General features: G+C 59.5%; 121 protein-coding genes and 1 pseudogene (1 of these 122 running past the window's edge). 47 read left to right on the forward strand and 75 right to left on the reverse strand.

The annotated features are described in order from the left end of the window. Positions 1-10 precede the first annotated feature (10 nt). Positions 11-1,399, forward strand: a complete 1,389-nt coding sequence (gene lpdA / locus SJY13_RS12400) for a dihydrolipoyl dehydrogenase (RefSeq protein ID WP_377191276.1) — start codon at positions 11-13, stop codon at positions 1,397-1,399. A gap of 50 nt (positions 1,400-1,449) precedes the next feature. Here lpdA and SJY13_RS12405 read toward each other — a convergent pair whose 3' ends face one another. The 3 genes from SJY13_RS12405 to SJY13_RS12415 all read right to left on the reverse strand — a co-directional run bounded on the left by SJY13_RS12405 (position 1,450) and on the right by SJY13_RS12415 (position 3,263). Next, positions 1,450-2,031, reverse strand: coding sequence for a sterol desaturase family protein (locus SJY13_RS12405; RefSeq protein WP_377191277.1), 582 nt, complete (start codon positions 2,029-2,031; stop codon positions 1,450-1,452). Then, positions 1,985-2,476: a hypothetical protein gene (locus SJY13_RS12410; protein ID WP_377191278.1), complete on the reverse strand. Its 492-nt coding sequence runs from the start codon at positions 2,474-2,476 to the stop codon at positions 1,985-1,987. The genes SJY13_RS12405 and SJY13_RS12410 overlap by 47 nt, the downstream gene beginning before the upstream one ends. A gap of 193 nt (positions 2,477-2,669) precedes the next feature. Continuing rightward, on the reverse strand, positions 2,670-3,263 hold the full coding sequence (locus SJY13_RS12415) for a TetR/AcrR family transcriptional regulator (RefSeq protein WP_377191279.1): 594 nt from the start codon (positions 3,261-3,263) through the stop codon (positions 2,670-2,672). Positions 3,264-3,348: 85 nt separating this feature from the next. On the opposite strand from SJY13_RS12415, the gene SJY13_RS12420 reads away from it, so the two are divergent. Next, complete coding sequence (locus SJY13_RS12420) at positions 3,349-3,942, forward strand: NAD(P)H-dependent oxidoreductase (RefSeq protein ID WP_377191280.1); 594 nt, start codon at positions 3,349-3,351, stop codon at positions 3,940-3,942. Between the two features lie 9 nt (positions 3,943-3,951). Here SJY13_RS12420 and SJY13_RS12425 read toward each other — a convergent pair whose 3' ends face one another. From SJY13_RS12425 to SJY13_RS12440, 4 genes are read right to left on the reverse strand one after another with little or no spacing between them, the layout of a single operon-like run. Next, the gene (locus SJY13_RS12425; RefSeq protein WP_377191281.1) at positions 3,952-4,557 is read right to left on the reverse strand and encodes a pyridoxamine 5'-phosphate oxidase family protein; all 606 of its coding nucleotides are present in this window, start codon (positions 4,555-4,557) and stop codon (positions 3,952-3,954) included. Next, positions 4,544-5,284: a lysophospholipid acyltransferase family protein gene (locus SJY13_RS12430; protein ID WP_377191282.1), complete on the reverse strand. Its 741-nt coding sequence runs from the start codon at positions 5,282-5,284 to the stop codon at positions 4,544-4,546. Before SJY13_RS12430 ends, SJY13_RS12425 begins: the two co-directional genes overlap by 14 nt. Beyond that, positions 5,284-6,183 carry a cell division protein FtsX gene (locus SJY13_RS12435; protein WP_085822927.1) on the reverse strand — a complete coding sequence of 300 codons (900 nt, stop codon included), beginning with the start codon at positions 6,181-6,183 and terminating at the stop codon, positions 5,284-5,286. The genes SJY13_RS12430 and SJY13_RS12435 overlap by 1 nt, the downstream gene beginning before the upstream one ends. Further along, positions 6,180-6,857: a cell division ATP-binding protein FtsE gene (locus SJY13_RS12440; RefSeq protein WP_377191283.1), complete on the reverse strand. Its 678-nt coding sequence runs from the start codon at positions 6,855-6,857 to the stop codon at positions 6,180-6,182. The genes SJY13_RS12435 and SJY13_RS12440 overlap by 4 nt, the downstream gene beginning before the upstream one ends. 183 nt (positions 6,858-7,040) lie before the next feature. Here SJY13_RS12440 and SJY13_RS12445 point away from each other — a divergent pair, with 183 nt between their 5' ends. Then, positions 7,041-7,823 carry a zinc-ribbon domain-containing protein gene (locus SJY13_RS12445; protein WP_377191284.1) on the forward strand — a complete coding sequence of 261 codons (783 nt, stop codon included), beginning with the start codon at positions 7,041-7,043 and terminating at the stop codon, positions 7,821-7,823. Between the two features lie 9 nt (positions 7,824-7,832). On the opposite strand, the gene SJY13_RS12450 is transcribed toward SJY13_RS12445, so the two are convergent. The 5 genes from SJY13_RS12450 to argH all read right to left on the reverse strand — a co-directional run bounded on the left by SJY13_RS12450 (position 7,833) and on the right by argH (position 13,554). Next, a complete protein-coding gene (locus SJY13_RS12450) occupies positions 7,833-10,385 on the reverse strand; it encodes a TIGR02302 family protein (RefSeq protein WP_377191285.1) in 2,553 nt (850 codons plus the stop codon). Positions 10,386-10,421: 36 nt separating this feature from the next. Next, complete coding sequence (gene lysA, locus SJY13_RS12455; RefSeq protein WP_377191286.1) at positions 10,422-11,687, reverse strand: diaminopimelate decarboxylase; 1,266 nt, start codon at positions 11,685-11,687, stop codon at positions 10,422-10,424. A 64-nt stretch (positions 11,688-11,751) separates the two neighbouring features. Beyond that, positions 11,752-11,901, reverse strand: coding sequence for a hypothetical protein (locus SJY13_RS12460; RefSeq protein WP_200818570.1), 150 nt, complete (start codon positions 11,899-11,901; stop codon positions 11,752-11,754). 82 nt (positions 11,902-11,983) lie between these two features. After that, a complete protein-coding gene (locus SJY13_RS12465) occupies positions 11,984-12,166 on the reverse strand; it encodes an argininosuccinate lyase (RefSeq protein ID WP_377191287.1) in 183 nt (60 codons plus the stop codon). Continuing rightward, on the reverse strand, positions 12,166-13,554 hold the full coding sequence (gene argH / locus SJY13_RS12470) for an argininosuccinate lyase (protein ID WP_377191288.1): 1,389 nt from the start codon (positions 13,552-13,554) through the stop codon (positions 12,166-12,168). The genes SJY13_RS12465 and argH overlap by 1 nt, the downstream gene beginning before the upstream one ends. A gap of 21 nt (positions 13,555-13,575) precedes the next feature. Between argH and SJY13_RS12475 the strand changes: the two genes are divergently transcribed. From SJY13_RS12475 to yddG, 11 genes are all read left to right on the forward strand, one after another. Beyond that, positions 13,576-14,142, forward strand: a complete 567-nt coding sequence (locus SJY13_RS12475; RefSeq protein ID WP_377191289.1) for a TlpA disulfide reductase family protein — start codon at positions 13,576-13,578, stop codon at positions 14,140-14,142. A 64-nt stretch (positions 14,143-14,206) separates the two neighbouring features. Continuing rightward, positions 14,207-14,569 carry a hypothetical protein gene (locus SJY13_RS12480; protein WP_377191290.1) on the forward strand — a complete coding sequence of 121 codons (363 nt, stop codon included), beginning with the start codon at positions 14,207-14,209 and terminating at the stop codon, positions 14,567-14,569. Positions 14,570-14,655: 86 nt separating this feature from the next. After that, complete coding sequence (locus SJY13_RS12485) at positions 14,656-14,985, forward strand: hypothetical protein (protein ID WP_377191291.1); 330 nt, start codon at positions 14,656-14,658, stop codon at positions 14,983-14,985. Positions 14,986-15,045: 60 nt separating this feature from the next. Next, a complete protein-coding gene (locus SJY13_RS12490) occupies positions 15,046-15,432 on the forward strand; it encodes a hypothetical protein (RefSeq protein WP_085822936.1) in 387 nt (128 codons plus the stop codon). Next, positions 15,429-16,400 (forward strand): sterol desaturase family protein, encoded by a 972-nt coding sequence (locus tag SJY13_RS12495; RefSeq protein WP_377191292.1) that lies wholly within the window; start codon positions 15,429-15,431, stop codon positions 16,398-16,400. Before SJY13_RS12490 ends, SJY13_RS12495 begins: the two co-directional genes overlap by 4 nt. 92 nt (positions 16,401-16,492) lie before the next feature. Next, entirely contained in the window at positions 16,493-16,681 is a 189-nt protein-coding gene (locus SJY13_RS12500; RefSeq protein WP_143534889.1) for a hypothetical protein, read from the forward strand. 92 nt (positions 16,682-16,773) lie between these two features. Further along, the gene (locus SJY13_RS12505) at positions 16,774-17,607 is read left to right on the forward strand and encodes an EAL domain-containing protein (protein WP_377191293.1); all 834 of its coding nucleotides are present in this window, start codon (positions 16,774-16,776) and stop codon (positions 17,605-17,607) included. A gap of 182 nt (positions 17,608-17,789) precedes the next feature. Next, positions 17,790-18,965 (forward strand): acetyl-CoA C-acetyltransferase, encoded by a 1,176-nt coding sequence (locus SJY13_RS12510; RefSeq protein ID WP_377191294.1) that lies wholly within the window; start codon positions 17,790-17,792, stop codon positions 18,963-18,965. A 185-nt stretch (positions 18,966-19,150) separates the two neighbouring features. Then, positions 19,151-19,873, forward strand: coding sequence for an acetoacetyl-CoA reductase (gene phbB / locus SJY13_RS12515; protein ID WP_085822941.1), 723 nt, complete (start codon positions 19,151-19,153; stop codon positions 19,871-19,873). 302 nt (positions 19,874-20,175) lie between these two features. Then, positions 20,176-21,123, forward strand: coding sequence for a transcriptional regulator GcvA (locus SJY13_RS12520; protein WP_085822942.1), 948 nt, complete (start codon positions 20,176-20,178; stop codon positions 21,121-21,123). Further along, entirely contained in the window at positions 21,120-21,986 is an 867-nt protein-coding gene (gene yddG / locus SJY13_RS12525; protein WP_377191295.1) for an aromatic amino acid exporter YddG, read from the forward strand. Before SJY13_RS12520 ends, yddG begins: the two co-directional genes overlap by 4 nt. Here the strand turns inward: yddG and SJY13_RS12530 are convergent. The 3 genes and pseudogenes from SJY13_RS12530 to SJY13_RS12540 form a co-directional block, all read right to left on the reverse strand. After that, a complete protein-coding gene (locus SJY13_RS12530) occupies positions 21,983-22,147 on the reverse strand; it encodes a YdcH family protein (RefSeq protein WP_085823041.1) in 165 nt (54 codons plus the stop codon). The two genes, yddG and SJY13_RS12530, sit on opposite strands and share 4 nt — an antisense overlap. A 121-nt stretch (positions 22,148-22,268) precedes the next feature. Further along, positions 22,269-23,042, reverse strand: coding sequence for a tRNA1(Val) (adenine(37)-N6)-methyltransferase (locus tag SJY13_RS12535; protein ID WP_377191296.1), 774 nt, complete (start codon positions 23,040-23,042; stop codon positions 22,269-22,271). Then, positions 23,039-23,255: pseudogene (locus SJY13_RS12540) on the reverse strand (putative signal transducing protein). The gene SJY13_RS12535 and the pseudogene SJY13_RS12540 overlap by 4 nt, the downstream one beginning before the upstream one ends. 56 nt (positions 23,256-23,311) lie before the next feature. Between SJY13_RS12540 and SJY13_RS12545 the strand changes: the two are divergent. Then, a complete protein-coding gene (locus tag SJY13_RS12545) occupies positions 23,312-24,310 on the forward strand; it encodes a polyprenyl synthetase family protein (RefSeq protein ID WP_377191297.1) in 999 nt (332 codons plus the stop codon). Here the strand turns inward: SJY13_RS12545 and SJY13_RS12550 are convergent. From SJY13_RS12550 to soxR, 4 genes are all read right to left on the reverse strand, one after another. After that, the gene (locus tag SJY13_RS12550; protein WP_377191298.1) at positions 24,303-25,118 is read right to left on the reverse strand and encodes a 4-(cytidine 5'-diphospho)-2-C-methyl-D-erythritol kinase; all 816 of its coding nucleotides are present in this window, start codon (positions 25,116-25,118) and stop codon (positions 24,303-24,305) included. The genes SJY13_RS12545 and SJY13_RS12550 overlap by 8 nt on opposite strands. Next, positions 25,108-26,820, reverse strand: coding sequence for a tetratricopeptide repeat protein (locus SJY13_RS12555; protein WP_377191299.1), 1,713 nt, complete (start codon positions 26,818-26,820; stop codon positions 25,108-25,110). Before SJY13_RS12555 ends, SJY13_RS12550 begins: the two co-directional genes overlap by 11 nt. Before the next feature lie 104 nt (positions 26,821-26,924). Continuing rightward, positions 26,925-28,571: an electron transfer flavoprotein-ubiquinone oxidoreductase gene (locus tag SJY13_RS12560; protein ID WP_377191300.1), complete on the reverse strand. Its 1,647-nt coding sequence runs from the start codon at positions 28,569-28,571 to the stop codon at positions 26,925-26,927. Positions 28,572-28,707: 136 nt separating this feature from the next. Beyond that, entirely contained in the window at positions 28,708-29,163 is a 456-nt protein-coding gene (gene soxR / locus SJY13_RS12565; protein WP_085822950.1) for a redox-sensitive transcriptional activator SoxR, read from the reverse strand. 88 nt (positions 29,164-29,251) lie between these two features. Here soxR and SJY13_RS12570 point away from each other — a divergent pair, with 88 nt between their 5' ends. From SJY13_RS12570 to SJY13_RS12580, 3 genes are all read left to right on the forward strand, one after another. Then, on the forward strand, positions 29,252-29,632 hold the full coding sequence (locus tag SJY13_RS12570) for a VOC family protein (protein ID WP_377191301.1): 381 nt from the start codon (positions 29,252-29,254) through the stop codon (positions 29,630-29,632). A gap of 140 nt (positions 29,633-29,772) precedes the next feature. Further along, positions 29,773-30,243: a transcription elongation factor GreA gene (gene greA, locus SJY13_RS12575; RefSeq protein ID WP_377191302.1), complete on the forward strand. Its 471-nt coding sequence runs from the start codon at positions 29,773-29,775 to the stop codon at positions 30,241-30,243. Between the two features lie 14 nt (positions 30,244-30,257). Further along, positions 30,258-31,250: a hypothetical protein gene (locus SJY13_RS12580; protein ID WP_377191303.1), complete on the forward strand. Its 993-nt coding sequence runs from the start codon at positions 30,258-30,260 to the stop codon at positions 31,248-31,250. Here SJY13_RS12580 and SJY13_RS12585 read toward each other — a convergent pair. The 5 genes from SJY13_RS12585 to SJY13_RS12605 are packed head-to-tail and all read right to left on the reverse strand — an operon-like array spanning position 31,247 to position 35,058. Further along, on the reverse strand, positions 31,247-32,512 hold the full coding sequence (locus tag SJY13_RS12585; RefSeq protein ID WP_377191304.1) for a molybdenum cofactor synthesis domain-containing protein: 1,266 nt from the start codon (positions 32,510-32,512) through the stop codon (positions 31,247-31,249). The genes SJY13_RS12580 and SJY13_RS12585 overlap by 4 nt on opposite strands. After that, positions 32,509-33,000, reverse strand: a complete 492-nt coding sequence (mobB, locus tag SJY13_RS12590) for a molybdopterin-guanine dinucleotide biosynthesis protein B (protein WP_377191305.1) — start codon at positions 32,998-33,000, stop codon at positions 32,509-32,511. Before mobB ends, SJY13_RS12585 begins: the two co-directional genes overlap by 4 nt. Then, entirely contained in the window at positions 32,997-33,641 is a 645-nt protein-coding gene (mobA, locus tag SJY13_RS12595; protein ID WP_377191306.1) for a molybdenum cofactor guanylyltransferase MobA, read from the reverse strand. Before mobA ends, mobB begins: the two co-directional genes overlap by 4 nt. Then, on the reverse strand, positions 33,638-34,174 hold the full coding sequence (locus tag SJY13_RS12600; protein ID WP_377191307.1) for a hypothetical protein: 537 nt from the start codon (positions 34,172-34,174) through the stop codon (positions 33,638-33,640). The genes mobA and SJY13_RS12600 overlap by 4 nt, the downstream gene beginning before the upstream one ends. After that, the gene (locus tag SJY13_RS12605; RefSeq protein ID WP_377193633.1) at positions 34,171-35,058 is read right to left on the reverse strand and encodes a formate dehydrogenase accessory sulfurtransferase FdhD; all 888 of its coding nucleotides are present in this window, start codon (positions 35,056-35,058) and stop codon (positions 34,171-34,173) included. The genes SJY13_RS12600 and SJY13_RS12605 overlap by 4 nt, the downstream gene beginning before the upstream one ends. A 49-nt stretch (positions 35,059-35,107) precedes the next feature. Here SJY13_RS12605 and SJY13_RS12610 point away from each other — a divergent pair, with 49 nt between their 5' ends. Continuing rightward, the gene (locus SJY13_RS12610; protein WP_377191308.1) at positions 35,108-35,818 is read left to right on the forward strand and encodes an AzlC family ABC transporter permease; all 711 of its coding nucleotides are present in this window, start codon (positions 35,108-35,110) and stop codon (positions 35,816-35,818) included. Next, positions 35,815-36,147 (forward strand): AzlD domain-containing protein, encoded by a 333-nt coding sequence (locus SJY13_RS12615; RefSeq protein ID WP_377191309.1) that lies wholly within the window; start codon positions 35,815-35,817, stop codon positions 36,145-36,147. Before SJY13_RS12610 ends, SJY13_RS12615 begins: the two co-directional genes overlap by 4 nt. Here the strand turns inward: SJY13_RS12615 and SJY13_RS12620 are convergent. The 7 genes from SJY13_RS12620 to SJY13_RS12650 form a co-directional block, all read right to left on the reverse strand. Further along, entirely contained in the window at positions 36,136-36,768 is a 633-nt protein-coding gene (locus tag SJY13_RS12620) for a hypothetical protein (RefSeq protein WP_085822959.1), read from the reverse strand. The genes SJY13_RS12615 and SJY13_RS12620 overlap by 12 nt on opposite strands. Positions 36,769-36,786: 18 nt before the next feature. Further along, positions 36,787-36,921 (reverse strand): aa3-type cytochrome c oxidase subunit IV, encoded by a 135-nt coding sequence (locus SJY13_RS12625; protein WP_085822960.1) that lies wholly within the window; start codon positions 36,919-36,921, stop codon positions 36,787-36,789. 68 nt (positions 36,922-36,989) lie between these two features. Further along, the gene (locus tag SJY13_RS12630) at positions 36,990-37,550 is read right to left on the reverse strand and encodes a hypothetical protein (protein ID WP_377191310.1); all 561 of its coding nucleotides are present in this window, start codon (positions 37,548-37,550) and stop codon (positions 36,990-36,992) included. Continuing rightward, positions 37,537-39,375: a glycerophosphodiester phosphodiesterase family protein gene (locus SJY13_RS12635; RefSeq protein WP_377191311.1), complete on the reverse strand. Its 1,839-nt coding sequence runs from the start codon at positions 39,373-39,375 to the stop codon at positions 37,537-37,539. Before SJY13_RS12635 ends, SJY13_RS12630 begins: the two co-directional genes overlap by 14 nt. Before the next feature lie 64 nt (positions 39,376-39,439). Next, positions 39,440-39,892: a DUF6173 family protein gene (locus tag SJY13_RS12640; RefSeq protein WP_377191312.1), complete on the reverse strand. Its 453-nt coding sequence runs from the start codon at positions 39,890-39,892 to the stop codon at positions 39,440-39,442. A gap of 4 nt (positions 39,893-39,896) precedes the next feature. Next, positions 39,897-40,922: an MBL fold metallo-hydrolase gene (locus SJY13_RS12645; RefSeq protein WP_377191313.1), complete on the reverse strand. Its 1,026-nt coding sequence runs from the start codon at positions 40,920-40,922 to the stop codon at positions 39,897-39,899. A gap of 20 nt (positions 40,923-40,942) precedes the next feature. Further along, positions 40,943-42,646, reverse strand: a complete 1,704-nt coding sequence (locus SJY13_RS12650; RefSeq protein ID WP_085822965.1) for an acyl-CoA dehydrogenase — start codon at positions 42,644-42,646, stop codon at positions 40,943-40,945. Between the two features lie 137 nt (positions 42,647-42,783). Here SJY13_RS12650 and SJY13_RS12655 point away from each other — a divergent pair, with 137 nt between their 5' ends. Then, positions 42,784-43,734, forward strand: coding sequence for an L-threonylcarbamoyladenylate synthase (locus SJY13_RS12655; RefSeq protein WP_377191314.1), 951 nt, complete (start codon positions 42,784-42,786; stop codon positions 43,732-43,734). Here the strand turns inward: SJY13_RS12655 and SJY13_RS12660 are convergent, their stop codons facing one another. After that, positions 43,735-44,289: a YqgE/AlgH family protein gene (locus tag SJY13_RS12660; protein WP_377191315.1), complete on the reverse strand. Its 555-nt coding sequence runs from the start codon at positions 44,287-44,289 to the stop codon at positions 43,735-43,737. A gap of 145 nt (positions 44,290-44,434) precedes the next feature. Here SJY13_RS12660 and SJY13_RS12665 point away from each other — a divergent pair, with 145 nt between their 5' ends. Both SJY13_RS12665 and SJY13_RS12670 read left to right on the forward strand, forming a co-directional pair. Beyond that, positions 44,435-45,247, forward strand: coding sequence for a protein-disulfide reductase DsbD domain-containing protein (locus SJY13_RS12665; RefSeq protein WP_377191316.1), 813 nt, complete (start codon positions 44,435-44,437; stop codon positions 45,245-45,247). Positions 45,248-45,251: 4 nt separating this feature from the next. Beyond that, positions 45,252-45,671 (forward strand): NUDIX hydrolase, encoded by a 420-nt coding sequence (locus SJY13_RS12670; protein ID WP_085822969.1) that lies wholly within the window; start codon positions 45,252-45,254, stop codon positions 45,669-45,671. On the opposite strand, the gene SJY13_RS12675 is transcribed toward SJY13_RS12670, so the two are convergent. The 6 genes from SJY13_RS12675 to SJY13_RS12700 form a co-directional block, all read right to left on the reverse strand. Then, complete coding sequence (locus SJY13_RS12675) at positions 45,668-49,066, reverse strand: efflux RND transporter permease subunit (protein ID WP_377191317.1); 3,399 nt, start codon at positions 49,064-49,066, stop codon at positions 45,668-45,670. The genes SJY13_RS12670 and SJY13_RS12675 overlap by 4 nt on opposite strands. Before the next feature lie 5 nt (positions 49,067-49,071). Next, the gene (locus SJY13_RS12680; protein ID WP_377191318.1) at positions 49,072-50,526 is read right to left on the reverse strand and encodes an efflux RND transporter periplasmic adaptor subunit; all 1,455 of its coding nucleotides are present in this window, start codon (positions 50,524-50,526) and stop codon (positions 49,072-49,074) included. Between the two features lie 104 nt (positions 50,527-50,630). Continuing rightward, positions 50,631-51,173 (reverse strand): molybdenum cofactor biosynthesis protein B, encoded by a 543-nt coding sequence (gene moaB, locus SJY13_RS12685; protein ID WP_377191319.1) that lies wholly within the window; start codon positions 51,171-51,173, stop codon positions 50,631-50,633. Positions 51,174-51,179: 6 nt separating this feature from the next. Further along, positions 51,180-51,800, reverse strand: coding sequence for a LysE family translocator (locus tag SJY13_RS12690; protein ID WP_377191320.1), 621 nt, complete (start codon positions 51,798-51,800; stop codon positions 51,180-51,182). Then, positions 51,797-52,396 carry a metallophosphoesterase family protein gene (locus SJY13_RS12695; RefSeq protein ID WP_377191321.1) on the reverse strand — a complete coding sequence of 200 codons (600 nt, stop codon included), beginning with the start codon at positions 52,394-52,396 and terminating at the stop codon, positions 51,797-51,799. Before SJY13_RS12695 ends, SJY13_RS12690 begins: the two co-directional genes overlap by 4 nt. After that, complete coding sequence (locus SJY13_RS12700) at positions 52,396-53,160, reverse strand: uracil-DNA glycosylase (RefSeq protein WP_377193635.1); 765 nt, start codon at positions 53,158-53,160, stop codon at positions 52,396-52,398. Before SJY13_RS12700 ends, SJY13_RS12695 begins: the two co-directional genes overlap by 1 nt. An 85-nt stretch (positions 53,161-53,245) precedes the next feature. Here SJY13_RS12700 and SJY13_RS12705 point away from each other — a divergent pair, with 85 nt between their 5' ends. From SJY13_RS12705 to SJY13_RS12745, 9 genes are all read left to right on the forward strand, one after another. Then, a complete protein-coding gene (locus tag SJY13_RS12705; protein ID WP_377191322.1) occupies positions 53,246-53,875 on the forward strand; it encodes a scavenger receptor class F, member 2 in 630 nt (209 codons plus the stop codon). A 60-nt stretch (positions 53,876-53,935) separates the two neighbouring features. Beyond that, positions 53,936-54,871 (forward strand): aspartate carbamoyltransferase catalytic subunit, encoded by a 936-nt coding sequence (locus tag SJY13_RS12710; RefSeq protein ID WP_377191323.1) that lies wholly within the window; start codon positions 53,936-53,938, stop codon positions 54,869-54,871. Further along, positions 54,868-55,386: a hypothetical protein gene (locus SJY13_RS12715; protein ID WP_377191324.1), complete on the forward strand. Its 519-nt coding sequence runs from the start codon at positions 54,868-54,870 to the stop codon at positions 55,384-55,386. Before SJY13_RS12710 ends, SJY13_RS12715 begins: the two co-directional genes overlap by 4 nt. Continuing rightward, a complete protein-coding gene (locus SJY13_RS12720; protein ID WP_377191325.1) occupies positions 55,371-55,757 on the forward strand; it encodes a hypothetical protein in 387 nt (128 codons plus the stop codon). Before SJY13_RS12715 ends, SJY13_RS12720 begins: the two co-directional genes overlap by 16 nt. Then, entirely contained in the window at positions 55,754-57,034 is a 1,281-nt protein-coding gene (gene pyrC / locus SJY13_RS12725; protein ID WP_377191326.1) for a dihydroorotase, read from the forward strand. Before SJY13_RS12720 ends, pyrC begins: the two co-directional genes overlap by 4 nt. After that, entirely contained in the window at positions 57,034-57,639 is a 606-nt protein-coding gene (gene plsY / locus SJY13_RS12730) for a glycerol-3-phosphate 1-O-acyltransferase PlsY (protein ID WP_377191327.1), read from the forward strand. Before pyrC ends, plsY begins: the two co-directional genes overlap by 1 nt. Next, positions 57,636-57,905: a hypothetical protein gene (locus tag SJY13_RS12735; protein ID WP_377191328.1), complete on the forward strand. Its 270-nt coding sequence runs from the start codon at positions 57,636-57,638 to the stop codon at positions 57,903-57,905. The genes plsY and SJY13_RS12735 overlap by 4 nt, the downstream gene beginning before the upstream one ends. A 194-nt stretch (positions 57,906-58,099) precedes the next feature. Continuing rightward, a complete protein-coding gene (locus tag SJY13_RS12740; RefSeq protein ID WP_085822980.1) occupies positions 58,100-58,576 on the forward strand; it encodes a YHS domain-containing (seleno)protein in 477 nt (158 codons plus the stop codon). Between the two features lie 243 nt (positions 58,577-58,819). After that, positions 58,820-59,353 carry an outer membrane protein gene (locus SJY13_RS12745; RefSeq protein ID WP_377191329.1) on the forward strand — a complete coding sequence of 178 codons (534 nt, stop codon included), beginning with the start codon at positions 58,820-58,822 and terminating at the stop codon, positions 59,351-59,353. Between the two features lie 53 nt (positions 59,354-59,406). On the opposite strand, the gene SJY13_RS12750 is transcribed toward SJY13_RS12745, so the two are convergent. After that, positions 59,407-60,390 (reverse strand): quinone oxidoreductase family protein, encoded by a 984-nt coding sequence (locus tag SJY13_RS12750; protein WP_377191330.1) that lies wholly within the window; start codon positions 60,388-60,390, stop codon positions 59,407-59,409. 192 nt (positions 60,391-60,582) lie between these two features. Here SJY13_RS12750 and SJY13_RS12755 point away from each other — a divergent pair, with 192 nt between their 5' ends. After that, positions 60,583-61,440 (forward strand): DUF2189 domain-containing protein, encoded by an 858-nt coding sequence (locus tag SJY13_RS12755; RefSeq protein ID WP_377191331.1) that lies wholly within the window; start codon positions 60,583-60,585, stop codon positions 61,438-61,440. A 32-nt stretch (positions 61,441-61,472) separates the two neighbouring features. On the opposite strand, the gene SJY13_RS12760 is transcribed toward SJY13_RS12755, so the two are convergent. Together SJY13_RS12760 and SJY13_RS12765 are read right to left on the reverse strand one after the other, a co-directional pair. Next, positions 61,473-62,459, reverse strand: coding sequence for an NAD(P)H-quinone oxidoreductase (locus tag SJY13_RS12760; protein WP_377191332.1), 987 nt, complete (start codon positions 62,457-62,459; stop codon positions 61,473-61,475). A 62-nt stretch (positions 62,460-62,521) separates the two neighbouring features. Beyond that, a complete protein-coding gene (locus SJY13_RS12765; protein WP_377191333.1) occupies positions 62,522-63,214 on the reverse strand; it encodes a COQ9 family protein in 693 nt (230 codons plus the stop codon). A 111-nt stretch (positions 63,215-63,325) separates the two neighbouring features. On the opposite strand from SJY13_RS12765, the gene rpsU reads away from it, so the two are divergent. The 3 genes from rpsU to SJY13_RS12780 all read left to right on the forward strand — a co-directional run bounded on the left by rpsU (position 63,326) and on the right by SJY13_RS12780 (position 66,357). Further along, positions 63,326-63,532, forward strand: coding sequence for a 30S ribosomal protein S21 (gene rpsU, locus SJY13_RS12770; RefSeq protein WP_005614280.1), 207 nt, complete (start codon positions 63,326-63,328; stop codon positions 63,530-63,532). A 299-nt stretch (positions 63,533-63,831) separates the two neighbouring features. Next, entirely contained in the window at positions 63,832-64,959 is a 1,128-nt protein-coding gene (locus SJY13_RS12775; RefSeq protein ID WP_377191334.1) for a CAP domain-containing protein, read from the forward strand. A gap of 204 nt (positions 64,960-65,163) precedes the next feature. Then, complete coding sequence (locus SJY13_RS12780) at positions 65,164-66,357, forward strand: CAP domain-containing protein (RefSeq protein ID WP_377191335.1); 1,194 nt, start codon at positions 65,164-65,166, stop codon at positions 66,355-66,357. A 52-nt stretch (positions 66,358-66,409) separates the two neighbouring features. On the opposite strand, the gene ppk2 is transcribed toward SJY13_RS12780, so the two are convergent. Beyond that, a complete protein-coding gene (gene ppk2, locus SJY13_RS12785) occupies positions 66,410-67,333 on the reverse strand; it encodes a polyphosphate kinase 2 (RefSeq protein WP_085822986.1) in 924 nt (307 codons plus the stop codon). A 288-nt stretch (positions 67,334-67,621) separates the two neighbouring features. Between ppk2 and SJY13_RS12790 the strand changes: the two genes are divergently transcribed. Next, positions 67,622-68,461, forward strand: a complete 840-nt coding sequence (locus tag SJY13_RS12790) for a CPBP family intramembrane glutamic endopeptidase (protein ID WP_377191336.1) — start codon at positions 67,622-67,624, stop codon at positions 68,459-68,461. A gap of 3 nt (positions 68,462-68,464) precedes the next feature. Here SJY13_RS12790 and SJY13_RS12795 read toward each other — a convergent pair whose 3' ends face one another. Beyond that, a complete protein-coding gene (locus SJY13_RS12795; protein WP_085822988.1) occupies positions 68,465-68,923 on the reverse strand; it encodes an Lrp/AsnC family transcriptional regulator in 459 nt (152 codons plus the stop codon). A gap of 136 nt (positions 68,924-69,059) precedes the next feature. On the opposite strand from SJY13_RS12795, the gene ald reads away from it, so the two are divergent. Next, positions 69,060-70,178, forward strand: coding sequence for an alanine dehydrogenase (gene ald, locus SJY13_RS12800; protein ID WP_377191337.1), 1,119 nt, complete (start codon positions 69,060-69,062; stop codon positions 70,176-70,178). A 190-nt stretch (positions 70,179-70,368) separates the two neighbouring features. Here ald and SJY13_RS12805 read toward each other — a convergent pair whose 3' ends face one another. Continuing rightward, entirely contained in the window at positions 70,369-71,175 is an 807-nt protein-coding gene (locus tag SJY13_RS12805; protein WP_377191338.1) for a mechanosensitive ion channel family protein, read from the reverse strand. Positions 71,176-71,391: 216 nt separating this feature from the next. Here SJY13_RS12805 and SJY13_RS12810 point away from each other — a divergent pair, with 216 nt between their 5' ends. Further along, entirely contained in the window at positions 71,392-72,090 is a 699-nt protein-coding gene (locus tag SJY13_RS12810; protein ID WP_377191339.1) for a glutathione S-transferase N-terminal domain-containing protein, read from the forward strand. Positions 72,091-72,136: 46 nt separating this feature from the next. On the opposite strand, the gene SJY13_RS12815 is transcribed toward SJY13_RS12810, so the two are convergent. Both SJY13_RS12815 and SJY13_RS12820 read right to left on the reverse strand, forming a co-directional pair. Continuing rightward, entirely contained in the window at positions 72,137-72,586 is a 450-nt protein-coding gene (locus SJY13_RS12815) for a YtoQ family protein (RefSeq protein WP_085822991.1), read from the reverse strand. An 88-nt stretch (positions 72,587-72,674) separates the two neighbouring features. Next, a complete protein-coding gene (locus SJY13_RS12820) occupies positions 72,675-73,307 on the reverse strand; it encodes a class I SAM-dependent methyltransferase (protein WP_377191340.1) in 633 nt (210 codons plus the stop codon). 83 nt (positions 73,308-73,390) lie between these two features. Between SJY13_RS12820 and SJY13_RS12825 the strand changes: the two genes are divergently transcribed. Then, positions 73,391-74,275, forward strand: coding sequence for a LysR family transcriptional regulator (locus SJY13_RS12825; protein WP_377191341.1), 885 nt, complete (start codon positions 73,391-73,393; stop codon positions 74,273-74,275). 45 nt (positions 74,276-74,320) lie between these two features. Here the strand turns inward: SJY13_RS12825 and pheT are convergent, their stop codons facing one another. From pheT to SJY13_RS12870, 9 genes are all read right to left on the reverse strand, one after another. Then, the gene (gene pheT, locus SJY13_RS12830) at positions 74,321-76,717 is read right to left on the reverse strand and encodes a phenylalanine--tRNA ligase subunit beta (protein WP_377191342.1); all 2,397 of its coding nucleotides are present in this window, start codon (positions 76,715-76,717) and stop codon (positions 74,321-74,323) included. Positions 76,718-76,744: 27 nt separating this feature from the next. Then, positions 76,745-77,203, reverse strand: a complete 459-nt coding sequence (locus SJY13_RS12835; protein WP_377191343.1) for a cupin domain-containing protein — start codon at positions 77,201-77,203, stop codon at positions 76,745-76,747. 72 nt (positions 77,204-77,275) lie between these two features. Further along, the gene (locus SJY13_RS12840; RefSeq protein ID WP_377191344.1) at positions 77,276-78,067 is read right to left on the reverse strand and encodes an alpha/beta hydrolase family esterase; all 792 of its coding nucleotides are present in this window, start codon (positions 78,065-78,067) and stop codon (positions 77,276-77,278) included. A gap of 317 nt (positions 78,068-78,384) precedes the next feature. Continuing rightward, a complete protein-coding gene (locus SJY13_RS12845; protein WP_377191345.1) occupies positions 78,385-78,834 on the reverse strand; it encodes a hypothetical protein in 450 nt (149 codons plus the stop codon). A gap of 20 nt (positions 78,835-78,854) precedes the next feature. Continuing rightward, positions 78,855-79,928: a phenylalanine--tRNA ligase subunit alpha gene (pheS, locus tag SJY13_RS12850; protein WP_377191346.1), complete on the reverse strand. Its 1,074-nt coding sequence runs from the start codon at positions 79,926-79,928 to the stop codon at positions 78,855-78,857. 203 nt (positions 79,929-80,131) lie between these two features. Beyond that, positions 80,132-81,502 carry a glutamate--cysteine ligase gene (locus tag SJY13_RS12855; RefSeq protein ID WP_377191347.1) on the reverse strand — a complete coding sequence of 457 codons (1,371 nt, stop codon included), beginning with the start codon at positions 81,500-81,502 and terminating at the stop codon, positions 80,132-80,134. Between the two features lie 64 nt (positions 81,503-81,566). Further along, positions 81,567-82,094: a hypothetical protein gene (locus SJY13_RS12860; protein WP_377191348.1), complete on the reverse strand. Its 528-nt coding sequence runs from the start codon at positions 82,092-82,094 to the stop codon at positions 81,567-81,569. Next, positions 82,091-82,939, reverse strand: coding sequence for a GNAT family N-acetyltransferase (locus SJY13_RS12865; protein WP_377191349.1), 849 nt, complete (start codon positions 82,937-82,939; stop codon positions 82,091-82,093). The genes SJY13_RS12860 and SJY13_RS12865 overlap by 4 nt, the downstream gene beginning before the upstream one ends. Next, positions 82,936-83,661 (reverse strand): 16S rRNA (uracil(1498)-N(3))-methyltransferase, encoded by a 726-nt coding sequence (locus SJY13_RS12870; RefSeq protein ID WP_377191350.1) that lies wholly within the window; start codon positions 83,659-83,661, stop codon positions 82,936-82,938. The genes SJY13_RS12865 and SJY13_RS12870 overlap by 4 nt, the downstream gene beginning before the upstream one ends. A 12-nt stretch (positions 83,662-83,673) precedes the next feature. On the opposite strand from SJY13_RS12870, the gene ubiA reads away from it, so the two are divergent. From ubiA to SJY13_RS12885, 3 genes are all read left to right on the forward strand, one after another. Beyond that, on the forward strand, positions 83,674-84,636 hold the full coding sequence (gene ubiA, locus SJY13_RS12875) for a 4-hydroxybenzoate octaprenyltransferase (protein WP_377191351.1): 963 nt from the start codon (positions 83,674-83,676) through the stop codon (positions 84,634-84,636). Positions 84,637-84,700: 64 nt separating this feature from the next. After that, positions 84,701-86,620: an OmpA family protein gene (locus SJY13_RS12880; protein ID WP_377191352.1), complete on the forward strand. Its 1,920-nt coding sequence runs from the start codon at positions 84,701-84,703 to the stop codon at positions 86,618-86,620. A gap of 1 nt (position 86,621) precedes the next feature. After that, the gene (locus tag SJY13_RS12885) at positions 86,622-86,942 is read left to right on the forward strand and encodes a hypothetical protein (protein ID WP_085823005.1); all 321 of its coding nucleotides are present in this window, start codon (positions 86,622-86,624) and stop codon (positions 86,940-86,942) included. 5 nt (positions 86,943-86,947) lie between these two features. Here the strand turns inward: SJY13_RS12885 and SJY13_RS12890 are convergent, their stop codons facing one another. Genes SJY13_RS12890 through pgsA form a run of 3 tightly spaced genes read right to left on the reverse strand, consistent with a single transcriptional unit; the run spans position 86,948 to position 88,313 of the window. Beyond that, positions 86,948-87,391, reverse strand: a complete 444-nt coding sequence (locus tag SJY13_RS12890) for a molybdenum cofactor biosynthesis protein MoaE (protein ID WP_085823006.1) — start codon at positions 87,389-87,391, stop codon at positions 86,948-86,950. 4 nt (positions 87,392-87,395) lie between these two features. After that, a complete protein-coding gene (gene moaD, locus SJY13_RS12895) occupies positions 87,396-87,641 on the reverse strand; it encodes a molybdopterin converting factor subunit 1 (protein WP_377191353.1) in 246 nt (81 codons plus the stop codon). Positions 87,642-87,644: 3 nt separating this feature from the next. Next, the gene (gene pgsA, locus SJY13_RS12900) at positions 87,645-88,313 is read right to left on the reverse strand and encodes a CDP-diacylglycerol--glycerol-3-phosphate 3-phosphatidyltransferase (RefSeq protein WP_085823008.1); all 669 of its coding nucleotides are present in this window, start codon (positions 88,311-88,313) and stop codon (positions 87,645-87,647) included. A 189-nt stretch (positions 88,314-88,502) separates the two neighbouring features. Between pgsA and SJY13_RS12905 the strand changes: the two genes are divergently transcribed. Beyond that, on the forward strand, positions 88,503-89,387 hold the full coding sequence (locus SJY13_RS12905; RefSeq protein ID WP_377191354.1) for a DMT family transporter: 885 nt from the start codon (positions 88,503-88,505) through the stop codon (positions 89,385-89,387). Here SJY13_RS12905 and uvrC read toward each other — a convergent pair. The 7 genes from uvrC to SJY13_RS12940 form a co-directional block, all read right to left on the reverse strand. Then, complete coding sequence (uvrC, locus tag SJY13_RS12910; protein ID WP_377191355.1) at positions 89,384-91,258, reverse strand: excinuclease ABC subunit UvrC; 1,875 nt, start codon at positions 91,256-91,258, stop codon at positions 89,384-89,386. The two genes, SJY13_RS12905 and uvrC, sit on opposite strands and share 4 nt — an antisense overlap. 290 nt (positions 91,259-91,548) lie before the next feature. Further along, positions 91,549-92,328, reverse strand: coding sequence for an SDR family oxidoreductase (locus tag SJY13_RS12915; RefSeq protein WP_377191356.1), 780 nt, complete (start codon positions 92,326-92,328; stop codon positions 91,549-91,551). Positions 92,329-92,349: 21 nt separating this feature from the next. Then, the gene (locus SJY13_RS12920) at positions 92,350-93,312 is read right to left on the reverse strand and encodes a calcium/sodium antiporter (protein ID WP_085823012.1); all 963 of its coding nucleotides are present in this window, start codon (positions 93,310-93,312) and stop codon (positions 92,350-92,352) included. A gap of 168 nt (positions 93,313-93,480) precedes the next feature. Continuing rightward, positions 93,481-94,278 (reverse strand): S49 family peptidase, encoded by a 798-nt coding sequence (locus tag SJY13_RS12925; RefSeq protein ID WP_377191357.1) that lies wholly within the window; start codon positions 94,276-94,278, stop codon positions 93,481-93,483. Positions 94,279-94,391: 113 nt separating this feature from the next. After that, complete coding sequence (locus SJY13_RS12930) at positions 94,392-95,153, reverse strand: ABC transporter permease (RefSeq protein WP_377191358.1); 762 nt, start codon at positions 95,151-95,153, stop codon at positions 94,392-94,394. Next, positions 95,150-96,079: an ABC transporter ATP-binding protein gene (locus SJY13_RS12935; protein WP_085823016.1), complete on the reverse strand. Its 930-nt coding sequence runs from the start codon at positions 96,077-96,079 to the stop codon at positions 95,150-95,152. The genes SJY13_RS12930 and SJY13_RS12935 overlap by 4 nt, the downstream gene beginning before the upstream one ends. Before the next feature lie 100 nt (positions 96,080-96,179). Further along, positions 96,180-97,445, reverse strand: coding sequence for a TAXI family TRAP transporter solute-binding subunit (locus SJY13_RS12940; RefSeq protein WP_377191359.1), 1,266 nt, complete (start codon positions 97,443-97,445; stop codon positions 96,180-96,182). A 125-nt stretch (positions 97,446-97,570) separates the two neighbouring features. Between SJY13_RS12940 and SJY13_RS12945 the strand changes: the two genes are divergently transcribed. Further along, complete coding sequence (locus SJY13_RS12945) at positions 97,571-98,680, forward strand: CaiB/BaiF CoA transferase family protein (protein WP_377191360.1); 1,110 nt, start codon at positions 97,571-97,573, stop codon at positions 98,678-98,680. 34 nt (positions 98,681-98,714) lie between these two features. Here the strand turns inward: SJY13_RS12945 and hemE are convergent, their stop codons facing one another. Then, on the reverse strand, positions 98,715-99,749 hold the full coding sequence (hemE, locus tag SJY13_RS12950; protein WP_377191361.1) for a uroporphyrinogen decarboxylase: 1,035 nt from the start codon (positions 99,747-99,749) through the stop codon (positions 98,715-98,717). 107 nt (positions 99,750-99,856) lie between these two features. Here hemE and hemC point away from each other — a divergent pair, with 107 nt between their 5' ends. Next, positions 99,857-100,816: a hydroxymethylbilane synthase gene (hemC, locus tag SJY13_RS12955; RefSeq protein ID WP_377191362.1), complete on the forward strand. Its 960-nt coding sequence runs from the start codon at positions 99,857-99,859 to the stop codon at positions 100,814-100,816. Between the two features lie 224 nt (positions 100,817-101,040). Here hemC and SJY13_RS12960 read toward each other — a convergent pair whose 3' ends face one another. The 9 genes from SJY13_RS12960 to SJY13_RS13000 form a co-directional block, all read right to left on the reverse strand. Then, complete coding sequence (locus SJY13_RS12960) at positions 101,041-102,318, reverse strand: aspartate aminotransferase family protein (protein ID WP_377191363.1); 1,278 nt, start codon at positions 102,316-102,318, stop codon at positions 101,041-101,043. A 1-nt stretch (position 102,319) separates the two neighbouring features. Next, a complete protein-coding gene (locus SJY13_RS12965; protein WP_377191364.1) occupies positions 102,320-103,423 on the reverse strand; it encodes a mandelate racemase/muconate lactonizing enzyme family protein in 1,104 nt (367 codons plus the stop codon). Positions 103,424-103,457: 34 nt separating this feature from the next. Next, positions 103,458-103,841, reverse strand: coding sequence for a hypothetical protein (locus SJY13_RS12970; protein ID WP_377191365.1), 384 nt, complete (start codon positions 103,839-103,841; stop codon positions 103,458-103,460). 96 nt (positions 103,842-103,937) lie between these two features. Then, entirely contained in the window at positions 103,938-105,047 is a 1,110-nt protein-coding gene (locus SJY13_RS12975; protein ID WP_377191366.1) for a mandelate racemase/muconate lactonizing enzyme family protein, read from the reverse strand. Beyond that, positions 105,044-105,328 carry a cupin domain-containing protein gene (locus tag SJY13_RS12980; protein WP_377191367.1) on the reverse strand — a complete coding sequence of 95 codons (285 nt, stop codon included), beginning with the start codon at positions 105,326-105,328 and terminating at the stop codon, positions 105,044-105,046. Before SJY13_RS12980 ends, SJY13_RS12975 begins: the two co-directional genes overlap by 4 nt. Continuing rightward, positions 105,325-105,477: a hypothetical protein gene (locus SJY13_RS12985; RefSeq protein ID WP_377191368.1), complete on the reverse strand. Its 153-nt coding sequence runs from the start codon at positions 105,475-105,477 to the stop codon at positions 105,325-105,327. Before SJY13_RS12985 ends, SJY13_RS12980 begins: the two co-directional genes overlap by 4 nt. Next, positions 105,474-106,052, reverse strand: a complete 579-nt coding sequence (locus SJY13_RS12990) for a dimethylsulfonioproprionate lyase family protein (RefSeq protein WP_377191369.1) — start codon at positions 106,050-106,052, stop codon at positions 105,474-105,476. The genes SJY13_RS12985 and SJY13_RS12990 overlap by 4 nt, the downstream gene beginning before the upstream one ends. Further along, entirely contained in the window at positions 106,049-107,131 is a 1,083-nt protein-coding gene (locus SJY13_RS12995) for an alcohol dehydrogenase family protein (RefSeq protein WP_377191370.1), read from the reverse strand. Before SJY13_RS12995 ends, SJY13_RS12990 begins: the two co-directional genes overlap by 4 nt. Next, on the reverse strand, positions 107,131-109,584 hold the full coding sequence (locus SJY13_RS13000; RefSeq protein WP_377191371.1) for an FAD-dependent oxidoreductase: 2,454 nt from the start codon (positions 109,582-109,584) through the stop codon (positions 107,131-107,133). Before SJY13_RS13000 ends, SJY13_RS12995 begins: the two co-directional genes overlap by 1 nt. 68 nt (positions 109,585-109,652) lie before the next feature. On the opposite strand from SJY13_RS13000, the gene SJY13_RS13005 reads away from it, so the two are divergent. Continuing rightward, positions 109,653-109,942, forward strand: the beginning of a protein-coding gene (locus tag SJY13_RS13005; RefSeq protein WP_085823027.1) for a MurR/RpiR family transcriptional regulator. The gene runs 598 nt beyond the window's last position; 290 of the gene's 888 nt are visible here — the first part of the coding sequence; it begins with the start codon at positions 109,653-109,655; its stop codon lies beyond the right edge, outside the window.

The raw sequence follows: 109,942 nt of genomic DNA on the forward strand, positions 1-109,942 counted from the left end.
GGAGACTGAAATGGCAAATTATGACGTCATCGTAATCGGAGCAGGCCCGGGCGGCTATGTCTGCGCCATCCGTTGTGCCCAGCTGGGACTGAAAACTGCCGTTGTCGAAGGGCGCGAGACGTTGGGCGGAACCTGCCTGAACGTGGGCTGCATCCCCTCCAAGGCGCTTTTGCATGCCAGCCATCAACTGCACGAGGCCGAGCACAACTTTGCCAAGATGGGCCTTAAGGGCAAAAGTCCCTCGGTCGATTGGAAGCAGATGCAGGCCTACAAAGAAGAAACAATCGAAGGCAACACCAAGGGCATCGAGTTTCTGTTCAAGAAAAACAAGATCGACTGGCTGAAAGGTTGGGGATCAATCCCGGCTGCCGGTCAGGTCAAGGTCGGCGACGACGTGCACGAAGCCAAGAACATCATCATCGCCTCCGGATCTGAACCTGCTGCGTTGCCCGGTGTTGAAGTGGATGAAAAGGTTGTTGTCACCTCGACCGGCGCGTTGTCTCTGGGCAAAATCCCCAAAAAGATGGTCGTCATCGGCGCGGGTGTGATCGGACTGGAACTGGGCTCGGTCTATCAGCGTCTGGGGACAGAGGTCACTGTGATCGAATTCCTCAAGGAAATCACGCCAGGCATGGACCCCGAGGTGCAAAAGACGTTCCAACGCATCCTCAAGAAACAGGGTTTGAAATTCGTCATGGGCGCTGCGGTGCAAAAGACCGAGGCAACCAAAACCAAAGCCAAGGTCACCTACAAGCTGCTCAAGGATGACAGTGAACACGTGATCGACGCCGATACGGTGCTGGTTGCGACCGGGCGCAAGCCTTTCTCAGACGGTTTGGGTCTGGACGCTCTGGGTGTCGAAATGACACCGCGCGGTCAGATCAAGGTGGGTGCCGACTGGCAGACCAACGTGCCGGGCATCTACGCCATCGGTGATGTCACGGAAGGCCCGATGCTGGCCCACAAAGCCGAGGATGAGGGCATGGCCGCGGCCGAACAGGTCGCCGGGAAACATGGTCACGTGAACTATGGGGTCATTCCGGGTGTGATCTACACATGGCCCGAGGTTGCCAATGTGGGTGAAACCGAGACGACGCTCAAGGAACAGGGTCGAGCCTATAAGGTCGGCAAGTTCATGTTCATGGGCAATGGTCGGGCCAAGGCAAATTTTGCAGCTGACGGGTTCGTCAAAATCCTCGCCGACAAAGAGACTGACCGTATTCTGGGCGCGCATATCATCGGCCCAGCAGCGGGTGATCTGATCCACGAAGTCTGCGTGGCGATGGAATTTGGTGCCTCGGCCGAGGATTTGGCCCTGACCTGTCACGCCCACCCGACCTATTCCGAGGCCGTGCGCGAGGCCGCGCTGGCCTGCGGCGACGGTCCGATCCACAGCTGAGTAACACCGGGCGGCCAGGTTTTCACCTGTGTCGCCCGTGAATCCTCTGATTATTCCGCAGGATGGTGGTTGATTTCTTCTTCTGCGTGCGTTTCTACAGTCGATTGTCTTTTAGGCCGATACAAGCGCCAAGCAGCCTTGAACGGATTAACATACAGCTTTGCGCAGGTGTCCAATTCATTGCCGCGATCTTTCTCGGTCACGCCAAATTTCACGTCTTTATTGTCCTCAGGCATGATGTAAGTGCCAAACAGCACGTCCCAAAGCGGAAACATGAAGGCAAAATTCTTATCAAGATGATCGGGATGGAAACTGTGATGAACGTGGTGGTGCGCGGGTGACGGGAACACCTTGGACCAAACACCGGGCCATCGCAGCCAAACATGGGAATGACGCAAGTTGTATCCAACGACGTTGAACAGGAGCATCAAGATCGGAACCCCTAACAGGGACGGCAAGCTGGGCGCGTAGCCCATCATATTGAAGAAGAGGCCAGCGACCGCACCGGATCCCATTCCGATGCCAACATTGTAGACAAAGTTATCTACCGGATGCTCACGGAAATTCGACAACGGGTGCATCACCTCAGCGCTGTTGTGAACTTTGTGGAACTGCCACAAAACAGGAATCATGTGCTGCAGATAATGGATGTTGAACCCAATAAAATCCAAAATCAAGAAACACACTGTCATATAGGCGAAGGCAACGACGGTACCTTTCCACCCGACCCGTGGCTGCGCTGCAGACGGGTCGTGGGCACTGACATCCCCAATTGTCCAGCTGTAGGCGAGCTGCTGACCCGGCGAACAGACCAAGCTTCAGGAAATGCCCAATAAACTGGTGAAAAAAGAAATAACGAACATCCAGCCAGGCTGATGGGTGGCTCCAAACTTTTTTTGGGAACAGAAAGCCGACAAAACTGCTTTCGCCGTCTGCCTCATCGGACTTGCGACGCTTGACCAAATAGATCGCAAACACAATCACCAGCGAGCTCAGAAAATAGAGGGCAAAAATCCGGTTGTTGGGGTCCACCGGGTATGCGATCACCCGCATCACATGGTCGAGAAATGAGTCCACAAAGGACTTCAACTTTTGCGTCAATATCTCCGTTTTTTTTCGTCTATCCTAACCACCGCGCGACATTTGTCCTACGAGATGGTTTCCAGATAGTTAAAATGTGGCATCACCGTTGCCTAGCCCATCCTATAGTTGTCTTTTTCACGTCAGGTAGGGTGCTGTCGGATCCACAACCAAGTTGTTGCCCTGGGGATTAAGCCGTCGGGGTCAACCAGGCTTGCAGGTAAACCTCCAACCGGCCCTGAAAGCTCTGCGAGCTGTGCAATGCACAGAATTTCAGCGACATAGCCTGTATAGCAAAGGCCTGCACCCCTTCGGCAAGCAGCTCGGGTGCCACGTCCTGACGGACATCGGCCGTCTCAAGCCATTTCATCAAGACGCGAAAGTACCTTTCGAAACAATAGGCAATCGGACCGATTTCTGCGACGGCAGCTGCACCTGAATATCGAATTAGAAGATCAAAAACATAGCGCTCGGAGGTCATGAAGCTGTGGACAGGTTCCATCGCCGCGATGATCTGCGCCACGGTTTTTGGTGCGTCCCCCGCCTGTGCCTGATCAAAGCAGGCATTCAGTTTCTCGGCCATCAGAATTTCCATCAGCGCATCTTTGTCGTGGAAATGCGCAAAGAATGTCCCTTTGGCAACGCCCGCGACCTGTACGACATCTTCGACCCGCAGGGCGCTGTATCCGCCCCTTTGGATGACCTCCTCGGACGCTGCAATCAGTCGAGCCCGGGTTTTTAGTGTGCGCTTTTGAACCGTCTTTTCCATAAGGCTAATTCGCATGCTTTTTGACCGTGGTCAAATTTTTATTGACCGTGGTCATTTATTTATTCTATAAACTGACCACGGTCATTTTTGGAGAATCCCGATGCAACCCAAGAAAATCCTCATCCTCGACGGCCACCCGGCCGAAAGCAGCCTGTCCCGGGTGTTTGCCCAGACCTATGGCGATGCAGCCCGCGCAAACGGACACGACGTCCGGCTGGTTCACCTCAGTGATTTGCAGTTCGATCATGATTTTGGTCAAGGCAACTATCACGACTTCAAACCGCTTGAACCGGCTCTGGAAACCGTGCTGCAGGACATCGAATGGAGCGACCATCTGGTCTTGACAACGCCGATGTGGTGGGGCGGCCTTCCGGCCAAGTTGAAAGGCCTGATCGATCGGATGTTCATCCCCGGACGCACTTTCGACACGAGAAACACAACAAAGATCGGCCTGCCAGCCCCAATGCTGACCGGACGTACGGCGCGCGTCATTCTGACTTCCGACACGCCGGGGTGGTTCATGCGACTGATTTATCGGCAGGCCCTAATCCGCCAGGTACGGGATCAGATTTTGGGGTTTGTCGGCTTCAAGCCAACGCGGTTCACCTATTTTGCAGGTGCCAGCTATCCAAAACCCGGCAGTGTCGAGCGCTGGATATCCCGGGTGGCCAAGATCGGTGCTGCAGCGGTTTAATCGCCTGACCTACCACATCGTCTTTTCGGCGCGCGGGCCCCAATCCCGGTCATAGCGCGCGCCGCCTTCTTCCCCATCCGACGCTTCGGCCAGTATCTCGCCGACGGTCGGAAGCAGCGCGGATTCATCTCCGCTGGTCCATGTCCGGGCGCGCATCAGGGCGCGGGCGCATTGGCTATAGACCTCGGCAATGTCGATCAAAATCACGGTCGCAGGCTGCTTGCCCTGTTTTACGAACCGGGCACGCAAGTCTTCATCTGCAGTCAGCCGGGCGGTTCCGTTCACCCGCACCACCGTGTTTGATCCCGACACCATGAACATCAAGGACACGCGCGGGTCGCGAACGATATTACGCAGAGAATCCAACCGGTTATTACCGCGCCAATCGGGCAATGCCAGCGTCTTGGCGTCAAGCTCCAGCACCACCGGGCCATCATCGCCGCGCGGGCTGCCATCGACGCCTTCAGGCCCCACGGTGCTGAGGATACACAGCCGCGAGGCCATGATCCACTTGCGATAAAGCGGGGTCAGCCCATGCGCCACCTTGCGCAAAGAGGGTGCGCCGGGTGTGCCGTACAAGGCCTCGAGCGTATCGATGTCTTCAATGAACTCCATCCGGATCAAACCCCACTTCTTTCATCAAGGCATCAGACCGGGTTTCGATCGCATTCTCCAGCCGTGCCAGAAACGCATCACGCCCGACACCCGATTCAATCGGGCCCAGAAAATCGACAATCGCCAGACCGGGTTTGCGCAAGACACCTGTGCGCGGCCAGAACACCCCGGCATTTGTGGCCACCGGCACACAGGGAAACCCTAGCCCTTCATACAAAACGGCGGTGCCGATCTTGTAGGGTTTGCGCACACCCGGTGCGACGCGGGTGCCCTGCGGATAGATAACCAGCTGGCCGGGTTCCGTGAACTCTTTGGCCACGTCCTTGACCATCTTGGCAACCGCAGCGCCTCGCTTGCCGCGATCAACCGGGATACATCCCAGACGACGGGCATACATTCCGATGACCGGGGTCCACAGAAGCTCTCGCTTCATGATGAACTTGCCGTGGGGGATGGCGTCAAAGATCATGATGATGTCCAGAAAGGACTGGTGCTTGGCGCCGATCACAACCTCATCAACCGGAACCGCGCCGCGCACCTCACAGCGGATACCGACCATCCAGCTGGCCAGCCACATCGTGGTCCGCGCATAGGTCTTGCACGCGTGCAGGGCCCCTCGTTTCGTGAGCAGAGCGTATGGAGCAAATAGAACACCAAGGATCAGCATCCACGCATAGATCACAATCATGAAGATCAGTGAGCGAACCCATTGAATCGCTGTGGCCATCAGGACAGCTCCTTTAACTTACGGCTTGCGGCAGTCCATGTGGCCAGAAAGGCCACCGCCGCGCCCAGAAATGGAATCAGCACAGGTAATAGCCAGCCAATCCCCTGAAAGCCCAATCCGGTCAGGAAGCCGCCCTCGTCCGAGGCTTCGGGCAATAGCAGAACGCTGGTCATGCCCAACAGAACTCCAACAACCGCGCCAAAAAAGGCACGGTAGGTAAAGCGACGCACAAAGGCGCGGGCAATAAAACGGTCACGGGCGCCGACCAGACGCAGGACTTCGATGATCTGCGCGTTGGCCGCCAGCGAAGCATTGGCGGCCAGAGTAATCATTGCCGCCGTCGCCCCACCGATCAGCAGGATCGAGATCCACCCCAGCCGTCGCAAGGACATTGCGGCCTCGACCAAGGGCTCGCGCCACCGGGTGTGGTCGTCCAGCACCGCGCCGGGCACCTCGGCCCCGAGCCGCAGGCGTAGCCCGGCAGCGTCAAGACCGGGGTCGCCTTCGATGATTTCAATCAGTTGCGGGATGGGCAACGTGTCCAGCGGCAGATCCGAACCGAACCAGGGGGACAGCAGGGCAGCTTGTTCTTCACGCGTCAACGCTCGGGCCGACGCGACACCAGGGGTTTGCCCCAGCACCGTCAGGGCCGCCTCGGTCTGCGCAGCAAGCTGTTCCGCAGGAGCGTTGATGCGCAGGGTGGCAGCCCCGGCCAATTCGGTGCCCCAGCGATCCGCCAACCGCCCCGAGGCCAGCGACAGCGCCAACGCAAACACGGCCAGAAATGCCATTGCACCGGACACGAACAGGGTCAGATGCGCGGTATAGCCGGTGGGCGGCACAACCCGGTCGGCGCGCGCGTCACGTTTCAGAAGGCCTCGGATTGTGCCCTGGCTCATAAATCCGCCCCCGCCAATTGTATCTGACGCTGCGAGATGCGTAGGACCCGGGCCTGCACCTGGCTTTTGGCCGCGCGGATCAGGCTGAGGTCATGGGTGGCGATCAACACGGTCTTGCCCATGCGGTTCAGCTCGACCAACAGGCGCAACAGACGTTGGGACATTTCCCAATCCACATTGCCAGTGGGTTCATCCGCCAGCACCACATCGGGCGACAGGATCACCGCACGGGCCAAAGCGGCACGCTGACGCTCGCCCCCCGACAATTCCGGCGGGAGTGCATCCAGCCGCGTCCCCAGCCCGACCCAACCAAGCAATTCAGTCAAATCGTCTTTCTGGGCTGTTTCCCCGCGCCCGGACACCATCATCGGCAAGGATACGTTTTCTGCCAGCGTCATGTGGTCCAGAAACTGACAATCCTGATGCACCACACCGATCCGACGGCGCAGCAAGGCCATTTGATCGCGGTCCAGACGGGCGATATCTTCCTCAAACGCGCTGATCCGTCCTGAGGTCGGCAAAAGTGCGCCGTAGCACAGTTTGAGCAATGTCGTCTTTCCCGCCCCCGACGGGCCGGTCAGAAAGTGGAACGACCCCGGTTGCAGTTGCAGCGACACATTGCTCAGCAACTCTCCACCGCCATAGGTGTAGCTGACGTTTTCCAGCTCGATCACAGGGGCCCCCGTTCTTGTTGCCGCCCTTCTTGCCCGAGCGCGGTTGTGGTTTCAATGCCTGCACCGGGTCGAATTGGCGACACTTGGACCGTGAAACCGAAAACACCCTTTGCTGTCGGGTCTTAACCGAATATCATCCCTGAAAAAACAATTATCAGGTCGGCTTCCCGACCGGGAGGCAGCATGCGTCTTACTTGTCCGAATTGCAGCGCTCAGTATGAGGTTCCAGACGAGGTCATCCCAGAGGAAGGCCGCGACGTCCAGTGTTCGAACTGCGAGAAAACCTGGTTCCAGGCCAAATACCCGGATGCAGCGGAAGCCCAACCCGCAGCGCCGGTCGCCGAAGAAACCCCGGCAGAGCCTGATCCAATACCAGAGACCCCACCCGAGCCGACACCAGAGGTCAGCGCCGAGCCCGAGCCGACCCCAGAGGCTGCGCCTGAGCCGGAATCCGAGCCGGAGGCCCCCGCGCATCAACCTGCCGCGACTGGAAGTGTTGATCCGGCAGTGGCCGGCATCCTGCGCGAAGAAGCCGCCAGAGAATCCGAGCTGCGCGCGCAGGAAGGTGGCAGTCTGGAAAGCCAGCCCGATCTGGCGTTGGATACACCACCCGAACCCGACCCAAAACCCCCGGTCGAGGATCTGAGGGCCTCCGAAACCTCGGCCGATGCCGGTCAGGGCGACGCGCTGCCGGATGTCGAGGCGATCAATTCCAGTCTACGTGGTGACGATGCCCCGGTGCAGTCTGACGCGTCTCAGCCCGCGCCACGCAAATCAGGCGGCTTTTTGCGCGGTTTAGCGCTGATCGTGATCATCGGCATCGTCTTGCTGCTGGTTTACAGCAACGCACGTCAGATCAGTGAGGCCGTGCCTCAGGCCGACCCGATCCTGCAGTCTTATGTGTCGTTCGTGGATCAGGCGCGCGTGTGGCTCGAGGCGCAAACCTCGGGCACATCGCAGAACTGACCGGTTTGATCAGAACCGCTCTAACAGCCGTTTAAGGTATTCCAGTTCGATTTGTGGTCGGTCCGTGTCGCCGGTGCGTCGGCGGATTTCGTCCAGCAACTCGCGCGCCCGGCGATAGACGTCTTCGCCCTGCAACAGGTTGTCATCGGTCGAAATAGACCCGTTCGCGCCCGGTGTGCGCCCCAACGGATCGCGGTTATTGGCTTGCATATCGCCTTCCTGCGCGCCCTGACCAGGCTGGTTTTGCTGGTTCTCGGCCAGCGCCTCGCCCAGTGACCGCATGCCTTCACGAAGGGCTTCCATCGCCTCGGACTGGCGGTCAATCGCTTCGGCCAAATCGTCGCTACGCAGGGCCTGTTCGGCATCATCCATGGCGCGACCCGCGCGATCCAGCGCATCGCGCGCAGCCTCGCCCTCGGGTGTTCCGCCACCAGGCAGGTTTTGCTGCTGGCGGCCCAGTTCATCCCGCAGGGCCTGCTGACGGTCTGCCAGAGACCCTTCCTGCCCCTGCTGACCACCGCCATCAGCCTGATCCGAGCCTTCCTGACCGCGACCGCCTTGTCCTTCGTGGCTTTCACCCCGACCCTGACCGCCATTGCGGCCCTCGTTGTTCTGGCTTTGGCCGGATTGCGTACCCGGGTTGAATTGTTCCTGAAGATCGCGGAAGGCCCGGTCGCTCAGGCCCTGTTGGTCGCGCAAAGTTTCTGCCAACCCTTCCATAGCCTGCTGGCCTTCGGATTGCTGGCCCTGACCTTGCCCTTGGGTGACGCGCATGTTCTCCATCATCTGCTGGAACTCTTCCAGCGCCTGCTGCGCCTCGGCCATGCGGCCCTGTTCCATCAACTCCTGAATGCGATCCATCATCCGTTGTAGATCGTCCTGAGTCATCTGCAGGGTTTCACCGTTCTGACCCTGTGGGTTTTCGCCGTCCTCGCCGTTTTCTTGCGCCAGACGCTGAAGCTGGCGCATATAATCCTGCGTGGCGTCGCGTAGTTCCTGCATCAGCTCAGCGATTTCCTCGTCGCTGGCGCCGTTCTGCATCGCCTCGGTCAGGCGTTCCTGCGCGCGGCGCATTCGTTCCAGCGCATCAGCCAGCGTGCCCTCTTCGATCAGAACAGCCAGATCCCACAGGGCCTGCGCAATCTCTTCCTGTTGTTCCGGCTTTAGGTCGTATCGGGTAAATGTTTCCAATCGGCGCAGGGTAACACGCAGGCGCAGATATGCGGTATCCGACCGGAAGAAGTCTTCGGGCAGGTGCGACACCGCCCGCAACAGCTGTGCAACACGGGGTGCGTTGTCCCGCGACCACAGCAGATCCCGACGCTGTTCCATCACCGCTGCCGCCAGCGGATCAAAGAAGCGCCGCGCCGGTAGCGCCGTCACATAAGGTTCCGAGCTGGTTTCCTGATCTGCCGCGTCCCGTGCGGTTAACGTGATCCTGACCGGCAAATGCGCCCAGGGGTGCTGCGAGAAATCCTCAATCAAATCTTCGGTGAAATCGGCGCGGTCCCCGGTGATCGGCATCGGCAGTTCGACCTCGATCACCTCGCGCTCTTCCGGGGCTACGGTCAGGCCATAGCGACGGTCAAGCGCAGCCAGGTCAAGCTCGATCGTGGCGGTTCCGGACACAACGCCGTAGTCATCACCAGCGGCAAAGGGCAATCTCATCTGCCCGCCCGCCTCGGCCTCGGCTGCGTCTGCCACACCAATCCGGGGGGCGATGTCCTGAAGGACGTCCAGCGACCAATCACGCCCGGCCGGTCCCACGATCCTAAGCTGGCCCGAACGGTTTACAACGATATCCTGTTCGGAGTCCGTTGCCTCGACTGTGCCCAACGGCGTGGTGGTTTCGGTCAGCGTATGCGCGCCAACCTCGCCGTAAAAGCGCAGCGTTATGCGGCTGCCTTGCGGGACAGACAGTTTCGGGCCGGATTGATCCGCCAGATACAATGTCGGAAGCCCGGTATAGCGGGGCGGTTCGACCCAGCCTTCCCAGCTGGGTCCTTGCCCGGCCACCGCCGCGCCGGGGGCCATATCGGCCACAGACCCGATGCGCCAGAACGAGCCGAACAGGCCCGCAATCACCAGCGCCAGCAAGGCGGAATAACGCAGCGCATAAGGGTCCCTGTCAGCCAGGCGCAGATCGGGTTTGACCGGCTCTGCCTGTGCCGCTTGTTGCGCCATGCGGGTCTGGTGTGCGTGCCACAGGGCAACCGAATCCGTATCCATCGAACCGATGGCCTGATCATCCATCAACGCCTGAATCGGTCGCCCAGGCAGAGATTCGTCCAGCCGCATCAGTGCTTCGGCCCGCGATGGCGCATGGAATCGCCTTGCGCCCAGTATCAAGGTCACCAGCAAACCCACAAGCGCCACACCGCCCACAGTCCAGACGGTTTCAACCCCGACATGATCCTGCAACCCCAGCATCAAAGCGGCCAGAATCGCCATGAAAACCGAGAAAAACGGCCAAAATGCACGCAAAACCTGCTCGGCAAGCATTCCTGCATGCGTCAGCAGCAGGGACAGTCTTGGGATCGGCAGGGTCTGTCTTGCGGTCAAGGCGGGCCTCCGTGGCGGATCCGCGCGCCTATCGCGTCAGAGCCACTCGGGTATGGTATCGCGGTTTATCATTTCGTCAAAGGTAGGCCGTTCACGAATAACTGCAAATTGATCCCCATGCACCAGAACTTCGGGAATCAGAGGTCGGGTATTGTATTCGCTGGACATCACTGCGCCATAGGCTCCGGCGCTGCGGAAGGCGACCAGATCTCCCGGCACCAGCGGCGGCATGTTGCGTTGCTTGGCGAAGGTGTCACCGGATTCGCAAACCGGACCAACAATGTCATAGGGCTGCTGTTCCACGCCCGGCGCAGGTTCCTGCACGGCGATGATATCGTGATATGCCTCATACATCGCAGGACGGATCAGATCGTTCATCGCTCCGTCAAGGATCAGGAAATCGCGGTCTTCACCGGATTTTACATAGATGACCTTGCTGACCATCAAGCCCGCATTACCCGCGATCAGGCGGCCCGGCTCAATTTCGATCTCGCAGCCCAGATGGCCCAGCGTTTTCTTGATCATGGCGCCGTATTCCACCGGCAGCGGCGGTGCGTCATTCGAGCGGGCATAAGGAATGCCCAGACCACCGCCCAAATCGAGGCGTCGGATATTGTGACCCTCTGCCCGCAGACGCTCGGTCAGTTCAGCAACCTTGTTATAGGCCAGCTCAAACGGCTCCAGCTCGGTCAGTTGCGAGCCAATGTGGACGTCGATCCCGATCACCTCCAGCCCCGGCAGGCTGGCCGCATGGGCATAAACCTCAGATGCGCGGGCGATGGGGATGCCGAACTTGTTCTCGGACTTGCCGGTCGCGATCTTTGCGTGCGTCTTGGCGTCAACGTCCGGGTTCACCCGCACAGTGATTGGGGCCACCACGCCAAGTTCCAACGCGACGGCGTTGATCACTTCCATCTCGGGTTCCGATTCCACGTTGAACTGGCGGATGCCACCGGTCAGCGCGGTACGGATTTCATCCGCTGTTTTTCCAACACCTGAAAAGACGATTTTGTCGCCAGACACACCGGCTGCTTTGGCGCGCATGTATTCACCACCCGAGACGACATCCATCCCGGCACCTGCCTGCGCCAATGTTTTCAGAATCGCCTGATTGCTGGCGGCCTTCATCGCGTAACAAACAAGGTGGTCCGTGCCCTCCAAGGCGTCATCAAACAGCTGAAAATGCCGCAGCAACGTGGCGGTGGAATACACATAGAACGGCGTTCCGACCGCAGCAGCGATTTCGGAGATTGGTACATCCTCGGCGTAAAGCGCGCCGTCGCGGTAAAGAAAGTGATCCATACAGCGCGCTTAGACCAAAACCGCGGCGCGGATCAATGGATTCTGTACCGTCTTCTTCGTTCCTTCACTTTCGTGTTGAAACGCCAACCCGGCCATAGCCCGAAATTGAGATACCACTGCCGCCGCTTTCGGCAGCCGGTTCAGGGCGCGGTTTGTAAGAAGGATCGCAAGCCGCGAGAAGGGCAAAGGACAGGATCAGGCCGATGAATTTCATTTTGTCGTCTTATGTTCAGAGTGTCGGCACAGGGCCAGTCATACAGTGCAAATGGGACCGCGGCAGGTGAATTACAAATGCGTCACAGACCCAGATAAACACCGAAACCGCCGCTGCGCAGCCCAACGCCGCCACCGACATGGGTGCCGCTGCTGCCGACGCCGATATTGGCGCTCATCGTCGGTTGGATTGGTTCACCGTCCGCGCCACAAGCGGCCAAAACAAATCCCACTGTAACCAGAAGGACCATACGTAGTATCTGCATCACACCAGCGCCTTCCATCGTTTGATCTGGGCACGGACCTGATCCGGTGCCGTGCCGCCGTAGGACTGGCGCGAGTTTACCGAATTTTCGACCGTAAGGACAGAAAAGACATCATCGGTGATATCCGCGTGCACCGATTGCATATCGTCCAGTGACAGATCGGGCAGGTCACAGCCTTTGCTCTCGGCCATGGCCACCAGCGATCCGGTAACATGATGGGCATCGCGGAACGGCAGGCCCAGCACCCGCACCAGCCAGTCGGCCAGATCGGTCGCGGTCGAGAAACCAGACCCCGCCGCAGCGGCCAGGCTGTCGCGGTTGGCGGTCATGTCCTTGACCATACCTTCCATCGCCGCCAGCGCCAGCATCAGGCTGTCAGCGGCGTCAAACACCTGCTCCTTGTCTTCCTGCATATCCTTGGAATAGGTCAGCGGCAGCCCCTTCATCACCATCATCAGACCGGTATTGGCACCATAGATGCGCCCGACCTTGGCGCGGATCAGCTCAGCCGCATCGGGGTTTTTCTTTTGCGGCATGATGGACGACCCGGTCGAGAACCGATCCGACAGCGTTACAAACCGGAACTGGGCCGAAGACCAGATCACCAGCTCCTCGGCAAAACGCGACAGGTGCATGGCGCAGATCGAGGCAGTCGACAGGAACTCCAGCGCAAAATCGCGGTCGCTGACGGCGTCCAGCGAATTGGCAGCGGGACGGTCAAAGCCCAGCGCCTCGGCGGTCATAACCCGATCAATTGGAAATGAGGTTCCAGCCAGCGCCGCCGCCCCCAGCGGCGATTCATTCATCCGGGCGCGTGCATCGCGAACACGGGACAGATCGCGGCCAAACATCTCGACATAGGCCATCATGTGATGGCCCCATGTGACGGGCTGCGCCACCTGCAGATGGGTAAAGCCGGGCATGACCCAATCAGCGCCAGCCTCAGCCTGCGCCAAAAGCGCGCGGATCAGGGCCAGCAGGCCGGATTCAGCCGCATCAAACTGATCTCGGACCCAAAGTTTGAAATCGGTCGCCACCTGATCATTGCGCGACCGGCCTGTGTGCAAACGGCCTGCGGGTTCGCCAATCACCTCTTTCAGGCGCGCCTCGACATTCATGTGGATGTCTTCCAGCGCGGTCGAGAACTGAAATTCTCCGTTCTGGATTTCTGACAAAACGGTGAGCAGCCCTTCCCGAATAGCCTGCGCATCACTATCAGTTATAACACCTGTGGCAGCCAGCATGGCGGCATGGGCACGCGAGCCTGCAATGTCTTGGGCTGCCATCCGCTGATCGAACCCGATCGAGGCGTTGATCGCCTCCATGATCGCGTCTGGACCGGCGGCAAAGCGGCCGCCCCACATCTGGTTCGAAGATTGATCGGTCATGTAAGAAAACCCGGAGTTGATATGCGCCTATTTCGTCTGATCCCCCTTTATATGGCCCTTGCGTTGGGTGCAAACGCGGCTTTGGCCACGGATGCCGAAACTCTGGCACCGCTCCGGGAGGACTCCCTGAAACGGCTGATCCTGCACAAAGAGCCAAAACCAGTCGAAGCAGTTGAATTTCAGCTTGAGGATGACGGCGGCACCGCGACGCTTGCGGATTACAAGGGCAAGTATGTTCTGCTCAACTTCTGGGCCACCTGGTGTGCGCCGTGCCGCAAGGAAATGCCCCAGATCGCAGAGCTGCAAGAAGAATTCGGCGGCGACAAGTTCGAGGTCGTGACGCTAGCCACCGGGCGCAATTCGCCAGCTGGGATCAAAAAGTTCTTCGAGGAAAACGACATCGACAACCTGCCACGTCATCAGGATCCCCAATCGGCAGTTGCACGCAAAATGGGCGTGATCGCCCTGCCAATCACTGTCATTCTGGACCCCGACGGCAACGAGATTGCCCGCCTGATCGGGGATGCCGAATGGAATTCGGACAGCGCCAAAGCGATTGTATCAGCGCTGGTTGGTGGCGAAAGCTAAGTAAGACACTTAAAAAACAACGAATCGTGCTATTCTCTCAGCTTTAATTGGTGAGGGATTAGCTATGAAATCAATGACCATCCAGGCAGTGGCGGCCATTGTTCTGTGTATTGCGGCGACTACGGCAAACGCCAAAGACATCCGTAAAGAGAGCCAGTTTCTAGAGTCTGTTGCTGGAAAGAAGCTCGAGAGCGGTGGTACTTGGCTTGTTATTACACCAGACGGAAAAATAGAAGGCGTAGGCCGAAACGACGTCAAAATCAAAGGGGCTTGGGTTTGGAACAAGAAATTCTGGTGCCGGAATGTTGTTGCAGGCCAAAAGAAGTTCCCTGAAGACTGCTTGGAAGTGTCGATTGACGGCAATCAAGTGAAATTTGTGAGAAAAAAGGGCAAAGGCGATGCCATAGTATACACTATCGCCAACTAGACGGCAGCACTGCGTACATTGTGTTAACGTGAAGCCGGTTCTTTGGGACCGGTTTTTCTGTTGGTTACCAGCAAAAGGAGGCCACGATGAAACCAGTAGTACTGCTGATTGGTAAATTGCCCAACGTAATTGGCGACGTGGCGCGGCAGCTTGATCATCTACCGATCCAGTGGCTGGGTGCGCATGATCAGGATGAACTCCGTCGGCAGCTGGACGCCGAACCCAGGATTGCCTGTGCGATCATGGGTGCAGGTCTGGACGACAAGGTACGTGGAGAAATGGTGGCAATCATCGCCGCACGCAGGCCCGACATCTGCATCCACCTCAAGGACAGGACCTCTGGTCCCGATGGCCTTGTGCCGTTTGTCCAACGGGTCGTGCAGCACGAGATTCTGGAAGCTTTGGAAAGAGGCTGACGCGACGCCACCTTTGACAGATTGATTGCCGCTTTGCACCCTGCCAAGCGGGAGGACGGAATGCCGCTGGAAATACTGCTGATACTTGTGGCCGGTGGCATCGTCGGGGTGACGGTGTTGCTGCACCTAAGCGGGAAATCAGAGCTTCGCGCGCTGACACCCGAGCTTGCGCAGTCGGAATGGCTGCGCCATGCACCGGACGATACGATCATCGATGTCACCGTCGCCCATGACGGGCATTCGGCCCTGATCCGGACGCAGACCGGCAATGGCCTGCTGTGGTCTTTCGGCGCCGACACTGTGGCCCGGCATCTGTTGGATTTCGACTGGCTGGAACACCCGGACGGGTTCGAGATTCAGTTCCACGACTTCGGCACTCCCAAAGTAATTGTCCACCTCGACGACTTTGAACGCCGTCACTGGCGGCACCTGTTGGAGCCCGTATGACCGACCAGATTACCTTTCCCGATGCCGTACAATGGGCGGTTCCGTTCTTCATTGCCGCCATCCTGGCCGAGTTCCTGTGGATCGCCGTCAAAGACAAAGGCGGGCGGTATGAGACGCGCGATGCCGTGACCTCGTTGATCATGGGGGCCGGGAACATTGCATCCGGCTTTGCGCTTGGGTTCATCGCTTATGCGTTTTTCATGTGGCTATGGCAGATCACGCCGCTGAATCTGGGCACGTCGATTCCGGTGATCCTGCTGTGTTTTGTGCTGGATGACCTACGATACTATTGGGTGCACCGGTTCGGCCACCGCGTCCGCTGGGTCTGGGCCAGCCACGTCAACCACCACAGTTCGCAGCACTATAACCTGACCACCGCATTGCGGCAGACCTGGACCTATACTTTCACCTTCATGATGGTTGTACGAGCACCCCTGATCCTGTTGGGGTTCCACCCGGCCATGGTTCTGTTCGTCGGCGGTCTGAACCTGATCTACCAGTTCTGGATTCACACCGAGGCTATCGGAAAAATGCCCCGCTGGTTCGAGGCGGTGATGAACACGCCCAGCCACCACCGCGCACACCACGGCCGAAACGCGCGATATCTGGATTGCAATTACGCCGGTGTTTTCATCATCTGGGACAAGATGTTCGGCACGTTCGTGCCCGAGCAGGAAAGCGACCGGGTCGATTACGGGCTGGTCCACAATATCGGCACGTTCAACCCGCTGCGCGTGGCCTTTCACGAATGGGTCGGCATCTGGCAGGATGCCACCCAACCGGGGCTGACCTTGCGCCAACGGCTGGCTTATTGCTTTGCCCCACCGGGATACAGCCATGACGGCAGCCGGGACAGCTCGGATCAGATCAAAGCCAAGCACCTCGCACGCCACCCCGAAGATCGCGGAACGCCCGGATTCGAACAATCCGAGGCTGAAACGCCGAATACTGAGGCAAAACAAGCTTAAACCTGCCGAACCACACCCGCGGCTCCTTGAATGCGCGCCCGCACGTTCCATATTGAAGCGATGTGTAGCGTATGAGTGACCCGGAGGCCGACATGACCAGACTGACAACCCTATCTACCGCTTTGGGATTGACGGGTCTGATGCTTGCGATGCTGACGGCACTGGCCGGAGGTGCCGCAACCATCGTGGTACTGGGGTTCGCCCTGATGGCGCTTGGCTTCATGGGGGCTGTGTTTGGCGCAGCGGCAGCGTTGGGCCGTGTTTTGGAAACCATACGCTAAACGCGATCAATCTTACTTTTCTTAACCGCAGATTCATAAGTTTGCTCTGAAATCAGACCCGGACCGGCGACGTGAAGGGAAGTGGCACAACTATGCGGGACAGGAACCTGGCAGACTTGCCCGAAGGTGCGGAAAGCCCGCTGAACGCGGCTGTCACCTCTCGCGATACTTCGACTGTCCAAATGGCGACCGAGGCGGTTAAGCACAAGCAATGCAAGCTGGCCTTTCAACCGGTGATGCAAGCGCATCCCCCACTCGGCGTGGCCTTTTACGAAGGCTTTATCAGGGTGCTGGACGAAACCGGCCGGGTCATTCCCGCGCGCGAGTTCATGCCGCAACTTGAAAACACCCCAATAGGCCGAGAATTGGATTGCGTTGCCCTGGAAATGGGGCTGCGCACACTGTCCAGAAACCCGGAAATCCGCCTGTCTATCAATATGTCCGCACGGTCGATCGGTTATGCACGCTGGTCGCGCGTTCTGGATCGATTTCTGATAAAAGACGCCAGCGTGGGCGAAAGGTTGATACTGGAAATCTCGGAAAGCTCTGCCATGACTGTGCCCGAGTTGGTGGTGGATTTCATGGACCGGCTGCAACCACGTGGCATCGCGTTTGCACTGGATGATTTTGGTGCCAGCAATTTCAGTTTCCGCCATTTTCGGGAGTTCCTCTTTGACGCCGCCAAGATCGACGGGCAGTTCGTCCGCGGCGTTGCTGAAAACCCCGACAATCAGGCGCTGGTCCGCGCTTTGGTCGCCGTTGCCCGCGAATTCGAGATTCTGGTGACCGCCGAATTGGTGGAAACCAAGGCGGATGCCGAATTTCTTGTGGCCAACGGCGTCGACTGCCTGCAGGGCTATTTGTTCGGGGCACCCACAGTCTCGGCCCCGTGGAGGGACGAAAAACTCAGAAAAACAGCAGGCTAGCTGGAATAACTCCGCATGCCCCACACCTGAGACAAGCTGACCGTTGCTGCAACTGCAGCGTTACGCTATGCCATGAACAGCTGGAGCGGGGATCACGGGGCGCTCTTGTTCACAGGAGCATTGCTTCTGCGATCTGCGCCGTTACGGTTCCCACAGGACCTTGACGGTAGAGGATTGTCTAAATGACCAATGTAGTAATCGCATCCGCAGCACGAACCGGTGTCGGCAGTTTTGGCGGCTCGTTCGCGAACACACCGGCGCATGACCTGGGTGCCGCCGTTCTTGAGGCCGTCGTCGAGCGCGCCGGAGTGGAAAAAGGCGAGGTAAGCGAAACCATCCTGGGTCAGGTTCTGACGGCCGCTCAGGGTCAGAACCCCGCGCGCCAGGCGCATATCAATGCTGGTCTGCCGCAGGAAAGCGCGGCCTGGAGTATAAACCAGGTTTGTGGCTCGGGCCTGCGCGCCGTGGCCTTGGGTGCGCAACACATCCAACTGGGCGATGCTGAAATCGTCGCCGCAGGCGGTCAGGAAAACATGACCCTGTCCCCCCATGCCGCCGCCCTACGCGCCGGTCAAAAAATGGGCGACATGAAATACATCGACACGATGATCCGCGACGGCCTGTGGGATGCGTTCAACGGCTATCACATGGGCCAGACGGCCGAAAACGTCGCCGAGAAGTGGCAGATCAGCCGCGACATGCAGGACGAATTCGCTGTGGCCTCGCAGAACAAGGCCGAAGCCGCCCAAAAGGCCGGAAAGTTCGCCGACGAGATTGCAGCCTTCACCATTAAGACCCGCAAGGGCGACATCGTGATGGACAAGGATGAATACGTCCGTCACGGCGCGACCATGGAAGCGATGGCCAAATTGCGCCCGGCTTTTGCCAAGGACGGCTCGGTCACAGCCGCCAATGCATCGGGCCTGAACGACGGCGCGGCCGCCACTCTGCTGATGTCAGCCGAGAATGCCGAAAAACGCGGAATCGAGCCTTTGGCCCGCATCGCATCTTATGCCACCGCCGGTCTGGACCCGTCGATCATGGGCGTTGGCCCGATCTACGCTTCGCGCAAGGCGCTGGAAAAGGCTGGCTGGTCGGTTGATGACCTGGATCTGGTCGAAGCCAACGAAGCCTTTGCCGCGCAGGCCTGTGCAGTGAACAAGGACATGGGTTGGGACCCGTCAATCGTGAACGTTAACGGCGGAGCGATCGCAATCGGTCATCCGATCGGCGCATCCGGCTGCCGCGTTCTGAACACGCTGCTGTTCGAAATGAAACGGCGTGACGCGAAAAAGGGTCTGGCGACTCTTTGCATTGGCGGCGGCATGGGCGTCGCCCTATGCGTGGAGCGCGACTAAGCGGTTAGACACGGCAATAAAAAGGGCGCCCCCGAGGCGCCCTTTTTTGTTACATAGGGGGTCCACCCCTTGGATGCGACGATATTGCCTTTCAAAAATCAAAATTCCTAGCGAAACAATATTGCGCTAGATTGCCTCACAAAGTAACAGCATTACCAAGACGACTAAAATTGAAGGAGTCATAAATGGCACGTACAGCACTCGTCACCGGCGGATCCCGCGGCATCGGCGCAGCAATTTCCAAGGCGCTTAAGGCCGAAGGATACAATGTTGCGGCCACCTATGCCGGTAACGACGAAGCCGCCGCAAATTTCACCGCAGAAACCGGCATCGCCACCTATAAGTGGAACGTGGCCGATTACGACGAATCCAAAGCGGGCATTGAAAAGGTTGAGGCCGAGGTTGGCCCAATCGACATCGTGGTCGCCAATGCAGGCATCACCAAGGACGCGCCGTTCCACAAGATGACGCCCGAGCAGTGGCATCAGGTGATCGACACCAACCTGACCGGCGTGTTCAACACAGTGCACCCCGTTTGGCCCGGCATGCGCGAGCGTAAGTTCGGCCGCGTGATCGTCATCAGCTCGATCAACGGTCAGAAAGGTCAATTCGCGCAGGTCAACTATGCCGCAACCAAGGCGGGCGACCTGGGTATCGTGAAGTCGCTGGCGCAAGAGGGCGCACGCGCGGGCATCACCGCCAACGCGATCTGCCCCGGCTATATCGCCACAGAAATGGTCATGGCGGTTCCGGAAAAAGTGCGCGATTCCATCGTCGCGCAGATCCCCGCCGGCCGACTGGGCGAGCCCGAGGAAATCGCGCGCTGCGTGGCGTTCTTGGCCTCGGACGATTCCCAGTTCATCAACGGCTCGACCATCTCGGCAAACGGGGCGCAGTTCTTTAGCTGATCCCGGCACAAGAGACGCAATCGGGCCGGTCTTTTCAGACCGGCCCTTTTTTATCCCGTAAGAACACGCGCGCTGCGTTCAGCGGGAACCGAAAAGCCAGCTAAAGGCCAGCGCTATTGCTTTGCTGCGTTCGGCATGAGCCCGACGAAAGGCGCGGGCCGCTGCTGGATTTGTCGTCATCTCGATCATGGCAATCATCCTTTCAGTTCAGCTTTGTTTGACTTGAACCCAATATGCGCCCTATCACTGAGGCTATCAAACGAGCTTTTTGGAACAATCAGTTAAGAAATTCTTGAGTATAGATGAGCGATTACCTTCCCCCTCTGACCGCGCTCCGGGCGTTTGATGCTGCCGCGCGGCACATGTCCTTCGCCAAGGCGGCGGATGAGTTGCATGTCACGCCGGCCGCCCTGTCCTTTCAGATCAAGTCGCTTGAGCAACATCTGGGCCGCCCCCTGTTTCACCGCCTGAACCGTGCAGTGGATCTGACAGAAGCCGGGCGCATATTGGCCCCCGGCGCGGCCGAGGGGTTTGCCGCTTTGCAAGCCGCATGGCAGGCGGCGCGACGGCAAGGCAATGATACCAGCCTGACTGTAACCGCAGGCCCGGCACTGACGGCCAAATGGCTGGCCCCACGCCTGTACGACTTCGCGCGGGCGCATCCTGAGATTGACCTCAAATTCTCGGCTACATTGCGCAACATGGATCTGGAGCGTGATGACGTCGATGTTGCGATCCGGTTCGGCTATGGCGGGGATGAGGGGCTGTATTCCCTGCCTGTACGCAAGGAATGGCTGACCCCGGTCATGACGCCAGAGTTGGCGGAGCAATTTCCGACCCCTGACAGCCTAAGGGAAGCCCCCCTGATCTTTGACGATTCGATTGCGTTCCTGCAGCCGCCCAGCGACTGGCCCGCATGGTTCCGGGCCGTAGGTATGGATTTCACTCCGTCCCACGGCGCGCATTTTTCAAACGCGGATCACGCCATTGACGCGGCTGTGGCAGGTGTTGGCGCAGTTTTGGGTCGGCGGGCGATGATCATCAAAGATTTGGCTGAAGGTCGCCTGGTCGCGCCTTTCAAAGTTGCTATCGAGACCCGTGGGCGGTTTCGGTTCCTCTGCCTGCCCGGTGCCGAGAAAAGACCTCAGATTGCGGCGTTCCGCGACTGGTTCATGGCCGAGATCGAAAAGACTGCACATCTGTCGGACGAGTTCGAGATCATCCCTGTAGAAGACCTTTCCGCCCCATGACCCGCCCACGCGCGACAGCTGTTGGGTTTGTGGCCATCCTGTTGTGGGCTTTGCTGGCCCTGTTCACCGTAGGATCGACGCCAACACCGCCCTTGTTGCTGAACGCATTGTGTTTCTCGATCGGGGGCGTATTGGGGCTGATCTGGACATGGGCCAGCGGTGGGTTGGGGCAGCTGCGGTCCGTGCCCTGGACGACCTACGTGTTTGGCACCGTAGGCCTGTTCGGCTATCACGCGCTGTATTTCTCGGCTCTGAGGATGGCGCCCGCGGCCGAGGCCGGGTTGATCGCATATCTCTGGCCGTTGCTGATTGTGCTGTTTTCTGGCCTGCTGCCGGGTGAACATTTGCGGCTTGGGCATCTGCTTGGCGCAAGCCTTGGCTTTGCCGGGGCTGCTGTGATTATTGCAGGGGGTGGCAGCACAGGGTTTCAGGCCTATCACTTGCCAGGATACGGGTTGGCATTGCTCTGCGCGCTGACATGGTCGGGATATTCGGTTTTGTCCCGCCGTCTGACGGATACGCCAACCAGCTCGGTCGCCGTGTTCTGCATTGCCACGGCCATCGCGTCAGCCGCCCTGCATCTGGTGATCGAAGACACCGTTTGGCCGGACAGTGCATTTGGCTGGGCGTCGATCCTGGCGCTGGGGCTGGGGCCGGTTGGATTGGCGTTTTATGTTTGGGATATCGGGGTCAAGCAGGGCGACATACAGGTGCTTGGCACGGCGTCTTATGCAGCACCTCTGTTGTCGACTTTTGCTTTGGTGTTGGCCGGGATCGCCGCCCCGTCCTGGGGTCTGGCGATCGCGGCCTTGTTGATCACAGGCGGCGCAGCCCTTGCCGCGCGGGCCAGTTTGCGTCGCTAGGCTGACAGGCGCTCAATCTCTTCCTTTAGCCTGAGTTTCTGTTTTTTGAGCTGAGCAATATGGAGATCATCGATACCTGGCGAGCGTTGGGCTTGTTCTACTTCGTGACCGAGAGTTTCGTGCTTTTTCCTAAGTTCGGTCAGATGTGCGCTTACGCTCATGGCGATACTCCTTTGTTGGTGTCTGAGTTTCACGTAAGAAGTTGACCACATCGTTTCCAGCCTGTCACGCTGCAGACGCACAGAATCTGTAATAAATCCGACAAATTCGGCTGGTTAATGCTTATTGGTTGAAGAACCCGGTCAGCGCAGCCCCGTCGCGCAATACCGCAGAGACCTGATTCGTATAGCTTTCGCCGTCATTTTCATGACGGTCTCCGGCGTGCAATATCAGTGGTGCATGCAGCCGAAATGCAGCCCTGCCGCCCTTTCTGGCGCGTAAGATCACCAGTTCCGCCGGACGCCCTATACGGGCGGCCAGTGGCAACACCTCGGCTGAGCCCAAACGCCCGGCACAGGCCGCCAGCATATCGGGCAGACGATCGGCCTTCTGGATCATGTGCAAGTATCCCCGCGGCGCAAGGCGTTTGGCTGCGACATCAATCCAGGCCTCCAGCGGCGTGTCCTCACCCAACGCAACACTGCGTCCTGTGTCCGACGCCGGACTGTGGGCCCCGGTCAGGTAATAGGGCGGGTTGGCGATCACATGGTCGAATTGCTGCTGTTTCAACTCGGATGGCAGAGCGCACAAGTCTGCTTCAACCACCTGCAACTGCGCATCATTTGCCGCAGCGTTCCGGCGTGCCAGATCGGCATAGGCAGGCTGTAACTCAACACCGACGCCCCGCAGGTCTGGCACCCGGGCCATCAGGCACAGGATGGCAGCACCTGCACCACAGCCCAGTTCCAGCACGGTGTGACCACATGTCGCCGGGATGCTGGCCGCCAGCAATACCGGATCCACCCCGGCGCGGTAGCCCGCCCGGGGTTGCAACAGGCGCCGGCGGCCCCCAAGGAAGTCGTTGCAGGTCAAATCGCTATCCACAAACAGGTTCATCGGCCCAACGGGATTTCATTGTCACGCATCACCCGCTCTGCGCAGAGTCAGGTCGGTGGTTCGCACCATCAGGCGACGAGGAAAGATTCCGATGCCCCCTTCGAGGATGCTCATATTTACGTCCATCTGAAAGCAGTCTATATCCTCGCCCTCAAGAAGGGCGGATGCAAAGGCTAGGATCGTCGGATCGGTGCTGCGCAAAAGTTCTTTCATGGGGATGGATGTAAGGGCAAGGTGCGCCGGAAGTCGAGCCTTGTATCAGGAGTATGATGGATACCGACACGATCTCAAAACCGCATGAGCGGCTGGCGGACCTTTTGGCTGGCGAAATGGGTGCGGTCAATGAGTTGATCCGCACCCGCATGGCGTCGGAACACGCGCCCCGCATCCCCGAGGTGACCGCGCATCTGGTTGAGGCTGGCGGCAAGCGCCTGCGCCCGATGCTAACGCTGGCAGCCGCACGGATGTTTGACTATCCGGGCGACCACCATCTGCGTCTGGCCGCCACGGTAGAGTTCATCCACACCGCAACCTTGCTGCATGACGATGTGGTAGACGAGAGCGACAAGCGGCGCGGGCGACCCACCGCAAACCTGCTGTGGGACAACAAATCCAGCGTATTGGTCGGCGATTACCTGTTTTCCCGCAGCTTCCAACTGATGGTTGAAACCGGGTCTTTGCGGGTTCTGGACATTCTGGCCAATGCCTCGGCCACGATAGCCGAAGGTGAGGTGCTGCAAATGACCGCAGCCACCGATCTGAGCACCAATGAGGCGATTTACCTGCAGGTGGTGCGCGGAAAAACCGCTGCACTGTTCTCGGCCGCGACCGAAGTGGGTGGCGTGATCGCCGGTGCGTCAGAGGATCAGGTTAAGGCGCTGTTTGACTATGGCGATGCGCTGGGCATTGCGTTCCAGATTGCCGACGACTTGCTGGATTATCAGGGAGACAGCGCGGCAACTGGTAAGAATGTCGGTGACGACTTCCGCGAGCGCAAGCTGACCCTGCCGGTGATCAAGGCGGTGGCGCAGGCCACCCCCGAGGAACACGCCTTCTGGGAGCGCACGATTGGTCGGGGACGTCAAGAAGACGGCGATCTGGACCACGCGCTGAACCTGATGGCCAAATACGGCACGCTGGCTGCCACCCGGTCGGATGCGTTGGGCTGGGCAGTCAGAGCCAAAGCTTCGCTGGACGTCCTGCCCGATCATGAAATTCGCACCCTGCTGCGCGATCTGGCCGACTACGTGGTCTCGCGCCTCAATTAAGCTGCGTTGCGCGGCACCACCAATCGGGATGAGCCGCGCCGATTTCATACGCCGCGAAATGGGCGTCTTTCATCGTTGGATACAGCGCAAAACAAGTCGAGCCTGAGCCTGACATGCGCGCCATCAGGGCGCGAGTGGTCAACTTGAGTGCATCCAGAACAACCCCAATCTCACCGGCGGTGCTGGTTGCCGGGATCTCAAGATCATTGCGCTGATCGCGCAGCCAATCGGCGCAGCCCTGCGGTGCTTCGAATTTGGGGATTTCCGCTGGCATGGGCGGATTGTCTCCCAGGGTCAACGCCTTAAAGACCGCGCCTGTCGGAACCGGAATGCCCGGATTGATCAGCACAGCAGGCAGGTGCGGCAGAGATACCTGGGTTAACCTGTCCCCGATGCCTTGCATGCGTGTCGCTTGGGCCGCCGTACAAACTGGCACATCCGCGCCCAGCAACAGCGCGTCCGGGATGGTTATGCCCTGACCTGACAATACCCGCAAAGTTGCCGCCGCGTCGGACGAGCCCCCGCCTATTCCGCCGCCATGTGGCAGCACTTTGGTCAGGTCGATTTGCCCGGTCCACCCGGCAGCCTCGGCTGCTTTCCAAACCAAATTTCGATTGTCCGTGGGTACGCCCGTCGCATGTTCGCCGGTCACTGACAACGTCAGATTCGGACCCGGCGTGAATTCCAACCGGTCGCCGACATCAGCAAAGACCACCAACGAATCCAGCAGGTGATAGCCATCGTTGCGCTGGCCGGTGACGTGCAAGGTCAGGTTGATTTTGGCAGGCGCGAAGGCCTCAACCTTCATTGGCGACCTTCAGGGGATCGGCGCCTTCTTCGACCAGAACCGCATCCAGTCCGACCTCGATCTTGCGGCGAATGCGCTCGGGGTCAGCCTCGCCATCAGTGTCGTCGGGATCGATAAAAGACAGGGCACGTTTCCACTGGAACTCGGCCTCGCGCGCGCGACCCACGGCCCAGTAGACATCGCCCAGATGATCATTCACCACAGGGTCGACTGGCATCAGTTCAACCGCGCGCTCCATATGGGCGACGGCCTCATCGTAGCGACCCAGACGGAACAGAACCCAGCCCAGACTGTCGACGATGTAACCACTGTCCGGGCGTGCGGCGACCGCACGTTCGATCATGTCCAGCGCCTCGTCCAGCTTTTCCTGCCGCTCGACCAGCGAATACCCCAGATAGTTCAGCACTTGCGGTTGATCCGGGTTTAGTTCCAGCGCCCGGCGGAAGTCGGTTTCGGCCAGATCCCAGTTTTTAAGCCGCTCATGCGAAATGCCGCGCGCATAGTGCAAAAACCAGTTCGCACCCGCGCTGCGTTCGTTCAATTCGATGGCAATGTCATATGACAGGACGGCAGCCGCGTAATCCTCTTGCTGGCGCTCCAGATCGGCCAGCGCAACATGGACGCTGGGCAGATCGGGATTTTGTGCGGCCAGCGTTTGCAACACTTCGGCGGCGGCGTCCTTTTTGCCCGACCGGCTGAGAACATCAGCCCGGCCCAGCTCGGCCGCGTGGTAATCGCTGCTGTTTGCCGGAACCTGACGATAGGCCTCAACCGCCAGATCATACTGCTCCAGCGCCTCCAGAAGCTCGGCGCTGAGCAGAATGGCGTCCACATGATCAGGGCGCAGAAACGCCGCGAGGCGGGTGTACAGCAGCACATAGTTCTGAGCAGCCTCGCTGCTGAGCGCCGCCCCTACGGAAAAGAACACCTCGGCCATGCCGTCCTGCGCCGAGGTAACATGGGTAAAGGGCAATGTTTCACCAGCGGCCAGCCGGGCCTCATAGCCTTCGATCGAAGGGTCGCTGCCGGCGGTAAATACATCATTCAGGAATTGCAGCGCGTCGTCGTTGCGATCCAGTTGAGACAGGACCTCGGCGCGGGCCAGTGCGGCGCGGCGCAGGAATCGTCCAACGGCACCATTATCGGCGGCAAAGATCGCCTCGGCCCCTTCAAAATCACCAACCGACGCCAGGGCCAACGCCTTGTGATACAGCGCAAACTCTCGCAGGCCTTCCTGCGTGGATACCTGATCGAACTGCTCCATCGCGTTGGTCATGGCGCCCTGACCGACATGAGCCCAGCCCAGCATCAGACCATCGACCAGTGGCCCCACACCTTGCGTTTCAGGGTCACGGGCCAGCAGTTCGTCCAATTTGTCTTCTGCAACCAGATTGGCAACGATGACCATTTTCGCAGCCTGTAGCGGCAGCCCAAGGTCTTCGATCACCTGGGCAACCGGATAAGCGCGCGGCACCTCGCCCAATGACAGGCGGGCCACAACAACACTTTCCAGCAGCGCTGCATTTTCGGGATCAGAACGCAGGGCCTGTGCATAGTATCTTTCGGCGGCTTCATAGTCGCTTTGATAGATCGCCTGACGTCCGGCCAGATAGGCGCCTGCGCCTGTGTCCGCATAAACCGGAAGCGAGAATGACGAAGTGAAAAGCACAGCCAACGCTGCGCGACGAACCAGAGAAGCCACTAAAATCCTGCCCTGCCATTGTTGACTGCGCAACAAGCTAGGGCTTTGGGCAGGAAGAGGCAATGGCAGAGCCTTCACGACCCCGCCAGTACCCATGTTTTCGCCTACATATTGGGATAGTTCGGACCATCGCCGCCCTGCGGCGTTGTCCAGGTGATATTCTGGCTTGGATCCTTGATGTCGCAGGTCTTGCAGTGGACGCAATTCTGGAAATTGATCACGAATCGCGGGCCATCTTCGTCCTCGACCATCTCATAGACACCGGCAGGGCAATAACGCTGCGCCGGCTCGTCGAACTTGGGCATGTTGACCTTGACGGGTATCTCTGGATCGGCCAGATGCAGATGGCACGGCTGGCTTTCCTCGTGATTGGTCATCGCAAAGGACACGTTGGTCAGCCGGTCAAAAGACAGCGTTCCATCAGGCTTGGGATAGTCAATTGGCTTGTGCTTGCTGGCTTCTTCGGTGGAGTCCGCATCGTTCTTGCCATGGCCCAGCGTGCCGAACAGTGAAAAACCCAGCGTGTTGGTCCACATGTCCAGACCGCCCAGCGCCAGAGAAGGCATCAGGCCCCATTTTGACCACATCGGCTTGACGTTTCGCACCTTTTTCAGGTCTTTGCCGATAGCACCGTCGCGGACATCGGTTTCGTATGCGGTCAGCTCATCGCCCGAACGCTCGGCCTTGATAGCGTCAAAGGCGGCTTCGGCCGCGGCTTTGCCCGACAGCATCGCGTTGTGGTTGCCCTTGATGCGCGGCACGTTGACCATGCCCGCCGAACAGCCCAGCAGCGCCACGCCGGGGGCCACCAGTTTTGGCATCGACTGATAGCCGCCTTCAGTGATCGCCCGAGCACCATAAGCCACGCGCTTGCCGCCTTTCAGCAGCTCGGCCACCATCGGGTGGTGCTTGAAGCGCTGGAATTCCATGTACGGGTACAGGTGCGGGTTCTTGTAGTTAAGGTGAACCACAAAGCCGACATAGACCTGATTGTTTTCAAGGTGATAGATGAACGATCCGCCGCCCGCGTTGCTGCCCAGAGGCCAACCCATCGTGTGGGTGACAGTGCCTTCCTTGTGCTTGGCCGGGTCGATCTCCCAGATCTCTTTCATGCCAACGCCGTATTTCTGCACTTCTTTCCCGGCAGACAGGTCGTATTTGGCGATAACCTCTTTGGACAGCGACCCGCGGACGCCTTCAGACAGGAAGACGTATTTGCCGTGCAGCTCCATGCCCGGCTCGGTGTTTGGACCATAGGACCCGTCCGCCTCCAGACCAAAGACACCAGCGACCACGCCTTTGACCTCGCCATTGTCGCCGTAAACCAGCTCGGAACAGGCCATGCCAGGGAAGATTTCGACGCCCAGTTCCTCAGCCTGCTCGGCCATCCAGCGGCAGACATTGCCCATCGAGACGATGTAGTTGCCGTGGTTGTTCATCAGCGGCGGCATCGGGAAGTTGGGAACGCGGATTTTACCCGCCTCGCCCAGCATATAGAAATTGTCTTCGTTAACCGGTGTGTTCAGCGGCGCGCCTTTTTCCTTCCAGTCGGGGATCAATGCATCCAGGCCGCAGGGGTCCAATACCGCACCCGACAGGATGTGTGCGCCAACTTCGGACCCTTTTTCCAGAACAACGACATTCAGGTCGGCATCCAGCTGTTTCAGACGGATGGCCGCTGACAGGCCCGCGGGGCCTGCACCCACGATCACCACGTCATATTCCATCGCTTCGCGTTCAATCTCGGCCATCGCGGGCTCCTTAGCTAACTTTCCGAATTGGCGCTTTCGACGTACGGTCGGCGCAATATTGTTTCACGGGTGATTACATGGTCCGAAAGACATTGGTCAATCGAAACACGGCGTAACTATGCCGCTATGCGGCAATTCACGCCTCTGGAGTGTCCCCCATCAGGTATCTGGGGCCGCTTCCCTTGGACTTTGCCCGGTCATCCGGGTTGTAGAGGGCGCATTTGGGCAAACTGAGGCACCCACACCCGATGCAGCCGTCGAGATTGTCGCGCAACCGCGTCAACGTGTCGATTCGCTGATCCAGATGGTCGCGCAGTCCAACGCTGATCTTTTGCCAATCCTGCGGTGTGGGCGTGCGGTTGCCGGGCAGGCCGGACAGCACCTTCCCGATCTCGGGCAGGGTCAGACCAAATTGCTGGGCGATCATGACAAAACTCAACCGCCGGATATCAGCCCGCTGATACCGCCGTTGCCCGCCCGCATTACGCCAGGGCGCAATCAATCCCTGCGCCTCGTAATACCGGATGGCCGAAACCGCCAACCCGGTTCGCTGCGCCAAAGCACCAATTGCCAGCCCCTCGGATACCGCCATCTTTTCCTCGCAAGTTTTTTCTTGACCTAAAGTTAGGTTTAGAAATTACGGTGAGTCGAAACAAGCCTCAAATTGGAAAGGAAATACTATGATGGCAACGTTGGAACACGCCAACTTCACTGTAAGCGATCCCAAGGTCTCGGCAGCGTGGATGCAACGGGTGTTCGGTTGGAAAACCCGCTGGGAAGGCCCGTCGATTGCGGGCGGGTACACGGTGCATGTGGGCAGCGCGCATACCTATCTGGCGCTTTACGCCCCTGGTAATCCGCAACCGTCCGGCGAAAGCAGCTATGACATCGTTGGCGGGTTGAACCATGTGGGTGTTCTGGTCGACGATATTGATGAGACCGAGAAGAAAGTAGTCAAAGCCGGGTTTACGCCCAAGTCCCACGCGGATTACGAACCGGGTAAACGGTTCTACTTTGACGATGACAATGGCATCGAGTTTGAAGTGATTAGTTACGACTAGGCCGTAATCCGCGCGTTGTACGGCTGAGACCTCTTGCAATTCACGCCTCATTTGGGTCAGGTATTTGCCAACCCATCAAATCGCCCCGACGCTTGTTCCATGCGGCGGGGCGCATCAATTTATGCGTGGACGACAAGACTATGGAAAAGATCCCCATGACGCCTTCGGGCAATGCCGCGCTGGCGGCAGAGCTGAAAAACCTGAAATCCGTCGAGCGGCCTGCGATCATCGAGGCCATCGCCTCGGCGCGGGAACTGGGCGACCTGAAGGAAAACGCCGAGTATCATTCGGCCCGTGAAAAGCAGGGCTTTATCGAAGGTCGCATCAAGGAACTGGAAGGTATCCTGTCGCTGGCCGATGTGATCGATCCCGCCAAACTGTCCGGTGCGATCAAGTTTGGTGCCAAGGTCACGCTGGTCGACGAAGACACCGACGAGGAGAAGACCTGGCAGATCGTGGGTGAATATGAGGCCAATATCGAAAACGGCCTGCTGAACATCAAATCCCCCATCGCCCGCGCCCTGATCGGCAAGGAAGAAGGGGACAGTGTCGAAGTGCGCACCCCCGGTGGCGTGCGCTCTTACGAAGTCCTGAGTATTGAGTACGCCTGACTGGAGCGTTTGTAATGTCCGAGCCTACGCCTGAGCAGGAGACCGAGCGTCCAACCTCGCTGGGGATATACGACAAGCCTGTGCGGTCTTCGGTGACCGAGATCGAGATCGTCGCGATTGCGCTCAGCCTGATCTGGCTGGTTGTGTCGGTGGTGTTTCTTGTCCTGCCCGACAACGCGCAGGGCGGTGGGTTTGTGGTGACCATGCTGGCGGTGTTCATGCCGGTGGCGATGATCTGGGTTGCCGCCACAGCCATGCGTGCCAGCCGTATCATGCGCGAGGAAAGCACTCGTCTGCAGACCGCGATTGACGCGATCCGTCAGGCCTATGTCCTTCAACAGCAGCACGCGGCCATTTCCAATGAACCGGGGGTCAGCAAAAAGCTGGATGAAATTGCGCAAGCCGCAAAGAAAACCGAAAGCGCGCTGGCCACGTTTTCGACCAAACGCACCGAACCTGCACGGAACGCCGCTCCAAGTGCCACCGGCGACCAGACAACGCTGGCGCTGGGTACCCAGGCCGGCGATATTGCGCCGCCCCTTGGCACCGATATCTTCATACGCGCGCTGAACTTTCCCGAAACGCAGGACGATACCGAAGGGTTCGACGCCTTGCGACTGGCGCTGAAGGACCGCAAGACCGCGCAGCTGGTGCAGGCGTCGCAGGATGTTCTGACCCTGCTAAGCCAGGAAGGAATCTATATGGATGACCTGCGCCCCGACATGGCCCGGCCAGAGATTTGGCGCCAATTTGCACAAGGCGCGCGCGGGCGGTCCGTTGCGGCACTGGGCGGGATCCGCGACAGGTCTTCGCTGGCGCTGACAGCGGGACGGATGAAGCAAGACCCGATTTTTCGCGACGCCGCACATCATTTCCTGCGCCGCTTCGATCACATGATTGTCACGTTCGAGCCCGAGGCCAGCGATGCCGATCTGACAGCCCTGGGCGACACCCGTACCGCGCGGGCCTTCATGCTGCTGGGTCGAGTGGCCGGGACGTTCGACTAAAGTCCGAAACTGCCATAAGGAATGAACCGGACCCTGTCGCCCGGTTTGATATGGCGCGCGCCGTCTTCGATCTCGACCAGGCCTTCGGCCCAGCTGAGACCGCTGATCCGGCCCGACCCTTCCGAGGCGAACACCTCGGCCTGGCCATCGCGGATGCGGGCGCGCAGGTATTCGCGACGCCCCGGTTTCTTACGTTTCTCAAAAGCGGCTGGCAGGTCGAAGCCCTGCGGGTTCCGCCAACCTTCACCAGCCATCAGGCCCAATGCAGGGCGGGCGAATATCAGGGTACAGACCAGCGCCGCCACAGGGTTGCCGGGCAGCCCAAAAACAGGCGTGCCATTCCACATGCCCAGCGCCAGGGGGCGTCCGGGTTTCAGCGCAATCCGCCATTCCTGCATCGCGCCCGCCTGCCTGAGTAACGCCGAGACATGATCTTCATCGCCGGCCGAAGCCCCGCCACTCGTCAGGATCACATCCGCCTGTCCGGCAGCGGCATTCAGACAGTCGCGCAGGACGTCCCGGTCATCGGCGACACGCCCCATATCCAACGGGCAAAACCCCATTCTTTCGATCAGCGACAGCAACATGGGCCGGTTGGCATCAAAGATCTGCCCCGGGCCAGCGGGCGCGCCGGGTTCGACCAATTCATCCCCGGTGGACAGGACCGCCACCCGCAGGGCCTGACGCACGGCAACCTCGGCAATCCCGGTGGCCGATAGCAGAGCCAGATCAGCGGGCGTCAGTTTGCGCCCGGCAGGCAACACCAGTTGTCCTGCCAATACATCCTCGCCTGCGTTGCGCGTGTTGGCACCCTGCTTCAGGGGTCCGTGAAAGGCGATATGGCCGTCCTGCACAGTCACGTCCTCTTCCAGAATGACCGTGTCGACGCCATCGGGCAGCGTAGCTCCGGTCAAAACCCGCAGGGCATGGCCCGGCGGCACCGCCCCGTCAAACGGAATGCCTGCCGCTGCGCGCCCCGCGTGCAGAGGTAGGACCTGCGCACCATCCAGCGCGGCTCCGGCAAAACCATACCCATCCACCGCCGTGTTGGGCTGTGGCGGGTTGGACCGGTTCGCGTAAATGTCCGCAGCCAGAATCCGGCCTGTAGCCTGGGTCAGAGGCGTGATTTCACTGGCCGCTACCACCGTTAGCCGCTGTTGCAGCAGGTCCAGCGCCTCATCCACCGGCGTCCAGTTCACCCCGGCCGGGAGGGCGAAACAATCGTTGCGCAGTGGCGGCGGTTTGATGTCCGGTTTGCTCATAATCCCACCTCACTCAGGATGAAATCCGCGATTGCGCCTGTGTCGTTCAGATCAAAGACCGGGTGGTCTATCTGCAGCAGGGTATCGCTGGCCACGGCGCGGATTGTGTCATTGTCCGGGGCGATCAGAGCGTTCCCGGCCTCGGCGCGATACGCCTCGATCTTGGGGTGGGATTCGCGTTTGAACCCTTCGATCAGCACCAGATCAACAGAAGACAATCGCGCCAATAGATCAGCCAAGGATGGCTCAGGCGCGCCACGCAGCTCTTGCATAATTGCAATGCGTTGAGCCGAGGCCAACAGCACCTCGGAGGCGCCTGCCGCGCGGTGGCGGAAACTGTCGGTTCCGGGCTGGTCGACGTCCACGCTGTGATGGGCGTGTTTCACGGTCGAAACCGTAAAGCCGCGCCCGGTAATCTCGGTCACCAACCGCTCCATCAGCCCGGTCTTGCCTGCGTTTTTCCACCCGGTGACGCCGTAGACCCTCATGCCTGCTCCAACAGCTTTTGCGCCCGCGCCAGGTCGTCGGGTGTATTGACGTTGAAGAACGGATCGAAGGGATCGGCCGGGAACAGCGCCTCGCGCCCGTCATGTCTGTCGGTCCACAGCACAACCTTGCGCAGCCCGTCATTCAATGCCGCCCGCAAATCATCGCGCAGCGCCACCGGCCAGAGGCCAAAGGTCGGGTGCCGGTTGACCCGCTTACCGCCGCCGGATTTCAGCGCCTCTTCCCCGGTGCGCGGCGTGGTGGCCAGAACCAGCGGATGAGTCTGCCCCCTTGCAGTATCGACCAGTCGCGCCACCAAATCGCGGGGGAAAAACGGCGTGTCCGCAGCGGCGGTGACGATGCTATCGGCCCCCTGCTTGGCCGCCCAATCGAGCCCGGCCAGCACACCCGCCAAAGGACCGGCAAAGCCTTCGATCGTGTCGGGTAAGATAGGCAGGTCCAGATCGGCGAACCGTTCCGGGGCACCATTGGCGTTCAACGCAAGCCCGCTCACCTGAGGCGACAGCCGGTCGATCACATGGGTCAACAAGCTTTGCCCGCCAAGCTGCAACAGCCCTTTGTCGCCTCCACCCATCCGAGTGGCCAGACCGCCCGCGAGGATAACACCGAGAGGGCGGGTCATTGAACCGCCTCCAGCTCAGGCCATTTCCTGAATTTCTCTGTGGGTAGGAAAACCAATATACCAACGGCCAGCCCGAAAACTGCAAACCAAAAACTCTCGGGCCATCCGGTATATTCGGCCACGTCGAGACTCAGCCGGTGGTAAGCTGGCAAAAACACAACGACGGCCCCAACAATTAATACAAGACCAAAACAACGACGATAGGTTCGCGCCGCTTTTCTAACCTCGTCGGGTATCCCTGGAAACTCTGGCAGGCCGCGCACCAAAACCCGCTGAAGTGCAAGCGCTTGTTGTTGAAACAACGCCCCCCATGCCTGCCAACCCAGGCGAAATGGTGCGCCGATGTTCCATCTGCTGAAGTACTCCTCTGGCTGCCACCCCAGACGGTCGCGCAAAATGACGTCCAGTTGTGCCATCCCCTCAATAACTGCGCGCTTGGACCGCTCGTGGACCCAGAGAACAAAGATCATCAGAGGCAGCAAGCTGCAGGCTGCGACGAATAAAACCAAGGCTCCGAAGATTTCAAAAATCATCCCGCGCTCTTTCGTCGGTGTTTCTCATCCTCAACCGCCACACTCGCCGGGTCCACGTCGCGCAGCAGGCGGTCCTCTCCCGCAAGGCACACAAACCGCTGGCCACGCATGCGGCCGATCAGGGTCAGGCCAACCTCGCGCGCGATCTCGACGCCCCAGGCAGTGAAGCCGGATCGGGATGCCAACACCGGGATGCCCATCATCGCGGTCTTGATCACCATCTCGGATGTCAGACGGCCGGTGGTATATAGGATTTTGTCCTCCGCTCCCGCGCGTTCGGACAGCATCCAACCGGCGATCTTGTCGACGGCGTTGTGGCGGCCCACGTCCTCCATATAGACCAGAGGGCGGTTTTCGCGGCACAGCACCGTGCCGTGGATCGCACCAGCCTCAAGGTACAACGACGGGGTGCGGTTGATTTTGGCAGCCAGCTCATAGAGCCATGAGGTTCGGACCTGCACCTGCGGCAGGCGCACGTCCTCAAGCCCCTCCATCATGTCTCCGAACACGGTACCCACGGCGCAGCCGCTGGTGCGGGTCTTTTTCTTGAGCTTGTCCTCATAGGATGTCTCGCGATCGGTACGGACCACAACACTTTCCAGATCATCGTCGTAATCGACGCGGGTGATCTGGTCGTCGTCCAACAGCATGCCCTGATTGCGCAGAAAGCCCAACGCCAGATATTCCGGGTAATCACCGATGGTCATCGCAGTTACGATTTCCTGCGAGTTGAGGAAAATCGTCAGCGGTCGTTCTTCGACCACCGAGATATGGCTGACCGCACCGTTCTGGTCCACGCCATCGACCCCTCGGGTCAGCCGTGCCGCACCGGGGTCGGGGGCGATGAGGTAGTCCGTGACATCCAGTTCCGTGGCCAATTGCAACCCTTTCCCAAGATCGCTACTGCTGCTGGCAACACCATAGGAATTTGCCATGGCAGACACCACATCCAAGTCATACTTCTGGAAGGGTTTTCGCGACGGGTCCCCTTTCATCTTTGTGGCGATCCCTTTTGGCACCTTGTTCGGCGTTTTCGCGACCGAGGCCGGACTGGACATCGTCCAGACCATCGCCTTTTCCGCAACTGTCTTTGCGGGGGCCGCACAATTCACCGCGCTACAGCTGCTGCAGGACAATACGCCCACTGCGATTGTGCTGGCTTCGGCACTGGCGGTGAACCTGCGGGTGGCGATGTATTCTGCCTCACTGACACCGTTTCTGGGCGCCGCGCCGATGTGGCAAAGAGCCTTTGCCGCCTATCTGACTGTGGATCAGTCTTATGCCTGCTCGATCATGCAATTCGAAAAAGAACCGAAGATGACCGTGCCACAGCGCATGGCCTATTTCTTTGGTTCAGTCACACCGATCACGCCCTTGTGGATATTGGCGACCTACCTGGGGGCGGTGCTGGGTGCGCAAATTCCTGAAAGCTGGGCACTGGATTTTGCCCTGCCGATTACATTCCTGGCGATGATCGGCCCGATGATGCGCACGATGGCGCATGTGGTTGCGGCATTTGTCGCCATCATCGTTGCCCTTCTGACCGTTGCTGTGCCGTTTAATCTGGGCCTGCTGATCGCCGGTGCCGCCGGCATGATCGCCGGCGCTCAGGCCGAGCTGATGCTGGAGCGGAGAAAGACATGAGCCAGATCGACCCGACCACCATGTGGATCGTTATTATCGGGCTGGCCATCGGCAGCTTTGCCCTGCGCTTTGTCTTTATCGGCTTTGTCGGGGATCGTCCGATGCCGCCCTGGCTGCTGCGGCATCTGCGTTATACGGCTGTGGCGATCGTCCCGGCCCTGATTGCGCCGCTGGTGGTCTGGCCAACTGCAACTGACGGTCAGCCGGACCTGCCACGCATGGCCGCGGCCGCTGTTGCCCTGGCAGTCGGGGTCATCACCAAGAACGTGATTGCGGCCATTTTCACGGGCGCTGCAACACTGTACGGGCTGCTATACCTATTGGGATAAGGTCGCGTCCTGCTGATTCAGGCGGGCGTTGCTGGCGGCCAGGCCTTTTTGCAGGTCGGCATCATCGTTTTCGCGGTACTCAGTGGTGACAACGCCTGGTAGCTGGCCGAACTGCTCGGACAGTTTAACCGGGTAGAAGGTCACATCAATTTGCTCGAACCCCGGCACCTGTTGCAACAGCTTGGCTGTCGAGTTGGCACAATACGCCCCCGGAACCGGCCCCATCTGCTTGGCCAGCTGCAGGGCGATTTCGGCCTGTTGCGGGCTGACTTCGATTGTCTGGATACGCGCATAATGTGTCTCGCGCGCATGGCTGCTGCGATAGGCGCGCTCGACATTGGGGGTGATGCCATACAGCACATCATCCTTGATCGGCACCACATCTGCCCGGAACGACCCAGCAGGGTCAAAGATCACTCTTTCACTGCCGCCAATCATCAGCGAGGTATGCGCCCCCGAGCCGGTCCGGGTGCTGATCATGGTATACAGCGTCAGCGTAGATGGTCCCGGATCGCGATAGGACCGGGTCACGATTTCAGACTGATCCGCCTGTGGTCGCTGCGAACCTGTGCAGCCTGCGACAGTTGCTGCCAGCAGGCAGGCAATCAAAATCCTGATCACGGCAGACCCCGTTCTGGATTAAGCGGCGAAAACCGCCAGGAACAGGCAAAAAAAGGCGATTGCAACCACACACCAGGTGGTGGCCTTTACGAAACCGTTGAAGGTTTTTGTTTGGACGTCAATGTCCATGTCGCCGTGCTTATGTTCAGCCATGACTGTCAGAATCCTAATTCGCGTGTTTGAGATGTTGGATAATCGAAAACAAACGGCCTGTCACCACGTCATTCGCGCGCAGGGGCCAGCGGCTGCAACATCGAGCAGTTCGGATAGCCAAACCCCCAGCGCCAGGGCAGACCGGAACAGGGGGCACCTCCAAGACGCACCGCCGCAAACATAGCCTCAGCCGTGATGGAATGCGCCGAACGGATCTGATCGGGCGTCATGTCATACCGGTCGGCGTATTCTTCGGCATGCGTTTCGCCGTGCTGCATGACACAAGCGCGCAAGGTATCATCCGCAGACAGGCGCGCGTCATAGCTGGCCTCGGCCTGCGCTGCACCGCCGGCGTTGTGATAGGCGCGGTCATGGATAACGCAGCAGCCCTCCCACGGGGGATGGGCATCATAGAGCGCTCGGAATTTTGGGAAGGTCCTGGCTACAAAACGCCAGCTGGAAGACAGACCACCCGAACACCCGTCTGTTTCAAAAGAGATCAACCCGGCATCCCCCCGCTGTGCGAACAGGGCGCGATGGGCGGGCAACTCGATCCCGCGCAGAAAGTCCTGCGCGGTGGCCGGGGTGGCCAGCAGTGCCAGAGCGAGGATCAGCTCAGGGGCTTTCATCGCGCATCGCCTGTGTGTCGATCGACATGCCAAAGGTGGTCGCCAGCCACAGCAACAATCGTTCCGCCGGGCCCATTTCGGCGCGCACCCGCAGCACTTCGTTGGCCATTGCCGGGCGGTCGGTGATCAACCCGTCCACCCCCATCGACGCCATCGCCGACATTTGCAGCGGATCATTCACCGTCCAGACATAGATATCCTTGCCTGCTGCCTGAACCGAACGCACCAGCCCCGGCGTCACCATTGCCGCGTTGACGGCGACAAAGTCGCCCTCCAGCCCGGACAGATCACCCACCGCCGTTGCGGCTAGAACCCCGGCGCGCCAATCGGGACGCAGCGTTTTCATCTTTTGCACCGCCGGGTATTTCAGCGACATGGTGGCGATGTCGTCCTGCATGCCGAACTCTTCGACCAGCGCGATTACGCGGTTCTCCAGATCTACGTCATGGCCATAGTATTTCAGCTCGATGATGACCTTGGCCTTGCCCTTGGCCGCCGCCAACACGTCGCGCAGTGTCGGGGTGCGTTCGTCACCATATTCAGGACCGTACCAGCTGCCGATATCAATCCCGGCTACGTCTTCCATGGTGGCGTCCCAGACCTTGAGGTTCACACCCGCCAATTTCATGAAGTCGCTGTCATGGGCGACAATCACCACGTCATCAGCCGTTTCCTGTACGTCGATTTCGACCCAATCGGCTCCGTCTTCGATGGCCTTAAGCACTGACGCCATGGTGTTTTCCGGACGCAGCGCAGCGGCCCCCCGGTGACCTATGACCTCGGCCCGGTCCGGCGCCTGTACCCGCTCCAGCAAGGTTTGCCCGAACCACAAACCAACCAGCACAGCCACGGCTGCAGCGCTTACGACGGCGAAAACCGGTATGCGAAGACTGCGCGGTTCGGGATGCGGTGGCTCTTCGGTCCTGATCTCAAAGAAACCGTCCAGCACCACCGCTAGCGCGCCCAGCGCCGTGGCGGCCAGTACCAACCCGGCCAGAGACCACACTGCCGCAACCAACAGGCTGTAGGTCAATGCCAGACGCAAGTGACTGGCACCCTGAAGCGGCACCATCGCAAACAATAGCCCCGCGACCCACGCGATCAGGGCGGCGATGACAAAACGCACCCCCAGCCAGAGCGCCAGTTCAATCTTGAGGCGTCCGCGTTTGCCCTCCATCCGGCTGGTGCTGATACCAAACGCATGCGCCGGGTGAACCGTTTCGAACAACACCAGATGCAGAGACAGCGCCCAGGCTGACAACCGTCGGATCAGCACCCAGGCCATGGCTAGGCCTATCGCTCCGATCAGCACAACGGCGATCCAGAAAGATGGCGGATGGAAGGTCAGGTAATAGTTGATGTCATATTCGGTCAGGCACCACCACGCGATCAGCGCCGCGACCGCCGCAAACGGCAGGATCAGCAGCAGAACCCGCAACACAAAGCGCACCGCAAAGCCAAACAGCGCAGGCAAGCGCGACAGGATCAGGCCAATCGCCGAACTGCCCGCGCGCCACGGATCGGGTTCCCCCATCCGCAATGATCCGGCCATGACCGAAAAGACAAACACCTCGGCCAGCAGAAACAAGCTGAGCACGGCAATGGCTGCGACAAAACCTGCGGGCGACAGAATAAAGGCTGCGATGGCCTGATCCGTCAGTGCGGTCTGATCCGACAGCCTGACCGCCAGATTGACTGTGACAGCAACGCCTGGAGCAATCAGGGCCACCAGCAGCAGACGTACTGCGATGTAGATCGGCACAAAGACACGACGGCGCGCCCATGCGCGCCTGTAGGCTGTTGTAACGGCTGAAAAACTGCTCACACGGCATCCCCTTGAATGATCCAATCATTCAAGGCTGCGCAGACGTGAATTGCAAGTCAGGCGATCAGCTTTCTTCCAGATCTGCCGCCAACCGGAATCCGATACGGTTGGCGGGTTTATCCTCGACCGTTTTTGGCAGCGCGCGCAACATTACGTTCAACTGGCTGACATGCTGCACCAGCTGCGTCCGCGCACCGGTCGCGTCCGAGCCGTAAAAAGTGATGATATCTGGGTCGAAGTACCCCATCCCCTCGATCCGCATTACACCAGCATCGCCTCCGGTGAACCCCATGGCAACTTCCTGATCGCCATCCAGCGTCTTTTCGAAGTTCTGGATGTAAAGGATCAACCGCTCATACGCCCATTGTGCCGGGCTTTTTGTTGCAACGGGCTTTTGCAAAGGTTCGGGCAATTCTTTGGCGCCAGATTTCGCATCCGGGTTGGAATGCACTTCATAGCACCGGGGTAGTGCTGCAGATTCTGCAGCCTCGGCCGATGTTTCGATCTGATCCTGCATGGCTTTACCCTTTGCGCTGAAACTCCCAAGCCCCGTCCGCGCGGCGCGTTCGGGTCACAGTTCCAATGTGGTAAAGATGGTTCAGATGTGCAACCGCCTCGACCAAAGCCAGCCCGTATTCACCGTCGCCGATCTGACGTTTGAACAGCGGCACAAAGCATTCGGCCGCAGTTTTGGGTTGCTCCAGATAGTCCTGCAGACGCGCCAGCGCGCCGTGGTGATTGTCGATCAGTTGCTTCATCCGCAGTGGCAGGCCAGTGAAGGGCAGCTTATGCCCGCCCAGCGCCAGTTGATCGGGTCGGGCCAGGGTTTGCAGCCGCTCACAGGCCTCAAGCCATTCAGCGACCGGATCGGCCAGCGGTTCGGTGACATAAACACCCAGGTTGGGACTGATCGAACCGAGGATCTGGTCCCCTGTGATCACGAGATTGTCGTCGCGACTCCAGAAAGTTGCATGCTCAGGGGCGTGGCCGTTGCCCATATGAACGTCCCAATCGCGCCCGCCCATGCGGATAACACTGCCCTGCTTAATCCGGGTAAAGCCCAGCGGCATTGGATAGACCGTGTCGCAGAAATTGAAGGGCCGCTCGGTCATGCGCTTGGCCAGAAACGCCGCGTCCATCCCGGCGCTGCGGTAATAGTCCAACGTTTCCTGCGGCCAGGTTTCCTGCACGTCCAGTTGCAGCATCCGCGAAAACAACCAGGCGGTGCGCGATGTCACCAGCTCGGCCCCATGTTCAGACTGAAACCAACCCGCGTTGCCGACGTGGTCGGGGTGGTGATGGGTCACCACCACCCGGTTGACCGGTTTCCCAGCCAGAGGACCCGCCAACAACGTGTCCCAAATGCGCCGGGTTTTGTTCGAAGACAGCCCCGTATCGATCAGCGTCCACCCATCGCCGTCGTCCAGCGCATAGATATTGACGTGATCCAGCGCCATGGGCAACGGCAAGCGCATCCACAGAACCCCTTCGGCGATCTCGACCGCTTCACCCGATGCCGGAGGCTCGGGCCAAGGGTAGCGGATCATCAAAGGGGTGTCTCCGTCCATTACGCCGCCAGTTCCTCGGCGCTGAGGGCATAGACATCGTCCGCCCCGTTCTGTGCCTGCACCAAGAGACCAGCATATTCCGGCAGCAGCGCGTTGATGTAAAACCGCGCCAGTTTGAACCGGGGGCCGTCGGTTTCCGCCAACGCCGCCTTCAGGTGGAAATGCGCGCCCAGAACGCGGGCAAAGGCATTCAGGTAAGGTACAGCGCCTGCGAAACGGACATTCATGTCGCCCTGCGCTACAATCCACTCGGTGGTTTCGCGCAGGCTTTCGGTGGCTTCCCAGACTGGTCCGGCCAGATCCGGCAGGGTTGCACGAGCCTTTTCAGCGTGATCCTCGATCTCGTCCAGCAGACGCGCGGCGGCTTCGCCACCATCCATCATCTTGCGCGCCACCAGATCCATGGCCTGAATGCCGTTGGTGCCTTCGTAGATCGCGGTCACGCGGACATCGCGGTAATACTGGGCCGCGCCGGTTTCTTCGATAAAGCCCATGCCGCCGTGGACCTGAACACCGGTCTCGGACACGCGCATGCCGGTCTCGGTGCCGAACGCCTTGCCAATCGGGGTCAGCAGCGCGGCACGTGCCACCCATTCAGGGTCACCCGTGGCGGTCGCCATGTCGATGGCCGCAGCATTTGCCAGCATGATCGCGCGGGCCGCGAAGGTGTCGGCGCGCATGCTCATCAGCATCCGGCGCACATCCGCATGGTCGATGATCGTGCCAGAAGGCGTCTTGCCCTGTTTCCGCTCAAGCGCATAAGCCAAAGCGTGCTGATAGGCGCCTTCGGCCGCGCCGACGCCCTGACCGCCCACACCCAGACGGGCGTTGTTCATCATGGTGAACATCGCAGCCATGCCGCCATGTTCCTTGCCCACAAGCCAACCCTTGGCCCCGTCATACTGCATCACACAGGTCGGAGAACCATGCAGACCCATCTTATGTTCCAGCGAGACGACCTTGAGATCGTTGGCCACGCCGGGATTTCCATTTTCATCCGGCAGGTACTTGGGCACCAGAAACAGCGAAATCCCTTTGGTTCCCGGCACCGCACCGGGCAGGCGCGCCAGTACCAGATGGCAGATGTTTTCAGCGAAATCGTTGTCGCCCCACGAGATATAGATCTTTTGGCCTGACACCGCATAGGTGCCGTCGCCATTGGGTTCCGCCTTTGAGGTCAGCGCGCCCACATCCGATCCGGCCTGCGGTTCGGTCAGGTTCATGGTGCCCGACCACTCACCCGCCATCATCTTAGGCAGGTACAGGGCCTTCAGCTCATCGCTGGCGTGATGTTCCAATGCCTCGATCTGGCCTTGTGTCATCAGCGGTGCCAATTGCAGCGACAGACAAGCAGCCGACATCATCTCGTTCACGGCGGTGGTCAGGGTCATCGGCAGACCCATGCCGCCATATTCCGGATTGCCGCTCATCCCGATCCAGCCCCCTTCGGCAATCGCTTTCCAGCCGTCGCCATACCCGGGTGAGGTGCGCAGTACGCCGTTTTCCAGACGTGCAGGCTCCAGATCACCGGGGCGCTGCAAAGGGGCCATCACCTCTTCGCACATTTTGCCGGCCTCATTCAGGATCGCGCTGACGACGTCTTCGCTGGCGTCTGCGAATTTCTCGGTCGCCGCGATCTGATCAAAGCCGACCACGTGACGGAACAAAAGTTCATAGTCGGAAATTGGCGCACGGTAAGGCATGGGTTCCCCTAGGGTTGTCTGTTCGGTTTTTCGCTGGTGGGGTTGGAAAATACAATACCCACCTCTATGCATGCTTGATTACTCAATTAACTAGTCAGCCCAATGGTACAAGCAATCAAAACGCGGCGTCACCTCAGATGATCTTAAATGGCACCTTGGATTTGGCCGCTGATCTGGGCGGAGTCGCGAAGGCCGCGGATTTCCTGCGGCAGGGCCTGCTGGTCGCCTTCGCCACCGAAACCGTCTATGGCCTGGGCGGCGATGCCCGCAACAGCGATGCGGTAGCCGGGATTTACCACGCCAAGGGTCGGCCCAGCTTTAACCCGCTGATCGCTCATGTCGCCTCGGTCGAAGCAGCACAACGGTTCGTCGAATGGTCCGACCGGGCCGAGGCGCTGGCCGCAGCCTTTTGGCCCGGACCTTTGACCCTGGTGCTGCCATTGCGGGCCAATCATGGCATCTCACCACTTGTTACGGCAGGGCTGGATACGCTGGCCGTTCGGGTGCCCGCCCATGGGACGGCGCGTGCCCTGCTGACGGCGTTTGACGGGCCGGTGGCGGCCCCCTCGGCCAATCCATCAGGCCAGATCAGCCCGACAACCGCTGCGCACGTTCGTGCCGGTCTGGACGGGCGTATAGCCGCCATCCTGGATGACGGTCCCTGCGGTGTGGGGTTGGAATCCACCATCGTCGGACTGGCGGGCGAGCCCGCGCTGCTGCGCCCCGGTGGTGTGGCGCTGGAACAGATCGAAACGGTTCTGGACGCACAGCTGCACCTCCACCAGGCCAGCGACATGCTGACCGCGCCGGGGCAGCTGCAATCCCACTATGCCCCGGACGCACCAGTGCGATTGAACGCGGGAACCCCGCAGGGCGATGAGGTTTTGTTGGGCTTCGGCCAAGTCAGCTGCGACCTGAACCTTTCAGAGGACGGAAACCTGACCGAGGCTGCGGCCAACCTGTTTTCCGCTTTGCACAGGCTCAACAGCATGGGCCGTCCAATTGCCGTGTCACCGATTCCGGATCATGGGTTGGGCGCTGCGATAAATGACCGCCTGCGCCGTGCAGCCGCGCCGCGTGACAGCTGATCAGGCGCGCCCGGCACTGGCCGACAGGGTCAGCGGATCGACACCCAGCGTTGCCAGCGCAGCCGCCCACTTTTCGTCATCAGGCACGTCATACACCAGTTTCTGAGTGGCCTCGGTCGTCAACCAACCGTTCATGGCGATCTCGTCCTCAAGCTGACCGGGACCCCAGCCGGAATAACCCAGCGCCAGCGTCGAATTCAATGGCCCCCGCCCCGAGGCCAAATCCTCGAGCACGTCCAGCGTTGCGGTCATGCTGAAATCGTCTGAGATTTGCATCGAATGCAGGTTGGCCTCGTAATCGGCGCTGTGCAGAACAAAGCCGCGCGACATCTCGACCGGGCCACCAAAATGGACCAGACGTTCGCCGACAACAGGAATGCGGCAAGCAATGTTCAACTGACCCAGCAGGGTTTTGATCCGCAAATCAGACGGTTTGTTGATGATGAGACCCATCGCCCCGTCATCCCCGTGGCTGCACATGAAAACCACCGAATGATCAAAGCGCGGATCCCCCATACCGGGCATCGCAATCAACAGTTTTCCGGTAAGGTCCATGAGCCGTCATCTCTTGCAAAGCACAGTGCAACAATGACCCTTGGGTACAGCAATTGGCAAGGGATCAGCGCATATTTCCGCAGATTTCATTCGGGTGACCGGAACGTGACTTGGAATCGCGGGCCAGACCGCGCATTTATAGGGGATGAAGCATTATGTCTCCTCTGTCTTAGTCGCCCTGACCGCCAGCCTGCCGCTGGCCGCCCCTGCCTCTGCGCAAGGCGTGGACGGGGTGGTTCAGTTGGATATCCTTGACGGCGGCCGGACGGCCAATGGCACGTATTTGGGCGCACTACGCCTGACCCTGAAAGACGGCTGGAAGACCTATTGGCGCGCACCCGGCGATGCGGGTATACCGCCGCAGTTCGACTGGAAGGGCTCGGACAATGTGGGTGACGTCGCGATCACTTGGCCTGCGCCGAGTGTTTTTGTACAAGACGGCCTGCAATCCATCGGCTACACGGATCAACTGGTTCTGCCGGTGGAAATCACGCCCCGCAACCCGGCCAAGCCGGTGCGGTTACGCGGCGATATGGATCTGGGGGTCTGCAAGGATGTCTGCATTCCGGAACGGTTGAAATTTGACCACACGCTGGACGCCGAGGCCGGACGCAACCCGGCCATTGCTGCCGCCCTGGCGCAGCGGCCTTTTTCTGCGAAAGAGGCCCGCGTCAGTGCTGCCAGTTGCCATCTGACCCCGACCTCGGACGGAATGCAGATCGAAGCCCGCGTGACCATGCCCTCGGCCGGAGGGAATGAAATTGCGATCATCGAACCGGGCAATCCGGCGCTGTGGGCCTCGCAGCCCGAAACCCGGCGACAGGGCGGCGCTCTGGTGGCCACTGCCGAGGTGATCAATGCCACAGGCGGCCCCTTTGCGCTGGATCGGTCCGAGATTCGGATCACGGTGTTGGGTGCCAATCACGCAGTGGATATCCGAGGGTGCAGCGCTGGCTGACCCGATGGCACAAACCCCGAAAATCGGCGCTTTGGCCGTTGTCCTCCATGAGGATCGTGTGCTGCTGGTTCAGCGCAGCAAGCAACCCGATGCCGGGCTGTGGGGGTTTCCCGGCGGGCATTTGGAATGGGGCGAAACCGTTCTGCAGGCCGCCCAGAGAGAGCTGTGGGAAGAAACCTCGATCCTGGCCGAGCCACAGGTTTATCTGGACAATCTCGACCTGCTGCGGCGTGACGATCAGGGCATTGTGCTGTCGCATTACCTGTTAGTGGGCGTTGCGTGTCAGTACCGATCAGGTGAGCCGCTAGCCGGGGACGATGCGCTGGATGCCCGCTGGTTTCCGATCAAGCAGATACGCCAGGGTGAGTTGGACATGAGCGACCGGGTTGTCGATCTTTTGGAAACAGCCTTGCGCCGCGGTTAAGCCGCGCGACCCCTGAGGCGCGCGTACAGCAGGCTGGACACCGTGATGCTAAGCACAAGGATCAGCGCAGCGCCTGCAATGAATGCCCCAAGGCCCATTTGCAGCGCCGACAAGCCTTCTTCGCCGGCGTACAGACCCGACAGCAAACCCAGCGGCGCGCCCGATATCACCGGCCACACCATTGTCAGGCCGAACCAGAGTGCCATCGCCAGAACGGTTGCCATCAACGCACCTTGCACCACCCGATCCGGGGCACGCAGCGCCCGGCGCATCGCGGTCATGGGGCGGGCCAGATCGTTCAGTATCGCCAGTAGCGCAGGCACCAGCAACAACACCAGCAGCATCCCGAACCCAAGCCCATAAACCAGTGTGATCACTGTGGGTTTCAGAAACTGTGCCTGTTGCGAGCCCTCATACAGCAGCGGGGTCAGCCCCAGAACCGTTGTCAGAGTTGTCAGCATCACAGGGCGCAACCGGTCTGCGGTGCCCTCGACAATTGACGGGACCAGACCGCGCTCTTGTTGGTAAGCATCAATCGTGGTCACCAGCACAATCGAATCGTTGATGATGATCCCTGTCATCCCCAGCAGACCCACCACGGTAAACATGCTGAGCGGCACGCCCCAGATATAGTGACCCCAGATCGCGCCGACCAACCCAAACGGAATGATCGCCATCACCACCAGAGGTCGCGACCAGCTGGCGAAGACCCAGGCCAGAACCAGATAGATTCCGGTCAGACAGAGGATCAGACCAGTTCGGGCCTCGTGCAGAAACTCGTTCTCCTGCTCGCTCAGGCCGGACATCCGCCATTCAACCTGTCGCTCGGCGGCTATGTTGGGCAGGATCTCTTCGCTCAGTGCACGATCGATTTCCGTGGCACGGACAGGGTCATCCTCAGAGATGTCACCATTTACCGATATCACCCGCAATCCGTTTTCGCGCTGGACGGTCGAAAAACCGGACTTACGTTCGACCGAGACGATATCGGCCAGCGGCACGTAAACGCCATCAGGGGAGCGCATCAGGGTGCGCTCCAGGAAATCAGCCGTCAACTCACCCTCGGGCAGTTCTACACGTATTTCGGCGCTACGGGGGCCATCAGGGAAAGTCGCAGCCTCGATCCCGTTCAATCTGTCGCGCAACACGCGGCCCAGTGTTTCGATTCGGAACCCCAGCGCCTGACCTCGAGCCGTCAGATCCAGTATGTATTCTTCCTTGTCATAGGCCAGACTGTCCTCCATCGCCGAGACTTCAGGGTACTTCGAAAGTTCGGCCTGCAAATCCTCGGACGCAGATTTGAGCGTGTTCACATCCGCGCCATAGAACTCCACATCAATCGCATCACCGCCGGGGCCTGACCGCCAGCCCCTAAAGCTGACCAGCTCGACCTTGGGAAGGCGCGGGACAAATTCCTGCAACTCACCAACAAATTCAAAGCTGGAATAGGGGCGCAGATCGGCGTCGATCAACTCGATCGAGATTCCACCAAGCAGGTCCGCATCCTTGCCGTCCGCCGCAGCCAGACCAAAGCCTGCACTGCCACCAATTTCAGCCACCACGTATTCAATGGGATTGCGACCGTGGCGCTCTTCGTAGATTTGGCCCAGTTCCTCTGTCGCGCGCTGTAACTCGTGCATCATGGCAAGTGTTTCGGTGCGTGTGGCACCTTCGACCATGATAAAATTACCCGTGACCGATCCGCGTTCAGGCGCGTTGAAGAACCGCCAGTTCACATCGCCTTTGATGAAAAGCGCGATCTGGCTGGCGAGGATCACAACCATTGCGGCCACAACCACATATCGGGCCCAGATTACCCAGGAGATTAGCGGCCGGAACAGGTGGTCCCGCACCCTACGAAAACCGCGATTCACCACGCGGTTGGGCATGTCGTACCAATGCTCTTTGGCTGAATGCGCGATGGCATGGCCCATGTGATTGGGCAGAATCAGAAAACATTCGATCAATGAGGCGATCAACACTGCAATCACTGTAAAGGGGATATCGCGGATCAATTCCCCGAACCGGCCACCAATGGCGGTCAGGCCGAAAAATGCGATCACGGTGGTCAGGGTGGCGGCAAAAACCGGCATCGCCATGCGGCGCGCGGCGCGCTCGGCAGCCACCACCGGGGCCTCACCCAGTCGCCTTGCGCGGAAATCGGCATGCTCACCCACCACGATGGCATCGTCCACGACGATGCCCAGAGTGATGATCAGCCCGAACAGCGACACCATATTGATCGACAGCCCGCCGATGTACATGAAGGCAATCGCCGCCGACATCGCCACCGGGATACCGGCGGCGACCCAAAAAGCGATGCGAGCATTTAAGAACAGAAAGAGCAGGCAAACCACAAGGCCCAGCCCCACAAGCCCATTGTCCACCAGAATGTCCAATCGGTCAGTAATTGCTTGCGCACGGGTGCGGATCAGTTCAACCGTCACGCCTTCGGGCAGGCTGGCCTGCATCTCAGTGACAACATCCTCAACAGTGCGCTGAATTTCGATTGCGTCGCCAAGGTTCGAGCGGTCAACTCGGATCGACATGGCCGGGTTTTCACCAACGAAATAGCTGCGGTTGCGGTCCGCTCCTTCAACCCGGATCCGTGCCACATCGCCAACTAAAAGCTTGGAACCATCGGCAAAGTTGCGTAGCGCGATGCCTTCAATCTGTTCCGGAGAGCGCTTTTCCGTACCGGTGCGAATTCGCGCATTGGCCCCGGTCACGTCACCCGCCGGGTTCGCGGTCACCTCGGCGGCGACGGCCTGGGCAATCTCGGACAAGGTGATATCATTGGCGATCAGCTGCGCGGTGGGCACCTCGACTACTACGCGCGGTGCAGCGAGACCCCGGATGGTCGTGCGGGTCACGCCAGCCGCAAACAGACGGTTGATTAGCTCATCAGTGAATTTGGCCAACTGGTCAGGCGCTACTGGGCCGGTGACCACTACATCCGTGACTCGATCCCTCCAAGCTCTGCGTTGGATCGTCGGCGTCTCTGAATCGTCAGGCAAACTGTCCACACCATCAATCGCTGTCCTGACTTCTTCAACTGCTCGGGACATGTCCCAGTTCGGCTCAAATTCCAGACTTATCCGCGCCGAGCCCTCTCTCGATGTTGTATAAGTGTATGCAACACCCTCGACCGCCAACAAAGACGGCTCAAGCAACTGAACGATACCTTTGTCAACATCCTCAGGACCAGCGCTGTCCCACTCGACGTTAACAGTAACCTCTTCAAGGATCACGTCCGGGAAAAATTGGGCCCGCATGTTCGGAATGGCCGCAGCACCCAGAACCAGCATCACCAACAACAACAGATTGGCGACCGTCCGGTGCCGGGTGAAATAACTGAGAATCCCACCCGCCGCGCCGGGGATATCGCGCATCATGGCGCCTAACCCCCTGCCCGGTTTTCAATACTGCGGACCAGCGATGCAGGCACCTTGGCTTCGCTCAATTGACCCAGAGCCCGGGCTTTGGCGTCTTCGGTCATCCGCGCACTGGCCTCAACTTGGGCGACCAGTTGGGCGCGCTGCTCATCCGACAGCTCGACCATGTTCGCCTCGGCCCCGGCGTTGGCCTCGGTACGGATGGGGCGCACACGGACGCCAGCCCCCAGCAGCGGCGTGCGGCCGATCACAACCTCACGCCCGGCCAATCCCGCACCGCGCAACAGAACCTCGTCATCCTGACGGCGGATCAGTTGCACAGGCAGCGCCTCAAGCCGGTCGTCCATGCCCAGAACCAGCACATTGCCAACGGCATCCAGAGCGGATGACGGCAGTCGCACCACATTGTCCAGCGCCTGTTCCTGCACCGACACAGTGACAAAATCGCCGGGTTTGAACCCGGGCGCGTCGTTAAGCCGGGCATAGATCAGGCGCCCCGTCTGTCCCTCACCCGCCGAGCCACTGTCGCGGCTAATACGGCCAGACGCCGACAGGTCAGTGCCCGTCACCTCAAGAGAGACCGTCACCGATGCGTTGATCAGATCGCCTTCGTCATCCAACAGGCGCACGTATTGCGCCGTGGATACACGAAACGCCACCTCCAGCGCGTTGGGGTCGACAAGTTCAGCCAGTTTTTCATTGGCCGAAACCAAACGCCCTTCGACCAGCGTTACATCCGTCAAAGTTCCATCAAAACGGGCGCGAACCGTCATATCATCCAAATCACGCTCGGCGGCCTCAAGAGCGATACGGGTGCGGGCCAATAAAGTCGTCGCCTGATCAACCCGCGACTCGGCCTGTGCCAGTGCAATGCGGCGGGCCAGAACCGATTGCTGTGCCGCGGCTTCAGCCAGCTCGGCCTCTTCTACCGAGGCTGCGGCCCCGACCCCGCGTGTTTGCAAATCTTTCTGACGTTGCAACGCCCGACCCCGCAATTCCGCTTGCGCCTCGGCCGAGTTCAGCTCGTCTTGCGCCAACAACAAAGACCGCTCGGCGTCGCGTTCCTCGAACTGTGCGTCCAGCAAGTCGGATTTGGCGCGATCCAGCGCGGATTGCGCATCTGCCGGATCAAGCTCGACCAGAATTTCGTCTGCGGTGACCGAGCCGCCATCCTCGAAATCTTCCGCCAGCGCCACCACACGGCCGCCCAGCGCGGCGCGCAGTTCCAGCCTACGGCGACTTTGAACCTCGCCAAACGCTTCCAGATAGGGCGTGATTGATTCCAGCTCTGCGGTCCGAACGCTGACGGCGAATACTCGTTCGCGCGCCTCTGGCTGGGCTTTATCACGGGTCAGCACATCCTGAACCGCGCTGGCAATCATCTGAAAGGCAACAAACAGCAAAGCCAGCGTCAGGGACGCCAGAAAAACACCGACAAGGCTTTGCCGTAAAAATCGCATTATCACTCACCCGGGTTGCGTCAGGCTGCCAAGTTGAAATGTAGCCGCGCGGAAAAATATGCCAAGCCACAAAGCGGTTATGACCTGTTGAACGTATGAACAGTCTACTTCCGTCGCAGATGTTCGTCCAATCTGGGCATTATTTCCACGAAATTGCAGGGACGGTGTCGGTAATCGAACTGTTTTTCCAAAATCCCGTCCCAGGCGTCTTTGCAGGCACCCGGGCTGCCGGGCAGTGCAAACAGATACGTTCCCCCAGCCACACCACCTGTTGCGCGGGACTGCACAGCCGAGGTGCCGATCTTTTCCATCGACAGGAAGGTGAAAACGGTGCCGAACGCCTCAATCTCTTTTTCATAGACGTCCCGATGCGCCTCGACGGTCACATCGCGGCCGGTCAGGCCGGTGCCACCGGTTGAGATCACGACATCAATTGCCGGGTCCGCAATCCATAGGCGCAATTGGGCTGCGATATCCGTCCGCTCATCCGGGATAATCTGGCGATCTGACACCAAATGGCCCGCGCGTTCGATCCGATCGACCAATGTCTGCCCCGAGCGGTCATCGTCCAGCGAACGCGTGTCCGAGACGGTCAGAACGGCGATCCGGACGGGAATGAACTCTTTGTTTTCGTCAATGCGCGACATGTGGCCTCAGGCCCTTTCCATGATGGCAAGCCGGATGGCAAGGGCAGCAAATATCCCCCCGGTCACCCAACCCATAATATGTGAGGCACGCGGGTTCTGGATCAGAGCCCGGCCTGCGCCACCAGCAAACACCCCAACCAGCCCGTTCACCACAAACCCGCCCAGCGCGATGATTATGCCGAAGGTCAGGAATTGCAGCAGAATCGATCCGGTATCCGGGTTCACAAACTGCGGAATGAAGGCCAGCACAAACAGAATGACCTTGGGATTGGTCAGGTTCACCACCAGCCCGTCACGAAAAGCAAATCGCGTGGGTTTGACTGGTGCTTCGTCGGACATCGCGCCATTCCGGATTGCGCCCCATGCGAGATACAGCAGATAGGCCACTCCCATCCAGCGGATGACGTCAAACAGCCACGGCAGGCTGGACACAGCCGCACCAAGGCCCAGACCGGCTACTGAGACATGTATCAGCGATCCTGTGGACACACCGGCGCTGGCGGCCAGCGCAGGTTGCGCTCCGGACCGCAGGCCCTGACCGAAACAGAACAACATATCCGCACCGGGTGTAAAAATCAGGGCAAGAGCCGCTGGAATGAAGGCCAGCAGCGTGACCGTTTCGATCATACACTCACCTCGAACCAGTTTACCTTGGGCCCCAGATTGGCGACTTGTGCGCGTCCGATGGTGCCTCGATAGCCCCAGCTATCATGGATATGGCCGCAAAAGACGTGTTGTGGCTGCAACCTTTCAACCGCGTCGCGCACCGCGACGGACCCGACCGCATCGCCCAGTGAGGTGACATCGCCATGCCCTTTGGGCGGAGAATGCGTGATCAGGATATCAACCGCATCACAACGCTCCAGCAATTCGGCGGCCTCGGCCTCGGACAGGTCGCAAGACCAGTCACCGAACGGCGTATTGGGCACGCCATAGCCCAGCCCGAACAGGCGCAGCCCGTCCAGGGTCATGCCCGCACCGTGCAGAACATGGACCCCTTCGGGCGCGGCGTCGGTCAGTTCCCCGGCACTTTCGGCGTTTCCGGGTACCAACACCAAAGGCGCGGTGACGCTTGACAGCATCTCCATCGCGTCATCCAGCCCTTGCCGCATGTTGCAGTAATCGCCAGCCCCGATGACCAGATCTGCCTCGGCACTGGCGGCAACTATTTCGGCCGCGCGGTTGCGCGCCATATGCAAGTCCGAGAAGGCCAGAATGCGCATCATTGCCCCCCCAGCCGGGCCTTGAGGTCCAGCAAATCCGCCCAGGCCTGCCGCTTCATCTGCGGTTGGCGCAGCAGGTAGGCGGGGTGGAACATCGGGATCACCGGCAGTTCCAGTGCCTGATCCCACTGCCCGCGCAGCCGGGTAATGCCGCGTTTGCCCAGCACTGCCTGACAGCTGATATTGCCCATGACGACCAGTACCTCGGGCTTGGCCAGCGCCACATGCCGTTCTAGAAACGGTTTCATCATCCCGATCTCTTCAGGTTTGGGGTCACGGTTCTGCGGTGGCCGCCAGGGCAGAACATTAGTGATATAAACGGAATCAGAGCGGCTGAGGTCAATCGCGGCCAGCATCCTATCCAGCAATTGCCCGGCGCGCCCGACAAAGGGCTTGCCTTCGCGGTCTTCCTCGCGGCCCGGAGCCTCGCCGATGATCATCACCCGCGCACCTGGGGTGCCGTCGGAAAAGACCAGTTGCCGCGCGCCGCGCTTCAGTTCGCAATGGTTGAACCCGTCCATCGCCGCGCGCAGCTGATCCAGCGACCCGGCAGCCAGAGCCGCCGATTTCGCCACCGTAACCGGGTCGACTTTTGCGGGCTTAGCAGGGGCCACCTGCGCAGCAGAGGGTTTTTTGGCCTTGGGCGTGGTATCCGGTAGCGCATAGCGATCCACCGGCACATCACCGATCGCTTCTGTTGCGCCAAGTTCAATCTGCCAGTCCAGCAGGGCCCGCGCGGTATGATAGTCCAAAGCCGATTCCATAACCCACAATCTAACCAGCTTTTGATCGAGGGAAAGCGAATAGGCCTTGATCGGGCGGTCCGCCGCACCGACCATGGGTCCGTTCATGATGATGTTATTGCGATTCCTTTTGATTGGCGTGTTGTTGACTACGGTCGGCAGCCCTGCATTTGCACAGCTTTTCGACCGCAACAGCCAGTGCCGCGGCGGGCAGTTTCAATGTGGCAGCCGCTGCTGTTCGGCCGGTCAGAGATGCAGCTTTGACGGCTATTGCATCCTCGCGGGCGGCACCTATTGCGGCGGTGGCCGGTCCTGTGGTGCGTTTGAGCGCTGCGTGGCAGGCGGTACGCGCTGCGCGCCTGCGGGGGCCAACAAATGCAATTCGCGCCTCGATTGTTCTGGCAACACGTTCTGCAATGCGCGCGGTGAATGCGAGAGGATCAGGCCTGAATTTGACCCAAACACCGCCATCCAGGGCCTGCCCACCTTATGCGACGACGGCCAGTCCTGCGCATCCGGATCGTCCTGTTTGCCGGGCGGCGGATGCTCGCGCCCCGGCTGGTTCATGTGCGAGGAAACCGACTCGCAATGCCGTCCCGGGTTCAAGTGTTCCGAACATCAGGGCTGTGTTCCGATCAAGGCCATCGATTGCGGCTATGGCAAATGGTGCAAACCCGGTGAACAATGCCTGCCCGACGGTGGATGCGAGAAACTGTCCGAAGGCTCTGATCCTTAGGTTGCCTTGGCGCACCGGGCTTCTTATAAGCAGGCCGATTGTCAGACAGGAGCCCGCCCCATGCGTTTCGCCCATCGTCACCTTCTTGGCATTGAGCATCTGTCGCAATCCGATATCACCGGCATCCTTGATCTGGCTGAGAAATATGTCGACCTGAACCGGCAGTCCGCCAAACATTCGGACGTGCTGTCGGGGCTGACCCAGATCAACATGTTCTTTGAAAACTCGACCCGCACGCAGGCCAGCTTTGAGATCGCTGGCAAGCGTCTGGGCGCGGATGTGATGAATATGGCGATGCAGGCGAGCTCGATCAAAAAAGGCGAGACGCTGATCGACACAGCGATGACCCTTAACGCGATGCACCCCGATCTGCTGGTGGTGCGGCACCCGCATTCCGGCGCTGTGGATCTGCTGGCGCAAAAGGTCAATTGTGCGGTTTTGAACGCCGGCGACGGGCGACATGAACACCCGACACAGGCCCTGCTGGACGCGCTGACAATTCGCCGCGCCAAGGGACGTCTGCACCGGCTCAACATCGCCATTTGCGGCGATGTCGCCCATTCCCGCGTAGCGCGGTCGAACCTGATCCTGTTGGGCAAAATGGAAAACCGCATCCGCCTGATCGGTCCACCAACACTAGTCCCCAGCCAGTTTGCCGATTTTGGTGTCGAGATTTATGACGATATAAACGAAGGCCTGAAGGACGTCGATGTCGTGATGATGCTGCGTCTTCAGAAAGAGCGGATGGATGGAGGTTTTATCCCTTCGGAACGCGAGTATTACCACCGCTACGGACTGGACGCCGCCAAGCTGGCGCTGGCCAAGCCCGATGCCATCGTGATGCATCCCGGCCCGATGAACCGCGGGGTCGAGATTGACGGCACCCTGGCCGATGACATCAACCGCTCTGTCATCCAGGAGCAGGTTGAGATGGGCGTCGCCGTCCGCATGGCCGCGATGGAGCTGCTGGCCCGCAATCAGCGAGACGCCGCATGAGCAACCTGACAGTCGCCCCTCATGAACGCGGCGTGCTGCGCCTGTTTTCGCTGGACATGCGCACCGAAGAAGCGAAGTTCCTGCGCGAACCCGGTGCTGCGGATCAGATTTTGGGCGTCAGCGGGCTGGACCCGGCGCAGATCGACGTTTTCCCGGTGTCGGACCTCGAAGATCTGGGGCTTTTTGGCTATCTGAACGATGGGTGCGGCGTCTCTGCGGATCAGCTGAACCGCACTATGCTTGAGGCCATCGAAGGCTGGGTCATGGTCCTGCGCAGCGCCGCCTTTGACGGGCAGGGCGCGGATCTGAAGCCGGACCCCCGCGTGCACCTGGTCGGTCTTTACACCGAAGAGACCACCAACTGGACCGGCGGCAAGATCGAAACCGAAAGCGCCAAGCCGTTTTCTGCCCCGCAGACCCTGCTCGAAGATCCCAAACCGCGCCGCATCGGCTCGGCCGTTCTGGCGCTTGTGATCCTGCTTGTTGTCGGAGGGGTCCTATGGCTGATCCTGTGACCTTCACCCCCGACAGGGGCGCCTATCTGCGCACCAATGCGTGGCTGGCCGCTGTGGCCATGGCCGGTGCGATGGTTGTGCTGTGGCTGGTCGGCAACCCTTATGTCTGGACCGGCGCCCCAGCAGGTCTGGCAGCTGTCGGGCTACGCGCCTGGTATCTGGCCTCGGAAGATCTGGCCGCCACATGGGAATTGTCCGATCAGGCCCTGATCGGCCCTGGCCCGCGCAACGTGGCGCTGGCCCAGATCGCGACGGTCAATATCATGGGCAGCTTTGTCCAGATCGTCACCAAGGGCGGCGACAAGCATCTGATCAAATACCAGGCGGATCCGGCCGCCACCAAAGCCGCGATTGAAAGGGCCATGGCATGAGCAACCTGATCTTCACCAACGCCCACCTGATTGACCCTGAGACCGGCACCGACAGCATTGGCTGGCTGCAAGTATCCAATGGCCGGATCGCGGCGCGCGGTGACGGCGACGCTCGGGCACAGGGTGCAACGATCATCGACTGCGGCGGAAAATACCTGGCCCCCGGGATCGTCGATATCGGCGTCAAAGTGTGCGAGCCGGGCGAGCGACATAAGGAAAGCTACAAGTCCGCAGGTCTTGCAGCCGCTGCGGGTGGAGTCACCACCATCGTCACACGACCCGATACCAGCCCGGCCACAGACACGCCCGAAAGCCTGGAATTTGTCACCCGCCGCGCGCAGGCAGATGCGCCGGTGAATGTGGTGCCGATGGCCGCCCTGACCAAGGGCCGCGAGGGTCGTGAGATGACGGAAATCGGCTTTCTGCAAGACGCCGGAGCGGTCGCGTTTACAGATTGCGACCACGTCATTGACAACACCAAGGTGTTTTCCCGCGCGCTGACCTATGCGCGCTCTTGTGGTGCTCTGGTGATCGCGCACCCGCAGGACCCCGGCCTTAGCGGCGGTGCGGCAGCGACCAGCGGCAAGTTCGCCGCGCTGCGCGGGTTGCCCGCCGTCTCACCCATGGCGGAACGGATGGGGCTGGACCGCGACATCGCCCTGCTGGAGATGACCGGTGCTGCCTATCACGCCGATCAGGTCACCACCGCCCGCGCCTTGCCCGCGCTGGAACGAGCAAAGGCCAATGGCCTGGACATCACCGCCGGGACCTCGATCCACCATCTGACGCTGAACGAGCTGGACGTGGCCGACTATCGCACCTTCTTCAAGGTCAAGCCGCCGCTGCGGTCCGAGGATGACCGTCAGGCCGTGATCGAGGCGGTACGGACCGGCCTGATCGACACGATCAGCTCGATGCACACGCCGCAGGATGAAGAAAGCAAACGTCTGCCGTTCGAAGAGGCGGCCTCGGGCGCTGTCGCGCTTGAGACGTTGCTGCCAGCAGCGCTGCGCCTGTATCACGCCGGCCAGTTGGACCTGCCCACCCTGTTCCGCGCCATGGCGTTGAATCCGGCAAAACGGCTGGGTCTGGACAGTGGTCGTCTGTCTGTTGGCGCACCGGCTGATCTGGTATTGTTCGACCCGAATGTGCCCTTTGTGCTTGACCGGTTTTCACTAAAATCGAAATCGCAGAACACACCGTTTGACGGGCAGCGGATGCAAGGTAAGGTCACCGCAACCTACGTGGCTGGACAAGAAGTATACCGGAGACCCTGATGCCGCCCTTTGACAGTTCCATGACCCAGCTGATCCTCTGGGCCGCGATTGGGTATCTGATGGGGTCCATCCCCTTTGGCATGATCATTGCCAAGGTGATGGGGCTGGGCAATCTGCGCCAGATCGGGTCCGGAAACATCGGCGCAACCAACGTTCTGCGCACTGGCAACAAGGCCGCGGCTGCGCTGACCCTTCTGTTCGATGCGGCCAAAGGTGCGGCCGCAGTGCTGCTGGCCCGCGCTATCGCGGGCGAGGATGCCGCTCAGATCGCTGCGCTGGCGGCTTTTCTGGGCCATTGCTTTCCGGTCTGGCTGCGGTTCAAAGGCGGCAAAGGCGTCGCCACCTTTCTGGGCCTGTGGCTGGCGCTGGACTGGCGCGTCGGTGTCGCCTGTTGCCTGACATGGCTGGTTGCAGCGCTGATCTGGCGCATCTCATCGCTGGGCGCGCTGGTTGCCGCCGCGATGTCGACCATCTGGGTAATGGTTTTGACCGACGCGAGAGCCTTTATTCTAGGCGTGGTCCTGACCTTGCTGGTCTATTGGCGTCACCGCGAGAACGTCGCCCGTATTCGCACAGGCACTGAACCCAAAATCGGCAAGTCTTGACCGCATCCGACGCCTTTCTAACCGCCTTCTTCGCGATACCTGCGGGCACGTCAACCGGGCAGAGCAATGGCAAACGATATACGGTCAGTCGCACAGAGCTGGCCGGGGGGAAATCCCTCAAACTGGTCGCCGATGAACTAGGCGGTGGCGATTACATCAGCCTGAACCTTTACCTGACCCGCAACAATGGCGCCCTCCTGCGCCCCTGCGAGATGTCGGTGCAAAAGGTCACCGATTTCGTAGTCGGGTGGCGCAGTGATCCGTGAAGGCTGCTCTGCATTTTTGAACATCAACCCTTTATCTGCGCACACTCACAATTGATTGTTTTGAACGTGAAGACGCCACTGCCCACCTCGGTTGCGTGGCGGCCAATTGACGGTCGCTCAACTCAAAATCCCCGGGGTTGCCTTGGTGCAATTATAGCATCGCTCGGCCGCCCGTTTCACAAAAGGTGAACAACATGAACAAGTTCAAATCTCTCATTGGCGGCGTCGCGCTGTCCGTTGCAATCGCAAGCTCGGCCCTGGCTGCAGGCGTTGAACTGAACGCAAGCTCGACCGGTTTGGCCATGCAGGGTTACGACCCGGTTGCCTACTTTACCGAAGGTGAACCGACCAAAGGTGATTACCGCATCACCACATTGCACGACGATGCAATGTACCGTTTTTCCAATGAAGAAAACAAAGCCGCGTTTGAAGCCAACCCCGAAGCATACCTGCCTGCATATGGCGGCTACTGCGCATTCGGCGCCGCGATGGGCTTCAAATTTGACGGTGACCCGACATATTGGAAGATCGTTGACAACAAGCTGTACCTGAACCTGTCGCAGGACATCCAGGAACGCTGGGAAGGCGATATCCCAGGCTTTATCGAACAGGCCAGCACCAACTGGGAAACCATTGCTGAAAAGACCCCGGCAGAGCTGCAAGCGCAATAAATCGCCTACAGAAATTCTTGGATCGGCGGCAGAGGACTCTGCCGCCGATTGTCGTTTGAAACGACCCATTTGCAAACCTACATCTTTAGCAAGACACGTGTCCGCAGATAAGCGGAGCGTTTTTCCGGGTCGGAATGTGCCGTTGCGCTGTGATCCGGTCATCCGACCGGGCCGTAGTAATCAGTACAGATGAACGGGCAGCGGGTGTTTGCCGCGCCCAATTTCAGACGAAAGGATAATATTATGACAGGTAAAATTGTTCTCGCCTCTGTTATCGCGACCTTTGCTGCGGGTTCGGCAATGGCGCAATCATCCGGCAACTGGACCGGGTTTTACGGCGGCCTGCAATTTGGCTACGCCAATATCGACACCAATATCTCAGGTGTAAATGGTGATGGCGCAATCGGAGGTATCATTCTGGGGTACGACTATGACCTTGGTGACTGGGTCGTGGGGGCCGGTTTTGACTATGACTGGACCGGAATTGAGCTGACCCCCGGCGTCGAAGTTGAGGACGTTTGGCGCATCAAGGCGCGCGCCGGATACAAGGTGACATCCCAAGGGCTGCTCTATGGTATCGGCGGGTTTGCTGAGGCCGGAACCGACAATCTGGGCAGCGACGATGGCTGGTTCATCGGGGCGGGCTATGAACAGATCGTGGCCCCGAATATTAGCGTCGGTGGTGAAATTCTGTACCACGAGTTCAACGATTTCGACTCTACCGGGATCGACGTGGATGCAACAACTGTTCAGCTGCGGGCGGCTTACCGTTTCTGAGGCTAGAATCCACGCAAAACGGGCCCGGCGCGCAAGCACCGGGTTTACCTGTTTTACAGCTCCAGAATTGTGCTGCCCGTGGTCTTCCGCGCCTCAAGCGCGCGATGGGCGTCCGCCACCTGATCCAACGGAAAACGCTGATCAATGTGAATCTTGACCTCGCCGCCTTCGACCTTGCCAAACAGACGCCGCGCCATGGCCTGACACACTGTGTGATCGGCAATATGCGTGAACAGGGTCGGACGGGTGATCTTGAGCGACCCTTTCTTGGCCAGAATACCAATATCAATCAGTGGCACCGATCCCGACGCATTGCCAAACGAGATCATCATCCCCAAGGGCTTCAGGCTATCCAGCGACCCTTCGAACGTATCCGCCCCGATCGAGTCCATCACCACGTCCACGCCCTCGCCCTTGGTGATCTCGGCCACGCGTTGGGCAAAGTTCTCGGTCTGGTAATTGATACAATGGGCGGCTCCGTTGAACTGGGCCAGGCTGCATTTTTCATCCGTCCCCGCAGTGCCGATCAGTTTGATCCCTTCGGATTTGGCCCACTGACAGGCGATCAGCCCGACACCCCCGGCAGCAGCATGAAACAGCACAGTGTCTCCTCGTTTCAATGGCGTCGTGCGATTGAACAGGTATTCAACCGTCAGCCCCTTGAGCATCATCGCTGCCGCCGCGTCAAAGGATATGCTGTCGGGCAGCGGGCAGACCTGTGCCGCAGGCATCAAACGAGCTTCGCAATACGCTCCGGCGGGCGCTGCGGCATATGCCGCGCGCTGGCCTGGTTCCAGATGGGTCACACCCTCGCCAACGGCCTCAATCACGCCAGCAGCTTCCATCCCCAGCGCGTGCGGCATCTCCATCGGGTACAGGCCTGCGCGCTGATAAACATCAATGAAATTCAGCCCACAGGCCTGATGGCGAATGCGAACCTGTCCGGGGCCCGGATCGCCAATGGCGCGGTCTTCAATCCTCAGAACTTCGGGGCCGCCGTGTTCGTGAATAACGACGGTACGTGCCGTTTGCTGCATGCTCACCTCCTGTAACCTTCCGCCAAGCTATCACGCCTGAGATTCAGGGCAATCGACACGATTTCGAGTGGTGCAACCAAAACACGAAAAATGTGGTATACTAAGGGTTCAGACGTTGCCGGCTGGTCCGGCCAAGGGCAACCGATGCCGGATTTACCCCGCTGCGCTGATACGCAAAGGGAGGGGATGAAGATGGCCAAGACAATTGGAAATCCGATCAGTTGGGCCGCCCAGAATATCGGCGCGACCAGTGATCATATTGCAGAAAGCGTCACCCGTATCGGTAGCGCAGATACCCGGCACTTGCCGGTGGTACAGACTTTAACCCTGAGTGATCTGCGGTTCTGTTTGCGAGCAGGATATCAGGATTTTCTGGAAACGCGGGCGGATGCGATCTTTGTGGTGCTGATTTACCCCATCGCCGGGCTGCTGATGTTCGGGTTCGGGCTGAACCGCAATTTGGTGCCGCTGTTGGCACCATTGATTGCCGGGTTCGCCCTGATCGGGCCGGTTGCCGCGGTGGGCTTGTATGAAATCAGCCGCAAGCGCGAACAGGGGGGCGAAGTTCACTGGTTGGATGCATTGGGTGTGTTCCGATCACCTTCTTTTGGAGCCATCCTTGCGCTGGGGTTTTATCTGGTGATGCTGCTGCTGATCTGGCTGATGATCGCGCAGAGCATTTATGTCCACACACTGGGACCTGATCTACCGGCCTCTTTGGGTGCTTTTGTGACGCAGGTGTTTACCACGAGCGCTGGCTGGACGATGATCGTGGCCGGTAACGCGGTGGGCTTCCTGTTTGCACTTGTCGCTTTGGCAATCAGCGTCGTCAGCTTTCCTCTGCTGCTGGATCGCAAGGTCGGGCTGCCTGTGGCGGTTGTCACCTCGGTTCGGGTGTTGCGACACAATCCGGGTGTCATCCTGGCATGGGGCTTTATCGTGGCAGCGCTGCTGGTAGTCGGAGCGATTCCGATGTTGCTGGGTCTGATCGTTGTGATGCCGGTCTTGGGCCACGCGACCTGGCATCTGTATCGCCGCGCCGTGGTCTGACGGGCCTGCGCGGGGCGGACCCCGCGCCGCCGTTACTCCGCTACTTTCAGGACGATCTTGCCAATATGGCCAGAGCTTTCCATGCGCGCATGGGCCGCTGCGGCGTCACCCAGATCAAACTCGCTGTCCATGACCGGGGCAATCTTGCCAGCGGCCAGCAGCGGCCAGACCGCCTCGCGCAGGTCTTGCGCTATGTTTGCCTTGGCCAGATCGCTTTGCGGGCGCAGGGTACTGCCGGTCAGGGTCAGGCGCTTGACCATCATCAGGGCAAAGTTCAGCTCGACCACCGGCCCTTGCAGGAATGCGATCTGCACCAGCCGCCCGTCTTCGGCCAGAGCCTTGATGTTGCGCGGGATGTAATCGCCGCCCACCATGTCGAGGATCAGGTTTGCGCCGCCCTCGGCCCGCATGGCCGCCACGAAATCCTCATCGCGATAGTTGATCGCCTTCTCTGCCCCCAATTTCAAACAGGCCTCGCACTTTTCGGCCGACCCGGCGGTGGCAAACACCCGCGCGCCAAAGGCGTTGGCTAATTGAATCGCTGTGGTGCCAATACCGCTGGAGCCGCCATGCACCAGAAACCGCTCTCCGGCTTTCAGGTCACCGCGGGTGAAGACGTTGGACCAGACGGTAAAGAAGGTCTCGGGCAGGCACGCGGCCCCTTTCAGACCCATCCCTTCTGGCGCTGGCAGACAATGCGCGGCGGGCGTGGCTACGTATTCCGCGTATCCGCCGCCCGGCAACAACGCGCAAACCTGATCGCCAACAGCTAACCCTTCGACACCGTCGCCCAGGGCCACAACCTCGCCCGAAGCCTCCAGCCCCGGCAGGTCGCTGGCACCCGGAGGTGGATCATAGGCCCCGGCCCGCTGCAACGCGTCAGGGCGGTTCACCCCCGCATACGCCACTTTGAGAATCACCTGCCCTGTCACGGGCTCCGGCACGGGCCGTTCGGTCAACTGCAGAACATCCGGGCCGCCGGGTGTGGTGATTTCAACAGCGCGCATCATCTGGGTCATGGGCAAATCTCCTTTGCCCAATGCCTAGCAGGCAAAATCCCAAAGGCCCAGCCGCAACGGGGCTACTTGCGCGGGTTCAGTACTCCGGGCAGGTCTGCCCGCATTTTCATCGGCGCCTTTACCTGACCGGCCAGCCAATTGGGAACCGCCAGAAACGGTTTGAACAGCGGGTTGTCGTTGACCTGCGCCTTGATTTTTTCGAACTGCATGACGTTGTCGATGCGACGGTCGAGAAACTCCCACGTCTTCTGATGGTCTGGCGAATCGTCTCCCAGCCAGAACAACAGGGTGGAGGAATAGACCCCCGACAAAGTCGCCCGTTTGGTGTACCAGTTCACATCTCCCGAAGTATCCCCCAGCGTGTCCCAGATCAGCCCACAGGTCTGCCACAATGCCTTGGCCCCGTCGGCTGCATGGGTGGGCAGGGAAAACAGGGTCATTCCGCGGCGCACCAGTTCCTTGTCCGGTACGGCCTCAAGCCGGAACCGGACCGCTGCAGCAATGCGTTCACGGAATTTCAGATCGCTCAGGTCCGTTGAATTCAGGCGTTCGACCATGGCCGTGTCGCCATGTGCATGAAACGCCAGCGCCAGATCAACCGCACCACGCGGGCAGATCGCGCGCGCCAGAGCGTCATCAATTCCGCAATCCGTGACAGCGGCGCGAAAGCTGGTTTCCGACCAGCCGTCAAACGGCACATGGGTCAACATCGCGTCCAAAAGCTGTTGTTTTGCATCTTCATACGTGGTGGTCATGGCGGCTCTCCGGTTCCTGGACCCAGTACTAGACAAGATAGACCGGCTTTGCTATACGGCCAATTCCTGCAATTTCCTTGCAACTCTATCTAGAAAGGTGGTGACAACCACATGCAGGTTAGTGTTCGCGACAATAACGTCGATCAGGCGCTTCGTGCCCTGAAGAAAAAGCTACAGCGCGAAGGCGTGTTCCGCGAAATGAAGCTTAAGCAACATTTCGAGAAACCGTCCGAGAAAAAAGCGCGCGAGAAAGCTGAAGCGATCCGCCGTGCCCGTAAACTGGCACGTAAGAAAGCACAGCGCGAAGGTTTGCTCTAAGAGCGGCCCGCGACTCGTCCGGCTTTGGATGACACTATTTGACGACCCCCGCGGCATTGCCCGGGGGTTTGTCGTTTCAAGGCCAGGTTGCAATCCGCCGAAGTAGCTCTCTTGCTGGGCGGCAAGCTGCCAAATCGGGCTCAGCGGTGTTTTGCCCGGCATTTTGCAGCGCAGCGAATCCCGCATTCGCAGCACAGCCCTGCCGGAATGCGCTGAATTCCCCGGCCCCCCTGTTCGCCCATTCGATGCCCCCTGTAACTGGCCCGGTCTAATCAGACGACCAACCAAATGGAGGCATCATGTCTACTGCAAACACCGTCGAGCAAGAAATGCTGGCGCTCATCAACAATGAGCGCACATCCAGGGGGCTGACCCCGCTGCAACTTGAAACCCGCCTGAACGACTCGTCCGAGGATCACAGCACCTGGATGCTGGACCGGGACACGTTCAGTCACACCGGATCAGGTGGATCCAGCGCAACCCAACGGATGGAAGATGCCGGGTTCGACTTTGACGGCAGCTGGCGCTCGGGCGAAAACATTGCCTGGCAATCAGAGCGCGGCGCCGAAGGCATCAGCGACGACGTGGACCAACTGCATCAAAGCCTGATGAACAGCCCGGGCCACCGCGCCAATATCCTGAACCCCGACTATGAATACATCGGGATCGGCATCGAAGAAGGCGATTTCAACGGCTGGGACGCAGTCATGGTGACACAGAACTTTGCCACAACCGATGGCCAGGTCGTTCTGGACTCCGGCGATGCCCCAGTGCCACCGGTCGATATGGTGGAGGACCCTGAAACCGACGTCACCGAGACCCCCGTGACCGAGTCAGACGAGAACACCGAGGAGCCGGGAACCGAGGTCACAGACAACGATACGCCAGCGGAAGAGACGCCTGAGGTCGACCTTCCCGACACGGATGTCACGGACGACCCCGAAGTGACCGAAACCGAAGACCCCGCCGCAGAAACCCCTGACGCCGAGGTCACGGACGCTGACGCGCCGGAAGAAGAAACGCCTGAGGTCGACGAGCCCGCCACCGGTGATCCCGAGGTGACAGATGTCGAAGACACCGATCCCCCTGAAACCGGCATCACCGATCCCGAAGGCCCGGATACTGAGACGCCGGGGACAGATGTCACTGACGCCACCACTGGTGATTGTTTCGACGTCGAAGCGTTTCTGGCGGCAATCGAGGGGTTCGTGAACGACTTGCTGGTTCTGGTCGATGATTTCAGGCTGACCGACACCGAGATGGCCACAACAGACCCTATGGAAAGCGACGATTTCATGCTGGCCGGGGACTTCTGCGATGACACCAAAACCATCGAGGAAATCACGCCGGATGGCGGAGCGGCCCAGCTTGAGACTTCGTTCATGCCGATCTTGGTGGAAGATGGGTGCATGATGGACTTTGTCTAAAGTCTCAGCCAGATACGCGACGCATCAGAACGGTGCGTCGCGACACCGGAAAAGGGCGGTTTGCGCAGTTTTCTGCACAAATAGGGCGAACCCGACGGTGGCAATTCGCCTAAAAGGCGGGGCGGTCCAGTTTGCGACTATATCCCGCCAAATTCTCGCCATTAATGTCCCGCCAAAATAACTCATTCTATTGGAGGCAGAATCATGTCAACGGCCAGCACCCTGGAAAGGCAGATGCTTGCATTGGTCAATGCAGAGCGCGCGCAAGCAGGGCTTGCTCCTGTCCGGCTTGAACTTCGGCTGAACGACGCGGCAGAAGACCACAGCAAATGGATGCTGAACGTGGATCAGTTCAGCCATACTGGTGCCGGGGGTTCCCAACCCTGGGACCGCATGGGCAGTGCCGGTTTCAACTTTTCAGGCAGCTGGCGCGCGACCGAGAATATTGCATGGCAAAGCGTGCGCGGTGCTCCGGGTCTGTCTGACGATGTACAGGATCTGCACAACGGTCTGATGAACAGCTCCGGCCACCGGGCCAACATCCTTGATCCGAACGTGACTGTCGTTGGCATCGGTATCGAGGTTGGGAACTACAACGGCGTAAATGCCATCATGGTGACACAGAACTTTGCCCGGACGTCCGCGCCGGTGCAATTGGACAATGGCGGAACAGGCCAGGGTGGCACACCCGTACCTGATCCGGTGGACCCCGCACCAACAGGTCCTTTGTTTGTCGCGGCCGGAACCAACGGATCCGGGGCGAATGACTGGTTTGCCTTGAAAGCGGGACAATCCGGAAGACTGGATGGCTTTGACGGGGACGATACGCTGTTCGGGCAAAGCGGTCACGATGTTCTGGTTGGTCGCCAGGGGAAAGACACTCTACGAGGGCTCGATGGAAACGACGTCCTGAATGGCGGCCGCGATGATGACGATCTGAACGGCGGCAATGGCAATGATGTGCTCCGCGGTGGAGGTCAAAACGACAAGCTCGTCGGAGCTACAGGACATGATCAGCTCTTTGGTGGCGCTGGAAACGACTTTTTGCATGGAGGATCTGGCAACGACCTGCTGATAGGCCATGGCGGCAATGATCGTCTGGTCGGAGGCGGCGGAAATGACCAATTGCTCGGCGGCGCAGGAGACGACGTGATGATCGGTGGAAGCGGCGCCGACAACTTTGTGTTCATGACGGGCAAGGACCGGGTAAAGGACTTTTCAGACGGAGATCGGGTTATTCTGACACCATCGCAGACCATCAACAGCTACGCTGACCTGATGAACAACCACATCCGGCAATCCGGCAGTGACGTCATCATCAATGACGGACAAGGAAACGAAATGATCCTGGAGAATACTTTGCTCTCCAGCCTCGATAACAACGACTTTGTTTTCTAAGCCACACTCTTGCTCGCGAACCCCAAAGCCCCCGATTCGGGGGCTTTTTTAGTTAATAGATCTTGGGCACGTGCAATTCGTCCGGCAGGATACGGCGTTCGTATTCCGGATTGTATTTGCGATCTGGCAGATCGACCTTTTCCTGCGGAACGTCTGCATAGGGAACTTTGGTTAAAAGATGCTCGATACAATTGAGACGCTCGCGCTTCTTGTCATTGCCTTCAACAATATACCACGGCGCTTCGGGGATGTTGGTGCGGAACAGCATGTCTTCCTTGGCCTTGGTATAGGCTTCCCAGCGGATTCGGGATTCCAAATCCATCGGGGACAATTTCCACTGTTTCATCGGATCGTGGATGCGCATCAGGAACCGCAGCTGCTGTTCTTCATCGGTGATCGAGAACCAGTACTTCAGTAGGATGATCCCCGACCGAACCAACATCCGTTCGAATTCGGGAACGTCCTGAAAGAACTGTCCCACCTGATCATCGCTGGCAAAGCCCATTACCCGTTCGACCCCGGCGCGGTTGTACCAGGACCGGTCGAACAGCACGATTTCACCGGCGGCGGGCAGGTGCGGCACATAGCGTTGGAAATACCACTGGCTCTGTTCGCGACGGCTGGGAGCTGGAAGGGCAACCACGCGCGCCACCCTCGGGTTCAGACGCTGTGTGATGCGTTTGATCACGCCGCCCTTGCCGGCGCTATCGCGGCCTTCGAACAGAATGCAGACCTTGGCCCCGGTATGCTGCACCCAATCCTGCACTTTGATCAATTCGGCCTGTAGGCGCAGCAGATTGCGGAAATAGACCTTGCGGTCCAGCATATCGGGATGCTGATCCTTATAGATCTTGCGAATTTCCATCGAGAGCATGGGTTCGCTGAATTCGATCTCAAAATCTTCGTCCAGCGTGTCTTCCAACTCGGCTTCCAACCAGTCTTTCGGGGCGTATTCGTTTTCGTAAGCCAAGGTCATTTCCTTATCGTCTGTCGGGTTCGGACCGTACAAGGCGCATGTAAACACCTGATGTCATCAGAGCAATTGATGAATAACCCTATTCAAGCCGGCGTTGCGCGCAACAGCTGGATCAAGGTAATGCATAAGGGTGTCCGGCCTTTCTCCTTATTTGGACCCGCTTAACGCTAGATACAACCGTCAGAGTTGACGCATTGCCAACAACTTGGTGTAATCTGACCTCTTGCAGCCTTGCCTTGGGCCACGGTGTGACGGCATCAAGGGCTTCGAAACAACCTTGAGATTTTCGTGGCCCATTTCCTTTCCCTTCTACCGATGGTCTGGCCTTGGCTTATCCTGATGGCCGCGCAGATCAGTGGGGTGTCCGGCAGGCAGGCTCTGGGCCTGACCTTGCTGACGGTCTTTGGCAGCGTGGCACTGGCGCTTGGCCTTGTCACACCGCTCGCCGCTGTAATCGCCGCGATTGGCCCGCTGGGCGCTGGCATGCTACATCGTCTCTCCGGGAGAGTTGCACTGCTGGGGCATCTGGCGCTGGTCCTGTGGAGCCTTGCGCTGGGGGCGCATCTGGTGCCCGGCTTTCACAACTTGTTGGTTCTGGATCAGGTCCAAGCCGGGCTCGATAGCACCACATTCACGCTGCACCTGAACCTCGACAAGCCGCTGGTTCTGTTCGCCGTTCTGATGGTATGGCCCGGAATGACACGCAATGCGCTACCAACCCGGGTGATGCCACTGGTCGCGGGCCTCACGATCCTGCCGGTTCTGTTTCTTCTTGGGCTCGCAACGGGTGCTGTCCGGCCCGAATTTGGCTTGCCGCATTGGTGGCTGATATTCGCTTTGGCCAACCTGTTTCTGACATGCTTAACCGAAGAGGCGTTTTTTCGCGGCTACCTGCAATCGGCCATTGCCTCCAAACTCGGGGCGCCGATTGCCATTGCCGCTGCCAGCCTGCTGTTCGGTCTGGCCCATTTCGGCGGTGGCCCCGCGCTGGTTGTCTTTGCTGCAATCCTCGGGGGCGCGTGTGGTTTGGGGTATTACGCGACCGGACGGCTATGGGTGCCGGTTCTGATGCATTTCGGATTTAACGTCCTGCATCTGGTCCTGTTTACCTACCCTGCCCCGGCCTGAGCATCACACCGGCAAGGCTGTGGTCTTGAACACCGTGCGCAATGCAAATGAACTTTGCATCTGTGCCACCCTCGGCAATCGCGACAGGTATTGGCGGTGGATGCGGGCAAAATCTTCGGTATTTTCGGCGACGACTTTCAGAATATAATCGGCCGTTCCCGCCATCAGATGGCATTCCAACACGTCGGGGATGCGGGCCACGGCCTTTTCGAACGCATCCAGAACCTCTTCGGCCTGGCCCTGCAACGTGATCTCGACAAACACCGTCGTCGGTACGTTCATTTTCCGCGCGTCCAGCAGTGCCACATAGTTCTTGATATAACCATCCGCCTCAAGCCGCTGCACCCGCCGGTGACAGGCGGAAGGGGACAGGTTTACCTGCTCGGACAGCTCCGCATTCGACATGCGGCCGTTTCGCTGAAGCGCGGCTAGAATCTTTTTATCGGTCGTATCTAGGCTCATTCACGCAAGACCTTTGCAGAGTATTCGAAGTTTACCGGAAAATATCCCGATTAAAAGCGTGAATGCGGGCAGAGTTTCACAGAAATTGCGTCTCAAATTGCACATAATTTAGGCAGTTTATGAATGGAGACCTAAAATGAAAATCGGTTGCCCCAAGGAAATCAAACCCCAGGAGTTCCGCGTTGGCATGACCCCCAACGCCGCGCAAGAGGCCGTTGCGCGAGGTCATGAGGTCCTCATCGAAACCGATGCCGGTATGGGATCGGGTTTTGACAACGATGCATACATGGCCGCCGGCGCCCGGATCGTCGACACCGCAGCAGAAGTCTTTGCCACCGCCGACATGATCGTGAAGGTCAAAGAACCCCAGGCGGTCGAGCGTAAGATGCTGCGCGAAGGCCAGCTGCTGTTTACCTATCTGCACTTGGCACCGGATCCGGATCAAACCCATGACCTGCTGGCCTCGGGCTGCACGGCCATCGCTTATGAAACCGTCACCGATGCGGCCGGAGGCCTGCCCCTGCTGGCACCGATGTCCGAGGTTGCAGGCCGTCTGGCACCGCAGGTCGGCTCGTGGACATTGCAAAAGGCCAATGGCGGCCGTGGTGTTCTGATGGGTGGCGTACCAGGCGTTGGCCCGGCGAAAGTTGTTGTGATCGGCGGCGGTGTCGTGGGCACGCATGCGGCCAAGATCGCCGCTGGTATGGGTGCTGATGTCACCGTGCTGGACCGTTCGCTGCCGCGCCTGCGGTACCTGGACGATGTCTTTGGCAACACGTTCAACAACCAGTACTCGACGGCAGGTGCAACGGCTGAACTGATCCAGACGGCCGACATGGTGATCGGCGCGGTGCTAATCCCAGGCGCTGCGGCCCCCAAACTGGTGACCCGCGCGCAATTGTCGACCATGAAACCGGGCGCGGTTCTGGTGGATGTGGCCATCGACCAAGGCGGCTGCTTTGAAACCTCAAAGGCCACCACCCATGCCGATCCGATCTATGAGGTGGACGGCATCATGCATTACTGTGTGGCCAACATGCCCGGCGCGGTTGCGCGCACTTCGACCATTGCGCTGGGGAATGCGACGATGCCGTTCCTGCTGTCACTGGCCGACAAAGGCTGGAAACAAGCCTGCCAGGACGACCCACATCTGCTGGCGGGTTTGAACGTTCATGCCGGTCAGCTGACCTATTACGCGGTTGGCAAAGCACTGGGGATCGACGTGGTATCCCCCAATGTGGTGATCAAGTCCTAAGCGCTCCCGCCCCTGAAAACGCCCTCTGACGAGGGCGTATTATAGTGTTGGGCCCAGCGCCGCACCTGCGGTGCGGCGTTGTTGGTTCTTGTTCCGACGTTACCGCAAATACAACGGCGCCGCGCGTCAGCGCGGCGCTGGCCCCAACCGGAGGAGGGCATTTTAATGCCTGATCGACGGGCGGGAGCCCTCACGCCTCTTTGTGGATTTCCACAGAATGCGGATAGGGGATCGAAACACCATTGGCGTCAAAGGCCTCTTTCACCGCTTTGGTGGTCTCAAACTTCACATCCCAGTAATCCGCCGCTGCGCACCACAGGCGGGCCGTCAGATCGACCGAACTGTCACCCAGATTGGTCACCCGCACCCAAGGCTCAGGGTCTCCCAGTATGCGCGTATCGGCTTTGGCAACATCCAGAATGATCTTCATCGCCTCATCGGCGTTGTCACCGTAATCAATGCCAAAGACCAGATCGACACGTCGCGTGTCATGAGCCGAGTAGTTGGTGATGATCGACCCCCAGGACTGTCCGTTCGGCACAATAATCTGCACATTGTCCGGCGTTACCAGTTCTGTGGTGAACAGGTTCAGATCCTTCACAGTGCCCGACGTCCCGCCTATATCGACGAATTGACCCAGCTTATACGGGCGGAAGACCACCAGCATGACACCAGCGGCAAGATCGCTGAGCGTGCCCTGCAGCGCCAGACCGATGGCCAGCGACGCGGCACCCAGAATGGCGACGATACTTGTGGCCTCGATCCCGAAAATACCCAGCACGGCAACCAGCACCATTGCCAGGATCACCCATTTCACCAGGCTGGCGACAAAACTGCCCAGCGTCTGGTCAATATTCGGCGTTGCATTGATCCGGCGCCGGACTACACCGGCGATCGCTCCGGCAACAATCCAGCCAAGGATCAGTACGACCAACGCCTTGACCGCGTTCATAATCAGGGGGGCATAGGCACCCACCTGTGTTACGACCTCATCCACACGCATCTCCTTTTCGATTCATGACAATCCCGCGTCATCAACGCGGGATGCGCGAGAGTGTGAGCGATAACCGGCTTTTGGTCTAGGTGTGAGATGCACGGGTTTTCCCCGTTGTTCCCAAATACACAGCGCCTGACCGAGAATGCACATCTATTGGGGTGGTGGGATCGCCGTGCCGCGCCTACCTTTCAGACGTAGCCTTCAAAGGAGCCTCTTATGCTGGATACCGCCACCCATCCCATCACCGCCCGCTGGCCCGCCACCCACCCGGACAGGATCCAGCTCTATTCCTTTCCGACCCCGAACGGTGTCAAAGCCTCGATCATGCTGGAAGAGACCGGCCTGCCCTATGAGGCGCACAAAATCACGCTGGCCGATGCGGATGTCAAAAGCCCTGCCTTCTTGTCGCTGAACCCCAACAACAAGATCCCCGCCATTATCGATCCAAACGGCCCTGACGGAGAGCCCCTGGCCCTGTTCGAAAGCGGCGCGATCCTGTTGTATCTAGCCGAGAAGACCGGTCAGTTTCTGGGCAAGACCAAGGCCGACAAGTATCGCGCCACCCAATGGCTGATGTTCCAGATGGGTGGTGTTGGGCCGATGTTCGGGCAGTTGGGCTATTTCTTCAAATTCGCAGGCAGCGAGATCGAAGACCCCCGCCCACGTGACCGATACATCGCCGAGGCTAAACGCCTGCTGAACGTCCTGAACCAGCAACTGGGCGGTCAGGACTGGATTGCCGGGGAGTATTCAATCGCGGATATGGCAATCGCACCCTGGCTGCGCGGGCTGGACTATTACGGCGTGAAAGAAACTGTTGGCTGGGAAGACCACACCAACGTGATGGCCTATCTGGATCGCTTTCTGGACCGACCCGCCGTTCAAAAAGGCCTTGTGACCCCCGCACGAGACTGAGCCCTGTCAGGTGGATGCCCAACCCGGCATCCACCAATTCCTTGGCCTAGTCCGGCAGTTTACCGGTCAGCACATAGCGCAGCACGTCCACAACCTGCGCAGGCTGCTCGGCCACGGCCAGCGCGGCGGCGTCGACCTCTTTCAGCGCATGTTGATGATCGGGGCCGTGCAAAACGATCAGGGATTTGCCCAGCGCCGCCGCATAGCCTGCGTCAAAGGCTGCGTTCCACTGTTTGTATTTCTCACCAAACCGCACGACGACCACATCCGCATCCGCGATGCCCTTGCGGGTGCGGATGGCATTGACCATCGCACCCTTGTGGTCGTGCCAGTATTTGTTCGGCTCCGCGCCCAGTACGGCCACGCCGCAATCGTCGCTGGCCTCGTGGTTGGTGACAGGGCTGTTGAACGTGATGTCCAACCCCTGCGCACCGTCGATAATCTGTTCGCGCCAATCGGTGTGGATTTCTCCGGACAGATAGACATTCAGGCCCATGGTAAACTCCGCTGCTGTGTTACGACCTATTTAGGGCGCAATTGGCCACAGCCCAATGCGGAATGTGCAGAAAACACCGCCGTGCCTGTCAAATCTTTCGGGCAACCAGAAACCGCCGCCCGTTGCGGGCCGGAAAACTGTCGCGTTCGACGATCTCAAAACCGGCCTGTTCGATGGTGGCATCCAAGTCCGCTTCGGACAGAAAGCGCACAAATGGCGCTTTGCCGAAAAATTGCATGACCGGCAGCGCCAGCCGGATAGCCAGATACTGCATGCCTCCACCGCGCTGAGGCGGGCAGAATGTCTTTGAGATGAACAATCCGCGCGGTTTGAGAACCGAATGGACCTGGGACAACGCGCTGTCGAGGTCCTCAACCAGGTGCAGCAGATTGAACGCCAGCGCCACATCATAGGACCATGCAGGAGGGCGGGTCGCGTCAGCTTCGACAAAGGCGATGTTTTCGACGTTCTGCTCGGCCGCGTTTTTGCGACCCACCGCCAACATGCCAGGGGACAGATCGCTTGCGGTGATCGTATCGACGTAACCAGACAGGCGCAGAGCGGTCATACCGGTGCCGCAGCCCAGTTCCAGCACATCGTCGGTTTTCTTCAGATAGGTGGCCGTCCGCGCAAGCGTATGTTCATACGCGGCCATATCCTTGATAGGCGAACGCGCGTATTTCGCGGCCACGCCGTCCCAGAATTTCACAGCGGTGGTCATTGGGGTCTCCTTTCGGCGCAAGTTACTCATGCGCAGATCGAATATAAATTGCCGAAATTCGTAGATGCCTTATACGTATTTGCATGACTGATTTGGGCGATTTCGACTGGAACCATATCCGTTCTTTCCTGGCGACAGCGGAAACCGGGTCGCTGTCAGCAGCTGCCCGCCAGCTGGGGCAAACGCAACCAACGCTCAGCCGTCAGATCGCAGCACTTGAGGCTGATCTGGGCGTGATGCTGTTCGAACGCGTTGGTCGCGCGCTCGAGATCACGCAGGCGGGGATGGAACTGCTGGATCACACCCGCACGATGGGAGACGCCGCAAACCGCATCGCGCTGGCCGCCTCGGGGCAGGCAACGTCGGTCGAAGGGCGGGTCCGCATCACTGCCAGCGATGTGATGTCCGCATATATCCTGCCAGATGTGTTGCATATGGTGCGTGCTCAGGCACCCCGACTGCAGATTGATGTGATCGCCTCGAACGACATCCGTGATCTGATGCGACGCGAGGCGGATATCGCGATCCGCCATGTGCGCCCCGATCAACCCGACCTGATTGCCAAACTGGTCCAGGAGGCGTCGGGGCATTTCTATGCCACCACCGACTATCTGAACCGCGCGGGTCGCCCTAAGTCCAAGCGGGCCCTGTCGCAGCATGAATTTATCAGCTTTGGCGACACAGATCAGATGATCGCCTATCTGAAGCCGTTGGGCATTCATCTGAGCGACGAGAATTTTCGTCTGGGCTCGCAAAATGGCATCGTGGCGTGGGAATATGCCAAACAGGGGTTCGGAATCGCGCCTATGTCTCAGGTGGTAGGTGATGCAACGCCGGGTGTAGAACGTGCCCTGCCAGGCATGGAACCGATCATGTTTCCGATCTGGCTGACCACCCATCGCGAGCTGCACACAAGCCGTCGCATCCGTCTGGTGTTCGATCTGCTGGCCGAGTTCCTGTCGAAATGAAAAACGCGCCCGAAGGCGCGTCGTTCCGGTCTTGTTGCAGCGGTGTTACCCGCGCAAAATTCCACCCGTAGCTTTGCTGACCTTGGCGATGATCTTCTCGGCCACGGCCTCGATGTCCTTCTCCTTCAGCGTCGCATCTGTGGGCTGCAGGCGCACTGTGATGGCCAGAGATTTCTTGCCCTCACCCACGCTGCCCCCGATGAATTCGTCAAAGACGCGCACATCTTCAATCAGCACTTTGTCAGCCCCAGCAGCGGCGTTCACCAGCGTCAGCGCTTCGATACCTTCGTCGACAACAAAGGCAAAGTCCCTCTCGACCGCTTGCAGATCGCGCAGTTCCAGCGCCGCGCGGGTCGCTCCGGATTTTCGCGGCATCGGCACCTGATCCGGCCAGATCGTAAAGGCCATTGCCGGGCCTTTGATGTCCATCGCCTGCAACACACGGGGGTGCAGCTCACCAAAGACGCCCAGCACCTTTTTCGGACCCAGACAGATTTTGCCGTGACGCCCCGGATGCCACCAGGCGTCGCCGTCGCGCAGGATCTGAACCTTGGCGGGGGCACCTATGGCTGCCAGCACGGCCTCGGCGTCCGCCTTGGCGTCGTACAGATCGACGGGGCGCGAGGCACCGTGCACATCCTTGGGACCATTGCGTCCAACCAGCAAGCCGCTGATCTGGATTTCCTGATCTCCGGGCTCTCCGTCATGAAAGACCGGGCCGACCTCAAACAAGGCCACATCCGCATACCCGCGCGCCTGATTGCGCGCCGCGGCCTGTAGCAGACCAGGCAGCAGATCGGGGCGCATGTGGCTCATCTCGGAAGAGATCGGGTTTTCCAGCTGCGTCGCCTCATCGCCACCATCAAACAGCGCGGCCGAGGCCTGATCAATGAAGGTATAACTGACGCATTCGTTGTAACCCAAAGCGGCACAGGTGCGGCGCGCCATCGACTGGCGGCGCTGCGCTGATGTCATCACCGGTTTCGGGATGCCATCGGTCACGCGCGGCAGCGGCTTGCCCTGCAGCTTGGTCAGGGATGCAATCCGCGCGACCTCTTCCACCAGATCGGCCTCGCCCATGACGTCCGGGCGCCAGCTGGGGACGTGAGCCATCTCGCCTTCAAGACGGAATCCTAGACGGGTCAAAGTCTGGCGCTGCTCGCTTTCGGGGATATCCATCCCGACCAGAGACTGCACCCGTGCCGAATCCAGCTTGTAGGCCCGCGCGTGGTTCGGGGCTTTGCCCGCCTCAACCACTTTGGAGACTTCGCCACCACAGATATCAAGGATCATCTGTGTGGCCTGCTCCAGCCCTTCCAGCGTGTAGTCCGGGTCAACACCGCGTTCGAACCGATAGCGCGCGTCCGAGTTGATTTTCAGCGCCCGGCCTGTCAGGGCGATTTGCACATGGTCCCAGAACGCGCTTTCAAGAAAGACGTTCACGGTCTCTTCTGTACAGCCGGTTTCCGCACCACCCATAATGCCCGCAATCGATTCCGCACCCTTATCGTCGGAGATCACCATCATGTTGGGCTGCAGCGTGTATTCTTTCTCATCCAGCGCCACCAGCGTCTCACCGCCCTTGGCGCGATGGACGCGCAGGTTTCCCTGCACCTTGTCTGCATCAAACACGTGCAGCGGGCGGTTCTGATCGAAGGTCATGAAATTGGTGATGTCCACCAATGCCGAGATCGGGCGTAACCCGATGGATTTCAACTGATCCTGCAGCCATTGCGGGCTGGGGCCGTTCTTGACGCCCCTGATCAGACGCCCGGTGAAATGCGGGCAACCATCCAGGGTGTCGTCATCAATAGTCACTTTGAGCGGGCTGTCGAAATCGCCCGGCACAGGCACGTAATCACGCTCTTTCAGCGTCCCGACGCCACGCGCCGCCAGATCACGCGCAATCCCTGCCACGCCCAGCGCATCGGGGCGGTTTGGGGTGATTGCGATTTCGATCATCGGGTCGACCTTCGAAGGCTCGTTTTCAGCCAGCCAGTCCACGAACCGGTCACCCACTGCGCCCGAGGGAAGCTCAATGATACCGTCATGCTCGTCTGACAGCTCAAGTTCGCGCTCGGAGGCCATCATGCCAAAGCTCTCGACACCGCGGATTTTGCCGACGCTGATGGTCAGGTCCAGACCAGGGATATACATGCCAGGCTTGCAGACCACGACGGTGATGCCTTCGCGCGCATTGGGGGCGCCGCAGATGATCTGCAGATCGCCCTCGTCGGTTTCCACCGTGCACACGCGCAGCTTGTCGGCGTCGGGGTGTTTCTCGGCATGTTTCACATGTCCCAGCGTAAAGCCACTCAGGCGGTCCGCCGGGTTGACGATCTCCTCGACCTCAAGCCCGAGGTCTGTCAAGGCCTCGGCGATCTCATCAACCGAAGCATCGGTGTCCAGGTGGTCTTTGAGCCAGGAGAGGGTGAATTTCATCGATCGTATTCCGCGCGTAATCTTGGGTCAGACCGCGTGTAGCGGATATTCACAAAAGGTGGAAGAGGCCCCATGCGCCTGGTCCCCGGCCACTGTGTTCGAGACACTGTCCGAACCCGCAAACACCGCCAGAATTTGGGCAATACCTGCCCCTGTGTTGATCCCGGTATGAGGCGAGCGGTATGCCTCAACAAACGCATCGCCTGACTTATAGGTTTTGCGCCCGGCCTCGCCGTAGTCGACCGTGATCTCACCCTCTAGAACATAGGCGGCCAAAGGCGCGTCATGGCGGTGTTCCCCGGTTTCCTGACCCGGCTGCATGGTGACGATCGCCATGCTGATCTGGGGCGTGCCTTGCGGATACTCCAGCGGTTCACCAATGAAAGATGTCTCTGTCTGCAACAGAACGTCCACGGGCGGGTACGTGTCCCGGGCCAGGGCTGGTGCGGCCGCAATGATCAGCGCAGATAGCAAAAGGGATTTCATGACTTCAATCTCCGGCAGATGCGATTTCGGCGATCTGACCTTGATGCCCAAAGTTTGTCAAACCGCAGATCGTCAGGGGTAAACCGGTGTACGCCCCGCCAGTTCATCCAACTGCCAGCCGATCCAGCCATGCGGGATGAAATGCCCGCCGGGATGGATGTCCAGCGTGACCTGCCCCTGCGCACAATCGGTCCATTCCACCCGGCTGAGCGTCAGGAACGGCTTCACGCTCCAATCGCCGCGCGGGATCGCAGTATCGCAGTGGAATTTCTGCCGCCACAGAGCCACTGGAAAGGTCGTGTCCCCGCCGGGACCAAAAGGGAAATCCATCACCGTATCATCGGTCCCATGCACATGGCGCACTTGTGCCGGGGCCTGCTGGCAATCCTCGGTCTGGCGGATTGATCCTGCGACGGCCAACAGGGCGGTGACATCATCGCCCGACTGGCAGACAAAGCGCCACGCCATCGCGCCGCCATAGGAATAGCCCGAGACATAGATCTGGTCCGGATCAATCGGATAGCGTTTGGCAACGTCTTCGAGCACGCGGTCGGCAAAGCCTACGTCCCGCGTGTCCGCAGACCAGAAATTCCAGCTTTTGCCCAAACCGTTGGGGGCTACCAGCAGCACACCGCGCAGTTTCGTGGCCCCGGCGATGCGTTCATGGTTCACCACCACATCCCCTTGTCGCGCCCAACCGTGGAAATGCAGCAACACCGGCAGAGGCGTTTCGCCATCCCACCCGTCCGGCTCCAGCACATGATACGAGCGGTCGCCCAGCGGGCAGGCCACATCACCATGGCAGCCATTTGCAGCGGCTGTGAGCGGGAGGAGAAACAACAGGCAGGTCAAAATCCGGATCATAGGTCGGAGCCTATCCATGCTGAGCGCTGTGTCACCTAACATATTGGTGTAGCCAGATTTCAACCCGCCGAAGGGTGTGGTTGACTGACGCCCACCCTATTTCCGATCAAAGCGGATAGCAGCGCCATCGCCAGACCGTGGGATGGCGATCCAAGGGCTGTGATGGGCAGTTTATGCTGGCCAAATTCTTGTGACGTTCAAACAGGGCGCCGGTGGCAGCCAAATCGCCAGCCCGTGCGGGCGGTCTGGCGATGGCGCGGCGGCCTATCGGCCTTTGCTCCGCGCCTCAACAGCTTCAACTAGCTTTGCACTCTTTCTCATTCAGGCTCAAAGTGACCCTCAGGCCTCGGGTGAAGCGGCGTTGGCTTTCCAATCGGTGTTAGGTAACTGAGTTTGCTCTCAGAAATGCCCGTAATTTCGAAGCAGTCTGCGCGCATGGACGCGATGACAGGAAGAATACGCTCATGGACATCCCATTCTCCAAGGGCGACGTCGTCCATAACGCTGGCTTCTTGGAGCATCACCAGTTCCTCTAGGACCTCGTCCGAAGCTACCAGAATTAACTCTGTTTTCGACTTATCATACTCGTAGCGGCTTACTTCAGAGCGCTTTTCAGCGTGCTCAAACACTGCATCAAGGAAGTGCTTGTAGACACGGCGTCGCGCTTCGATAAGAGCCTCTTTTCGGTCAATTCTCTTTTGCCTGCCGTAAAGCAGCAAACCGAATGCCGCCGCAACAAATGGGGCGGCTAACTGCAGCCAATCCATAGTCGTGGGAGCGGAGGATATCACCGCGACAAACCACCATGCAGGTTCGGCATATCCAGCGCGGCAAACCCGTAGTGGCGCAACCAGCGCAGGTCGCTATCAAAGAACGCCCGCAGATCCGGAATGCCATATTTCAGCATCGCCAGACGGTCGATACCGATGCCAAAGGCAAAGCCCTGATAAACCTCAGGATCAATCCCACCGGCGGCAATCACCTTGGGGTGGACCATGCCCGAGCCCAGAATCTCCATCCAATCGTCGCCCTCGCCGATCTTCAGCTGACCGTTGTCCCAGGAACAGCGGATATCAACCTCGGCCGACGGTTCGGTGAAAGGGAAGTGCGAGGCGCGGAAGCGCAGTTCGACATCGTCGACCTCAAAGAACGCCTTCACGAACTCTTCCAGAACCCATTTCAGGTTCGCCATCGAGATGTCCTTGTCCAGCGCCAGCCCCTCGACCTGATGGAACATAGGCGTATGGGTCTGGTCATAATCGGCCCGGTAAACACCGCCCGGACAGATGATGCGGATCGGCGCGCCCTGTTTTTCCATCGAGCGTATCTGGACGGGTGACGTATGGGTGCGCAGCACATGCGGTGGGCGGTCGTCACCCTCGGCGCGGTGCATATAGAACGTATCCATCTCGGCCCGCGCAGGGTGGTGTCCCGGGATGTTCAGCGCATCGAAATTGTGCCAGTCGTTTTCGATCCGCGGCCCTTCGGCAACGGAAAAGCCCAGCTCGGCAAAGATGGCAGTCAGTTCTTCGGTCGCCTGGCTGACCGGATGGATCGACCCCTGCCCCCGCGCGCGGTTCGGCAAGGTGACGTCCAGCCATTCGGTGCGCAGACGTTCGTCCAGCGCGGCATCGGCAAGGCCTGCTTTCTTTGCGACCAGGGCCGAGTTGATTTCGTCCTTCAGCGCGTTCAGCGCGGGGCCTGCGACCTGGCGTTCCTCGGGCGTCATCTTGCCCAGCTCGCGCATCTTCAGCGCGACCTCGCCCTTTTTGCCAACGGCGGCGACGCGGATCGCCTCAAGCGCGTTTTCGTCGCCTGCTTCGGCGATCTGACCCAGATATTTTGCCTTAAGATCGTCCATAACGCTTCCTGAACTTGGCCCCTGACTGCTGTTGAAGTCCTGCTACCACAGCAGTCCGCGAAAGCAAGAGGGGCGCTGCGGCGCAATCAGGCAGAACGCAACATTGCCACGGTTTTGCTCTGACGAACCGGCCGCGCTGCGGCGCCATATCCTTCGGGGCAGCGGTGCTGGTCCGGGAACCGGGCAAACAGGAAGTAAACCGTTCAGTAACTGTATTCGGGGTAAATCCGGGTCAGATCGCCATTCCAGTCGCCATTGTAGTGATCCAACAGCTCATCTGCCGGAACTTTGCCGGTTTCGATACTGTCCTTCAGCGCGTTCAGGAAATGCGTCTCATCCGGAACCAGACCGCCTGCGCCCGGATAGGCGCGGGATTTCAGGCCAGCCTCGGCGATGGACACCACTTCGCGCGCCAGATCGTGCATGTTGATGTTGCCGACCTGCGCCTGCAATCCGTCCTTGGCCGCATCAACGCGCAGGGCCTCGCGGGTTTCTGCATCCCAGCCCTTGACCAGATCCCAGGCCGCGTCGAGCGCCCCCTGATCATATGTCAGGCCGACCCAGAACGCGGGCAGCGCGCACAGACGCCGCCAGGGGCCACCATCGGCACCGCGCATCTCCATGTATTTTTTGATCCGCGCCTCGGGGAAGGCTGTGGTAAGGTGATCGGCCCAGTCGGACAGCGTCGGCGTTTCGCCCGGCAGCGCGGGCAGTTTGCCTTGCAGGAAATCGCGGAAGGACATGCCCAGCGCGTTGATATACTGGCCGTCGCGATAGACAAAATACATCGGCACATCCAGCGCGTATTGCACGTAGCGTTCAAAGCCAAAGCCCTCTTCGAACACAAACGGCAACATGCCTGTGCGCGCGTTATCCAGATGCCGCCAGATATGGCTGCGCCAGCTTTTTTGGCCGTTGGGCTTGCCTTCAAAGAACGGCGAATTGGCAAACAGCGCCGTCGCCACCGGCTGCAAGGCCAGCGCCACGCGCAGTTTCTGCACCATGTCGGCCTCGGACCCAAAGTCGATATTGACCTGAACGGTGCAAGTGCGCCGCATCATGGCGCGGCCCATGGTTCCGACTTTTTCCATATAGTCGTTCATCAGCCGATAGCGCCCCTTGGGCATCAGCGGCATCTGGTCATGGGACCAGATCGGGGCGGCACCCAGACCGATGAAGCCCACGCCGATCTCATCGGCGATATCCTTCACTTCGCGCAGATGGGTGTTCACCTCGTCACAGGTCTCGTGGATGGTTTCCAGCGGAGCACCGGACAGCTCCAACGCGCCGCCTGGCTCCAGACTGACATTGGCGCCGTCTTTTTCCAGACCGATCAGCTTGCCGGCCTCACGGACTTCGCCCCAGTCATGGCGGTCACGCAGCCCTTCCAACACGGCCACGATCGAGCGGGTGCCCTCAAACGGCAGCGGTTTCAGGGTGTCTTTGCAGTAGCCGAACTTTTCATGCTCGGTCCCGATGCGCCAATCCTGTTTGGGCTTGCAACCCGATTCAAGATATTCGGCCAGTTGCGCGTGGCGTTCGATCGGCCCGCCGCCGGATTGGGGGATGGACATGAACCGTACTCCGATCCTGGTGTGTCTGTCTTTTCGTCAGTCGTGGGCGCAAATGCGGCCAGTGTCAATGCAGGCGCAAATGGGCTGGGCGCATTGAAGTGCGCTCCCAGATCACTACCGGATGGACCCCGCGACCGTTCAATTCCGCCAGCATTTGTTCGGTTTTCAGCCCCGGCAAGGCCGCGAATACGTCGAACAAGGCCTCGGCCCCTTCGGCATTCACAGGAATGTGAAGCGTGGGCTGCCCCGGCTGATCCAGCACCCAATGCGCCGGATTCGAGGTTGGATCCAGTGCCAGCCGTTCGATTTCGCGGCTGGCGATCATACCACCGTCCAGCGGTCCCAGATAGGTGATCTGACCTTCGTCGATCGTCACAACGCCGGGACCACCCGCCCCTGTGCGGAACCGGGCGCGTTGGATGCCAATCACGGCCAGCGCAACAGACATGACCACCAACACCCAGCCCAGCCATCCCAGCAACCCGCCCGGACCGCCGATCCAACTGAGGCCAAGGATCAGAACAAACCCCGCCACCAATACTTCGCGCCAGCGCCATAGGGCTAGTTTGGCTTCGGGTCGAATGAAACTCATGCCGGGTCCTTTGGGTTTTTGAACAGGATCAGCGAGAACTGCCCCGCCGGTTTGAATCCAATTGCAATATAGGCACGCGCAGCCGCATCGGAAGCCGCAAACAGAACCGCGCGGGATACTCCGGCTTTTTGCGCCTCCAACAAGTGCAATGCCACGGCCAGACGGGCGTAGCCCCGGCCTCGAAATTCGGGCGGGGTATAAACGCCACCAATTTGCACGACGTCCGGCAGGCGGGCGTTGAACCCGGTCATACCTACAGGCTGACCGCCGATAAGCATGGCTTGGTGAGAGCCGCGCTGCACGTAAGTTGTGATGTCTTGCATCGCCTGATTTTGCGCACGGGCGGGATCGAAATCCATTGCCTCGATCAGATACTTTCGCCGCCATTCTTCGGTGATCTTTGGATCGAGATCTCCCAAAGGCACAAGCTCCGCTCCGGCGACTTCTGGCACCACAATTTGGTTCAAATCCAACGTAAATCCAGGCTCGTCGCTGTTTAACGTGGCCGGGCGGTTCTCCCACCCCGCAAGCTGCATGATCCGGCGGGCTTGCGAGGCCTCGGCGGCCAATCCAAACAGCTTGTGGCCACGGATCAGGGCAATCGCATCGCGCAGCTCTTGATCGGTGCAATCCGGGCATTGCGACAGGACCATGCCCTCGTTGGTGATGGCAAAGACGGCGCTAGGTCCTTCGCCCAACATCCAGATATCCAGCGCCCGCAGGTCAGAGCCGCGCAGGCCAAAGTCCCGCAGGTTGGCCAGTGGAAACATCGAGGTTTGCACATGGCGATACAAAAACCGTTCGATCGCCTTGATGTCTTCCTGCCGGGCCGGCCGCCAGCTCAAGACCAATCCCCCAGTGCCTGTTGCCACATCGTCAGCGCCGCCACCGCAGCCGTATCCGCCCTCAGGATACGCGGGCCGAGGCTGACCACATGCGCATAGGGCAGTCCGGACAATCGGGCGCGTTCACGGTCAGAGAATCCACCCTCAGGGCCAATCAGGATGGCCCATGGCTGACCCTTTTCCTGCGCCGCCAAACGCAGGGCCGAGCCGACTTCGGCCTCATCGCAGAACATCATCTGACGGGTTTCCGGCCAGTCGTCCAGCACACGATCAAGGCGCTGCAGATCTGCAACCTCAGGCACAAAAGTGCCGCCACATTGCTCAGCGGCTTCGACCGCGTGAGCCTGCAGGCGGTCCTGACGGATGCGTTCGGAATTGGTGAACTGGGTCTGCACCGGCATGATCCGTGCCGCGCCCATTTCCGCCGCCTTTTCGACAATGAAATCGGTGCGGGCCTTTTTGATCGGCGCAAACAGGAACCACAGATCGGGCGGCATGTGCAGCGGTTTGCTCTGCGTCTGACAGGTCAGTTTACCGCCTTTTTTCCCGGCCTCTGCAACCTTGGCCAGCCACTCTCCGTCCTTGCCATTAAACAGAGCCACATGGCCGCCCACGGCCAGCCGCATGACGCCGAACAGGTAGTGGGCCTGCTCGCGCGTCAATTCAACCGATTGCCCCGGACCCAAAAGGTGATCTACATACAGTCTGATCTTTGCACTCATGAGACCCTACATATGCAAGGCAATGCCCCAACACCAGACGGTCAAGTTGCCGATGCCGTCAGCGGCAACTGGGTCGATACCCACGCGCCTGCCTTTAGCCGCCCCTACCTGCGCCTGAGCCGCGCAGACCGGCCCATCGGGACGTGGCTGTTGCTGATTCCCTGCTGGTGGGGTCTGACGCTGGCGATCCTCAGTGATGGCACCCCGCGGTGGGAAGACCTGTGGATCGCCATAGGCTGTGCCATCGGGGCTTTTTTGATGCGCGGCGCGGGTTGCACCTGGAACGATATCACCGATCGCAAGTTTGACGGGCAGGTCGAACGCACCCGGTCGCGCCCAATTCCGTCGGGTCAGGTCAGCGTGCGGCAGGCGGTGATCTGGATGGGGCTGCAATGCCTGTTGGCGCTGGTGATTCTGCTGACCTTCAACAGGGCCGCCATTGCAATGGGTGTATTGTCGTTGCTGCCCGTGGTCGTCTACCCATATGCCAAACGATTTACCTGGTGGCCGCAGGTTTTTCTGGGGTTGGCCTTCAACTGGGGCATCCTGCTGACCTGGGCGGCCCATACCGGAACCGTGGGCCTTCCGGCAATCATTTTGTACCTCGCCGGTATCAGTTGGACGCTGTTTTACGATACCATCTATGCCCATCAGGACGCCGAGGATGATGAGCTGATCGGGATCAAATCCACCGCCCGTCTGTTCGGCACCGATACCGCGCGATGGCTGAAATACTTCCTTGTGGCCACGGTCGCCCTGATGGGGATGGCCATTATCGACGCCACAACGGCCCAGGCGTCGATCATGGCGCTGGTTGTGGCCCTTGCGGGGCCCTGGGCCATGGGCTGGCATATGGCTTGGCAGCTTCGTGGACTGGATCTTGAAGACAACGCCAAACTGCTGCAACTGTTCCGCGTCAACCGGGACACTGGCCTTATTCCGCTGATCTTCCTGTGCGCTGCGCTGTGGCTCTGATTGCACCTCGGCGCAGGCCTCTGTAAGAGTTTTGCCAACCGTCTGAGGAGTTGATTGCCCGCACATGCGCTTGCCCTATTTCCTTGCTGTTTCCCTCATATTCCTTGTATCGGCCGGAGTTTGTCTTGTGGCCGCCAGCTTTGCGGTAACAAAGGTCGAAGAGACCTCTGAATTTACGGTCCGGCGCGCGCTAGACCTGAAAGGCCATGACTGGGCTGAGGTCCATTCGGACGGGTTGCGCGTTGTTTTGACCGGAACCGCCACAGACGAGGCCACACGGTTCAACGCCTTGACGGCTGCGGGCACCGAGGTCGACACCTCGCGCGTGATCGATGAAATGCAGGTCGCTCCCACGACACAACTGGCAGCGCCCCGGTTTTCAGCCGAAATCCTGCGCAATGACAGCGGGATTTCCGTCATCGGCCTGATCCCGGCCAGCGAGAATCGTGCGGCGCTGATGGATCGATTGAACAGGCTGGACGGCAGCGTGCCTGTGTCCGACCTGATGGAAACCGCCGACTACCCCAAACCTAAAGGTTGGGACGATGCCGTCACCTATGCAGTCGAGGCCCTGACCCGCCTGCCGCGCGCCAAAATCTCGGCCAGCCCCGGGCTGGTCAAGATCACTGCCATTGCCGACAGTCAGCAAGAGAAAGAGCAGCTGGAACAAGAGCTGACGCGCGCCGCGCCGCCCAGCCTGCGGATCGGCCTGTCGATCTCGGCCCCGCGCCCGGTGATTACGCCCTTTACCCTGCGCTATCTTATTGACGAAGAGGGCGGGCAGTTTGACGCCTGTTCCGCGCAGGACGAACAGGCCCGCGAGACAATTATTGCCGCAGCGCAGGATGCCGGCCTGGCGGCCTCGTACACGTGCACTATCGGGTTGGGGGTGCCTTCGCCGCGTTGGCCCGAAGCGGCCGCGCTCAGCATTCGTGCCCTAGCCGAAATCGGCGGCGGATCCGTGACCCTTTCGGATGCGGACATCACGCTGGTCGCAGCCGAAGGCACAAACGCCGGGACCTTTGACCGCGTGGTCGGTGAGCTTGAGGCTGCCCTGCCCGACGTCTTTGCCCTGCACGCCATCCTGCCCCCGCCCGAAACGGAAGACCAGGCCGGTCCGCCCGAGTTTTCCGCCACACGCAGCCCCGAAGGGCTGGTGCAAATGCGCGGCCGTGTGGGTGACGAAACCCTGCGGGACATGGTCGACAGCTACGCCCGTGCAGCCTTTGGGTCCGAACAGGTTCACACCGCAACCCGCATCGCCCCCGAACTGCCTGGTGATTGGCCTGTGCGAATCCTGGCGGGGCTTGAGGCGTTGTCACAGCTGCATAACGGTGCCCTGATCGTCACACCGGACAACGTCACGCTGAGCGGCATCACCCATGACCCCAAGACCCGAGCTTACGTTGCGGGTCTATTATCCGATAAACTGGGTGATGCGCAGGAATTCAGCCTGTCGATCACCCATCAGGAACCACCGGAACCCGCCGACAAACTGCCTGATCCCGAAGTTTGCGAAGAACGCATCGCCGAGGTCCAAGCCGGCACCAAGATTGCGTTCGAACCGGGCTCGGCCACGATCGCCTCAAACTCACGGGACACGGTCAACCAGATCGCCGACATCCTGCGGGAATGCGGCCCGATCCGGCTGGAAATTCAGGGTCACACCGATAGCCAGGGTCGCGAAGAAATGAATCAGCAGCTCAGCCAAGCGCGAGCACAGTCCATTCTGAACGAACTGCGTGGGCGGCGAATCCCGACCGCCAGCTATACTGCGGTCGGATATGGCGAAACGCAGCCCATCGCCGACAATGACAGCGAGACAGGCCGCGAGGAAAACCGTCGCATCGAATTCCGTCTGATCCGGCCTGAATCGGTGACCAACACAGAAACCGGGCTGGAGGCTTTGGAAGCGCCGTCAGACCCAACAGAGGTTGAAGAAACGGACACGACCGCAACGGATGCGGAAGCAGGGGACCAGTAAGTTGAACAGAATCGAGTTTATCATCGCCACCGCCGTCATCCTGTTCGCGGCCTTTTGCATGGGCTGGTTCGCCAATTGGCTGGCCCACCGTCTGTCGCGTGTGCGTCAAAGCGACGTGGCCGATCTGGACCGAATGAGCCAGGAGTTGCACGAAGCGGAAGAAACCCGCGATCAGGCCATCACCTACCTGCAGCAACGCGAGGCGGAACTGACCAATCAACTGACCCAGACCGAGGCAGAACTGGCCGCGGCGATGGACGGTCTGCGCGCCGCACGGCAAGACGCCGAAGAAATGCGCGGGCGTATCAATAACGCGGACTAAGGGGCCTACCAGCGGGTCAGCGCGTCTTCGTCCTCGTCCTTGGCAGCAACCCAGTCAGCGCCGGATGTCGTGATCTCTTTTTTCCAGAACGGCGCGCGGGATTTCAAGTAATCCATCAGGTATTCCGCCGCCTCAAACGCGTCTTTGCGATGGGGCGAGGCCGTGGCCACCATCATGATCCGATCCCCCGGCGCCAGACGGCCATGGCGGTGAATCACAAGCACATCCCCAAGCGACCAACGCATCTGCGCCTCTTGCGCGATCTTGGTCAGCGCCCGTTCGGTCATGCCCGGATAATGCTCAATCTCCATCACATCCAGATCACCCGAGGCCAGATCGCGCACAACGCCGGTAAAGGTCACAATGGCCCCGTTGGCATTGTCTCCGGCGGCAAACGCGTTGGCCTCGGCGCCCAGATCGAACTCTTGTTCCTGAACCGCGATCCGCATCGGCTCAGCCGCCGGTCATGGGCGGGAAAAAGGCCACTTCACGCACACCGGACAGCGGCGCGTCGAAATCCGACAGCTCTTGATCCAGGGCTACGCGCAGCGCTGACAGGTCAGCAAAGGCTGCGGCGTAACGCTCTTCGCGGGCGCTAAGCTCGGCGACCAGATCGGATACTGTGGCAGCATTGGTTTCGATCCGCTCTTTCGGCAGGCCGATGCGTTCGCGAACCCAGGCAAAATACAGCACGTCCATCCCTTAGCTCTCCTTCAGGTGGGGCATGGCTTTACGTAGGTAGTCATAGCCAGTGATCAATGTCAGCGCTGCGGCAATCCACAACAGCCACAGGCCGATCCGGCCGGACCAGAACATGCCCTCAAGGCTGCCGCGCAACCCGTTCAGGTCCTCGATCTGGCCGGTCAGGACCTGGTCCAGTGTTTCCGCATCCATCCCGAAAGACCCCATTACAAAGTGATGCTCGAATATCCCTTGCGAAAACAGGATGGCAATTGCCACCATCTGCGCGGTTGTCTTCCATTTGGCCAGCTTGGTCACTTTCAGCGTGCCGGCCACATCCCCCAGATACTCCCGCAGGCCTGAGACAAAAACCTCGCGGAACAGGATCACGGTCGCGGGCAGCACCAGCCAGGGTGTCCAGTGTTCGGTGGAATAGCCCACAAGGATCATCAACGCGACCACCACCATCGCCTTGTCAGCAATGGGGTCCAACATTGCGCCGATCTTGGTCTCTTGCCCCCAGGCACGCGCCAGATATCCGTCAAACCAATCGGTAATGGCGGCCGACAGAAATAGGATCAGGGCGAACCAATCGGCATAGGGGCGGGTGAAGTACAGAAACATCACGGCCAGACCTGGGGCTGCCACCAGGCGCAGAACGGTCAGGATATTGGGCAGGTTCCATTTCATATCCCAACCCTACATCGCCGGTCCGGGACAGAAAAGGCGGCCTTGCAAAAAACTGACCCGTTCACAGGAGGTTGAGGACCGAGCGGTCAAAGGGTCGCAACCGGGAACTCTCAGACAGATACATCTTGGCGCGGGAACGCTTTGCGGTCAGATTGGCGGACGGCCCGGCCCGAAAGGCGACTGCACCCAATGACAGCACATATACAGACCGACCCGCGATCCAACCTGATCGGCAGCGCGTGGATGATCGCCGCAATGGCGCTGTTCGCGCTGGAGGATGCGTTGCTGAAGGGCGCTTCGGCCGTGTTGCCAATCTGGCAAATTCTGGTGCTGTTCGGCGCGGGTGGAACGGTGATCTTTGCCGCTGTTGCCCTGCTGCGCGGGGGAAACCTGTTTCACCCGGACGTGCTATCACGCCCGATGAAAATTCGGGTTCTGTTCGAGATTTTCGGGCGGCTGTTCTATGTGCTGGCAATCACTCTGACGCCGTTGTCCTCGGCTACGGTAATTCTGCAGGCCACACCCTTGGTCGTTGTTGCAGGGGCCGCTCTGTTTTTCGGCGAAACCGTAGGCTGGCGACGGTGGAGCGCTATTCTGATCGGCCTGATCGGCGTGGTGGTGATCATCCAACCGACCGGTGACAGTTTCGCGGCCCTGTCCATATTGGCGGTTTTGGGAATGCTGGGGTTTGCCGGGCGTGATCTGGCCAGCCGCGCGGCACCCGCGACCCTCAGTACCGAAGTTCTGGGGTTCTACGGATTTCTGTGCATCATCATCGCCGGGCTGGCCTATCGGTATTGGGAAGGCGTGCCCCTGCAACCGTTGACTCTGCATGCCGGGCTGCACGTCACCGGGGCCATTGTGATGGGAACCCTGGCCTATGCGTCACTGATGAAAGCGATGCGGACCGGTGAAGTTTCGGCTGTAACCCCGTTCCGCTACTCGCGGCTGTTGTTTGGCGTGGGGCTGGGCGTGGTGATATTTGGCGAGCGACTGGACCAGACCATGTGGATCGGAAGTGCGCTGATCGTGGTCTCGGGCCTCTATATCCTGTGGCGCGGGCGGCGGGATTAACCCTTGTCATGAAAAAAGTCATAGACCTTTTGCGCCAGCCCGGCTGAGATCCCCTCGACCGCTTTGAGATCCGCCAGATTGGCGCGGCTGACGGCCTTGGCGCTGCCGAAATGAGCCAACAGGGCGCGTTTGCGGGCCGCTCCCACTCCTGCGATTTCATCCAGCGGCGTGGCCCCGATGGCCTTAGCGCGTTTGGCGCGGTGGGTGCCGATGGCAAACCGATGTGCCTCGTCCCTCAGGCGCTGAATGAAATACAACACGGGGTCATTGCGTTTCAGTGCAAAAGGCCGCTGGCCTGTTCGGTGGAATTCTTCCTTTCCGTGATCTCGGTCAACGCCCTTGGCAACGCCGATCATCGGGATATCTTCAACGCCGTGTTGGGCCATGATCTCATGCACCGCACTTACCTGTCCCGCACCGCCATCGATCAACAGCAGATCGGGCCACAGCCCCTTGTCGCGATCCGGGTCTTCTTTCTGCAACCGGGTGAAGCGACGGGTCAGAACCTCTTTCATCATGCCAAAGTCATCGCCGGGGGTCAGATCATCCCCACGGATGTTGAACTTGCGATAGGCGTTTTTCATGTACCCTTCAGGGCCAGCCACGATCATACCACCCACCGCATTGGTGCCTTGAATATGCGAGTTGTCGTAAACCTCGATCCGTGCCGGAGGCGCATCCAGATCAAACGCCTCGGCCACGCCGCGCAGCAGCTTGGCCTGCGTGGCACTTTCCGACATGCGCCGGGCCAGGGATTCGCGAGCGTTACGTAGGGCACCGGCGACCAGCTCCTGTTTTTCACCCCGTTGCGGCACCAGGATTTCAACCTTGCGACCGGCCTTTTCGCTCAGGGCTTCCTGCATCAGATCGGCGTTTTCTATAGCGTCTGACAGGATCAACTGCCGAGGCGGTTCCTTGTTGTCGTAGAACTGACCCAGAAACGCCTCCATCACCTCGGCGGCAGAGACATCCGGCCCGACGCGCGGAAAGAAGTCCTTGTTGCCCCAGTTCTGATTGGCGCGGATGAAAAACACCTGAACACAGGCCTGACCACTGTCCATATACAGACCGATCACATCCGCCTCGGCCACGCCGCGCGGGTTGATGCCCTGGGAGGACTGCACCTGCGTCAGCGCCCGGATGCGGTCGCGCAGACCAGCGGCGCGTTCGAACTCCATCGCCTCGGACGCGGTCATCATCTGTTCGGCCAGCTCTTCCTGCACTTTGGTCGACCGACCTGACAGAAACCGTTCGGCGTCCATCACGCTTTCTCGGTACTCCTCCTGAGAGATCAGGCCGACGCACGGCCCTGAACACCGTTTGATCTGATACAGCAGGCAAGGCCGTGTGCGGCTGTCGAACATCGAATCCGAGCAGTTGCGCAGCAGAAACGCTTTTTGCAGCTGGTTCAGAGTCCGGTTCACTGCGCCTGCACTAGCAAAGGGTCCAAAATAGGCGCCCTTTTCCTTCTTCGCGCCACGGTGCTTTTTGATCTGCGGAAAGTCGCGGTCTTTGGCGACCAAAATATTGGGGAAACTTTTGTCGTCGCGCAGCAGCACGTTGTACTTCGGCTTCAGCTGCTTGATCAGGTTTTGCTCCAGCAGCAGCGCCTCGGTTTCGGTCCGTGTGGTCAGGAACATCATCGAGGCCGTCGCGGCAATCATCCGCTCAATCCGTCCAGAATGCCCGGGGCGGGTGTAATTCGACACCCGTGCCTTCAGATTGCGCGCCTTGCCCACGTATAGAACCCGGCTATCGCTATCCAGCATCCGGTAAACACCCGGAGAGCTGTCCAGCGTTTTCACATAACGCTGGATACAGGCAAATCCGGTGGGTTGCGCGTCCGCTTCGGTATCGTTCTGAGAGCTCATCGGTCCGAAATATGATTCTCTGTCAATCGCTGCAATCTTGAAGCTCCCAAATCAAGAGAAAACAAATCCACTGTTTCTGTGGATAACTGTGAAGATAAGTTTTGTAGCATCGCGAATTTCCCTTGTTTCTTTACCCATTCCCCGGTTTGCACAAAAAATAGGCACAATATTAAGGTGCTGATTTTATTATATATTATTTCGTACACAGGACAAGTATATGAAAAAAAAGACAATTTTGTAACGCGCATGTAACGGATCTGAGAGCGGTGCAAAACTTGCACCGGTTTTATTTATTCTACGCCCAGAACGTCCGGTGTCTGCCACCCCAGATGCTGTCCGCCATCCACGCATAACAGCTGTCCGGTCACCGCATGGGCGTCCAGAAAATATCCCAGCGCGGCGGTGATATCCGACGGGTTTGCGCCCCGCTCCAATACGGTGCTGGCACGCTGCGCTTTGAAGTGATCTTCGCTCTGGCGGTGGCCCTGCATTGTCGGCCCCGGACCGATGGCATTGACGCGGATCGCAGGGGTCAGTGCCTGTGCTGCGGTGCGGGTCAGTGCCCACAGGCCCATTTTGGCAATGGTGTAAGACATAAACTCGGGCGTCAGCTTGCGCACCCGCATGTCGACCATGTTGACAATCAGCCCGGTAGCCACCGGTTCACCCGCGTCATCGGTGTCGGGCTCAAGCCCTTGCGTGGCCATGGCCTGCGTCAGAACGAAAGGCGCACGCAGATTGCTGTCCAGGTGACGGTCCCAGCTTTGGCGCGTGGCGGTATGAATGTTGTCATATTCAAAGATTGAGGCGTTGTTGACCAGGCAGGTGATCGGCCCGCCCAGCGCCTTAGCTGCGCGGGGCAGCAGGATTTCGACCTGTGCCTCATCCAGAAGATCGGCTTGCAGTGCCACCGAAGTGCAGCCCAGAGCCTGAACCTCGGCCACGGTGTCCTGCGCTGGCTCCTCAGAGGTGGCGTAGTGCACCGCCACATCATATCCACGGCGCGCCAGATACAGTGCCATGGCCTGGCCAAGGCGAATTCCGGCTCCGGTCACTAGGGCTCGGGTCATGGCAATCCTCTCTCCGTCACATTACGCCAACAGAGAGATGACGTAGACCGCATACAGAAGTGTCAACAGCAGGCCCCAGCCGCGCGTGATATCCTTTTTGAGAAACACAAACGGAATCAGCAACAGCGACGCGACCAGCATGACCCAAAGGTCAAACCGCAAGAATTCCGGGTCAACAGGAATGCGTCCAAACAGGGTGGCGATACCAACGACAGCCAGCAGGTTGAACATGTTCGACCCGATCACGTTGCCCAGCGCAACATCGGCCTGACGACGCAATGCTGCCATCACGGTAGTTGCCAGCTCCGGCAGGGACGTTCCGACTGCAACAAGGGTCAAGCCAATCACCGTCTCAGTCACCCCATAGGTGCGAGCAATCTCTGTCGCATTCTCAACCAACAGATGCGCCCCCATCGGCAGGCCGATCAATCCCAACACCAGATAGATCGATATCTTCCAATAGGGCATGTCGGGATCGGCCTCTTCCAGGCCGTCCAGCTCGTCATCCTCGGCGCAAGCGGCACCACAGGCTTTGCGATGGGCGCGGGCTTCACGGAACGCATTCCACAAAACCAGGCTGAGCGCGGCCAGCAATATGGCACCGCTGAACAGGTTGAAGACGCCACAAAAGGCCAGCCCGATAAACAGAACTGTCGCCAGCAGCATAAAGACATAGTTTTTGCGGCTGTCACATTCGCTGGTGTGCAGTGTCGCCAACAAGGCGGGCAACCCCAAAACCAGCAGGATGTTTGCCGTATTCGATCCCACTACGTTTCCCAGAGCAATCCCCGGCGCGTTTTCCTTAATCGCGCTGATGGCAATCAGCAATTCCGGGGCCGAGGTCCCAAACGCCACAATCGTCAGGCTGACAATCAGGGCAGGCACGCCCAGACGCAAGCTCAGGTTCACCGCTCCGCGCACAAGTGCATCGCCCGCCAGCAACAGGATCAGCAATCCAAGGCCGGATAACAGCCATGCCGTCATGTACGGCCTCCTTTTTCGCAGGCGCAGGGGCCTTTGCCGATCCTGAACCGCCCGCAGCGCGGACATCTTGCCGATTGTAACCGCTTCTGTCCCGGATAGCGCAGTTTTCCAAACATCGCCAATACGCCTATGGCAACAAGGAAGAGGGTTACAATCTTGATAATCACGTCACAAACCGAAACGCGCATAGGCGGCGCGTTCTTCAAGCCCGACAATAGCGTCCTGCGCCATCGCGGCCCCAAACCGCGACCAGAAGGGTTTGCGCAGCCCGTAGCGGCGGAATTTGACCTTGTCGCCAAATCGCTTCTGCATCTCTGGTTTCAGATGTCCGATACCGTCAATCAGGCCCAGTTCCTGTGCGCGGCGGGCCAGCCATATCTCACCTGTGAACAGGTCCTGGCTGTCGTCCAGCTTGGTGCCGCGCCGGGTTTTAACATAAGCAATAAAATTGTCGTGGATATCCGCCAGCAGGCTTTCCAGCCGCACGACATCCTCTTTCTTTTCCGGCGAGAAGGGGTCCAACATGGATTTCGATTGCCCCGCCGTATGCACACGCCGCTCAATTCCCTGCCGTTTCAGCAGGACATGCGCGCCAAACCCCGAAGAAATCACTCCGATCGATCCCAGAACCGAGCTGTCATCCGCATAAATCTCGTCTGCTGCGGCAGCCAACCAATACCCGCCCGAAGCCGCGACATCCTCGACAAATCCGATCACCGGGACATTCAGCTCATCCGACAAACGCCGGATACGCGCCCCGATCAGAGAGCTTTGCACCGGCGATCCGCCGGGTGAGTTGATCTCCAGCGCGACAGCGGCTGGTTTTCCCTTGCGAAAGGCTTTCTCGAGAACGGGGGCAAGCGCGGTGTCCGACAGGGACCCGCGCCCTGCCATTCCGATGGCACCGGACAGGCGCACAACGGCCACGCAAGGTTGCTTTTTAAGAAACGGTAGGCTGAGCTTCATGGGTGCCGATGTAGAGTGCGCCAGACTTGTAAACAAGGGACCGACTGACCGTTAGATGCAACGTGAACACATTTCCTGAGGGCAACGGGCAAAAATGCAACGCCCGATACACCCTAGCTGCGAATGCGCCAGCCGGTTTTGAAAATCCACCAGATAAAGCCCAGACAGGCCCCGGTAAAAACCACTATTGCCAGCAGGCTGTACCCGATCGGCACATCCGCCAGCCCATAAAACGACCACCGGAAGCCCGAGATCAGATAGACCACCGGATTGAACAGCGTGATGGCTTGCCACACAGGTGGCAGCATAGAGATCGAATAGAAAGTACCACCCAGAAAGATCAGCGGCGTCACCACCAGTTGCGGCACCAGCGACATCTGTTCAAAATTGCTGGCCCAGATGCCGATGATGAACCCCAACAGTGAAAAACTAAGACAGGTCAGCACCAGGAAAGCGACCATGGCTACGGGGTGTTCGATCTGCAAATCCACAAAGAAACTGGCGGTAATCAGAATCACGAAGCCTACGAACAAGGCTTTGGTCGCCGCAGCGCCAACATAGCCAATCACGATCTCGATAAAGTTGACCGGGGCGGATAGCAGCTCATAGATCGTGCCCAGAAATTTCGGGAAATAGATGCCGAAGGACGCGTTGGATATGGCCAGCATCACCACCGACAGCATGATCAGCCCCGGCACGATGAAGGCCCCGTAAGACACACCCTCGACCTCCTGAATGCGGCTGCCGATGGCGGTGCCGAAAACTACGAAATACAGCGATGTCGACAGAACCGGAGAGAAAAAGCTCTGCGCCAATGTGCGAAAGAACCGGGCCATTTCGAACCGGTATATGGCGGCGATTGCGGACCAGTTCATGCGGGTTCTCCGGACACCAGGTTGACAAAGATCTCTTCCAGGCTCGACTGCCGGGTTTGCACATCACGCAACACCAGACCTGCTTGCGCCACGTCGTTCAACAGCGTGGTAATTCCAGTACGGTCGGCATTGGTATCGTAGGTATAGACCAGAGCGTCGCCGTTTCCGTTAAGTGCAAGGTTATGCGCGGCCAGAGTGTCTGGGATGGTTGCAATGGGTTCGGTCAGCATCACTTCGATCTGCTTTTTCCCCATCTGTGCCATCAGTGTGTCTTTGTCCTGCACCAACAGCAGCTCACCTTTGTCGATGACGCCGACGCGATCGGCAATGGCTTCGGCCTCTTCGATGTAATGGGTGGTCAGGATGATGGTGACACCGGCCTGCTTCAGCTCGGCCACGATCTCCCACATGTCCTTGCGCAGCTCGACATCAACACCGGCGGTAGGCTCGTCCAGAAACAGCACGCGCGGCTCATGCGCCAACGCCTTGGCAATCAGCACCCGGCGCTTCATACCCCCAGAGAGTTCCTTGATCGCGTTCTTACGTTTGTCCCACAGGGATAATTTGCGCAGAATCTCTTCGATCAGGGCATCATTGCGCCTATGACCAAAGAGGCCGCGCGACAAACGCACCGTATTCCAAACCTTCTCGAACGGCTCCAGCGCGATTTCCTGCGGCACCAGACCGATCAGCCGTCGCGCGGCGCGAAACTCGGCCTGAATGTCGTGGCCCCCAACCGTCACCGTGCCTGATGTCGGTGTAGTGATGCCGCAAACGGTGGAGATCAAGGTCGTCTTACCCGCCCCGTTCGGCCCCAGCAGCGCCAGAATTTCCCCCTGCTCGATATCCAGTGACACGCCCTTGAGCGCTTCAAACCCATCGGCATAGGATTTACGTAGATTCTTGATTGAGAGGATGGTCGTCATGCAAGTTCCCTGTTCTGCCGGGGACCCTACCCCGCGCGACCGTCGTAGAACAGGTCAATTTCGCACATCTCCCCTCGCTTTTTTGCAGAGCGAAAACGGCTCAGGCCCGAGCGTTTTCCCGCATTTCGGCAATGCGTTTTTGCACCAGTTCAACATGCAGCCGGGCATCATACTGCCCCTGCCGAAAGGCTGCAGGCAAGCGTAATGCTGCCAGGCGGTCATCCAATTCGCTCAGATGTGCCTGCATCTCGCGCAGCGCGTTCCCATCTGGATTATTGGCCAGATCCAGCTCAATCTCACGGATCTCGGGGTAGTGCTGCCAGACCCGCCAACGCATCGCATAAGCATAGGCAAGGGGCACCAGCCGCATCATCGGGACGACGATGAAAAAGAAAGGCAGCAACAGCAACAGCACCCGGTTGATCTGTGCGGCGATCCAATAGGGCAACCAGTTGTGCCAGGTCGATGGGCCTTCAAGGATCAACTGCCGGGCGGTGTTGCTGACGGTCAGACCGGTCCCTTCGAGGCTGGGAAAAACACCCGGGTCGGTGATGATTCCGCGTGTTCTGTGCAATTCGATGGCCGCCATCGTCAGGCGGTTTATCAACGCCGGATGCAGGTCGGGTCGTACAACCAACCGGGCTTCGATTGCAACAAGGTCGACGGGCCGGGGTGGCAGCACCGGGTCCAGCGACATACCACCCGCCGGAACCGTCACTACTGACGCATATTCCAGCCGGCGCGAGATCGCCTCGGCATGAACCAGATCCAGAACTCGCAATCCCTGTTCCTCATAAGCGGCCTTCAGGTAGGGCGCTTCGATCGGCGCAACATAGACGGCGATATCCAATTGCCCGTCCAGTAAGGCTGCGGCGGCATCTGCATAAGGAATGTGCAGATGCGTATTGGCGGCCTCAGACAGACCCACCGCCCGTTCAAAATCACGAAAGGCCGCCGCAGTCCCCGACCCCGGAGCGCCGCTGTTTATCCTCAGCCCCGACCACAGGGCCGGATTCTGGGGAATGGTCGCTGCCTCATTGACCAGAAAGACAATCGGTTCAAAGAACACGGCCCCGACAGCTTCGCCAAGGGAGATATCCATTTGAATTCCACCTTGCAAAAAGGCCGCATCTACCGCCCCCCGTTCCAACAACCCGGCGTTTTCAACCGACCCGGCGGTTTCCAGAATTTCCAGCTGAATATCATCGCGTGCAAGGACCGCCGCATAGTCCTGCGCAACTGTCTCATAGGCGCCGCCTGCAGGCCCTGCTGCCAGAACCAGACGACTGGGCGGATGCAGGCGGGCCAGCACACCCACCACCACCGCCAGGGCCACTGCGCTTCCCAAAAGGATCCACAACCGCATAGCGCGCCTCGCTTTCCATCCCGGGCAGAACGCTAAGGGGCCTGCAACCATCTGACAAGGCACCAAACTCAGGTCTTGCTATTTGCGAGTGTTCCCGAAAACCTGCGCAAAACACGGGGGGAACAATGCTGAACGGGACACGGATCATCGAGATCGAGGGGTTGGGCCCCGGCCCCTTTGCGGCAATGCTGCTGGCGGATTTGGGTGCCGACGTCATCACCATCCACCGCAAAGGTCAGGCTGCTGTGCCGGGCATGCCGGAACAATCCGTTCTGGATCGCGGCAAACGTTCGATCGATCTGGACCTCAAAGACCCCGCCGATCTGAACGTCGCCAAAGGTCTTGTCACCTCAGCTGACGCGCTGATCGAGGGCTTTCGCCCCGGTGTGATGGAAAAGCTCGGCCTCGGCCCTGACACCTGCCACGCCCTGAACCCTAAACTGATCTATGGCCGCATGACCGGATGGGGGCAGGACAGCCCGCTGTCCGACACAGCCGGACATGATCTGAACTACATCGCCCTGTCCGGGGCGCTCTGGTACTCGTCCCAGGCAGATCAACCACCGCAAACGCCGGCGACGCTGGTTGGGGATATTGGTGGTGGCGCGATGTATCTGGTTGCGGGGATTCTGGCTGGTCTGCTCAACGCGCATAAAACCGGTCAGGGCACAATCGTGGATGCTGCGATCTATGACGGCTCAGCCCATATGATGAACCTGCTGATGAGTATGGGTCAGACCGGGAACCTGTCAGACACACGTGGCCAAAGCCTGCTGGACGGCCCCCATTGGAGCGGTACCTACACCTGCGCCGATGGCGGGTTTGTCACGGTGCAATGCCTTGAGCCCAAATTCTACGCGCTGTTTCTGCAAAAGATGGGGCTGGCGGACGATCCGGACTTCCAACAGCAATATCAGTCAGATGCCTGGCCCGCCCTGACCAAACGCCTCAGCCGTATGTTCGCAAGAAAACCTCGCGATCACTGGACAGCTATGTTCGAAGGCAGCGATGCCTGCGTCGCACCTGTTCTTACCCCGTCCGAGGCGCAAGCACACCCAATGAACACCGCGCGCCAAACCTGGCAAAACCCAGGTGACACCCTGCAAGCTGCCGCCGCCCCGCGGTTTTCCACTACCAATTGGCGCCCTAAACCCAGCCCAAAACGTGGCGAGCACAAGCAGGAAATCCTTGACGAGCTCAACGCCATCACGCCACCCGCCTCTTCATCTGGCTAGAAATATCCCAAGAAAGGGGCTGGCCCCTTACCGGTTACCGATCCCGCACCGCGTCGATCATCAGTTGCACATTCGCAGGATCTGCATCCGGCGTGATGCCGTGACCTAGGTTGAAAATATGCGGGCCATTCGAGAATGCCTCGACAATGCGCCGCGTCTCATCCACCAACGCCTGCCCACCGGTCACCATATGGGACGAGGCCAGATTGCCCTGAACACACCCATCCACCTGCACATGCTCGGCCCCCCAATTGGGCGATACCGAATTGTCCAGCGCAACGCAGTCCACACCCGTTGCCTTGGCAAAACCGATATACCCGTCGCCTGCCTCACGCGGGAAGCCGATGACAGGGATGCCGGGATGGCGTGCCTTGATGGCCTGCGTGATCACCCGACAGGGCTCGACCGCGTATTTCTGAAACGCATCCCCCTTGAGCGATCCGGCCCAGCTGTCGAAGATCTTGACGACCTCGGCCCCGGCCTCAATCTGGGCCGATAGGTATTCGATGGTCGCCAGTGTGATCCGGTCAAGCAGGGCCTCGAACAAAGCCGTATTGCCCTCACGCAGTGCATGCGCCGGCCCCTGATCCGGGGTGCCGCGGCCTGCAATCATATAAGTGGCGACGGTCCATGGTGCGCCTGCAAACCCGATCAGTGTGGTATCCGATGGCAGCTCGCGCGACAGGATACGGACGGTTTCATAGACCGGCGACAGGGTCTCATGGATATCCGCGATCGGCTTCAGCGCATCAAACTCGGATTGCTGCGTGATGGTCGACAGACGCGGCCCTTCGCCGGTGACAAACCACAGATCCGCGCCCAGCGCCTGCGGCACCAGCAGGATATCGGCGAACAGAATCGCCGCGTCGAACCCATAGCGGCGAATGGGCTGCAACGTGACTTCGGCCGCAAGTTCGGGGTTGTAACACAGCGACAGGAAGTCCCCGGCCTGTGCGCGGGTCGCCCGGTATTCCGGCAAATACCGCCCAGCTTGACGCATCATCCAGATCGGCGGCACGTCCTGTACCTCACCGGCCAGCGCCCGCAGCAGTTTTTTCGTCTCGGCCATCCTTGCCCCCAATCGTCTGGTTTGTGGCAACGGGTCATCCTTCGGCGGCAATTTGTCAAGCGCTGCCCCCATTGTCAGGGCAATGTGACGCGACTAAAGCTGTCACCATGACACTGACCCTGCCCTCCCCCGCCTCACCGTTCAAGATCGGCACCCGTGGTTCGCCTCTGGCGCTGGCGCAAGCCTATGAAACCCGACAACGGCTGGGTGCTGCCTTTGACTTGCCCGAAGACGCGTTCGAGATCGTGGTTATCAAGACCACCGGCGATAACCGCGCCATGATCGACGCGGACCGTCCGCTGAAAGAGATCGGCAACAAGGGCCTGTTCACCAAAGAGATAGAAGAAGCGATGCTGCGGGGCGATATCGACATCGCCGTGCATTCCACCAAGGATATGCCGGTCGAACAGCCTGACGGCCTGGTGCTGGACACGTTCCTGCCGCGTGAAGATGTGCGCGACGCTTTTATCTCACCCAGCCTAAGCTCGATCCACGAGCTGCCTGAGGGCGCAGTGGTCGGCACCTCATCCCTGCGCCGCCGCGCGCAGTTGCTGAACCGCCGACCGGACCTGAACGTGGTTGAGTTTCGGGGCAACGTGCAAACCCGCCTGAAAAAACTGGGCGATGGCGTGGCCGATTGTACCTTTCTTGCCATGGCTGGCATCCGACGCCTGAACATGGACGAGGTCCCCGCAACCGCGATCGAACCTGAGGACATGCTGCCCGCCATCGCGCAGGGCACAATTGGTATTGAGCGCCGCAGCGACAATTCCCGCGCCGGTGGAATGCTCGAGGCCATTCACCACGCCGAAACCGGCCAGAGACTGGCGGCCGAACGGGCGCTGCTGGCGGCGCTGGATGGGTCCTGCGAAACACCGATCGCCGGATTGGCGCAGATACAGGATGGCCAGTTGCGCCTGCGGGGCGAAGTGCTGCGCCCTGATGGATCCGAATCCATCGCCGAAGAGCTGGACGGCCCGATTGCCGATGGCCCGCAAATGGGTCTCGATTTGGCGGGAACCCTGCTGAAAAAAGCCGGTCCCGGATTCTTTGATTGGAAAAATTAATAAAAATTATCGCAATGTGAACTACTTCACTGCTGAGGGCCCGACCATCTGGCATTACAGTGTCATACCGATTGAGAAGTCGGGTTGGTCTCGAATAAGTCGAAAGATTAGGTCTTTTTTTTGTTTAAGTGGTATTCGAGGGGGCGAGACTAACCCTGATCTCCAATCAGTACGGGCCGCTGTCACATTATGACAGCGGCCCATTTTCTTTCCCATTCGACCCCTTAGTTTAAGCAGATTGCCTGCACCGCCTTTTCGACCGCATCCCGGGTCTGGTCCAGGTCGGCTTGTGTGATGGCAAGGGATGGATACAGCTTGCCGGGGGACTTAAAGACCCCATGATCGCGCAACTTTTCGTTGTAGATCACATTGCGTTGGGGCTCGTCATGTGTGGCACTGCGATAGTCCCGGCAAGCAGCCTCCGTAAAGAAGATGTCAAACAACGTTTCATCGCCACAAATCTGGTGCGCAATTCCGGCGCTGGTCAGCGCGTCCACCTGCATCTGCTGTAACGCTAACCCGGTTGCACGCAACTGGTCATACACCCCGTCGCGCCGCAGCACTTCCATCGTCTTCAGACCGGCAGCCGACGCGACCGGATTGCCAGACAAGGTGCCCAGTTGCATCAGCCATCCCTCTGCGCCGACCTGTGCTTTGTCGAAATGCTTCATGATGTCGGCGCTGGCGCCCAGTGCAGCCAGAGGAAACCCACCACCGATGATCTTGCCCAAAGTGCAGATATCCGGCGTGACGCCGTACTTTTCTTGCGCACCACCATAGGCCAGACGGAAACCGGTGACGATTTCATCGAAGATCAACAGAACATTGTGCCTGTCGCACAGATCGCGCAGCCCCTGCAAATAGCCGGGCAACGGCACTATGATCCGCTGCAGCGGCTCGACCATTATAGCAGCGATGTCATCATGTTCGGTCAACAGGGCCGCCACAGCCTCAAGATCGTTGAACGGCGCGATCAGCATCTGCTCGGCCACGCTGTCGGGGATGCCCCCGCTGTCTGGCACCGCTTGTGGGAAATTGACCCGGCGGCTGGGGGCAAGGCTCATCTGCGCCTCGGCGCTCATGCCGTGATAGCCCCCCTCAAATTTCAGGATCTTCGTACGCCCGGTGTAAGCGCGGGCCAGCCGGATCGCATACATGTCTGCCTCACCGCCCGAGGCGACAAAGCGCACTTGTTCGCAGCAAGGCACCGCATCCAAAATGGCCTCGGCCAATTCAATGCCTCGGGCGTTATTGGCAAAAAAGGTCATGCCTTTGGGCAATTGCTGCAACACCGCCTCCATCACCTCGGGGTGACCATGCCCCAACAGCATCGGGCCCGAGCCAACCAGGTAGTCGATGTACTCATTGCCATCCTCGTCCCAGACATGGCTGCCATCGCCGCGGGCGATGATGATACCGGGATCGAAATTGCCAAACCCTCCGGCGGGCAGGACCTCATTCGCGCGGGTGATCCATTCGGATTGAGTGTTTATCTTCAGCATCTCAAACGATCTCCAATATCGGGGAACCAAGGACGTCCAGGTCAGGCGTAACACCCAGGCCCGGACCTTCGGGCGGGGCAATCCGGCCCGTGTCACGCGTCGGTGCATCCGGGCACACACGCGGCGACACATAAGACGACAGATCACAGGTGTTCAGCAGCGATCCATGAGGGGTCGAGGCCGCAAAATGCAGCGCAGCGGCGGTGACGATATCCGACCCCCAGGTGCATTCGGCACAGATCTCAGCCCCCAGATGCACGGTCAGATCGCGGGCGCGGCGCATCGCCGACAACCCGCCGAACTTAGACAGTTTCAGTGCCACTGCATCCATGCAGCCCAGCGCATGCGCCCGCAAAAGCGAGGCCAGGTTATGGGCGTTTTCGTCCAGCTTCATCGGCAAGCCGGTTGCCTGCCGGACAGCGGCGCAATCCTCAAGCGTTTTGCAAGGCTGTTCCAACATGATGTCCAGATGGGCAACCGCGCGGCCCGTCCGCGTGGCCTGCAGGCGCGACGCGCCACAGTTCCAGTCGCCATAAACAACAGGTCCTTGCCCGACGGCCTCACGCACTTTGGTCAACCGTTCGGCGTCGGCCTGCCAGTCGCCTTCAACGCCCAGCTTGACCTGAAACTGGCGAATGCCGGTTTGGTAGGCTGTGGTGGCAATGCGCGCCATGTCATCCGGCGCGATGCATGTGATCGAGTGATAGAGCGGCATGTCCTTGCGTGTGCGCCCGCCCAACAGCGCATAGACCGGCTGGCCCGTGGCCTGCCCGAACAGGTCCCACAGCGCGATATCAACGATGGATTTGGCATAGCGGTGACCGTGCAGAAACCCGTCCAGCTTACGCATGGGCGCGTCGACCCCAAATGGCGAGATGCCCAGAATCTCCGGCCCCATCTCAGCCAAGGCTGCCGGTACTCCATCGGCATAAGCGGGCAGGTAGTGCGGGATTGGACAAACCTCACCCCAGCCTTTCAGGCCAGTGTCGGTCTCTAGGCACAGGACGTGGGTTTTCACCGTCGCGCAGGTTTTACCTTCGGCCATGTGGTAAGTCTCATGGCTGGTCAGGTCGACGGACCAGAGGGTTATCGCGGTGATTTTCATCGCAATACCCTTAAATCACGGGGCTCTGGTCGGGCTAGTGCCAGCGTCGCAAATTGACGGGCCGTCCTGTTACCAGTTTCCACAGCGTGTACACGGCCCAGCCCCAGCCAGCGGTCGCTGCAATCAGCCAACCTCCGACGAACAGCGAGCCACCGCCTCCTAAGGACAAAAAGGTTGAAAAGGCCATCAAGATGCCCGCGGACCATGCGATCAACCAACCGCCGAGAAATACCGTCATGAACACCCGCATCCCGGGGGACATGTCGCCCTCGCTTTTGTCTTGATCCATGCCGGTTTGGTGCGTTGCCGGGGTTTGGGTGCCATACACCGAATCCACACCGCTTCGCTTGCGTCTCTGACCAATTGCTACGCCGACGCCCAGCGCAATCACACCGACAATCACATATGAAAGATCCATGTCTCACCCATTTTTTATCGTTTGTTGTCAAACATATAAGGGGAAATTCTTTCAGTTTCAAGATTTCTGCATACGATTGTATACAATTATCGCCTATCATGCCGAATATACCCCTACCGGATCACCCAGCGCGTCTTCGTCAGGATGCACACCCAGTCCCGGCGTTTCGGGCAGGTGCAGGTGACCGTCACGGTTGCGAGGGCCGCGCCCACTGGCGATGTCAACGGTGATCATGTCCTGACAGGCCCAGACCGCATGGCAATTGGGATCGGGAATGGTAGCCGCCAGATGCAGCGCTTCGGTATCGGCCAGAACCGAACCGCCGGTGGCCATCACAAACATGTCGATCCCATGGGCCAGCGCGATATCCCGCATCCGCGCCGCCTTGGTCAACCCACCAACGCGGTTCAGCTTGATCCCGAACACTTCGGCCAGCCCATCGCGGGCGATACGGGCGGCGTCCTGCACAGTCACCAGGCTCTCGTCGACCGACACGGGCGCGGCATGACGCGGCGCAATCGCAGCGATGTCATCCAGCGATTCACAGGGCTGTTCGAACATCACGCCCAGATCCGCACAGGCGGTCATCACCCGCAAAGCCTGTTGCCGGGTCCAGCCCCGGTTAACGTCATAGAGGACAATCTCACCGGGCCGCCGGATGCTTTCCACGTCGCGAACCCGGGCAATATCGCGTTCAACATCGCCACCGATTTTGACCGAGTGGGCAACATAGCCGCGGTTGCGATAGCGCTCGATCACCGCGCGGGTTTCCTCGACCGTCTTGGCCCCGACCGAAGATGCAATCGGGCGCGGTGTCCGCGATCCTCCGCCCATCAGGTCGGCAATGGGCACCCCTGCCGCCTGCCCGGCAATGTCCCAACAGGCCATGTCGATGGGGCTTTTGGCATAAAGGTGGCCGGGCAAGGCCGTATCCATCGCCCGCTCAACCTCAAGCATCCGGCGCGGATCAAGACCCAATACAAAAGGCGCCATGGTCTGAATCCCGGCGCGGATGCCCGGCCCGTGGGCAGGTACATAGGTATGACCCCAAGGCGTGCCTTCGCCCCAACCGGTCAGACCGCCATCCGTTTCGACCTTGACCAATGTTGCATCCAGCACGTCAAATTTCAGACGGCCGCCGGAGAGCCAATAGGGATGCTCCAGCGGCAGATCCACGTGATAGACCGACAGACGGGAGATTTTCATTTCAGTTCCACTTCCACAAAGGACATCGCGACATCCCCGGCGTTGATCACATTGTGTTCGACCCCTTCGTCGCGACGATAGGCGGTACCTGCGGGCACGGTAACGTTGCTGGTCGTGCCGTCCGGCAATTCCAGGCGCATCTGACAATCAGTGATGGCGGTAATGACGTAATCCATCGCGTGACGGTGCCACCCGGTTTCCGCATCAGGTTCAAAATCGAACCGTGTTACGCGTACGCGGGCATCGTCAATCATCTGGGTTGCTACGGCCTGCGGTCTCATGGGCTGAACTCCTCTATCGGTCTGCCCAGACTGCCAAAATCCGGCACCACTCCCAACCCCGTTGTGTCGGTCGAGGTTTGCGTTTCGTTGTCCCCATCACGGACATGGGGCAGCTCGGGTTGGTTGATACAGATGCGCCTGTTCATCATGCTGCGTCCATCCTGGGTATGTCGCCGATACCCTCGCCTCGCCAAAGGACGAAAGTCAGAATTGGTTGGGTGGTCGTGTTCATCGCGTGGCGCTGCCAGCTTTGGTGTTGCCGGGTCTGGTTTGGACCGATGCAGGCGTCTTCGCCATCGACCTTAAACAAGGCGCGTCCGGCCAGTGCCAAATACAACTCTTCAGCTTGATGACTGTGCCAGTCATAGTTCAGGCCGCTTCCCCAATAGGCCACGTATCCACGCAGCTGGGTAGAATGGAAATGGCCGGTCGGGCCAAACAGCTCATAGTACCCGTAGCGGTTCAGAAAATCCGCGCCCACTTCTTCCTTGGTATACGTGAGTTTCCACGCGGCCAGATGTGCGGTCGCCTTGATCGCCTCCGTCAGGCCTTTGGTCTGAGCGACAATACCCCAGTCCATCTCAGCGACTTGGCAGGTGGCGGGAACTTCGTTCGGATGTAGCGCCACAGCGGTCAGGTCTGTTGGCCATTCCCCAAAAGCCGCCAGGTCGGGGTGAATCTGATGCAACTGTCGGGCCGCCTCTAACACATCATCCAACGTCATGGGATCACCACGATGTTCCCGGTGTGCCGTTTGGCGATAAAGGCGGCCTGAGCGTCGCGCAATTCCTCAAGCGGATAGGTTGCGGCAAGGGCGGGTTTGATATCCCCGGCCTCGATGTACTTGACGAGGTTCTGCATCACCTGCGGGTCAATCACAGTCGAGCCGGTGAAAGTCAGATCGCGCAGATAAAAAGTCCGCAGGTCAAATTCAACCATAGGCCCGGCAATCGCACCCGAGCAGGTATAACGCCCACCGCGTTCCAGGATGTCGATCAGCATCGGCCAGTAGGGGCCGCCCACCACATCGGCAACGACAGTGATCTTCTCTGTGCCCAAGGCTGTGAGCAGATCACTGGGTGCGCGGGGCAGGATCACGTCAGGGCCAAGATGTGCGACGTCGGGGTGTTTCGCCTCGGACGCCAAGGCGATTACTCGCGCGCCGCGGCGTTTGGCCAGTTGCACCAAAGCCCCGCCAACCCCGCCCGATGCGCCAGGCACCAGAACCGTATCTTGCGCGGTGACATTGGCGCGGGTCAGCATGCCCTCGGCGGTAGAGTAGGAACAGGAAAACGTCGCCAGTTCCGCATCTGACAAGTCCGAGGTGATCGCCACCGCATTCACCGCCAAGGTCGTGGCGTATTCCGCAAACCCACCATCCCGTTCCGAGCCATAGTAGCCGGTCTTGTCCATGTTCTGGGGATCGTCGGGATCGCGCAACCATCCATCTGTGATCACGCGCTGGCCGATGCGGGCGCTGTCCACGCCTTCGCCCACGGCAACAATTTCGCCGCAGATATCAGCCCCCTGAATGCGCGGGAAGGTAATCGGCGCACCGCCCCATGTCGGGTCGTCCTCGCCCACCTCTTCAAACGCGCCGCCGGTGGTCGCGTCAGAGACGGTTTTTGAATACCAGCCCGAGCGGGTATTGACGTCGGTGTTGTTCAGGCCGCAGGCGGCAACGCGGATCAACACCTCTCTGGCTGCCGGGTTCGGGCGCGGCCAGTCTGTGTGCAGGACCATTTGCTCAAGACCGCCATGGCCCATCGTGACCATGGCCTTCATTGTGTGGGGCAGTTTCATCACGCGATCTCCAATACGGTATCGGTTCGGGGCAGTTTGCTGTCAGGGTCATAGGCAGGTTCGCCCAAAACACGGGCGGCGCGCGGGGCACCGTGGATCACAACCTGCAGGGCGGTGCCGGGGGTCGCGGCCTCGGGCTTGATGTAAGCAAAGGCCAGAATGTTGCCGACCGTGTGTCCATAGACCACCGAGGCCGTGGACCCAATCACCCGCCCGTCCAGCAGAACCGCCTCGCCGCCATGACCGTCAATCTCTCCGTCTGGGTCAATCTCTAGATTAGCGCAAATCCAGGGTAGAACGGTATTCAAGGTCTTGTCCTTGCCCAGATAGTCCTTGTCCGTCCGCGCAAAACGCAGCACGTCGGCTTCGGCCAGGGTGACCTCATTGGTCAACTCGCCGGCGCCCTTGAAGCCCTTCTCCATCCGCATCACATTCATGGCAAAGCTGCCGTAGTCAGCAATGCCATATGGTTCCCCCGCTGCCCAAAGCGCAGTGTAGACGTCAAGACAAGCGGCGTTGGGCATATGCAGCTCCCAGCCCAGTTCGCCCGCATAAGACATGCGGAAAGCCCAGACAGGGTGACCGGCGACAGTGATCTGTTGCGCCGACAGCCAGCGGAACCCGGCATTGCTTAGATCGGCACCGGTACAGCGACTTAGCACATCCCGCGACCGGGGGCCGTTCAGCGACAGGGCTGACCAGTCAGCGGACAGGGCGGTGATCTGCACGTCTTCGTCCGCTCGCTGTTGTGTCAAGTGATCCAGCAGACGCTGTTCAAAGAAGGCGGCACAGACCAGATAAAACCGATCCTCGGCCATCCGAACAATTGTTGTTTCCAGCTCGATCCGCCCGCGCCGGTTCAGCATATGGGTCAGGGTGATCGAGCCGGTTTTCTGCGGCATCCGGTTTGCGGTCAACCGGTCCAACAAAGCATAGGCGTCGGGGCCCGAGACCTCGACCTTGGTAAAGGCGGTGACATCCATGATGCCGACTCGTTCGCGGACGGCTTTGACCTCAGCCGCAACCATGTCGTCAGCGGGTGTGCGGCGGAATGAGTAATGGTCGCGTTGCGCGACACCGTGCCGGGCGAACCAGCGGGGGCGCTCAAACCCATAGACCTCTTCATGGACCGCGCCTTTGGAAATCAGCAGGTCGTGTAAGGGTGATGGCTTGACCGGACGCCCGGCCAACCGATTGAAATGCGGGAAGGGGATTTCGTGGCGCAGGCAGTAGTCTTCCTCGGCCTTGATCACCTGCCAGTCTTTGGTAGCGTAATTGCCGAAACGCCGCGGGTCATACTCACGCATCGAGATATCAGCCGCCCCATGCACCATCCAGCGCGCCAGTTCGCGGGTCAGGCCCGGGCCCCAGCCAATGCCAATCTGAGTTCCGCAACAACACCAATAGTTCCGAACCCCCGGTGCAGGCCCAATCAAAGGATTACCGTCAGGGGGATGTGAGATTGCCCCATGCACGTCACGCTGAATGCCCAGCTCGGCAAAGATCGGCATCCGGTTCAAGCTTTCCTCAAGCCACGGCATCACCCGGTCGTAATCCGCGTCAAACAGCCAGTTCTCGTATTCCCAGGGGCAGTGATCATGCCAGACCGAGTTCGGGTTCTCTTTCTCATAGATCCCGATCAGCCCGCAGTTCTGCTCCATCCGGATATAGCCTGACACCTTGCGGTCATCGCGGATCACAGGCAGTTCCTTGTCCAGATTCTGGAATTCCGGCACCGGCTCGGTCACGAAGTAATGGTGCGTCATCGACGTCATCGGCAGTTGCAGCCCTGACCATTCCCCCATCTGACGGGCATAGGTGCCGCCTGCATTCACCACATGCTCGCAGGTGATGGTGCCCTGCTCGGTCTCAACCCTCCATTCACCGTTCGCGGCCTGCGTGATGTTGGTGGCGCTGCAATTGCGAAAGATGCGAACACCTTTTTGGCGCGCGCCCGTGGCCATGGCCATGGTCACATTGGTTGGGTCGACATGGCCGTCATCCGGCGTATAGAGCGCGCCCAGAACACCATCGAGATTGTAGAACGGATGCAGCTCGGCCACTTTCTCGGGACCGACCAGTTCGATATTGAACCCCAGCGAGCGGCCCACGGACAGGGTATGGCGCAGCCAGTCCATCTCATCCTCGGTATAAGCCAGCCGGAACGAGCCGCAGCCATGCCAGGTAACAGGTTGACCGGTTTCAGCCTCTAACGCGCCGGAATAGAGCCCGATATTGTAGTCCACACATTTGCCCAACCCAAAGCTAGAGGTCGAATGCGTGATCTGCCCAGCCGCGTGCCAAGTGCTGCCGCTGGTCAGTTCCGCCTTTTCCAGCAGAACGGCATCGTCACCCCAGCCCTCATGCGCAAGGTGATAGGCTAGACCCACCCCCATGACACCGCCTCCGACGATGACCACGCGGGCCTGTGACGGCAGATTTTTCCCGGACATGGATTTTCCTTTTCCCGAGTCGCTTTTCTGCTCGACAGGCTAATTCCACATTTGTACCATCGTCAATCATGAATGACACAAATGTATCATCAATCGTTCTGAACCGCCTGACCGAAGAATGGGACGCCTTGACGCCCGAGGCACAGAAGGCCGCGCGTTACGTGTTGGAAAACCCAACGGATGTTGGGGTTTCGACCGTCCGCGAGATTGCCGAGGCCGCCATGGTCAAACCCAACACGTTTGTCCGGATGGCCCGGCAGGTCGGGTTCGAAGGGTACGAAGATTTCCGCGCCCCGTTCCGCGATGCGATTCGCCAAGGCACCGTGTCCTTTCCCGACCGCGCCCGCTGGTTGCAAAC

The sequence above is a fragment of the Ruegeria meonggei genome, from assembly GCF_042768335.1.
In the GTDB taxonomy this organism is placed as follows: domain Bacteria; phylum Pseudomonadota; class Alphaproteobacteria; order Rhodobacterales; family Rhodobacteraceae; genus Ruegeria; species Ruegeria meonggei.

Bases quoted from the DNA above. Each gene is read 5' to 3' on its own strand.
- SJY13_RS12945 (WP_377191360.1), top strand. From the start codon at position 97,571: ATGCTGAACGGGACACGGATCATCGAGATCGAGGGGTTGGGCCCCGGC.
- SJY13_RS12435 (WP_085822927.1), bottom strand. From the start codon at position 6,183: ATGAGCCAGGGCACAATCCGAGGCCTTCTGAAACGTGACGCGCGCGCC.
- SJY13_RS12930 (WP_377191358.1), bottom strand. From the start codon at position 95,153: ATGAACTGGTCCGCAATCGCCGCCATATACCGGTTCGAAATGGCCCGG.
- SJY13_RS12690 (WP_377191320.1), bottom strand. From the start codon at position 51,800: ATGATCGAAACGGTCACGCTGCTGGCCTTCATTCCAGCGGCTCTTGCC.
- soxR (WP_085822950.1), bottom strand. From the start codon at position 29,163: ATGGCGGTATCCGAGGGGCTGGCAATTGGTGCTTTGGCGCAGCGAACC.
- SJY13_RS12560 (WP_377191300.1), bottom strand. From the start codon at position 28,571: ATGGCCGAGATTGAACGCGAAGCGATGGAATATGACGTGGTGATCGTG.
- SJY13_RS12820 (WP_377191340.1), bottom strand. From the start codon at position 73,307: ATGACCACCGCTGTGAAATTCTGGGACGGCGTGGCCGCGAAATACGCG.
- SJY13_RS12985 (WP_377191368.1), bottom strand. From the start codon at position 105,477: ATGATGAACAGGCGCATCTGTATCAACCAACCCGAGCTGCCCCATGTC.
- SJY13_RS12490 (WP_085822936.1), top strand. From the start codon at position 15,046: ATGCCGCTGGAAATACTGCTGATACTTGTGGCCGGTGGCATCGTCGGG.
- SJY13_RS12870 (WP_377191350.1), bottom strand. From the start codon at position 83,661: ATGAGTGCAAAGATCAGACTGTATGTAGATCACCTTTTGGGTCCGGGG.
- greA (WP_377191302.1), top strand. From the start codon at position 29,773: ATGGAAAAGATCCCCATGACGCCTTCGGGCAATGCCGCGCTGGCGGCA.
- SJY13_RS12405 (WP_377191277.1), bottom strand. From the start codon at position 2,031: ATGATTCCTGTTTTGTGGCAGTTCCACAAAGTTCACAACAGCGCTGAG.
- SJY13_RS12650 (WP_085822965.1), bottom strand. From the start codon at position 42,646: ATGCCTTACCGTGCGCCAATTTCCGACTATGAACTTTTGTTCCGTCAC.
- ppk2 (WP_085822986.1), bottom strand. From the start codon at position 67,333: ATGACCTTGGCTTACGAAAACGAATACGCCCCGAAAGACTGGTTGGAA.
- argH (WP_377191288.1), bottom strand. From the start codon at position 13,554: ATGACCGATCAATCTTCGAACCAGATGTGGGGCGGCCGCTTTGCCGCC.
- SJY13_RS12975 (WP_377191366.1), bottom strand. From the start codon at position 105,047: ATGAAAATCTCCCGTCTGTCGGTCTATCACGTGGATCTGCCGCTGGAG.
- SJY13_RS12710 (WP_377191323.1), top strand. From the start codon at position 53,936: ATGCGTTTCGCCCATCGTCACCTTCTTGGCATTGAGCATCTGTCGCAA.
- SJY13_RS12460 (WP_200818570.1), bottom strand. From the start codon at position 11,901: ATGAAATTCATCGGCCTGATCCTGTCCTTTGCCCTTCTCGCGGCTTGC.
- SJY13_RS12880 (WP_377191352.1), top strand. From the start codon at position 84,701: ATGCGCTTGCCCTATTTCCTTGCTGTTTCCCTCATATTCCTTGTATCG.
- SJY13_RS12745 (WP_377191329.1), top strand. From the start codon at position 58,820: ATGACAGGTAAAATTGTTCTCGCCTCTGTTATCGCGACCTTTGCTGCG.
- SJY13_RS12535 (WP_377191296.1), bottom strand. From the start codon at position 23,042: ATGAACCTGTTTGTGGATAGCGATTTGACCTGCAACGACTTCCTTGGG.
- SJY13_RS12810 (WP_377191339.1), top strand. From the start codon at position 71,392: ATGCTGGATACCGCCACCCATCCCATCACCGCCCGCTGGCCCGCCACC.
- SJY13_RS12670 (WP_085822969.1), top strand. From the start codon at position 45,252: ATGGCACAAACCCCGAAAATCGGCGCTTTGGCCGTTGTCCTCCATGAG.
- SJY13_RS12580 (WP_377191303.1), top strand. From the start codon at position 30,258: ATGTCCGAGCCTACGCCTGAGCAGGAGACCGAGCGTCCAACCTCGCTG.
- SJY13_RS12510 (WP_377191294.1), top strand. From the start codon at position 17,790: ATGACCAATGTAGTAATCGCATCCGCAGCACGAACCGGTGTCGGCAGT.
- SJY13_RS12765 (WP_377191333.1), bottom strand. From the start codon at position 63,214: ATGACCACCACGTATGAAGATGCAAAACAACAGCTTTTGGACGCGATG.
- SJY13_RS12665 (WP_377191316.1), top strand. From the start codon at position 44,435: ATGAAGCATTATGTCTCCTCTGTCTTAGTCGCCCTGACCGCCAGCCTG.
- SJY13_RS12480 (WP_377191290.1), top strand. From the start codon at position 14,207: ATGAAATCAATGACCATCCAGGCAGTGGCGGCCATTGTTCTGTGTATT.
- pgsA (WP_085823008.1), bottom strand. From the start codon at position 88,313: ATGAAATGGAACCTGCCCAATATCCTGACCGTTCTGCGCCTGGTGGCA.
- SJY13_RS12775 (WP_377191334.1), top strand. From the start codon at position 63,832: ATGTCTACTGCAAACACCGTCGAGCAAGAAATGCTGGCGCTCATCAAC.
- hemE (WP_377191361.1), bottom strand. From the start codon at position 99,749: ATGGCCGAGACGAAAAAACTGCTGCGGGCGCTGGCCGGTGAGGTACAG.
- SJY13_RS12860 (WP_377191348.1), bottom strand. From the start codon at position 82,094: ATGAGTTTCATTCGACCCGAAGCCAAACTAGCCCTATGGCGCTGGCGC.
- SJY13_RS12630 (WP_377191310.1), bottom strand. From the start codon at position 37,550: ATGAAAGCCCCTGAGCTGATCCTCGCTCTGGCACTGCTGGCCACCCCG.
- SJY13_RS12695 (WP_377191321.1), bottom strand. From the start codon at position 52,396: ATGCGCATTCTGGCCTTCTCGGACTTGCATATGGCGCGCAACCGCGCG.
- SJY13_RS12915 (WP_377191356.1), bottom strand. From the start codon at position 92,328: ATGACCCGAGCCCTAGTGACCGGAGCCGGAATTCGCCTTGGCCAGGCC.
- rpsU (WP_005614280.1), top strand. From the start codon at position 63,326: ATGCAGGTTAGTGTTCGCGACAATAACGTCGATCAGGCGCTTCGTGCC.
- SJY13_RS12740 (WP_085822980.1), top strand. From the start codon at position 58,100: ATGAACAAGTTCAAATCTCTCATTGGCGGCGTCGCGCTGTCCGTTGCA.
- SJY13_RS12980 (WP_377191367.1), bottom strand. From the start codon at position 105,328: ATGAGACCGCAGGCCGTAGCAACCCAGATGATTGACGATGCCCGCGTA.
- pyrC (WP_377191326.1), top strand. From the start codon at position 55,754: ATGAGCAACCTGATCTTCACCAACGCCCACCTGATTGACCCTGAGACC.
- SJY13_RS12610 (WP_377191308.1), top strand. From the start codon at position 35,108: ATGGCAGACACCACATCCAAGTCATACTTCTGGAAGGGTTTTCGCGAC.
- SJY13_RS12675 (WP_377191317.1), bottom strand. From the start codon at position 49,066: ATGATGCGCGATATCCCCGGCGCGGCGGGTGGGATTCTCAGTTATTTC.
- SJY13_RS12520 (WP_085822942.1), top strand. From the start codon at position 20,176: ATGAGCGATTACCTTCCCCCTCTGACCGCGCTCCGGGCGTTTGATGCT.
- SJY13_RS12760 (WP_377191332.1), bottom strand. From the start codon at position 62,459: ATGACCCAGATGATGCGCGCTGTTGAAATCACCACACCCGGCGGCCCG.
- SJY13_RS12890 (WP_085823006.1), bottom strand. From the start codon at position 87,391: ATGCGGATCGCGGTTCAGGAACAAGAGTTCGATCTGGGCGCCGAGGCC.
- SJY13_RS12485 (WP_377191291.1), top strand. From the start codon at position 14,656: ATGAAACCAGTAGTACTGCTGATTGGTAAATTGCCCAACGTAATTGGC.
- SJY13_RS12825 (WP_377191341.1), top strand. From the start codon at position 73,391: ATGACTGATTTGGGCGATTTCGACTGGAACCATATCCGTTCTTTCCTG.
- SJY13_RS13000 (WP_377191371.1), bottom strand. From the start codon at position 109,584: ATGTCCGGGAAAAATCTGCCGTCACAGGCCCGCGTGGTCATCGTCGGA.
- SJY13_RS12530 (WP_085823041.1), bottom strand. From the start codon at position 22,147: ATGAGCGTAAGCGCACATCTGACCGAACTTAGGAAAAAGCACGAAACT.
- hemC (WP_377191362.1), top strand. From the start codon at position 99,857: ATGACACTGACCCTGCCCTCCCCCGCCTCACCGTTCAAGATCGGCACC.
- SJY13_RS12780 (WP_377191335.1), top strand. From the start codon at position 65,164: ATGTCAACGGCCAGCACCCTGGAAAGGCAGATGCTTGCATTGGTCAAT.
- SJY13_RS12845 (WP_377191345.1), bottom strand. From the start codon at position 78,834: ATGGATTGGCTGCAGTTAGCCGCCCCATTTGTTGCGGCGGCATTCGGT.
- uvrC (WP_377191355.1), bottom strand. From the start codon at position 91,258: ATGAGCTCTCAGAACGATACCGAAGCGGACGCGCAACCCACCGGATTT.
- yddG (WP_377191295.1), top strand. From the start codon at position 21,120: ATGACCCGCCCACGCGCGACAGCTGTTGGGTTTGTGGCCATCCTGTTG.
- SJY13_RS12420 (WP_377191280.1), top strand. From the start codon at position 3,349: ATGCAACCCAAGAAAATCCTCATCCTCGACGGCCACCCGGCCGAAAGC.
- SJY13_RS12720 (WP_377191325.1), top strand. From the start codon at position 55,371: ATGGCTGATCCTGTGACCTTCACCCCCGACAGGGGCGCCTATCTGCGC.
- SJY13_RS12550 (WP_377191298.1), bottom strand. From the start codon at position 25,118: ATGAAGGTTGAGGCCTTCGCGCCTGCCAAAATCAACCTGACCTTGCAC.
- pheT (WP_377191342.1), bottom strand. From the start codon at position 76,717: ATGAAATTCACCCTCTCCTGGCTCAAAGACCACCTGGACACCGATGCT.
- mobA (WP_377191306.1), bottom strand. From the start codon at position 33,641: ATGACCCGCCCTCTCGGTGTTATCCTCGCGGGCGGTCTGGCCACTCGG.
- SJY13_RS12680 (WP_377191318.1), bottom strand. From the start codon at position 50,526: ATGCGATTTTTACGGCAAAGCCTTGTCGGTGTTTTTCTGGCGTCCCTG.
- SJY13_RS12940 (WP_377191359.1), bottom strand. From the start codon at position 97,445: ATGCGGTTGTGGATCCTTTTGGGAAGCGCAGTGGCCCTGGCGGTGGTG.
- mobB (WP_377191305.1), bottom strand. From the start codon at position 33,000: ATGAGGGTCTACGGCGTCACCGGGTGGAAAAACGCAGGCAAGACCGGG.
- SJY13_RS12615 (WP_377191309.1), top strand. From the start codon at position 35,815: ATGAGCCAGATCGACCCGACCACCATGTGGATCGTTATTATCGGGCTG.
- SJY13_RS12925 (WP_377191357.1), bottom strand. From the start codon at position 94,278: ATGAAGCTCAGCCTACCGTTTCTTAAAAAGCAACCTTGCGTGGCCGTT.
- SJY13_RS12700 (WP_377193635.1), bottom strand. From the start codon at position 53,160: ATGGAATCGGCTTTGGACTATCATACCGCGCGGGCCCTGCTGGACTGG.
- SJY13_RS12835 (WP_377191343.1), bottom strand. From the start codon at position 77,203: ATGAAATCCCTTTTGCTATCTGCGCTGATCATTGCGGCCGCACCAGCC.
- lysA (WP_377191286.1), bottom strand. From the start codon at position 11,687: ATGGATCACTTTCTTTACCGCGACGGCGCGCTTTACGCCGAGGATGTA.
- SJY13_RS12920 (WP_085823012.1), bottom strand. From the start codon at position 93,312: ATGACGGCATGGCTGTTATCCGGCCTTGGATTGCTGATCCTGTTGCTG.
- SJY13_RS12505 (WP_377191293.1), top strand. From the start codon at position 16,774: ATGCGGGACAGGAACCTGGCAGACTTGCCCGAAGGTGCGGAAAGCCCG.
- SJY13_RS12795 (WP_085822988.1), bottom strand. From the start codon at position 68,923: ATGAGCCTAGATACGACCGATAAAAAGATTCTAGCCGCGCTTCAGCGA.
- SJY13_RS12625 (WP_085822960.1), bottom strand. From the start codon at position 36,921: ATGGCTGAACATAAGCACGGCGACATGGACATTGACGTCCAAACAAAA.
- SJY13_RS12545 (WP_377191297.1), top strand. From the start codon at position 23,312: ATGGATACCGACACGATCTCAAAACCGCATGAGCGGCTGGCGGACCTT.
- SJY13_RS12965 (WP_377191364.1), bottom strand. From the start codon at position 103,423: ATGAAAATCACCGCGATAACCCTCTGGTCCGTCGACCTGACCAGCCAT.
- SJY13_RS12645 (WP_377191313.1), bottom strand. From the start codon at position 40,922: ATGATCCGCTACCCTTGGCCCGAGCCTCCGGCATCGGGTGAAGCGGTC.
- moaB (WP_377191319.1), bottom strand. From the start codon at position 51,173: ATGTCGCGCATTGACGAAAACAAAGAGTTCATTCCCGTCCGGATCGCC.
- plsY (WP_377191327.1), top strand. From the start codon at position 57,034: ATGCCGCCCTTTGACAGTTCCATGACCCAGCTGATCCTCTGGGCCGCG.
- SJY13_RS12425 (WP_377191281.1), bottom strand. From the start codon at position 4,557: ATGGAGTTCATTGAAGACATCGATACGCTCGAGGCCTTGTACGGCACA.
- SJY13_RS12475 (WP_377191289.1), top strand. From the start codon at position 13,576: ATGCGCCTATTTCGTCTGATCCCCCTTTATATGGCCCTTGCGTTGGGT.
- pheS (WP_377191346.1), bottom strand. From the start codon at position 79,928: ATGGACGATCTTAAGGCAAAATATCTGGGTCAGATCGCCGAAGCAGGC.
- SJY13_RS12960 (WP_377191363.1), bottom strand. From the start codon at position 102,318: ATGCTGAAGATAAACACTCAATCCGAATGGATCACCCGCGCGAATGAG.
- SJY13_RS12715 (WP_377191324.1), top strand. From the start codon at position 54,868: ATGAGCAACCTGACAGTCGCCCCTCATGAACGCGGCGTGCTGCGCCTG.
- SJY13_RS12755 (WP_377191331.1), top strand. From the start codon at position 60,583: ATGGCCAAGACAATTGGAAATCCGATCAGTTGGGCCGCCCAGAATATC.
- SJY13_RS12660 (WP_377191315.1), bottom strand. From the start codon at position 44,289: ATGGACCTTACCGGAAAACTGTTGATTGCGATGCCCGGTATGGGGGAT.
- SJY13_RS12445 (WP_377191284.1), top strand. From the start codon at position 7,041: ATGCGTCTTACTTGTCCGAATTGCAGCGCTCAGTATGAGGTTCCAGAC.
- SJY13_RS12990 (WP_377191369.1), bottom strand. From the start codon at position 106,052: ATGACGTTGGATGATGTGTTAGAGGCGGCCCGACAGTTGCATCAGATT.
- ald (WP_377191337.1), top strand. From the start codon at position 69,060: ATGAAAATCGGTTGCCCCAAGGAAATCAAACCCCAGGAGTTCCGCGTT.
- SJY13_RS12815 (WP_085822991.1), bottom strand. From the start codon at position 72,586: ATGGGCCTGAATGTCTATCTGTCCGGAGAAATCCACACCGATTGGCGC.
- SJY13_RS12655 (WP_377191314.1), top strand. From the start codon at position 42,784: ATGATCTTAAATGGCACCTTGGATTTGGCCGCTGATCTGGGCGGAGTC.
- SJY13_RS12585 (WP_377191304.1), bottom strand. From the start codon at position 32,512: ATGAGCAAACCGGACATCAAACCGCCGCCACTGCGCAACGATTGTTTC.
- SJY13_RS12905 (WP_377191354.1), top strand. From the start codon at position 88,503: ATGACAGCACATATACAGACCGACCCGCGATCCAACCTGATCGGCAGC.
- SJY13_RS12750 (WP_377191330.1), bottom strand. From the start codon at position 60,390: ATGCAGCAAACGGCACGTACCGTCGTTATTCACGAACACGGCGGCCCC.
- phbB (WP_085822941.1), top strand. From the start codon at position 19,151: ATGGCACGTACAGCACTCGTCACCGGCGGATCCCGCGGCATCGGCGCA.
- SJY13_RS12970 (WP_377191365.1), bottom strand. From the start codon at position 103,841: ATGGATCTTTCATATGTGATTGTCGGTGTGATTGCGCTGGGCGTCGGC.
- SJY13_RS12840 (WP_377191344.1), bottom strand. From the start codon at position 78,067: ATGATCCGGATTTTGACCTGCCTGTTGTTTCTCCTCCCGCTCACAGCC.
- SJY13_RS12855 (WP_377191347.1), bottom strand. From the start codon at position 81,502: ATGTCCATCCCCCAATCCGGCGGCGGGCCGATCGAACGCCACGCGCAA.
- lpdA (WP_377191276.1), top strand. From the start codon at position 11: ATGGCAAATTATGACGTCATCGTAATCGGAGCAGGCCCGGGCGGCTAT.
- SJY13_RS12570 (WP_377191301.1), top strand. From the start codon at position 29,252: ATGATGGCAACGTTGGAACACGCCAACTTCACTGTAAGCGATCCCAAG.
- SJY13_RS12640 (WP_377191312.1), bottom strand. From the start codon at position 39,892: ATGCAGGATCAGATCGAAACATCGGCCGAGGCTGCAGAATCTGCAGCA.
- ubiA (WP_377191351.1), top strand. From the start codon at position 83,674: ATGCAAGGCAATGCCCCAACACCAGACGGTCAAGTTGCCGATGCCGTC.
- SJY13_RS12415 (WP_377191279.1), bottom strand. From the start codon at position 3,263: ATGCGAATTAGCCTTATGGAAAAGACGGTTCAAAAGCGCACACTAAAA.
- SJY13_RS12430 (WP_377191282.1), bottom strand. From the start codon at position 5,284: ATGGCCACAGCGATTCAATGGGTTCGCTCACTGATCTTCATGATTGTG.
- SJY13_RS12500 (WP_143534889.1), top strand. From the start codon at position 16,493: ATGACCAGACTGACAACCCTATCTACCGCTTTGGGATTGACGGGTCTG.
- SJY13_RS12495 (WP_377191292.1), top strand. From the start codon at position 15,429: ATGACCGACCAGATTACCTTTCCCGATGCCGTACAATGGGCGGTTCCG.
- SJY13_RS12995 (WP_377191370.1), bottom strand. From the start codon at position 107,131: ATGAAACTGCCCCACACAATGAAGGCCATGGTCACGATGGGCCATGGC.
- SJY13_RS12935 (WP_085823016.1), bottom strand. From the start codon at position 96,079: ATGACGACCATCCTCTCAATCAAGAATCTACGTAAATCCTATGCCGAT.
- moaD (WP_377191353.1), bottom strand. From the start codon at position 87,641: ATGGACGTGCTGTATTTTGCCTGGGTTCGCGAACGCATCGGCCTGCCG.
- SJY13_RS12600 (WP_377191307.1), bottom strand. From the start codon at position 34,174: ATGATTTTTGAAATCTTCGGAGCCTTGGTTTTATTCGTCGCAGCCTGC.
- SJY13_RS12705 (WP_377191322.1), top strand. From the start codon at position 53,246: ATGATGATGTTATTGCGATTCCTTTTGATTGGCGTGTTGTTGACTACG.
- SJY13_RS12465 (WP_377191287.1), bottom strand. From the start codon at position 12,166: ATGCAGATACTACGTATGGTCCTTCTGGTTACAGTGGGATTTGTTTTG.